The sequence below is a fragment of the Vibrio sp. CCUG 15886 genome (assembly GCF_028570825.1).
GTDB classification, from domain to species: Bacteria; Pseudomonadota; Gammaproteobacteria; order Enterobacterales; family Vibrionaceae; genus Vibrio; species Vibrio vulnificus_B.
In genome coordinates, this window is record NZ_JAQQBT010000002.1 from 230,686 (window position 1) to 343,376 (window position 112,691).

Genomic DNA, 112,691 nt, shown 5'->3' on the forward strand with positions numbered 1-112,691 from the left:
CAACAGGCGCCATTTATACAGAACTTAGGAGGTTCAATTAGAAGTTATACTGAAGACGGTAAATTACGAGATCTTCATACCCTTCACGAGCTAGTTTATTTACTGTGTAACGGTAAAGAACTCCAGCAGACCAGTCTTTGTGGAAGTTCCATAAAGCGTTAATTGAACCATTAAGCCCCCAGTCACCACCTTGAATTGCAGCATAATCATCATTGCGAGCGAACTCATACTCACCCCAAGTTGAGAAAGTAAAGTTTTGTCCTGCAATATCCGTGTTGTAGTAGCCTACCCAACCAAGCATACCGCCGTTGTTACCGCTGATACCGCCTTCTGTGTTGATTTGGTGTACACCGATGAATGGAGTAAAGCCCCAGCCTTCGCCTTTTAGACCGGTGTATCCAAAACCAGCAACGCGGTTTTGCTCATGCAAAACAGGACCTTTGTCTTTATCTGTGTTGTAAACTTGAGCGTAGAGAGATACACCAGAATCTGTGAGGTTGTAATGGATTGTACCTTTAGCAGACGCACCACGGTCATCACCAGCGCGATCGACACCTTCGTAATCGTAGAAACCATAGATCTGACCCCAATCAAAGGCAGCACCACCTTCGATACCAATTACTGCCTGGTTTCGTTCAGAGATTTTTTGACCAAAGTTAGAGTCATCATTGCCGAAGCCATGATCCCAAACTTGGTAGTCAGCGTACATGCTGCCAAAACCAAAAAGGTACTCTGCTTGAGCTGGAACAGCTGATACAGCAGCAATAGCGCTTAGAGCTAAAATTGATTTACGCATAAGGGGAACTCTCTATATTTGTAACGGTGTTTAGACGCTAATCCTTGCGCTACGTGTTATCCGATTTGCGCGCATCATAGCGATTTAAATCGCAAATAAAAGTGACTTGAGTGCAATTTTTCATCAATTTGAGTGATGTGGATCTCCTTTTGAATCGAAAGTTGGGAACTTTTCTTTTGCTATAAATCTAGATGCATTTGTGATTTTGTTGAAACTGAGAGCTGTATGTAATTTGTTAATGCGTGGAGGGAATGTGATCTAGGTAAAGGTTTGCGCGTATAAAGTAGCGTGATTTTTAAGCGGGGTGATTATGAGAGAGTTAATGCTTTTTCCGTTAAGTTCGACGGTTTTGCCGGATGGAAAAATGAAACTTCGTATTTTTGAACCTAGATACCAACGAATGGTGAAGCAGTGCTGTGAACAAAATATCAGCTTTGGCATGTGCTTGGTCGATAGTAGTAGTGGGGCAAGCCGCTTGTCGTCGCTTGGCACAGAAGTCAAAATCATTGATTTTGATTCATTGCCGGATGGATTGCTGGGGATTACGGTGTTGGGATTACAACGCTTCACCATCAAACAAGTCCGTGTTGAGGAAGATGGCCTGCGCCTGGCTTCGGTAGAGCAATTGACACAGTGGCCAACCATTGAGCTCAAGGCTCCTCAGCAATACATTGGTGACCAATTACATCAGGTTCACCTTCAATTTCCAGAGCTTGGTGAGTTGTATCCTGAAAGTGACTACCAAGACGCCAATTGGGTGGCAAGGCGTTGGCTTGAGATATTACCGCTCTCAGTCAAACAATTTGACCATTTGGCAGGAACGCAAAACTGTGATGCGGCGATGCGCTTTTTGTCTGAGGTAGTCGAGAAGGCTTCAGGCGAGGGAAAGGCTAAACTGAATTAAATGGCAAATAATTTTTAGGATCTGATGATCGTTTTTCTGTGGAATACGTATCAGGGTAAGTTTAAGTAAAGTCGGCGACAAAAAGGATAAGTTATGCGGACTCCGGTAGCGAACAGCCCTAGCTCGATGTCTAAGCAAGACTGGGCCGAGTGCATGGTGAAAGTGAAAGACAAAGACAAGCAAGCATTTGCCGTCGTGTTTCAACACTTTGCGCCAAAGTTAAAACAGTTTGCGTTTAAACATGTTGGCAATGAGCAAGTTGCCATGGAAATGGTGCAGGAAACCATGACAACAGTGTGGCATAAAGCACATCTGTTTGACGCTGAGAAAAGTGCGCTGTCGACTTGGGTCTACACCATCATTCGCAATCTGTGTTTTGACTTACTTAGGAAGCAACGTGGGAAGGACCTGTACATCCACGCTGACGATATTTGGCCGTCAGATTACTATCCTTTAGACCTTGTGGAACGCTATAGCCCAGAGCAAGACATGCTCAAAGAGCAGGTTTTGCGTTTTTTGGACTGTTTACCCAAGGCCCAGCGAGATGTTCTGCAGGCTGTTTATATAGAAGACTTACCTCATCAGCAGGTCGCTGAGATGTTCGACATTCCTTTAGGTACCGTTAAATCACGATTGAGATTGGCAGTAGAAAAGCTTAGACACACAATGCAGGCGGATAAATTATGAGTTCACATCCTAACAACATGTTGCTACAGGCGTACGCAAGTGGAGAAATTGATGCGGTCTCTGGTTTAGTCGTTGCAACGCATCTTGAAGTTTGCCCTGATTGTCGAGGCTTGGTTGCTCAATTTGAGGGTGAGCAAGCGCAATATTTTGCTGCTGGGAAGCAAGATGAAATGAGTTCGCTGTCGCTGTTTGATGCGATGTTTGATGCCATCGTTCAAAGTGATGTGAAAGAAGATGCGCGAGAGGTCTACGAACCGAGATACATTGAAGTGAAGGGGAAACGTTTTGTTCTTCCACAGACACTTTGTCGCTACGCAGATTTGATGTCGGAATGGCGCAGTTACGGTGGCAAGGTGTTTAGCTCACAACTGGACTTTGGTGAAGATGCAAGAGTGAATTTGATGTACATCAGCGAAGGCGTCCAGATCCCGCAACACACTCACAAAGGACTGGAAACGACACTGGTGCTGCATGGCAGCTTTAGTGATGAAGATGGTGAATATCAGCAGGGCGACTTTATGCAGCGTGATGCCAGTGTGAAGCACAGTCCTAAAACCAAAGCTGGGGAAGATTGCTTGTGCCTAACCGTGCTGACCGATCCACTGATTTTTACCCAAGGGGTGGCTAGAGTCTTCAATTTGTTTGGTAAAGGACTTTACCCTTAACCAGAGATGATCGGTGCTGCCTTTAAAATGAGAATGCATCAAACGAGAAAAGGCTTGCCAATGCAAGCCTTTTCTCGTGAAGGAGCCACGCACACGAAGTGGATTTAACTTTGTTGTGCGTCGATGTTGTCGTGAGGTTTTGTCTCTTCTTCGCTCGATTCCTTTCTCGCTTTTTCAAGCAAATCATGGAAGTAATGACGCAGTGAATAGAGCATGATCAAGCTTGGGATAACCATCAGAGCTGTAATAACAAAGAACACAGACCAGTTGTCCAAGTAGTCAACCAACTCACCACTAAAGGAGGCTAAGGTCGTTCGACCAAAGTTGCCCAGTGATGCCAGCAGAGCGTACTGCGTCGCCGAGAAGGCTTGTCCTGTCACCATGGTTAAGAAGGAGACAAACGCAACGGTTGAAAACGCAGAGGTAAAGTTGTCGACAATCAGCGTTGCCAAGAACAGATTTTCATTCGGACCGACTTGCGCTATCCAAGCGAACATCAAGTTACTGGCTGCCATGGCGATGCCGCCGATCATCAAACCACGAACAATACCGAATTTAACGTTGATCATGCTGCCGACCAGCGTAAAGAAGATGGTGATACCCCAACCAAGCAACTTAGAGTAATAACCTATTTGCTCATTGCTAAAGCCCACTTCTTTATAGAAAGTGATCGACATTCGACCTAAGAACGCTTCGCCAATCTTAAACAAGAAGACAAAGAGCAGTAGAGTCAGTGCTACTCGAACGCCATTGCGCTTGAAGAAATCAAGGAAAGGCTCGACCACGGTGACCGTCAACCATGCGACCACTTTAGAGCCCACCAATTGGTTGTGTCGCTGTTCGGCCTCTTGTTGCAATTGCTCACGTCGCGTGGTGGGTTCGCCAACCAGTAACGTAAAAATCATCAAGAGCGCGACAATGGCAGCCATGCCGTAATACACCCCATTCCAGCCGATTGAATCGGCATTAATAAAGGCGAGATAACCAGGCAAGGAATAGCCTGTCCACCAACCAATAACAGCCATCGCCGATGCTTGTGGCAGTTTGGATGAATCGGATTTTGGGAAGGTATCGATACGGAACGCATCGATAGCGATATCCTGTGTTGCTGAAGCGATGGCGATGCCAAGTGCAAGCGCCGACGTCAGCATGAGATTGTTGGCCGGATTGACTCCTGCGATCAACAAAGTACAAATCAGTACTAAGGATTGGCAGAGAAATATCCAACTGCGGCGTTGACCCAGAGAGCGATGAAGTAGAGGAAGCTTTACTCGGTCTACCAAAGGTGCCCAAAGAAAGTTAATGGCGTACACAGCAAAGACACTGCCAAAGTAGCCAATAGCAGCACGCGTCAAACCCGCATCTTTTAGCCAGCCAGACATGTTTGAACCAATGAGCACCCACGGGAAACCACTGGAACAGCCCAGCATAAAGACCCAAAGCAAGCGTCGATCAAGATAACTTTGTACAGTTTCACGCCATGAAACTGTTGGTGATGAAGACATAACCTATCCTTGTAGTTAGTAGAATACGCCCCTTGCGTTGCAAAGGGCGGGGATATTTATGGGAGTAGTGTGGCCTTGGTGATCACGATTGGTTCCACGGGAATATCTCTCATGTAGCCTTGGCTTTTGGTCGGTTTGCTCGCCATCTGTTGAATGACGTCAAACCCTTCGGTGACTTGACCAAAAACGGCGTAACCTGGAGGTTGGAGGTCATAGTCGAGAAACTCGTTATCCACCAAGTTGATAAAGAATTGTCGTGTCGCAGAGTTAGGATCTTGAGTTCGAGCCATTGCGATAGAGCCCGTCACGTTCTTCAGACCATTACTTGCTTCGTTCTTGATTGGTGCGTAACTGGGTAGACGATTCATTTTCTCATCAAAACCACCACCTTGTGCCATAAAACCAGGAATGACACGGTGAAATTGAGATCCTACGTAACTGCCATCTTTCACGTATTTTACGAAGTTTTCGACGCTAATCGGCGCTTTTTCTTCATTTAACTCAACAGTGAAATTCCCCAGAGAGGTTTCGAATTCAACTTTTGGCCCCGCCAAGGCGAGGCTACTCGTGAGTACGAGTGATGCACAGATAACTTTGAGCATTAGAAACGTTCCTTCATGTAGCTTTGCAGTTCTTGGTCATTGGCAATCTCAGCAAGGACTAATGTGATCACATCATTTAGCACTTTTTCCACTTCTTGATCAGAAGCGCTGAGCATACCACTACGAGTCGCACTGCCATTGTATGTTTTGACCAGTTTCCCTTTCGGTGTCTCTGCGGTGATTTCTAGAATCACTTTCGCGTCCATTTCGTTTTCCATTACGGAATGCTTTACATTGACCAATGCTTCTTGAACTTCAAGACTGATCAGGTTGTTGCTGTTTAAATCTGCTTTGTAGCCTTGTGACGCGAACTGCTGCTGCAGCAAGGTTTCAAGCGTAATGCGCATGTTTTGTTTAGCGTGTAGCGGTAGGATGTTCGAACGGCCACTGTCAATCAGCGCTACGTACTGCGCTGCGCGTACATCTTTACTGGTCATGCTGTACGTTTTGTTCTGCACCATTGGATTTGTACTCAACGTTGCGGTTGGCGCAAGATTAAGTTGTTCTGGTTGAGGGGCTGAACAAGCAGAAAGTAGTGCGATAGACGCAGCTAAAACCAATTTTTTCATCGTATATTCCTTTTCTAGCAGCAGAGGCTGTACGTAAACGTATATTAAAGTGAAGATTGTCTTTAATTAAAACTAGCAGGCTATTTAGTTGCCTGTAAAATCACAAACTTACTATTAGAAGCGACTAATTTCACATTCTTGTCACCATAAAGGCGCTTGAGTTTGCCATCATAACCAAGGTGGCGATTACCAATCACCTGCAGTTTGCCCCCTCTTTTAAGGACACGTTTGGCGTCGCAAAACATCTGCCAAGCAATGTGATCCGTGATCGCTTGTTGTTGATGGAAAGGGGGGTTGCATAAAATCAGATCGGCGATCTCGCCTGCAAACCCGTCCAAACAGTTATTGGCAATATACTCAGCATCCACTGATGCTGTGACATTTTCTTGTAAATTGAGGCGAGCGGACTCAATGGCCATGTAGCTTTCATCCACCAAGGTGAATTTCGCTTTCGGGTTGAGCTGCGCGGCTTTGATGGATAACACCCCGTTACCACAGCCTAAATCGATAATGTGCTTGAGGTTATCACCTTGCGGGATGTGCTCGAGCATAAAACGCGCGCCCAAATCGAGACTCTCACCAGAATAGACGTTTGGCAAGTTGTTGAGTGTCATCTTGTGTTCTTCAACATTCCAACGAGTCACTGGGCTGATGTCATTCATTTGCGCACAGTCTGCTTGGCAAAAAACGAGACGATGTTTTTTCCAAGCAAGAGAGGTTTTTGTGGTTCCTAGATACTTTTCAAACAGTTTGAGGGTTGAGGTATGGATTTCTTTGGCTTTATTTACGGCAACCACTGGGACGTCTGGTGAGAGCGTTTTACGCAATTGAGTTAACTGCCAAGTCAAATGACGGTTGTTTTTTGGAAGTTGAAATAACACCAAACTGGTCTCTGTTGGAATTGCGTCTAGCGTCGTCAGTAGCTTTACTTCACGGCATTGATTTCGTTGTAAATTTTCTTTTGCCCCTTGCTGAGAGATAAAAGAATCACTCATCATAGTGACTTGGTGTTGAGCAGAAAACCAGCATGATAGAGCGCCGAAGTGATCGTTCAGGATAAGAATATTCTGTGGGGTGTCTAAGGCCAACTCTTCCACATAATTGATCAAGTATTCATCGCCCGCGTCCCATGCTTGCAGGGTTTCATTGGCGTTATTTGGGTATCTGAATAGGGTGAGTTGTCGGTCAAAGAGATTGAGTTCGGTTTTCATACAATGGTGTTTGTTTCATTGAGTTTTAACGATATTCTCGCAGAAGGATAGCAAACAAGATAGGCACAGCTAGCAAAAAACACTCAGGGATCTTCGTCTAAGTAGTGAGACATTGTTAGAATGATGGCTGTTATTTAAGTGTGTGTAAGAAATTTCACGTTGGTTCGACTTATACTTTTTAAGTCGGTGAGTAGAGAGGGTTTGAATATGATTCAAGAAATCATAGAGACAAAATTACACAATACATTTGAACCTAGTCACTTGAGTGTGGTGAATGAGAGTTACATGCACAATGTACCACCGGGTTCGGAAAGTCACTTCAAGGTGATTGTGGTGAGCGATCTTTTTGAAGGTAAAAGATTGATCGCCAGACATCGTTTAGTGAATCAAGCATTGGCGAATGAGCTGGAAAATAACATCCACGCTTTGGCGATTCATACCTATACTGATCAGGAGTGGAAGCTACAGCGAGATGGCGCGCCAGATAGCCCGATGTGTATGGGTGGTACCAGCCACTGAGCGATTTCTAACCTGAAGTGTTAAATTTTCAGTTGTTCTATTCAAAAAGATGGTCAAGCCATCTTTTTTTCTATGTGTACAAAACCGACAAATTGCGTGACAAATTTGGTTAAGAAATGCGTTAACACTGTTTCAACAAATGAACAGAATGAATAGGATGTTTCAAACTATGAATCTCACCTATTCATCTGGCACGATGGTTTTGGGCCATTTGTGCGACGTGTCAAAGTTATGAACAATAGTTAGCCTATATCTATCAATTCTTTCCAAATAATACGGCTAATGCGTTTATTGGTCATGGCATCGCGTTTGGAAAAGATGCTAAACTATCGCACCTGATAAATCTCTCCACTAAACTGTGAAGCGATTTTTAATAGGATGTTGCGATTTTGGCGTTTAAAACATCGCCAAAACCGGACACTGATGTCGTGTCTAAAAGTTACGCAATCATAAAGAATCTTTTTCCCGATAAAAGTAGTGCAAGTGCGTATGATTACAATAAAGAAGGGTTTGGACCTTCCTATCGCAGGAGCTCCTTCCCAGGTGATTAATGATGGTAAATCCATCACAAAAGTCGCCTTGCTTGGCGAAGAGTACGTTGGCATGCGTCCTACGATGCATGTTCGCGTTGGTGATGAAGTGAAGAAAGCCCAAGTTCTTTTTGAAGACAAAAAGAACCCTGGCGTGAAATTTACTTCTCCAGTGAGTGGTAAAGTTATCGAAGTGAATCGTGGCGCGAAGCGTGTACTTCAATCTGTAGTGATTGAAGTGGCAGGCGACGAGCAAGTGACCTTTGATAAGTTTGAAGCCTCTCAACTAGCAGGTCTTGATCGCGAAGTGATCAAAACTCAGTTGGTTGAATCTGGTCTTTGGACCGCTCTGCGTACTCGTCCGTTCAGCAAGGTTCCAGCAATTGAATCGACAACTAAAGCGATTTTCGTTACCGCAATGGATACCAATCCATTGGCAGCGAAGCCTGAGTTGATCATCAATGAACAAGCGGAAGCGTTTGTTGCTGGTTTGGATGTGCTTTCAGCCCTAACAGAAGAGAAGGTTTACGTTTGTAAATCTGGTACGAGCTTACCTCGTTCTTCTCAGTCTAATGTGGAAGAGCACGTATTTGACGGCCCACACCCAGCTGGTCTAGCGGGTACCCACATGCATTTCCTCTACCCAGTGAATGCAAACAACGTGGCATGGAGCATCAACTACCAAGACGTGATTGCGTTTGGTCAGTTGTTCCTAACTGGTGAACTTTTCACTGACCGTGTTGTTTCTCTAGCGGGTCCTGTTGTGAATAACCCTCGTCTCGTTCGTACCATCATGGGTGCAAGCTTGGATGAGCTAACCGACAGCGAAATGATGCCAGGCGAAGTTCGTGTGATTTCTGGTTCAGTACTGACTGGTACTCATGCCACTGGTCCTCACGCTTACTTGGGTCGTTACCACCTGCAGGTTTCTGTTCTGCGTGAAGGTCGTGACAAAGAACTGTTTGGCTGGGCGACGCCTGGTAAGAACAAGTTCTCTGTAACCCGTTCTTTCCTTGGTCACTTGTTTAAAGGTCAGTTGTTCAATATGACAACCACCACAAACGGTAGTGATCGTGCAATGGTTCCAATCGGTAACTACGAGCGTGTAGTGCCTCTTGATATGGAACCGACTCTGCTGCTTCGTGATCTATGTGCAGGCGATACTGACAGTGCTCAAGCACTGGGTGCGCTAGAACTGGATGAAGAAGATCTAGCATTGTGTACCTTTGTATGCCCAGGTAAATACGAGTACGGTCAACTGCTACGTGACTGCCTGAATACAATTGAGAAGGAAGGGTAAGTTTCATGGGCCTTAAGAAGTTTCTTGAAGACATCGAACACCACTTTGAACCAGGCGGCAAACACGAAAAATGGTTTGCTCTGTACGAAGCTGCGGCAACGCTATTCTACACGCCAGGTTTGGTGACGAAAAAGAGCTCACACGTTCGTGATAGCGTTGACCTAAAACGCATCATGATCATGGTTTGGTTTGCAGTGTTCCCAGCAATGTTCTGGGGTATGTACAACGCTGGTGGCCAAGCTATCGCGGCTCTAAACCACATGTACGCTGGTGATCAACTGGCGCAAATCATTGCAGGTAACTGGCACTACTGGCTAACCGAGATGCTGGGCGGAACGATTTCTGCCGATGCAAGCTGGGGTAGTAAGATGTTGCTAGGTGCAACCTACTTCCTACCAATCTACGCAACGGTATTCCTCGTTGGTGGTTTCTGGGAAGTGCTATTCTGTATGGTGCGTAAGCACGAAGTTAACGAAGGTTTCTTCGTAACCTCGATCCTTTTCGCATTGATCGTTCCGCCAACACTACCTCTATGGCAAGCAGCGCTAGGTATTACCTTCGGTGTTGTGGTTGCTAAAGAGATCTTTGGTGGTACTGGTCGTAACTTCCTGAACCCAGCGTTAGCAGGTCGTGCTTTCCTATTCTTCGCTTACCCAGCACAAATCTCGGGTGACGTAGTGTGGACAGCAGCAGACGGCTTCTCTGGTGCAACTGCGCTAAGCCAGTGGGCTCAAGGCGGCAACAGTGCACTAGTAAACACAGTGACTGGTGCGCCAATCACGTGGCTAGACGCGTTCATCGGTAACATCCCAGGTTCAATCGGCGAAGTTTCTACGCTTGCACTGCTTATCGGTGCAGCAATGATCGTTTACATGCGAATCGCATCTTGGCGCATCATTGCCGGTGTAATGATCGGTATGATCGTAGTATCGACACTGTTCAACGTGATCGGTTCTGATACTAACGCAATGTTCAGCATGCCATGGCACTGGCACCTAGTTCTAGGTGGTTTTGCATTCGGTATGTTCTTTATGGCAACCGACCCAGTATCGGCTTCATTTACCAACAAAGGTAAGTGGTGGTACGGCATTCTTATCGGTGCAATGTGTGTCATGATTCGTGTTGTTAACCCAGCATACCCAGAAGGTATGATGCTGGCGATTCTATTCGCGAACCTGTTTGCACCACTGTTTGACCATCTAGTGGTTGAGAAGAACATCAAGCGGAGACAAGCACGCTATGGCAAGTAATGACAGCATTAAAAAGACGCTGGGTGTTGTTGTCGGGTTGAGCCTTGTTTGTTCAATCATCGTATCAACAGCAGCAGTCGGTCTGCGTGACCAGCAAAAAGCTAACGCTGTTTTGGATAAGCAATCCAAGATCATCGAAGTGGCTGGTATCGACAGCAAAGGTAAGAAAGTACCAGAGCTTTTTGCTCAGTACATCGAACCACGTCTGGTTGATTTCGCAACAGGTGACTTTGTTGATGGTAATGCAGCAACGTATGACCAACGCAAAGCCGCGAAAGATCCTGCACAGTCTATCAAACTGACAGCTGAGCAAGATGACGCGAAAATTCTACGTCGTGCAAATACAGGTGTTGTGTACCTAGTGAAAAATGGCGATAGCATTTCTAAGATCATTCTACCGGTTCACGGTAACGGTCTTTGGTCAATGATGTACGCTTTCGTTGCGGTTGAAACCGACGGTAATACAGTATCAGGTATCACCTACTACGAGCAGGGTGAAACTCCGGGATTGGGTGGTGAAGTTGAAAACCCATCTTGGCGAGCACAGTTCGTAGGCAAGAAACTGTTTGACGAAAACCACAAGCCAGCTATCAAGGTAGTGAAAGGTGGTGCGCCAGTTGGTTCTGAGCACGGTGTTGACGGCCTGTCAGGTGCGACACTAACTAGTAACGGTGTTCAACACACATTTGACTTCTGGTTAGGTGATATGGGCTTTGGTCCATTCCTAGCAAAAGTTCGTGACGGAGGCCTGAACTAATGTCTAGTGCACAAAACATTAAAAAGAGCATTCTTGCGCCAGTATTGGATAACAACCCAATCGCGCTTCAAGTTCTTGGTGTATGTTCTGCGCTTGCAGTAACTACCAAACTAGAAACAGCGTTTGTTATGACACTAGCGGTAACGTTTGTAACTGCATTGTCTAACTTCTTTGTTTCTGTAATCCGTAACCACATTCCTAACAGTGTGCGTATCATCGTTCAAATGGCGATCATCGCATCTCTAGTAATCGTGGTAGACCAGATCTTGAAAGCTTACTTGTACGATATCTCTAAACAGCTATCGGTATTCGTAGGTCTTATCATTACTAACTGTATCGTAATGGGTCGTGCAGAAGCGTTCGCGATGAAATCTGCACCAGTTCCATCACTGATCGACGGTATTGGTAACGGTCTTGGTTATGGTTTTGTTCTTATTACTGTGGGCTTCTTCCGTGAACTATTCGGTAGCGGTAAGTTGTTTGGTATGGAAGTACTACCACTAGTGAACAATGGTGGTTGGTATCAGCCAAATGGTCTGATGCTTCTAGCGCCATCTGCATTCTTCCTAATCGGCTTCATGATTTGGGCGATCCGTACGTTCAAACCAGAGCAAGTAGAAGCGAAGGAGTAAGGGCAACATGGAACATTACATCAGTCTGTTAATTAAATCGATTTTCATCGAGAACATGGCTCTGTCTTTCTTCTTGGGTATGTGTACCTTCTTGGCGGTATCTAAGAAAGTGAAGACCTCTTTCGGTCTAGGTGTTGCAGTAGTGGTTGTTTTGACTATCGCTGTACCAGTAAACAACCTGGTTTACAACCTAGTACTTAAGGAAAACGCGCTGGTCGAAGGCGTGGATCTGAGCTTCCTAAACTTCATCACCTTTATCGGTGTAATTGCGGCACTTGTACAGATTCTAGAGATGATTCTTGACCGTTTCTTCCCGCCTTTGTACAACGCGCTAGGCATCTTCCTACCGTTGATCACAGTAAACTGTGCGATCTTCGGTGGTGTATCTTTCATGGTACAACGTGACTACAACTTCGCTGAATCTGTTGTTTATGGTTTCGGTGCAGGTGTGGGTTGGATGCTCGCGATCGTAGCCCTTGCAGGTATCCGTGAGAAGATGAAGTACTCAGATGTACCTCCTGGTCTACGTGGTCTAGGTATTACCTTTATCACAGTAGGTTTGATGGCGTTAGGCTTTATGTCTTTCTCTGGTGTTCAACTGTAAGTCGGGTAAACCGCAACAATTAAGGAATAGTCAATGGACATTATTCTTGGTGTCGTGATGTTTACTCTGATCGTACTGGCTCTAGTACTAGTGATTCTTTTCGCTAAGTCTAAGCTTGTACCAACAGGTGACATTACAATTTCTATCAACGGCGACGCAGATAAGTCGATCGTTACTTCTCCAGGTGGCAAGCTACTAAGCGCGTTAGCTGGTGCAGGTGTATTCGTTTCTTCTGCTTGTGGTGGCGGTGGCTCTTGTGGTCAGTGTCGCGTAAAAGTGAAGAGCGGTGGTGGTGATATCCTTCCAACTGAGTTGGATCACATCACTAAAGGTGAAGCGCGTGAAGGTGAGCGTCTAGCGTGTCAGGTGGCTGTGAAAACAGACATGGACATCGAGCTACCAGAAGAAATCTTCGGCGTTAAAAAGTGGGAATGTACGGTTATCTCTAACGATAACAAAGCAACATTCATTAAAGAGCTTAAGCTACAAATTCCAGATGGCGAATCAGTACCTTTCCGTGCTGGTGGTTACATCCAGATTGAAGCACCAGCTCACCACGTTAAATACGCAGATTTCGACGTACCAGAAGAGTACCGCGGTGACTGGGACAAGTTTAACTTGTTCCGTTACGAGTCTATCGTAAAAGAAGACATCATCCGTGCATACTCAATGGCGAACTACCCTGAAGAGTTCGGCATCATCATGCTAAACGTACGTATCGCGACTCCGCCGCCAAATAACCCAGACGTAGCACCGGGTCAGATGTCTTCTTACATCTGGTCACTAAAAGAAGGTGATAAGTGTACGATTTCTGGTCCATTTGGTGAGTTCTTTGCGAAAGACACAGATGCAGAAATGGTCTTCATCGGTGGTGGTGCAGGTATGGCTCCTATGCGTTCTCATATCTTTGACCAACTGAAGCGTTTGAAGTCTAAGCGTAAGATGTCTTACTGGTACGGCGCGCGTTCTAAGCGTGAAATGTTCTACGTAGAAGATTTCGATGGCCTAGCGGCTGAGAATGATAACTTCGTATGGCACTGTGCACTGTCTGATCCGCTTCCAGAAGATAACTGGGATGGTTACACAGGCTTCATCCACAATGTGCTTTACGAAAACTATCTGCGTGATCACGATGCACCAGAAGATTGTGAATACTACATGTGTGGTCCACCGATGATGAACGCGGCTGTTATCGGCATGCTGAAAAATCTCGGTGTTGAAGATGAAAACATCCTACTGGATGACTTCGGTGGTTAATTTCATCTAACCCATTGAAACTATGGCTGGCTCGTAGGAGCCAGCCATTCTTTTTTCCTCGCTATTCTTTTTTCTTTTTTTGAATAGTGCGCCAAATGGCCATAGAAAATCGGTGCGTTAACCGTGAACCTATTTTCCATATCCATTTAATAACAATAGGAGTTTAACAAGTGAAAAAGTGGCTTGTTGCTTTCGCTTCTCTATTGGTACTTGCTGGTTGTGAAAAGCCCGCAGAGCAGGTACATCTTAGCGGCCCAACGATGGGTACGACGTACAATATCAAATACATTACTCAAGAAGGTTTGCCAAAGCCGGACGTGCTTCAGCAAGAGATCGACCGTTTGCTAGAAGAAGTCAACGATCAGATGTCGACGTACCGAAAAACCTCTGAATTGAGCCGTTTTAATCAGTCTCGTGATTCTGCGCCGTTCGCGGTTTCTCAACAAACGGCCACCGTTGTTAAGGAAGCGATTCGTCTCAATCATTTGACCTTGGGGGCGTTGGATGTCACCGTTGGGCCTTTGGTTAACCTGTGGGGATTTGGTCCTGAAGCGCGTCGTGATGTCGTGCCGAGTGCTGAGGATTTAGCTGAGCGTAAAGCGCAAACAGGCATTGAGCATTTGTCGGTTGTCGATAACACGTTGATCAAAACCTTGCCTAACCTCTATGTGGATCTATCGACGATCGCGAAAGGTTGGGGCGTTGATGTGGTTGCAGACTATATTCAATCTCAAGGTGTACAAAACTACATGGTCGAAATCGGCGGTGAAATTCGCTTAAAAGGGGTTAACCGTGAAGGTGTGCCTTGGCGTATCGCGATTGAAAAACCGTCGGTAGAAGAGCGTGCTATCCAAGATATTATCGAACCGGGTGATATGGCGATCGCGACTTCCGGTGATTACCGTAACTACTTTGAGCGTGATGGTATTCGTTATTCTCACATCATTAATCCAAAAACAGGCATGCCAATTAACCATAAAGTGGTTTCTGTCACCGTGTTAGACAAATCCTCGATGACAGCAGATGGTCTTGCAACCGGTCTAATGGTGTTGGGTGAAGAAAAAGGCATTGAGATCGCTAATCAAAATAGCATCCCAGTGCTAATGATCGTGAAAACAGATGATGGCTTTACAGAAATCGCTTCTGATGCGTATAAGCCATATTTGAAGAATCAATAAGTGATATAGGTTTGTTGATATGAGTACATTTCTAATTACCTTTGGTGTGTTTGTCGCCGTGATTGCCGCGATGGCAGTGGGCTACATCTTCCAGAAAAAGGTGGTGAAGGGAAGCTGTGGCGGTCTGGGTGCTGTTGGCATTGAAAAAGTGTGTAACTGCCCTGAGCCCTGTGATGCGCGTAAAAAACGCGAAGCACGTGAAGCCGCGCGAGCGGAAAAATTGGCTCAGTGGGACAAAGACCGCATCGCTTAAAATGAAAAACGCCCGCATCGGGCGTTTTCTTTATCGGCTAACTACTTGGTTTCGTCCGTTGGCTTTTGCTTGGTACAAGTAGCCATCTGCTTCTTTGATTTGATTTTCAAGCTCATCTTGCAAAGAAGCCACACCAATACTGATGGTGATATGAATGTTATGCGCTTTGTGTGTAATGGTGGTTTTCTCGACCCGCTGCCTCATGTGCTCTAAGCGAGTGACAAAGTCGTCATAACTTTGGCAAGATTGAATACAAAATTCTTCACCGCCAAACCGCGCGACAATTTCTCCGGGGAAATAAATTTTCAGGATGTTAGCGACCGTTTTTAAGGCGATGTCACCGCCATCATGGCCATAGGTATCATTCACTTTTTTGAAGTGATCAATATCAAGCATCGCAATATGGCGCAATTCACAGCTGTTACAGGACTGACTAAAAAGATAACGACGATTCCAAAGGCCTGTCAGGGCATCTTGGTTAGCCATACGATAGAGCTCGTTGGTTGCTTCTTTCATGTCGAGTATTTGATGGACACGGCAGAAAAACTCTTCCTGATTAAAGGGCTTATAGAGAAAGTCATTCGCGCCTGCTTTCAAAAAGCGGGCAGTCATCGTCCGATCGTCGCTGCCAGACAGCCCTAAAATGGCTAACTTGTTCTTATCGGTATGTACGCGAATTTCACGAATCATGGTGATGCCGTCTTTTTCTGGCATGTCATGGTCGGTGATCACAAACGTCACTTCAGGATGTTGTTTCAGGACCTCGAGCGCTTGAGTGCCATTTTCCGCTTCCAGTGTTTCGATATATTGGTGTTCCAGTAACTGTGTAATGTGCTTTCTCACCACTTTAGAGTCGTCAACCACCAATGCCTTATGCTGACGGTTGTTCGTGAGGCGTTTAATTAGAGGCAACAAGTAGGAAACTGACGCCATACTGTCTTTCAAAATGTAATCCAAAACCCCTTTGGCAAGCACTTTAGAGCGAATCTCTTCGCTAAACATCGCCGTTAGGACGATCACTTTTTGCTGGTGATGTAACGCAAGATCAATCACTTCACCATCTTGACCGTCTGGTAGACAATAATCCAAAACGGCGCAAAGAAACTCGTGATTTTCTGCAAGGAAAGTTTGCGCTTCAGCTAAATTCTCTGCCGCAAAAACGTCATATCCCGCTTGGGAGAGTTGTTGCTGGAGGTAATTACGAAAGGCTCGGCTATCTTCTACAACTAGTATTTTATTACCCAAGGAAGAGGCCTCCGGACCATTATTAACAACTAACATAAATAATATGTAGGACTAACAAAGTTGCCACAAATAAGCGATTTGTTTGTTTGCTAATTGGGCTGAATCTCAAAATAACGACATGCATACGGATTCATTAATGGCGATAGAGAACGATTGAGAATGTCTCAATTGCCTGTATACTGTGTTTTTGTCCAGTTATTGATTGTGTTGTTGTATGTCTACGCAAATGCGAAAAATCATCCATATAGATATGGACTGCTTCTATGCCGCAGTAGAGATGCGTGATAACCCAAATTTCCGCAGCCGGCCTCTGGCGGTTGGAGGGCACGAAAAGCAGCGTGGGGTCATCAGTACCTGTAATTATGAAGCGCGTAAGTTTGGCGTGAGAAGTGCGATGCCAACGGCACAAGCGCTTAAATTGTGTCCTAGTTTGCTGGTTGTGCCTGGGCGAATGCAGGTATACAAAGAGGTTTCAACGCACATTCGCAGTATCTTCTCACGTTACACTTACTTGATTGAGCCACTCTCGCTCGATGAAGCGTATTTAGATGTAACGGATTCCACACAATGTCATGGTTCGGCAACCTTAATTGCTGAAGCGATTCGCCGTGACATTTGGAATGAGCTACAACTCACGGCGTCGGCAGGCGTTGCTCCGATTAAATTTCTCGCCAAAGTGGCCTCGGACATGAACAAACCGAATGGCCAGTTTGTGATTCCACCAGAGCAAGTTCAGAGTGTGATTGATACTTTGCCTTTACAAAAAATCCCTGGGGTTGGCAAAGTGAGTTTAGAGAAGTTGAACCAAGCGGGTTTGTACGTTTGCCAAGATGTGAAAAACAGCGATTATCGTCAGCTACTCAAGCAATTTGGTCGCTTAGGGGCGTCGCTATGGCAGCGCAGCCATGGTATTGATGAGCGAGAGGTGATCGTCGAGCGAGAACGTAAATCAGTCGGAGTCGAGCGCACTTTTACGCAAAATATTGTGACCTATGAACAGTGTTGGCAAGTGATCGAAGAGAAATTGTTTCCCGAGCTGGCCATTCGTTTAGAAAAAGCCAATCCTGAAAAAGCGATCATTAAGCAAGGGATCAAAATGAAATTCGCCGACTTTCAATTGACGACGATAGAGCATGTTCACCATGAGCTCGAACTAGCCTATTTCCGCGAGTTGTTGCAGGACATTCTTCAACGTCAAAAGGGGCGTGAAATTCGCTTACTAGGGCTTAGTGTGATGCTTAAGCCAGAAGAGCAAGCCCGGCAACTTAGCTTGCTCTAATCGCTTTGTGTTGTTGTTTCCCTAGGTCTGATTAGCTTCGTTTACTGACACGCGCGAGTACTTCTCCATAAGGTGCGCGTTCCAACTGCGCAAATCCCTTCAACTTTTTCGCTTTTAGTTGAGTGAGCTTAGGTGTGCTGATCCCACAAAGGAAACGCGTGATGAGCTCTGCACTCAGTGGTTGTGAGGTTTGACTCTGCAACTGAGTAATCCATTCATCAAGCGCTTGCTGAGGAATGTCCGTCAGCATTTCTTTAGGAAGAGTGGCTTGCTGGCCTCGGCATGCTGAGCAGTGGCCGCATTGCTGTGGTGCGTTATGATCGGAAAAGTAGTGCGCGAGCTTATGACCGAGGCACTCACCTGATTCAAAAAAGTGGAGCATATGATGGATCCGTTCGACATCACTTTGCTCTTTGTTTTTGAAGAGTTGATAAATCTGTTCAGTTAGATCCTCTGCGGAATACTCAATCGGCTTTACCGCAAACACGTCCGTCATTTGCTTACTTTCCAGTTCTATCCAGCCTTGTTGATGAAGGTAATCTAGCGCTGCCACACAACGTGACCGTTCGGCATGATAGCGATGCCAAAGTGCCTCGAAATCGGTTTGACACCAGACCCTTGCTTGTGGAGAACAATCAAAAACAGCCTGTAAAAATGCGCCTCGTTCACCCTGAAAGCGCTGCACAATTTCACTAGCAGGACGAAGAAACTTGAAACGATACTCAGCAAAATAGGCGTACATAGGCTCGATCAGGCCAGCCATTTCAAGGTATACCAATAGTGTCTTTAGCGGCAGTTGGCGAATGTTGGTATCGTTAGAAAGGCGGGCGATGATCACCTCCCATCGTTCACCAGAGGCTTGTATTTGTTGGATCACCGAGCTGATGTCATCTCGTTCAGGCGTATCGCCATAAATGAAATTTTCCAGTGTGCTTAACCCGCTTTGATTGGCCAAGACGATGCAATCGGACTTCTGGCCATCTCGACCTGCTCGACCGATTTCTTGGGCGTAGTTTTCAATCGATTTGGGTAAGTCGAAATGGATTACTCGGCGAATATCGGCTTTATCTACCCCCATTCCAAAAGCGATGGTTGCCACGATACAGTCCAGTTGGCCTTGCATAAACTGTGTTTGGATCGTGCTACGCAACTCGTTATCCAATCCGGCATGATAGGCTGAAGCGCGTATGCCTTCGTCTTGCAGCAGGGTAGCAACTTGACTTGCGGTATGTTGCAACGTGACATAGACAATGGTTGGGGCGTTAGGGGCCTGTTGTACTATTTTCAGCAGTGCGTCTGCTTTGTCTTCATTGCGACAAGGGGTCACGTGGAGATCGAGATTGGCGCGATAAAACCCGGTGACAACAACATTGTCCTTTTTGATGGCAAATTTGCGTTGCATGTCTGCTATCACATTTTCTGTTGCAGTGGCGGTCAGCAGCAGAACTTGTGGAATGTTTAATGTCGCTTGATAGCTCGGAAGTTTGAGGTAATCCGGGCGGAAATTATGCCCCCACTCTGAAATACAGTGTGCTTCATCCACTACCAGTAATGAGATCGGTACTTGGGCGATGAACTGTCGGAAACGTTCGTTCTTGAGGCGCTCGACAGATATCATCAGTATTTTTATTTCCCCGGCATTAACCGCTTGCATAATCGCCTGTGTTTGTTCTTTGCTTTGGCCAGATTCGATGGCTGCTGCAGCAATACCTTTGCTATGCAGAAAAGCCAACTGATCTTTCATTAAGGCAATGAGCGGTGAGACCACCAGAGTTAAGTGGGGGAGGTGCAAAGCGGGTAATTGATAACAAAGAGATTTACCAGAGCCAGTTGGGAAAATGGCGGCCGCAGAATGGCCAGTCAGTACCGCATCGACGACTTGCTGTTGGCCTTGGCGTAATGCCTCAAAACCAAAGATATGGTGTAACGTATCGCGAATGTCATGTTGCATCGTTGGGATGGCTCTTGCTCGGGAAATCAGAGTGCAATCATACCGAGAAAGTGCGTTTTTCTCACCTTCAAGATGGGGTGAAAAAGTATGATGTTTCGCGTCTCTACGTCCAAGGACGGTAATTTGGTCGTGTGGATAGAGGCTAATAATGGGACAAGAGTTGTGACAATTTACTGACAAAATACACATCACCAACTGTTATAGTTCGGCAAAAAACAATTAAGGGAAAGTCATGAAAAAGCTGGCCATCTTTCTTCCACTGGTTGTGACCACTTCGGTTCATGCAGCGCAGTGTCGTGTCGATATCAAAAATGAAGTTCGCCTAGATGGTGAAGTCTTGGAAATTCATCAAACCAACGGCGACAAAGCCGTGGTGGATGCAAGCAACAATCTTTACATCCATGGTGAGAAAATCGAGCTCAACGGTGATCAACAAGCGGCCATTGAAGAGTATCGCGAAAACCTTAATGCTTATCTGCCTAGAGCGAAACAAGTGGCGGAAGAGAGCTTAGCGCTGGCGAACGACATCATTGATGATATTGCCGTTAGCCTTGATGCACCCGACGCATTTGATAACGTGAAAACGGCGGTAAAAGACTTTTTTACCGATGTTGAATCTCGGTATTACAAAGATGGTGATTTGATTTTACCTGCAGAAAGCTTTGCTTCTATGACGGAGTCTTGGCAGGATGACTTCCAACGAGCGCAAGAGATCTTCAACAAAGAGTTTATCAGCAGTGCGTTTGACGCGATGTCGAGCAAAATGAAGCAAGAAGGCGGTTTGAATCTGTCTGCGATGTCGGAAAGCATGACCGAGTTGAAGCAGAAAGTGCAAGAGCGTTTGCAGCAGCACAGCAAAGAAATTGAACAACAAACTCAGGATTTTTGTGACTCGTTAGACGATATGGCCGTACAAGAGCAAGATTTGCTGAAGAAGATTCCAGAGTTGAAAAACTATCAGGTATTTACCATCTAATTCCGCTAATTTCGTAACAAAGAGAGCACCCTTCGAGGTGCTCTCTGGTTTTACAGACGCTTGTGTTTAGCGGGCATTCATTTGCGTTAATTTATCTCCCACAGGTTTGGAGAAATTGAAACCATCATGCTTATCCCAATTGATTGACCAAGTCATCACGCCACCAAAATTCGGGTAGTTGAACGCCGGTTTCACCGTGGAACATTTTGTGCCTAATGTTAAACAATCTAGTGCATCTAGGATATTTTGAGTCGGCGCTTGGCCAGAGTTAGCTGAGCTTGGCCCTGAAGGAAGGCCAATGGCCACCTGGTCGTCGCGAAGCGGCTCAAAACGAGTACCATCGGCGAGTTCAAACCCTTCAATCAACATCTTAGATTGCGCAACCATCATATCGACAGAGCCTTCAGGAGCGGCGCCCGGTAGGTAAGGGTTGGGTAATCCACCATTGTTGTAGAGCTGAACATGAAGTAAGTCGAGTGTGCTGCGAGTAGCATTAATGACCGGAATGTAGGCTCCCCAAATTCCGCTGTAGGCCACCATACCGCCTTGAGCGTAAGGATGTTCTGGTGCCATGGTGAGGTACATGTCACCACCGATATTTTGTTCAATTTGCAGTAGGGCCCTGCCCAATCGCGCCTGAATTTGCGAACCGTGAACAAGGTTTGAGCCACTTTCAAGATCCACATCGAGTCCATCAAAGCCCCATTCTTTGATCAGTTCGGTTAAGCTAGAAACAAAATTCGCTTCATCTTGATCGGTATTCAGAGTAATGGTGCCTTCTGCTCCGCCAAGGGAAAGTACAAACTTTTTACCTTGCGCCTGCAGTGCCGCCATATCTTGTTTGAACTGGAGCGGATCAAGCGGCGCACAACTGCTGTAAATATCCCCTGAGTAAAGGTTGAAGTGGACCGTGCCATTGCTGTTGCGATCGTTTTCTGCAAAGGCAATATCAATCACATCCCATGCGTTTGACATGTCAGCGAGACGTATCGGACAGCCAGCCCCATTCACAAAGTTGTGCCAGTAGCCAATCAGTTTGTGGCGTTTTTCCGACTGTTCAACCACCTTGATTGCCGCCGCTTCCGAGAGCGCTTGATTACCCGCTAAATCGACCGCTTGAGCACTGACGCTAAAGTTGCCGATCGCCGCTGGTGTCCAAGAAACAGAGTACGGAGCGCTATTGTCGGTTGCAATCACACTGCCGTTGACGACAAAGTCGACTTGCTTAATCGCGGAAGTGAGGGAGGTCGCATCGGCACTTAGGGTCACGTTTTTACCCAAACCAACCGTTTGGCCAGCCGTTGGTGAAGTGAGCGTGACGACAAGCGCTTGATCACTTACTGTGACATTGATCACCGACTCACTCACGTTATTGTCGTTGTCGGTTGCGATCGCTTTTAGCTGATTGGCTCCAACGAAAGTTGCACTCCAAGTCTGTGCGTAGGGAGGCTGAGTCACCACACCTAAGCTCGAATTATTCGCGAAAAACTCGACTTGGGTGACGCTGCCGTCTGCGTCGCTGGCATCGGCGCTGAGGGTGAGGCTACTGCCTGCGAGCACCACCGCACCGTCATTGGGGGAGGTAATGGTAATTTGCGGTGGGGTTGAGCACGCGCCCAATCCACTCCAAGCATCTTGCCAGTATTGGCCTACCCCAGGCTCGTAAGCCCAAGCGGCATCAGAAGAACACCAGCCTGCGACATCGCAACGGTATTTTTGATTGAGATTGGAGACCAACGTATCCGCTTCGTAGCGTGTGCCAGCAAGATAAGGAACTGCATCCGCGCAGCCGCCAGAATGGCTGCCACTGACAACCAATGAGACGTTTTGGCTCATGGTGGTTAAATTGGCATCATCGGTCGCTTGTGCTTTGAATGTATGGGTGCCCGCAACCGCATTCCAGAGGTACTCGTAAGGCGCGTTGGTATCCACAAAGACCGATTGATTATCGATGAAGAACTCCACTTGCGTCACGATGCCATCGCTGTCTGCCGCTTGAGCGCTCACGATTAAGCTGTCTTTATCGCTCAGTGTTTCACTTCCGGTTGGGCTGGTCAGAGAAACCGTTGGTGGCGCAAGCTCTCCTTGGGGTAACACGCTGATATTAACGTTGGTGGACTGGGTTGCCCCTTCATTGTCCGTGGCAATGGCCGTTAATTGAGAGGTACCTTTCACCGCTGTCCATGGGGTTTCAAATGGTGCTTGTGTGACCACCGCAATCACTTGTGTTCCTGCAAGAAACTCGACTTGGCTAACTTGGCCATCCTCATCACTGGCATTCGCCAACAAAGTGATGACTGCGCCTTCAGGAATTTCTGCATTATTGGTTGGAGAAGAGAAGGCGATGCTTGGTGGTAGATTACCTCCGCCGTGGTCACATTGGCCAAGAGATTTCCATGCCTCCCAAGGGCCAGAGTTCGTGATGGGATCATTGCCTTGAGTCCAGTAGGCGGCTTCGAATGCTTGGTTCTCTTTTTGAACTTGACTACCGGATGTGTAGATCTCGCTGCTATTCCATGTCGCTAGGCTTTGGCAGTTATAAGCCTGCGCTTGATAGCTGACGCCAAGCGCACTGATCAGCGCGCTTGATAACAAAGTGACTCTCATTTTTCTCTCCATTAATAAAAAACATCTCAAGAGTAATAAGTAGCCAAGTTAGAGAGTTTTGCAGGCTAAATTGCTGATTAAATGATATTTACTCCCTCGATATCACGTACAGTTCACTGATGTAACAGCACTCGACATGAATTTTTCGGCGCACTTCAAGGTGTTTTATGGAAAGGAAAGCTGGTGTGTATGCCAAATTTTACGATGTGATTGTCTGATATTTTCGTTAAGTGTCGAGTTATTGACCAGTTGAAGATTGTTATGCCAAACATGTTTCTGTATCGTACTAGGCAACTAGTTCATAAGTGCAGTTAGGTCGTATGTCACAGCAAACAACTTCTCAACCGAGGGAACACTTTGGTTCTCGATTAGGCTTTATTCTAGCGGCAGCGGGTGCGGCTGTTGGCTTAGGGAATATTTGGGGTTTCCCGACACAAGCCGCCTCAAATGGTGGCGGTGCTTTCCTTTTAGTTTATTTAGTCATGATTTTGATCGTTGCTTTTCCAATGCTTGTGGTGGAGATGGCGATTGGTCGTCATGGGCAAGCAAACCCCGTCGACAGTATGCGCGCACTCACCAGTCACCCTGTTGGTAAAAAAGTTGGTGGGCTGGTTGGTTGGATTGGCCTGAGTGTGCCAAGTGCCGTGTTGGCATTTTATTCGATTGTCGGCGGTTGGATCATCTGCTTCATGCTAGGCGCAATCACAGACTTGCTCGGCATGGAAGCGGCGACGGCATGGTTCAAAGGATTCAGTGTTGAGCGCAACCTTTTCGGTACGATGACTTTTTATGTGCTCACTATTTTGATCGTTCAAGGTGGCGTGAAACAAGGCATTGAAAAGTGGTCAACCCGCTTAATGCCAGCTCTGTTTGTGCTCTTTGCTGTGCTGTTTATCTATATCATGACGCAAAATGGCGCGATGGAAGGGCTAAAACACTATCTAGTGCCTGATTTCGACAAGGTGTGGGATAGAAAACTGATTCTAGCTGCAATGGGACAAGGTTTCTTCTCGTTAACCATCGGTGGTTGCTCAATGTTGATCTACGGTTCGTACCTAAGTAAAAAAGAGAACTTACCGAAGATGGCCATGAATGTCACATTGGTGGATACTGCTGTGGCCTTTATTGCCGGTTTGGTTGTGCTTCCTGCGATGTTTGTTGCGATGCAAAAAGGGGTGCAAATCTATGCGGAAGATGGCTCTTTACTGAGCTCAGATACGCTGGTGTTTACCGTGCTACCACTGATGTTTGATAGCTTGGGGCTTCTCGGTCAGATATTTGCCGTGGTGTTTTTCTTGCTGCTGACGATTGCCGCACTCACTTCTTCCATCTCCATGCTGGAGTGCCCTGTGGCGCTTGTGGGTGAACGTTTTAATACCAAACGCAGCACCACGAGCTGGGTCTTGGGAGGGCTAATTGCCCTGTTCAGTGTGGTGATTGTGTACAACTTCGGTGCGCTGTTTGGGCTGGTGGCAACCGTCGCGACACAATATTTGCAACCAATGGCCGCGCTGCTATTCTGCTTGTTTGGTGGTTGGGTGTGGAGTCGTCACAGCAAAATCAAAGAGCTTGAGCAGGGCAACCCTGAGTTCACCTTGGGTTGGTTTGGCAAAGTTTGGCCTTCGTATGTGAAGTTCGTTTGTCCTGTGCTGGTGGCTACAGTGATTTGGGCTTCCTTTGGTTAAAGCCAGAGAGCAGTAGATAAAAAAGCTTGATGCGGTGGCATCAAGCTTTTTACGTTAATAGGATCTAGAGGCTCGAACTTATCGAAACTGCCCAGCATCGGGCAAAAACTCAAAACCCGCGGTGGCCAATTTGGCTTCTAATGCCGCACGATCAATATCGAAATAACGCACGAGTTTATCGAGGTCACCGGCAAAATCGTCACGCAGCTTCATGTTGACGATGCTCATCAACATGATCGGATCCATGGATGCAAAGTTTGCTAAGTTCATCAATCAGTCCTCAAAATCTGAAATGAGCAAGTTGGCGGCGGCAAAAGCGGCTTTCTCACGTGTTTCTTTAGGTAGTGATTCATCTGCGGCAATATCATTCAGCGCTTTGACTGCACACGAGATGGCCTGTGGAATGTACCCTTGATCACCACTACCAATTTGAGCATAAAGCTCACGAACTAACTCACAACAGCCGTATACTTGCATGGCGTTTTCCTTGAACTTAAACAAATGATAACTGCTCTCAAATATACACAGTGTGGTTTTGAAACTCAAAGCTCAGAGTTGTTTTGGCGCAAGTTAATTACCCCTCTGAGCAAAGATTCATCAACGCAATTGCTGTTCAAGTTGTTCGATGACTTCAGGGGCCAGTTGTAACTGCTTCGCAAGTTCTTGCAAATACGCTTTTTCCATAAAGCTTTGTTCGTCTGCGATGATCAGCGAGGCAAGGTAAATTTCACTTGCTTGCTGTGGTGATGTCGCCAACTTGGCAATGTCGGTGGGGTCGAGGGGCTTTTGCAGCTCTTGTTGAACGAGTTGTCGCACCTGTTCATCGGCGTTCATCTCACTGAGTGCTTGCTCAATCTGGGCCATTTCCTGCTGGTCAATATGACCATCTGCTTTGGCCATCGCAATCATCGCTTTGATGATCAGCACTGAGTGGTGATTGTCTTGTGGATTGTAGGCTTCCGTCACGCCAATGTTTGGTTGAGTTCCTTGCCAGTCGTTGTAAACCTTATAAGCCAACGCGCCTAAGGCCGCGGCGCCACCAATTTTGAGCGCATTCTTGCCAAGCTTCTTGGCCATCTTTCCGCTTTTTTTAGAACCCATCAGCATGCCGATGAGGCCGCCACCCAATGCGCCAGCACCGAGTGTTTTGAGTTGGCTAGCGTTGGTGTTGTTTTTGAGGTTTTGGGTCTGTTTGTTCAATGCCTCTGAACCTTGTTTTAAAAGATCGGAGTTGAGGGCTTGATTGAGAAGGCTTTTTAGATCCATGACGACTCTCCTGACTAAACATAAGGTAAGCATAAAGGGAGAAATCTGAACCAAAGATTAATAGAAAAGGGATTGGCCTTGACCAATCCCTTTTAACTGTTGTTATAACACTGAACTCGGTGTTATTTCAGTTGTGCTTTGATGTACTCAACGATATCCGCCATCGCGACAGGTGTCTTTTCACCAGAACGACGGTTCTTATACTCAAAGTGACCTTCGTCCATGCTGCGATCGCCAATCACGATAGTGTGAGGGATACCGATCAGTTCCATATCAGAGAACATGACGCCTGGGCGCTCTTTACGGTCATCGAACAGCACTTCGATACCCATCGCTGTCAGCTCTGCGTATAGTTTCTCTGCAGCTTCTTGAACGCGCTCAGATTTGTGCATGTTCATTGGAACGATAGCCACTTGGAAAGGCGCGAGTGCATCTGGCCAAATGATGCCGTATTTGTCGTTGTTTTGTTCGATAGCCGCAGCAACCACACGAGAAACACCGATACCGTAACAGCCCATCTCTAGGATCACGTTTTTACCGTTTGAATCGAGAACGCCACAGTTCATCGCTTCAGAGTACACATTACCGAGTTGGAAAATGTGACCCACTTCGATACCACGTTTCAGCATCAATGTGCCTTTTCCACATGGGCTTGGATCGCCTTCGACGACGTTACGTAGGTCAGCAACTTGGCCAAGCTCCACATCACGACCCCAGTTAATACCGAAGTAGTGTTTGCCATCGATGTTTGCGCCCGCACCGAAATCGCTCATAACAGCAACCGAGCGGTCAACGATGAATGGTAGTTTAAGGCCAACAGGGCCAAGAGAACCTGCACCTGCGCCAATCAGTTCACGCATTTCTTCTTCTGTTGCCATCTCTAAAGGCGTTGCCACTTCAGCAAGGTTTTCTGCCTTGATTTCGTTGAGTTCGTGATCACCACGGATGATCAGTGCAACGATAGGCGCTTCAATTGCGTCCGACGCTTTAACGAATAGCGTTTTAACGGTTTTCTCGATTGCGATACCGTGCTGTTCAACCAGTTCAGCGATGGTTTTAGCGTTTGGCGTATCCACTAGCGTCATCTCTTGAGTTGGCGCTGCACGCTCAACCGCAGGAGCAACGGCTTCTGCTTTTTCGATGTTGGCTGCGTAATCTGATTCCGTTGAGAAGGCGATCAGGTCTTCACCACTTTCAGCCAGTACGTGGAACTCTTGAGAGCCGTTACCACCGATCGCACCTGAATCTGCAAGAACAGGTCGGTATTCAAGACCCATGCGGTCAAACGCTTTGCAGTAAGCATCGTGCATTGCTTGGTAAGATTTTTCCAGACCAGCTTTGTCGATATCGAAGCTGTACGCATCCATCATGCAAAATTCACGTGAACGCATCACACCAAAACGTGGACGACGCTCATCGCGGAATTTGGTTTGGATTTGGTATAAGTTGATCGGTAGCTGTTTGTACGAGCTCACTTCGTTTCGTACAAGCGCAGTGATTACTTCTTCTGCTGTTGGGCTGAGTACAAACGGACGAACATGGCGGTCAGTAAAGCGAAGAAGTTCCGGGCCCATTTTTTCAGAGCGGCCAGTCTCTTCCCATAGTTCAAACGGCTGCACAACGGGCATCAAGGTTTCAATTGCACCTGCATTGTCGATCTCTTGACGAACGATGTTTTCGACTTTACGCAGTACACGTAGACCGGTAGGCAGCCAGGTGTAAAGACCTGAAGCCAGCTTACGGATCATACCTGCACGTAGCATGAGCTGATGGCTCACTACTTCTGCGTCGTTTGGAGTCTCCTTCAGAGTAGAAAGAAGATATTTACTGGTACGCATTCTATGGTATCCGTTTCATCATGGTTTGAATAACCCCTCAAAAGTGAGGGAACAAAATTAAGCTGACTATGATATCAGCCATTTGTGATTGTCAAAAGCGTTCGATGCGGCTAACCGTCACTATCTTATCTTGGATAATGAATTTGACGTTCAAATCGAACAAATTTACCGCATATTCTTTCTCATCCGGTTTGTTTTTCTTATAGGCAGGGCGAGGATCTTGTGCCAAGACTTGCGCGATGACCTGTTTCTCTAGCGTCCCTTTGGGTCGTGTCGCCAATAGCGCATCCGCTTCACTGGAGAAGATCACGAGTGAGCGCTCGGGTTCTGACTCTGCGTAGCCCCCGACGGCATCGGAAATCGCGTCGGAATAGGGGATGTAAGGTTTGATATCAATGATTGGGGTCCCGTCCACCAAATCCACACTGCCAAGATCGAGATAGACCTGATCGCCTTGTTTAGTTATCCCTTTCATTTCCACCGCTGACATGCCAATGCCGTTGGGGCGAAACGTTGAACGGGTGGCAAATACACCCATGCGCTCATTGCCACCTAGGCGAGGAGGGCGAACGGTGGGTTTCCAACCCGCGGCCAAGTTTTGATCAAACAAAAACAGCAACCAAACGTGGGAAAATTGCGCCAAACCTCTTACTGACTCGGGGGTATTGGCACTGCCCACCAGTTTTACCCGTGCCGTCGCAGCAGGAACCAAGCGAGGTTGTCTGGGTACCGCGAATTTCTCTTTATAGGGGCTCTCAATAAAGCCAATAGGATCAATGGAGTGCATAGTGAGTCAAATAAAAACAACAGATGGACTGAAAAATATCACAGTTTTCTCTTGCATTTCTTGTTGATAATAATTATTAATTAATATGTTATAACATAACAATTGTTGGAGAGGGAAAAATGAAACCAGGAATCCATCCTGAATATCGCAAAGTCGTGTTCCACGACACCAGTGTCGATCACTATTTTGTGGTTGGTTCGACCTTGCAAACTGACCGCACCATCGAATGGGAAGATGGCCAAACCTACCCTTACTTCACCATTGAAGTCTCCTCGGAATCACATCCGTTTTACACCGGTAAGCAAAGAGTGGTGCAAAAAGAGGGGCGCGTGGCGAACTTCAATCGTCGTTTTGCTCAGTTTGGTTCGAAAGAAGGTTAAGAAATGAAAGTACTTAAGTCACTGAAGAGCGCAAAAGCGCGTCATCCAGATTGCCAAATCGTCAGACGACGTGGTCGTTTATACGTTATTTGCAAAAGTAATCCACGTTTTAAAGCAGTACAAAAATAAAACGACGGTGCGCGACATTGGCTGGAATAGCCTTCAGAATTGAATGGTTATTTATATCGTATAGTGTTGGTTTGTTTGCTTATTTATAATTCCAGTTAATATCAATAAACTGGTTTATAAGGCCATGTTTTAAACATTAATTGGTTAATAATATCGCTATCGGAAAAGTTTTGTAACATTTGTAATTTCGTTTTCCCTCTCTTGTCGAGTAACCTGCCCAGGCTTTTGACATTTTTGTCACAAATGCACAGGAAAAACTACAAGGAGGGAACAGATGAGTTCATCTGCTTCGATTAAGCAAACTTCACCTAAGAAACCGCTCTTTACGCGCTTTCTAGACACGGTTGAATATTTGGGGAACTTGTTACCCCACCCAATCACACTTTTCGCCATCTTCTGTTTGGCAATCTTAATTTCTTCTGGCATCGCGGGCTATTTTGAAGTCTCCGTTGTCGACCCTCGCCCTGAGGGGGCCAAGGGCCGCGCTGCTGACGGTATGATTCACGTTGTGAGCTTACTTAACGCAGACGGACTAGAGCTGATCGTGACCAATCTCGTTAAAAACTTTGTCGGCTTTGCTCCTTTAGGCACAGTACTAGTGGCCATGTTGGGTGTTGCGATTGCAGAACACTCAGGTCTACTTTCTGCGGCCATGCGTGGCATGGTGATGGGTGCGTCTAAGCGCATGGTGACCGTCACTGTGGTCTTTGCAGGTATCATTTCGAATACTGCATCTGAGCTTGGTTATGTGGTTCTGATTCCGCTTGCGGCGATGTTGTTCCACTCACTCGGTCGTCACCCTCTTGCGGGCTTGGCTGCTGCGTTTGCGGGTGTGTCTGGTGGTTACTCGGCAAACTTGTTGATCGGTACGGTGGATCCACTGCTTTCAGGGATTACTGAAACGGCAGCAAAAATGATCGACCCTACATACACGGTTGGTCCTGAAGTGAACTGGTACTTCATGTTCGCGTCGACGTTTGTTATTTCATTCTTGGGTGCTTTTGTCACCGAGAAAGTCGTTGAGCCTAAACTGGGCAAATACAACGTTGAGGAAGCCGCAGAAGATCTCTCAAACGATAAGATGGGCAGTCTCACTGACGTTGAGAAAAAAGGTCTGAAACTGGCGGGTGTTGCGGTATTAGTGGTATCGGCATTACTTGCTTGGACGATTGTTCCAGCTGACGGTGTGTTGCGCTCTGACGCAGGTACGGTAGCGGGTTCACCATTCCTTAAGAGTATTGTGGCGTTTATCTTTGTCTTCTTCGCTATCCCTGGCTTTGTTTACGGCAAAGTCGTTGGCACGATGAAGAATGACCGCGATGTGATTGATGCGATGTCAAAATCCATGTCTTCAATGGGTATGTACATTGTGTTGGTGTTCTTTGCTGCTCAGTTTGTTGCTTTCTTTAAGTGGACTAACTTCGGTCAAGTTTTCGCGGTGGCGGGTGCCGATTTCCTACAGACCATTGGTCTTACTGGCCCGATGCTGTTCTTTGCCTTCATCCTTATGTGTGGTTTCATCAACTTGATGATTGGTTCTGCCTCTGCTCAGTGGGCGGTCACCGCACCGATCTTTGTTCCAATGTTGATGCTGGTGGGTTATGCACCTGAAACGATTCAAGCGGCATACCGTATCGGTGACTCCGTGACGAACATCATCACGCCGATGATGAGCTACTTCGGTCTGATCCTCGCGGTTGCCACTCGCTACATGAAGAACATGGGTATCGGTACACTGATCTCTGTGATGCTGCCGTACTCTATCGTCTTTATGGTGGGTTGGAGCTTGTTGTTCTACGTATGGGTATTTGTGTTTGGTTTGCCAGTCGGCCCAGGCGCGGCAACGTACTACACGCCATAAGCCTTAACTCGACATCTCGACTCGAAACAAAAGCCTGCGAATATCGCAGGCTTTTTGTATTGGATGAACCAAGGCTAGAGCTGAGCTTGATAACGAATTATCGCTTAGCCAAAATGCGATCCAAATGATTGGCAAATTCGCGGCGTTCGGTTTGCGAGAGAGCCGCAGGGCCGCCAGTCTGGATTCCACTTGAGCGCATGGTTTCCATAAAGTCACGAATGTTAAGGCGCGCTTTGATGGTGTCTTTAGTATACAACTCACCACGTGAACTTAAGGCGAGTGCGCCTTTGGTGATCACCTCATCGGCGAGCGGAATATCAGAAGTAATCACCAAATCGTTTGGTTCCACACGTTTGACGATCTCGTTATCCGCAATGTCGAAGCCGGCAGGCACTTGCAAACTGTGGATGTTGGGCCTTCTTGGTACTGGTACAACGTGATTAGCGACAAAGGTGCATTCGACACCGGTTCGCTCTGCTGCGCGGACAATGGTTTCTCGAATCACTTTTGGACAGGCGTCGGCATCAACCCATATCTTCATTGGTTTTTCTCTTTTAGTTGTGCTTCTAATGCATCGATACGGGCTGCCAGCTTCAGGACGGTCGCTTCGAGTTGGGCAATGCGTTCCGCATCTTGATGGGTTTGACTTGCTACTTCGATCTTCGGTACTCGCTGGGCGCTCTTCCAGCTTTTGATAGCGGCTATGATCGCAGGCATGGGGATCGATGTTTTTAATCGTGCTTTCACGAGCGCGACAGACGGCTCTTTTCCTTGTTGCTGAAGCTGTTCAAGCACCGCTTCCAGCTCTTTGGTGACATCTTGAGTTAACATTTTTTCTTCCTGATAACGATATGTTTATCATGATACGTGGCACTAAGGTTTTTGGCGAATAGCAATTTCGGTAATCGCGTGTGAGAGATCTCTTACACAGCTTGTGCGAGAAAGCTAATTTATCGTAAGAGGAATGGTTATCAAAAGAACCTAACCTAATGATTAATAAGGAATGTTAATGCGATGTAATGGTTTGCATAAGCGTTTTTCTTTGCCGGTGGATTGCTCCGTTCAAGAAAAAGAGTAAATTAAACCTTGTCGGAAGGATGCTGACACGGAACAGGAAACGCCAAGGATTTGGTTATCGTCAGGAAGACGATTTGGTTGCTCAGGATGAGGAATCAAGCAAGGAGCGAAGGACATTGTAGGAAGCAATCACTAATAGGATGTTGGTGACGAAGGAACGACAATGGACACCTCGAGGATGGAGGTCAGGACAGTATCAGGACGATACCAGGGACACCGCTCAAGGAACAAGTGATGTGCGCTAACGGGGATAGTTAGCTGTTAGGAAGATTAGGACACCGCTAGGACGGCGAAGTAAGGAATAGCTGAAGGATTCAGCCACTATTATGGATGATGCAGGGAGCATTATTAGTAGCCGGACTGCTGCGAGTAAGACTATAGCCCCGATACGAAAGTGTCGGGGCTTTTCTTATCGTCATCTCTTCACACTCTCTACCGTCAGATCGATATAAGTATTTTATAAACAACGTTAAAAAACAATCTGGATCAATAACTCTTTGTTCAAGTTGGTTTAATTTTTCGGCTTCTCAATTGGGCGTAACGGATTTGCAACGCGCTAAATCGGTACCGCCATATCAAGGATAGAATGTGACCATAGTAACTCGAAGGACATTACTCCTTCCTTACAATGAATCATTAAAGCTCGAATTCGTGATGCTAAATTGCTGCGCGAAGAATCGTGCGCAGCTCAATGGTCCATACACGGTTGCCAATGCCAAGCTTCTGTTTGATAAAGTATTGAATGATAAAACGATCCATGCCAGAGCTGTATTGGATAACTACAATCGCGAATACATGGGGCATGTCTATATCGCGCATTTAGATAGTCAACCTGAACTGGAGTTCATGTTTGATAAATCGTACTGGGGGAAAGGGATCGCCAGCGAAACATTGAAGGCGTTTGTGCCCAAAGCGATGCATGAATTGCAGTTGGAGAGCTTAACGGCACACATCAAACCTCAGAACATCGCTGCAATCAAAGTACTCACCAAGCTGGGCTTTTATGATGTTTCCCAGCTTAGTCAGTGCAATGCGCTCGTGACAATGCGTTTTACATCCGATGAGGTGGCAGGAAAAAGTTCAGCGGCCTGAATCCTGTCATCATCAGTTGCCCTTGATAGCAGTCGTCACCGAGCGCTGAAAACTCAAATAAATAAACAGTATGCCAACGCCAGCTTCCCTCTGGCGTTTTTAATTTGTGCCCGCCAAACGCAACACTAATGAGTTGTAACTCCAGTTGGTCGCATTTGCGTGCTATCGCAGCCTTGGCCAGTTCCGATTGGCGACGTTGTTGCCAAAAGAGAAAACAGAAGAAACACAATCCTAAGATGGCAAACAAATCACCGACCATGGTTTATCCTTTTGTAGCCTGTTGTAGATTTAAAAGTGCATTGGCCAGCTCTGGTGATGGGCTGGAGTGCAGCAGAGGCAATAGCACCATTCTGAGCTGTGGAAGCATCACTAAGTCGGCAAACAGCTGGTTGAACAGGTTTTGATTACCCGTTTGTGCCAAACGAACCAAAAAGAGCTGTGCGACCTCCGTTTCAGCCAACCAATGCCAAGCGCGACCGGCAATACCAATCAACACTTCCTGATGGCTCAATCTAGGACTGGCGAGCAGTGTGTTCAGCAGGGGTTTCACTTGTGCTTGCTCTGCGCCTGACAGCGCACGAATCAGCGCAGAGAGCAAAAACAGATCAGGGTGTGGCTTGGCGATTTCACCTTCAGTGAGCTCGATTAAGCGGGCTGTTAGCTTTTCAGGCAAGGTGACATGCTCTAACGCACCAAGCAGAGCATACAATGGGGTTGAAGGAAGGTGCGCCAGTGCCTTGCGTATTAGCACGCCATTTTGCTCTTGATCCAATCGAGCACAGATGTCGGTAATGCCCTGCAAGCCAACGGTTTGCCAGTTTTCCCAACCCAATTTCCCTTGGAAATAGATTTGGGCGTGTTCGTAATATTGGCTGGTCGGTAACTGCAATTGCGCGCGCACCAAGCTATGAAACACCGCCATTTTGTCTTCAGAAGGCTTAAACGTATAAGGATTATTCGCCAACTTCTGTTGCTGTTCTTCACTCATTTCTTGCGATAAACGCGTTCCCATCGCTTCTACGACAAATTTAATGAAGTTGCCGATGTCGGCTTGCTTCAATAGACCACGCTCGTCGAGTTCAAATTTCAAAAACCAAATCCATGGTTGCTTTTGCTCATTCCAATACACAATCGCCAAATTGGCTTTCCGTTGCAGAGGGTAAGGATAAGGCGCTGAGCCTTTTTCTATCTCGGCAAATTGCGTTTGGCTGATTGGATTGATACGGCGGCCCAAATCATAAATGGCGTATTGGCAGTCGCTGGCGGTAAGGAGTTGACTGAGAGTGTGTATGGTATCCATGAAGCATGTTGTCCTAACTTTATTTCTTCAATAAATGGTATCATTCGCGGCTAATTCAAGGTTCGGAATGTAAAGATTAATGACAAACACCTCAACTTTGACGGGATTATTGCGACAACTTGAGCTGGAGCTGAAACGTTTAGGCTGGTGGGATGAAATACCCCCAGAGCCTGCATTGTTGCAAAGCGAAATGCCTTTTGCGGTCGACACGTTAGCGCCGCAACAATGGTTGCAGTGGATCTTCATCGCTCGCATACAGCAGATGATGGTGCAAGGAGCGTCACTGCCGAAGGGGTTTCTGCTCACCCCTTATTTTGAAGAAGCTTGGAAAGAACAGCGTGATACACAAACGTTGTTGAGTATTTTGCGTACGATTGATGAGGTAAGCCAGTAATGCTGGAGATTGTGTATCAGGATGACTATTTTGTGGCCGTGAATAAACCGGCGGGCATGCTTGTGCATCGCAGTTGGTTGGATAAACATGAAACGCAGTTTGTAATGCAGACATTGCGTGATCAAATTGGTCAGCATGTTTTTCCGCTTCATCGCTTGGATCGTCCAACCTCCGGGGTGTTGGTTTTTGCACTGTCCTCTGAAGTCGCATCTCAGGTTATGCCCATGTTTGCCGGACAGGAGATGAGCAAAACCTACCATGCGATTGTGCGCGGCTGGATAGAGGAAGAAGGGGAGCTAGACTACGCGTTGAAGGTTGAACTGGATAAGATTGCGGACAAGTTTGCTTCGCAAGAGAAGGAAGCACAAGACGCGATTACGCTCTACAAACCACTGGCCAAAGTGGAAGTGCCTTATTCAACGGGCAAGTTCCCAACGACCCGCTATGGGTTAATGGAGCTCAAGCCGAAAACCGGTCGTAAGCATCAACTTCGTCGCCATATGGCGCATCTTCGTCATCCGATCGTGGGGGATACCACTCATGGTGATGGCAAACACAACAAGCTGTTCCGTGAAGAGTTTGAAGCGCCGAGATTGCTGCTGCACGCCTCTGAACTCAGATTTGTCCATCCGTATACACAGCAAGAAGTGGTGATTCGAGCAGAGGTTGATAAAGTTTGGCAACAGTTGTTTGAACGTTTTGAGTGGCCAAGCACCTTGCTTACCGCCAGTCACTGATTCACTCATACTAGGGTGAGCACAGTAAAAAGGGTTGATGTCATATCAACCCTTTGCCATTTATGCAGTTTTAAACCAATGAGGCGAGCTTCGCTTATTTGAGTTTTTCGAGATCCGCTTCAATTTCGGCAATTTTGCTCGCCACCACTTTCTCAAGATGCTTCAGATCGGTGAGGATCTTTTGTTTGATATCCACATCTTCTTGTTTGGGTGGCTTGGTGATTTTATTTAGCTCATCAATGACTAAAGTGAGGTTGCGATTAATTTCCGTGACTTCTTTATATTGATGACTACCGCTATCAACTAAGACATTTTTGACTTGTCGTGGATACTTGAATTTCACGCTTTTGGCAAAAAACTCGCCTTTTTGCTTGTGGAAATAGATTTTTAATACGTCTTTGTGCGCTTCCTGACGTAGTGAATAGCGTTCAATCTGGCTAGGATCATGAATACCCAGTCCAGTGAGGTGTGGATACATAAGCGACCTCTATTTAGGTATGACTGTTAAGATTCAATGTAGCAGTCAAATCATGTGGTAGATAGCTGATAATCCGACCAATTGACTAAGTTGTGCACGAGATCGCGCTCGGTATCCTTGGTGAAAAAATCCCTCAGCAGAGCATGCTGAGGGATTTATCAAAAGCAGAATTTTATGATGACGTTAAGGGGCGAGTTCGGCGATATTGTGAATCAGTTTTTCACGTAACTGAAGTTCTTGCTCTTCACTGAGTCGTCCGCCATTCTCACTAGTAAGAATAAATAAGTCTTCCGCTCGCTCACCTATGGTGGTGATTTTTGCCCCATGTAAGTTAAATCCCATATCAGCGAAGGTCGCGCCTGTAATCGCAAGTAGCCCCGGTGTATCGAGCGCCACCAGTTCCATCAAGGTGCGTTTTTTACTCTTCGTGGGTAGGAAATCCACTTTGGTTTTCACTTTGAAATGTTGCAACTTATAAGGCGTACGACGGGTTTTAACTTTGGTGGGACGACCATCAGTTAGCACGTGCATCAGATGTTTGATGACCGCTTTGTGATTGTCGACGTCGATCGCTTGGCCGTGTTGGTCAAGTACCATAAAGGTATCGAGTACGTAACCGTCTTTGCTGCTCATGATCTGTGCGTCGTGCACGTTAAAATTACGACGGTCTAGCTCTGCCACCACGGTGGCAAATAGTGCATGTTGGTCTTTGGTGTAGACAAAAACCTCGGTACCGCCACGAGTGGCCTTTTTACTCATCAGCACTAAAGGCTGCTCAGGGTTGTCCATACGCAGAATATGTTCGCAATGCCAGGCTATCTGTTTGTGAGTGTGACGGAGGAAATAATCCGCTTTGAAACGTTGCCACAATACTTCGATTTCACGCGCGGTAAAGCCTTCTTTGCGCAGCAAAGCCGATGCGAGTTGCTGGTTGTGACGAATGCGCTCACGCACGTCGACTGGATTTTCCAATCCACGTCGTAAGGCTCTTTGGGTGGAGTAAAACAGCTCCGCAAGCAAGGTCCGTTTCCAACTGTTCCAAAGCTCTGGGTTGGTTGCACAAATATCCGCAACGGTCAGGCAGACCAAGTATTCCAAACGTTCTTCATCGCGTACTTGTTTGGCGAACTCAGTGATCACCTCGGGGTCATAGATGTCTCGGCGCTGGGCCGTGACCGACATCAGCAGATGGTGTCGCACCAGCCAAGATACCAGCTTGGCTTCCGGCTTGGAAAGGCCGTGTTCGATACAGAAATCGTATGCTTCCTTTTCACCAATTTCTGAGTGATCGCCACCGCGCCCTTTGCCAATGTCATGGAAAATGGCGGCGAGGAGCAACAACTCTTTCTTTTGCAATCTAGGATAAACTTCGCAGCAGATGGGGTGTTTGTCGTGATTTTTCGCATAACTAAAGGTGTTAATGTGATTAAGCAGTCGCACACTGTGTTCATCCACGGTATAGACGTGGAAAAGGTCAAACTGCATCTGGCCGACAATTTGGCTCCATTGGGGAAGGTAGGCGGCTAAGACCCCAAGCTTATGCATTAAGCTAAAGGCTCGATGAAGCGCATTCGGGTGGCGAACCAGCTCCATAAATTTTTCACGCGCTTCCGGAATGGTGTGAAGAAATTTGTTCAAACGGCGGCGAGCGGTGCGCAATTGGCGTAACGTTGGCGGGCTAACACTGTCAATGGTGGAATCGTTGGCAATGTGCAAAAACATATCAAGAATCGTTTCTGGACGTGCTTGAAACAAAGCAGGTTTGCGCGCCTCGATTAAACGCCCTCGGCGTTGAAAATCTTCATTGATGATGATCGCTGGCTCGGTTTCTCCACCGTTAATGATGGCTTGGTCAAACAGCTTGAGCAGCATCTTATTGAGCTCCGCTACACGGCGCAGTGTGCGGTAGAACTCCTTCATCATCATTTCAATGCCGCGGTTCCCTTCACCTTTAAAGCCCAAATGTTCAGCGACTTGTATTTGATGGGCGAAGGTCAATCGATTGTCATAACGTTTTAGCTCGATGTGTAGCGCAAAACGCACTCGCCATAGAAAATCTTGGCATTCCACCAGTTCGCGATACTCGGCATCGGTCAGAAAACCATAGCGGCTCATCTCAAGCAGCGAAGTGGCACCAAAATGACGACGCGCTACCCAACTTAAGGTATGAATGTCGCGCAATCCACCCGGTGTCGATTTTATGTCGGGCTCCAAATTGTAAGTGGTATCGTGATAACGCGCATGGCGCTCACGCTGTTCTTGAATCTTGGCACGGTAGAAGGTCTCACTGGGCCAGAAGGAGTCAGAGAGCACCACTTTTTTCAAATCTTGGAAGGTGTTTTCACTGCCGCACAACAATCGAGCTTCCTGCAGGTTAGTGGCGACGGTCAAATCTTCACGGCCTATTGCTGCGCACTCCTCGACCGTGCGGACAGCATGACCCACTTCTAAGCGCAAATCCCAAAGCAAAGTGATGAACTCGCTCAGCTTGGTCTCTAACTCACCGGGTAATTTGTGTTTAGAGAGCACCAGTATATCGATGTCGGATAGCGGGTGAAGCTCACCTCGACCATATCCTCCCACCGCGACTAAGGAAATATTATGAATTTCGCTAAACCCGTAGTAGCGCCAAAGACGGGTCAATAGCAGATCCATATATTCCGCGCGTGAGAGCACTAAGTCTGTCACCGGATGATGGTTAAGAAACGCTTGTTTCTGCGCATTGGCAAAAAGATCGAGCTGTGATTTGAGTTGGGCAACCGTCAGTTGTTCGTCATTGAAGGTGAGGGGAGATTGAAAAGCCATAGTTTGCTATCCGTGCAATCGTTATCTGCTAAAGAATGTAACAGAGTTGCGACTGATAAAAAATATCCCCGCATAGGCGGGGATAGAAAAACGAAATGATCCGATGGGATTAGATATTCTTCATAAGGCGAGGAATGGATTCTTCACTGCGCAGAGTGAGCACTTCACAACCCTCTTTAGTGACGAGAATCGTGTGTTCCCACTGTGCTGAATTTTTACCGTCACCAGTGTAAACCGTCCAATCATCTTCAGCATCGACAGTACAACCGAATTTACCTGCATTGATCATCGGCTCGATAGTAAAACACATGCCTTCTTTTAACACGCGACGATCGCTATTGCGGTAATGAACGACTTGAGGTTCTTCGTGGAACTCATCACCAATGCCGTGACCACAGAAATCTTTCACAATAGAGAACTTATTGCGTGGGTTGTTTTTATTATTGTCTTTGATGTATTTCTCGATCGCGGTACCAATATCACCCACGGTAGCACCCGGTTTAACTTGACGCATACCGATGTACAGGGCTTCTTGTGCCACCATGCAAAGGCGTTTGTTGGCTGGAGAAACGTCGCCAACTAGGAACATTTTTGATGTATCACCGTGGAAACCTTGAGGACGAACAGACAAATCGGCTTTTTCATCGTCAGGCACAATGACGGTGATATCAACGTTAACGATATCGCCATTTTTCAAAATTGCAGGTTTCATTTGGCCGTTGCTACCGATTTCATCTTTTGATGCTGGAATGCCGTGGCAAACAATATGGTTGATTGACGTGCAAATCGATTTAGGAAAACCGTGGTAATCCAATGGAGCAGAGTAAGCACCTTTTTCTAGAGCGTAATCGTGACAAATCTGATTCAGTTCATCTGTTGTCACCCCTTCCTTGATGTATGGCTCAATCATTTCCAGGATTTCTGCGGCCAGTTTACCGGCAATTCTCATGCGCTCAATTTGCTGAGTAGTTTTAATCTTAATTGACATTGGCTTTCTCTACTTAATTCGGGGGCACATCAGAGTGTGCTGATGCGGCATTCTAACAGGAAGAAATGAGAATGTGTATTTGTCTGAAAAACGAGAGTATACCCAGGGCCATTTTTTATGGGTTGTGTTCGTTTGGCTTCGTTGCTAAATGCATTTTTTTTTGCCTTCAATGGGCAAAATATGGTATAAAGCGCGCCGGAAATGAGGACTGTTCTCTTCGTTAAGAGAAACTTAATGGCGAAGCAGGCTTCTTCCAAAAACACTTTTTCTTTAAATCACACACATTCCGACACATGTTCCGGGGTGCCCAGCGATTAGGCTAGGGTCGGATACATGGGGGATGTGGAGGCCTAACCCCATAGAGGATTTTAAAATGGCAACTGTATCAATGCGCGATATGCTGAAAGCGGGTGTACACTTCGGTCACCAAACTCGTTACTGGAACCCAAAAATGAAGCCATTCATTTTTGGCGCTCGTAACCGCGTTCACATCATCAACCTAGAAAAAACTGTACCAATGTTCAACGAAGCTCTAGCTGAGCTAGTTAAAGTTGGCGAGAAGAAAGGTAAAGTTCTTTTCGTAGGTACTAAGCGCGCTGCATCTGAAGCTGTTAAAGAAGCTGCAATCGCAAGCAACCAGTACTACGTAAACAACCGTTGGTTGGGTGGTATGCTGACTAACTACAAAACTGTTCGTCAGTCAATCAAACGTCTAAAAGAGCTTGAAGTTCAGTCTACAGACGGTACTTTCGACAAGCTTACTAAGAAAGAAGCTCTAATGCGCACTCGCGAAATGGAGAAGCTAGAGAAGTCTCTTGGTGGTATCAAAGATATGGGTGGTCTTCCAGACGCTCTATTTGTAATCGATGCTGATCACGAGCACATTGCTATCAAAGAAGCGAACAACCTGGGCATTCCAGTATTCGCAGTAGTTGATACAAACTCTAACCCAGACGGCGTTGATTACATCATCCCAGGTAACGATGACGCTATCCGTGCTGTTCAACTATACCTGAACGCAGCGGCTTCTTCTCTAACTGAAGGCCGTAACAAAGACGTTGCAGCTGTAGCTGAGAAAGACGGTTTCGTAGAAGCTGAATAATCGCGGCTCTGTGTCACACTTAGTCCATGTGCAACCTGTTTGTCGCATAAACTAAGTTATAGTTAGCATCAGGGGCCGAAATACTGGCCCCTGATTTTTACCGTATCCAGAATTAACTGAGGAATAGAGAATGGCTGTTACTGCTGCTCTAGTAAAAGAACTGCGCGAACGTACTGGCGCAGGTATGATGGAATGTAAGAAGGCGCTTGTTGAAACTAACGGCGACGTTGAACTAGCAATTGAAAACATGCGTAAGTCTGGCGCAGCGAAAGCAGCTAAGAAAGCTGGTAACGTTGCAGCTGAAGGCGCAATCTTCATCAAAGAAGAAAACGGTGTTGCAGTTCTTCTTGAAGTAAACTGTCAGACTGACTTCGTTGCTAAAGACGGTAACTTTACTGCATTCGCTGGCAAAGTTGCAGCTGAAGCATTGGCATCTAAAGCGTCTATCGAAGAGCTACAAGCTAAATTCGAAGAAGAGCGTGTTGCTCTAGTTGCTAAGATCGGTGAAAACATCAACATCCGTCGCGTTCAATTCGTTGAAGGTACTGCGCTAGCTTCTTACCGTCACGGTGAGAAAATCGGTGTTGTTGTTGCTGGTGAAGGTGATGCTGAAACTCTAAAACACATCGCAATGCACGTTGCGGCTTCTCGCCCAGAATACGTGAACCCAGAAGACGTACCAGCTGACGTTGTAGCGAAAGAGCGTGAAGTTCAAGTAGAAATCGCTATGAACGAAGGTAAGCCAAAAGAAATCGCAGAGAAAATGGTTGAAGGCCGCATGAAGAAATTCACTGGCGAAGTTTCTCTGACTGGTCAACCATTCGTAATGGAACCTAAGAAATCTGTTGCTGAAATCCTTAAAGAGCGTGGCGCTTCTGTTGTTACTTTCGTTCGCCTAGAAGTTGGTGAAGGTATCGAGAAAGCTGAAGGCCTAAGCTTCGCAGAAGAAGTTGCACTGGCTCAAAAAGGTTAATCCTTAGAGATTGTGCAAAGATTAGACCGTAGCCAAGGCTGCGGTCTTTTTACGAATAAGCGGTAAATTTTAGCCGTGATGAATTGGGATTGAACACTGACTTTTGTATTAGCCAGTGACGAGATGAGAATGAGAAAGCCATTCCTCACCAGGTTCTTCCCTAATCTCAATTCATGACTGTTAACCAACAACTCTTTTTTGTAAGGTGTACTCCATGACGACTAACCCTAAACCAGCGTATCAACGTATTCTGTTAAAACTGAGTGGCGAAGCTCTGCAAGGCTCAGAAGGTTTTGGTATTGACCCTACTGTACTTGATCGTATGGCTCAGGAAGTAAAAGAATTAGTAGAACTTGGTGTACAAGTTGGTGTGGTTATCGGTGGCGGTAACTTGTTCCGTGGTGCTGGTCTAGCGCAAGCTGGTATGAACCGTGTTGTGGGTGACCACATGGGTATGCTAGCAACGGTAATGAATGGCCTAGCGATGCGCGATGCGCTACACCGTGCTTACGTAAATGCACGCGTGATGTCTGCAATTCCACTTAACGGTGTTTGTGATGACTACAACTGGGCAGACGCCATCCGCGAACTTCGCCAAGGTCGCGTGGTTATTTTTGCCGCAGGTACTGGCAACCCATTCTTCACTACGGATTCTGCTGCTTGCCTACGTGGTATTGAGATTGAAGCGGATGTAGTTCTAAAAGCGACTAAAGTGGATGGCGTATTTACTGCTGACCCGGTAGCCAACCCAGACGCAGAGCTGTATGATAAGCTTTCTTACACCGATGTTCTTGAAAAAGAACTGAAAGTGATGGATTTGGCAGCATTTACATTGGCACGTGACCACAAAATGCCAATCCGCGTATTTAATATGAACAAGCCGGGTGCTTTGCGCCGCGTGGTGATGGGTGAAGCTGAAGGTACGCTAATTACCGCCTAAGCTGTTAATATGCCATTGCAGATAATGCAATGGCGTAAACGAACCCCGAACAAGCTTTCTAGTAGAAAGACGACATTTTTAAGGTGAAACCGTGATTAACGATATTAAAAAAGACGCGCAAGAGCGCATGGAAAAAAGTGTTGAAGCGCTTAAAAACAGCCTGTCTAAAGTTCGTACTGGTCGTGCGCACCCAAGTCTGCTGTCTGGTATCTCTGTAGATTACTACGGTGCAGCAACGCCGTTAACTCAAGTAGCGAACGTAATTGCGGAAGATGCGCGTACACTGGCTATCACTGTTTTTGATAAAGAGCTAACTCAGAAAGTTGAAAAAGCGATCATGATGTCTGACCTTGGTCTAAACCCAATGTCTGCAGGCACTGTTATTCGCGTTCCACTTCCACCGCTAACAGAAGAACGTCGTAAAGACCTAGTTAAAATCGTTCGTGGTGAAGCTGAAGGTGGCCGTGTCGCAGTTCGTAACATCCGTCGTGACGCAAACAGCGATCTTAAAGCGCTACTGAAAGAAAAAGAAATTTCAGAAGATGAAGATCGTAAAGCGCAAGACGAAATTCAAAAACTCACTGATGCTGCAGTGAAGAAGATCGACGACGTTCTTGCGGCAAAAGAAAAAGAGTTGATGGAAGTTTAATATTTCCATTCACATCACTGTTGGAAAACGCTGTGTTCGCAGCACAGCGTTTTTTTGTGTTACTCTATCCAACTGATGGAACTCAGTTAACTCTTTATGCAAAATTCTCAACTCTTCACCGAATCTCTTCCTAAGCATATTGCCATTATTATGGACGGCAATGGTCGCTGGGCTAAATCTAAGGGTCAACCTCGTGTCTTCGGACATAAAAAAGGGGTTAGCGCCGTTCGTAAAACCATCGCAGCTGCATCGAAACTGAATATCCAAGCCATTACGTTGTTTGCTTTTAGTAGTGAAAACTGGCGTCGTCCTGAAGAGGAAGTCGGATTGTTGATGGAACTTTTCATCACCGTACTGTCTAGCGAAGTGAAGAAGTTACATAAGAACAACCTGCGTTTACGCATCATCGGTGATACCTCACGTTTTAGCGAACGTTTGCAAAAAAAGATTGTAGAAGCACAAGAGCTAACAGCAAGTAACACAGGTATGGTGATTAATGTTGCTGCTAACTACGGTGGCAAATGGGATATCACTCAGGCCGTACAAAAAGTGGCGCAACAAGTGGCACTTGGTGATCTGTCGGCTGAGGACATTACGGAAGACGACATTGCTAAGCATCTGACCATGTCAGATCTGCCAGAAGTGGACCTGCTCATTCGCACGAGTGGAGAATGCCGCATTAGTAATTTTATGTTGTGGCAAATGGCCTATGCTGAAATGTACTTTACGCCCGTATTTTGGCCCGATTTTGGTGAAGAAAGCCTGATTGAGGCGATCACATGGTTTGTAAATCGCGAGCGCCGTTTTGGTTGTACTGGCGAGCAAATCAAGGCCCTGATGAGTGCTCAATAAGGATCAATGAGTTTGAAACAAAGAATAATTACTGCACTAATTCTTGCACCTTTGGTAATCCTGGGGATTTTTGAATTATCTCTACCACTTTTTATCGCAGCGCTTACAGCCGTGACTTTTTTGGGCTTTTGGGAGTGGACTCAATTTGTTGAGGCAAAGTCTCGTATCAAAGCCATGCTGCCAGCGGTTGTTGTGACGATCGGCAGTTTTTTCTGGATTGAAGCCGATTCTGCCAGTCTGAACCAAATTGGCTTGCCGCACTATCTCATGCTAGCAGCAGGCAGTATCTGGTGGCTCTATGCCAGTGCTTTGGCCATCACTTATCCTAAATCCACACAGAGTTGGCAAGGTCACAAACCTCTACGTCACCTTTTTGGCTTGCTTACCCTTATCCCTTTTATGTGGAGCGTGATTTTATTACGCGCCGTTGATATTGAAAGCGCCCCTTATTTTGGTGCAAAACTGGTGATGTTTGTGTGTCTCTTAGTTTGGGCAGCAGACAGCGGTGCCTATTTCGCTGGTAAAACTTTGGGTAAGCGTAAAATGGCACCTAAAGTGAGTCCAAATAAAACCATCGAAGGCCTTATTGGCGGCGTTATTACTGCTATTATTGTTGGTTGGTTCTTCTCTGGTTGGTTTGACATTCCATTCTCTAGCCCACTACACATGGTTTTGATTACGCTTGCCACCGTGGTTATTTCGGTGCTTGGGGACCTTGTCGAAAGTATGTTTAAGCGAGAGTCGGGCATCAAAGACAGCAGTAATATCATTCCAGGTCATGGCGGTATCCTTGACCGAATCGATAGCCTTACTGCCGCATTTCCGATTTTTGCTCTTCTTTATTTCTTGTTCTGATATTTATAAGGGGAGATGATGCCGTTTCCCCTTTTGTTTCTTTATTCGGTCAACAGTTATGCAAAAGCTAACGATTCTAGGTGCAACAGGCTCAATTGGTGCAAGCACTCTAAAAGTCATTGAACAAAACCCAGATAAGTTTTCTGTGGTTGCCTTGGCTGCAGATTCAAATGTGGAGAAAATGCAGCAACTTTGCCAACGATGGCAGCCGGAATTCGCGGTTATGGCCAATAAAGAAGCTGCGCTGCGTCTGAAAATGGCGCTTGCCGTCTTGGCTCCCAACACACAAGTTCTTGGTGGACAAGAAGCACTTTGCTATGTCGCTACGCTTGAGCAGGTAGACAGCGTGATGGCCGCGATTGTTGGAGCGGCAGGTCTAGTCCCTACCATGGCGGCAGTCAAAGCAGGCAAACGTATTTTGCTGGCGAATAAAGAAGCCTTAGTCATGTCTGGGCAACTGTTTATTGATGAAGTCGAAAAATCAGGCGCTCAGTTGTTGCCTGTGGACAGTGAACATAACGCCATTTTTCAATGTTTACCTCAAGCCGTTCAGGGCAACCTTGGCCGCTGTGACTTAGCGTCTCAAGGGGTGAGTCATATTCTATTGACCGGTTCTGGTGGGCCGTTTCGTTACACTGATGTGGCCGAATTAGAAGCAGTGACACCAGAGCAGGCGATTGCTCATCCTAACTGGTCTATGGGGCCAAAAATTTCGGTTGATTCTGCGACGATGATGAATAAAGGCTTAGAGTATATCGAAGCCAAATGGTTATTTAATGCCAGCAGAGATCAACTTAAAGTGATCATTCATCCCCAGTCAGTGATCCATTCGATGGTGCAATATCTCGATGGCTCCGTGTTGGCTCAGATGGGTGAGCCAGATATGGCGACGCCGATTGCGTTAACCCTGTCTTACCCTGAACGCGTTAAAGCGGGTGTGAAACCGTTGGATTTCACGCAAGTTGGCGAACTCACTTTCCTACAACCTGATTTCGAACGTTACCCGTGTTTGGCACTAGCGATTGAGGCGTGTTACTTAGGTCAGCATGCGACAACGACGCTTAATGCTGCCAATGAAGTGGCGGTGGCGGCATTTCTTGCTCGCCAAATTAAATTTACAGATATCGCACGGGTGAATGACTCAGTTTTAAACCAAGTATGTAAACAGTCGTTAGCATCCGGCCTAGATAGCTTGGAAAGCTTATTAGAGCTCGATAGAATGGCAAGAACATTAGCCGATGAAGTTGTTAGAGAGCGTGCACAATGACAGATATCTTGTGGAACCTAGTCTCCTTTATCGTTGCGCTGGGCATCTTGGTGGCCGTGCACGAGTTTGGCCACTTTTGGGTCGCGCGCCGCTGTGGCGTGAAAGTTGAGAAGTTTTCAATTGGCTTCGGTAAATCCATTTGGAGTAAGGTCGGCCAAGACGGCACCGAGTACAGTATTTCCGTGATTCCTTTAGGGGGCTACGTCAAAATGCTGGATGGACGTGTTGATGAACTCAATGACGATGACCGTCAATATGCTTTTGATAGCAAACCGTTATGGAAGCGCACTTCCATCGTCGCCGCAGGGCCGATATTTAACTTCTTGTTTGCGATTTTTGCCTACTGGTTAGTCTTTCTCATCGGTATACCAGCCGTCAAACCTGTGATTGGCCCTGTGACCCCGCATTCTATTGTCGCTGAAGCGGGAATTGAAACCGGAATGGAACTAAAAGCCATTTCAGGTATCAAAACTCCCGATTGGGAATCAGTCAACATGCAGTTGATTTCTCATATTGGTGATGCCCAGATGGCGGTTACGGTAGCGCCTTCCGAGGAAATAGGCTCCGAACGCACGGTGATGTTGGATATTTCCAATTGGAAGTTTGACCCTGAAAAAGAGTCAGCGATGTTGTCACTCGGTTTTCGTCCTTTTTCGCCTGAGATCTTCACGCGTTTAGCTAATGTCTCTCAGGGTGGCGCAGGAGAAAAAGCGGGCTTAGTGAACGGTGACCGATTGGTGGCCATCGATCAACAACCAATTGAACAGTGGGATGATGTTGTAGAGTGGATTCGTTCGAATCCTTCTAAATCATTGTCTGTTGAAGTTGAGCGTGCTGGGCAGAGGCAAGTGCTCACATTAACACCAGACAGCCGTTCGTTGTCTGATGGTAGTGTGATCGGTTTTGCAGGTATTGCTCCAGAAGTCGCAGAATGGCCGGAAAGTTATCGCTTCGATCTCCAATTTGGTGTATTCGAATCTGTAGCCAAAGCCGTTGAGAAAACTGGGCAAGTTATCGATCTGACCATTAGCATGCTGAAGAAGCTGATAACTGGTGATGTGGGTTTAAATAACCTAAGTGGACCGATCTCTATTGCCAAAGGAGCAGGCGCCACAGCAGACTATGGTTTAGTCTACTTTCTTGGCTTTCTTGCCCTTATCAGTATCAACTTAGGGATAATTAACTTAGTGCCACTTCCAATGTTAGATGGTGGACATCTGTTGTTTTTTGCCATTGAGGCAGTCATCCGACGCCCAGTGCCTGAGAAAATTCAGGAAATGGGATACCGCATCGGCGGTGCAGTGATTTTTTCACTGATGGCGTTGGCATTATTTAATGATTTTACTCGTCTGTGATGGTTCAGAGACAAAGAGCAGTAGCAAGGAATAATTAAAACAATTATGGCGATCAAGCAGATTCTGTTCGCAACATTATTGGCAACCAGCGTGTCCGCAAACGGAGCCCAAAACTTTGTTGTACAAGACATTAAAATTGAAGGACTACAGCGTGTAGCACTCGGTGCTGCATTGCTTAAAATGCCCGTCCGCGTGGGTGATACGGTTGAACAAAAAGACGTATCGGCGATCATTAAGGCGTTATACGCATCCGGTAACTTTGAGGATGTCAAAGTTCTCCGTGATGGCGATGTGCTGATAGTGCAAGTGAAAGAGCGACCAACGATCGCAAGCATTTCGTTTTCTGGTAACAAAGCGATCAAAGAAGAGCAGCTTCAACAGAACCTTGATGCTTCGGGTATTCGTGAGGGCGAGGCGCTTGATCGAACAACCATCAGCAATATTGAGAAAGGTCTCGAAGATTTCTATTACAGCGTGGGCAAATACAACGCAACAGTAAAAGCAGTTGTGACGCCATTACCACGTAATCGTGCAGACTTAAAATTTGTCTTCACCGAAGGCGTGTCTGCCAAAATTCAGCAAATCAACTTTATCGGCAATACTGTCTACTCTGATGACGAGCTACTTTCTCGTTTTAACTTGAACGTGGATGTGCCTTGGTGGAATTTCCTTGCTGATGAGAAGTACCAGAAACAAGTGCTGTCTGGTGATATTGAAGCGTTGCGCTCTTTCTACCTTGACCGAGGTTACTTAAAATTCAACGTGGAATCGACTCAAGTGGCTATTTCACCGGACAAGAAGGGTGTTTATATCACTCTCGTGCTGGATGAGGGTGAACCGTATAGCGTCAAAGAGGTTAACTTCCGTGGTGAACTGATTGGCAAAGAGGAAGAGTTTAAGGCTCTCGTGCCTTTCGAAGCGGGTGAAACGTATAACGGTTCTGCCGTCACTACGCTTGAAGAAAACATCAAACGTGTATTGGGTGAAGCAGGTTACGCTTACCCTAAAGTGAGCACGATTCCTGAATTTGACGATGAGAACAAACAAGTTTCACTGGTTGTTCACGTTGAAGCTGGTAACCGTATCTATGTTCGTGATATCCGCTTTACCGGTAACAACTCAACACGTGATGAAGTGTTGCGTCGTGAAATGCGTCAAATGGAAGGTAGCTGGCTGAACTCAAAAGCAATTGAAACGGGTAAAACGCGTTTGAATCGTCTCGGTTTCTTTGAAACGGTGGATGTGCAAACCGTTCGTGTACCGGGCAGCGAAGACCAAGTAGATCTTGTTTACAACGTAAAAGAAGCAAACTCAGGTAGCGTGAACTTTGGTATTGGTTACGGTACTGAGTCGGGCGTGAGCTTCCAGGTTGGTTTGCAGCAAGACAACTTCTTGGGTAGCGGAAACCGCGTTGGTATCAGCGCGATGATGAACGATTACCAAAAGAACGTGAGCTTAGATTATCGTGACCCATACTGGAACCTCGATGGTGTGAGCCTCGGCGGTAAGATCTTCTACAACGAGTTTGAAGCATCTGAAGCGGGCATTGTTGACTATACCAATGAAAGTTATGGCGCCAACTTGACATGGGGCTTCCCCTTCGATGAGTTGAACCGTTTCGAAATTGGTGTGGGTTATACCCACAACAAGATCGGTAACTTGTCACCTTACTTACAGGTAGAACAATTCCTACAAGCACAAGCGTCGAATATTGACTCTGATGGGGCTTTAAATACCAATGACTTTGATGTCACACTGTCGTGGACGCGTAACAACCTGAACCGTGGTTACTTCCCAACCGCAGGTAACCATCAGCGCGCATTTTACAAGATGACCGTACCTGGCTCTGACGTTCAGTACTTCAAAATGCAGTACGATGTGAGACAGTATGTTCCGTTAACGAAGAAACATGAGTTCACTTTGTTGTTCCGTGGTCGCTTGGGTTACGGTAATGGTTATGGTCAAACGGATGGCAATGACAACTTGTTCCCATTCTATGAAAACTATTACGCAGGCGGTTTTACCACCTTACGTGGCTTCGGTTCGAACTCTGCGGGCCCGAAAGCAGTTTATCGTGATTACAGTGGTTCAAATAACGGTTCGGATACCGCGACAGATGATTCAGTGGGTGGTAATGCCATTGCACTGGCCAGTATTGAGTTGATCGTACCAACCCCATTTGCCTCTGATGAAGCACGTAGCCAAATCCGTACCAGTATTTTCTATGATATGGCGAGCGTTTGGGATACGGAATTTGACTACCGTAAGTCCGGTGCCGATTACGGCAATCAGTACTACTACGATTACTCCGATCCAACCAATTACCGTTCATCTTACGGTGTGGCGTTGCAATGGATGTCGCCGATGGGACCTTTGGTCTTCTCGTTAGCGAAACCTATTAATATTTACGAAGGTGACGACGAAGAATTCTTCACTTTCACAATCGGCAGAACCTTCTAAAACAGAGGAAATGATTTTGAACAAAATGATCAAAGCGGCTGGTGTTGGCCTTCTAGTACTAAGTTCTTCTATGTTTGCAACGGCAGCTGAAGCTGCGCAGAAAGTTGCTTACATCAACACAGCGCAAGTTTTCCAAGCATTGCCACAGCGTGAAGTGGTATTGCAGAAAATGCAGGAAGAGTTCAAAGACAAAGCCGCTGAACTGCAAGCGATTCAGGCGGAAGCTAAGACTAAGATCGAAAAGCTAAAACGCGATGGCGAGCTGTTAGGTCAAGAAGAAGTTGAAAAACTGCGAATCGAGATTGGTCAGCTAGACAGCAAGTACAAGATCAAAGCACAAGCACTAGAGCAAGCGAGCGCGCGTCGCGAAGCGGAAGAGAAACAAAAACTGTTTAAAGTGATTCAGGATGCCGTCAAAGTGGTTGCAGAGAAAGAAGGCTACGACATGGTCATCGACATCACTGCACTACAATATGGTAAGCCTGAGTACAATATCTCTGAGAAAGTGATTAAATCCATTAAATAATTATTCTTATGATGACACTGACATTAGCTGAATTAGCAAAAATTACCGGGGGAGAGTTGCACGGAGATGAAACGGTTTGCGTTTCTCGTGTGGCTCCAATGGATAAAGCGGGTGAAGGAGACGTCACGTTTCTTTCTAATCCAAAATACGCAGTACATTTAGCCGAGTGTAAGGCGACGGTTGTGATGCTGAAGGCGGATCAACGTAAGCATTGCTCTGGTCACGTTCTCGTGGTCGACGACCCTTATGTTGCTTTTGCTAAAGTGGCGCAAGCGTTAGACACAACACCAAAACCTGCGGATGGCATTGCGTCGTCGGCAGTAATTGCTGCTGACGCAGTATTGGGTGAGAACGTTTCTATCGGCGCAAATGCAGTGATCGAAACAGGTGTGACGCTTGGTGATAATGTTGTCATCGGTGCGGGTTGCTTTATCGGTAAAAATGCCACAATCGGTCAAAATACCAAGTTGTGGGCTAATGTCACCATCTACCATCAAGTTCAAATTGGTGCGGATTGTTTAATCCAAGCGGGCACCGTGATTGGTTCGGATGGTTTTGGTTATGCGAATGACCGTGGTGAGTGGATCAAAATCCCACAGTTGGGTTCCGTGCGTATCGGAAACCGTGTGGAGATTGGTGCATGTACCACCATCGACCGCGGTGCGCTTGATGATACGATCATCGAAGACAACGTGGTGTTGGATAACCAACTGCAAATCGCACACAACGTGCACATCGGATATGGTACCGTGATGCCTGGTGGTACAGTAGTCGCTGGCAGTACTACCATTGGTAAGTATTGCGCGATTGGTGGAGCATCGGTGATCAACGGTCACATTACCATTGCTGACGGTGTCAATATCACCGGTATGGGCATGGTGATGCGCAGCATCGAAGAAAAAGGTGTCTATTCTTCAGGTATTCCGTTGCAAACCAATAAAGAGTGGCGTAAAACCGCAGCTCGCGTCCATCGCATTGAAGAAATGAATAAGCGTTTGAAGGCGATTGAGAAAATCGTCGAGCAGAAAAAGGAAGATTAATTCCAATTTCTTGCAAAAGGCTCGCCAACAGCGAGTCTTTTTCTTCTATAATGACGCGCTATATTTCCAAGAATTAATATAGGAATAAGACTTTGACTACTGAAAAGAAAACGATGAATATCTCTGAAATTCAAGAGCTACTTCCTCATCGCTACCCATTCTTGCTGATCGACCGTGTCGTAGATTTCCAAGAAGAAAAATATCTTCATGCGATTAAAAATGTGTCGGTTAACGAGCCTCAGTTTACAGGTCATTTCCCGCAACTTCCGGTCTTCCCTGGTGTTCTGATTCTTGAAGCCATGGCTCAGGCAACCGGTTTATTGGCATTTAAATCGTTTGGTGCTCCTTCTGAGAACGAGCTGTATTACTTCGCCAGCGTTGATGGTGCTAAGTTCCGTAAACCAGTTGTACCCGGTGACCAACTTATCATCGAAGTCGAATTCATTAAAGAGCGTCGCGGTATTGCCGCTTTCACCGGTGTGGCGAAAGTGGATGGTGACGTTGTTTGTTCTGCTGAACTGAAATGTGCTCGTAGAGAGTTTTAATATGATTGATGCAACTGCGCAAATCCACCCAACAGCGGTGGTAGAAGAAGGCGCTGTGATAGGTGCCAACGTTAAAATTGGTCCTTTTTGCTATGTGGATAGCAAAGTTGAAATTGGCGAAGGCACGGAACTGCTTTCTCATGTTGTGGTGAAAGGACCAACTAAAATTGGTAAAGAAAACCGCATTTTCCAGTTTGCATCAATTGGTGAAGCGTGTCAGGACCTCAAATTTGCAGGTGAAGATACGCAGCTTATTATTGGCGATCGAAACACCATTCGTGAAAGTGTCACCATGCACCGTGGTACGGTTCAAGACAAAGGTATTACTATCGTTGGTAGTGACAACCTATTTATGATCAATGCTCACGTTGCCCATGACTGTGTGATTGGTGATCGCTGTATTTTTGCCAACAATGCTACCCTCGCTGGGCACGTCAAAGTCGGTAACCAAGCGATTGTCGGTGGTATGTCTGCGATTCACCAGTTCTGCCATATCGGTGATCACTGTATGCTGGGTGGCGGTTCTATTGTGGTTCAAGATGTGCCTCCTTACGTGATGGCACAAGGCAATCACTGCGCACCGTTTGGCATCAATGTGGAAGGTTTGAAGCGTCGCGGTTTCGAGAAGAAAGAAATTCTTGCTATTCGCCGTGCATACAAAACGCTTTACCGCAGTGGTTTAACCCTAGAAGCGGCAAAAGAAGAAATCGCGAAAGAGACGGAAGCGTTTCCTGCGGTTAAGCTGTTTTTGGAGTTTTTGGAAAAATCACAGCGTGGCATTATTCGCTAATCGCTCGGATTTGACATACTGTACAAAAGATCGCCGTCTCTGATGGCGGTCTTTTTGTGTTTTTAGCGTGGAACAAAAAAGGTCTGTAAACCATGAGCAACAAGCCATTGCGTATTGGAATTGTCGCTGGAGAGCTCTCTGGTGATACGCTAGGTGAAGGCTTTATTAAAGCAATCAAAGCCGTTCATCCTGATGCAGAATTTGTTGGTATCGGTGGGCCAAAGATGATCGCTCTAGGCTGCCAGTCGCTGTTTGATATGGAAGAGTTGGCGGTGATGGGGCTGGTGGAAGTCTTGGGACGCTTACCTCGCTTACTGAAAGTGAAAGCGGAACTGGTGCGTTACTTTACCGAAAATCCCCCCGATGTATTTGTCGGTATTGACGCGCCAGACTTTAACTTACGCCTTGAGTTAGATCTGAAAAACGCCGGAATTAAAACGGTGCATTATGTGAGTCCTTCGGTTTGGGCTTGGCGTCAGAAACGCATTTTCAAAATCGCGAAAGCCACCCACTTAGTATTGGCATTTCTGCCCTTCGAAAAAGCGTTTTACGACAAATTTAATGTCCCTTGTGAGTTTATTGGCCATACTCTCGCCGATGCTATTCCGTTGGAATCAGACAAAGCGCCAGCTCGTGAGTTGCTTGGGTTGGAACAAGACAAGCAATGGTTGGCAGTGCTGCCGGGCAGCCGCGGTAGTGAGTTGAAAATGCTGTCGCAACCATTCATTGAAACGTGTAAGAAACTGCAGCAGGCATTCCCAGAACTGGGGTTTGTTGTCGCGTTAGTCAACCAAAAACGCCGCGAGCAGTTTGAACAAGCGTGGAAAGAATACGCGCCAGAGTTGGATTTCAAACTGGTGGATGATACCGCGCGAAATGTCATTACAGCCTCAGATGCGGTCATGCTTGCCTCGGGTACCGTGGCACTCGAATGCATGTTACTTAAGCGTCCAATGGTGGTGGGCTATCGTGTCAATGCAGTGACGGCTTTCCTCGCTAAGCGCCTGCTTAAAACCCAATACGTCTCGTTGCCAAACATTCTGGCCGACACCGAGTTGGTAAAAGAATATCTTCAAGATGACTGCACGCCAGACAATTTGTTTGGCGAGGTATCTCGCTTGTTAGAAGGTGACAACCACCAAATGTTGGATAAGTTCACCGAGATGCATCATTGGATCCGCAAAGATGCCGACCAACAAGCGGCTAATGCAGTGTTAAAGTTGATTGAGAAATAGAAGATGGCAGCAAAAGAAACCAAAGAATTACCTCCTTTTGAATATCCTCAGGGCTATCACTGCATTGCGGGGGTGGATGAAGTGGGGCGAGGTCCACTGGTGGGGGATGTCGTCACCGCAGCGGTGATTTTAGATCCGAACAATCCGATAGAAGGGTTGAACGATTCAAAAAAACTGAGCGAAAAAAAACGCTTAGCCTTGTTGCCAGAAATTCAAGAGAAAGCGCTGGCGTGGGCTGTTGGCCGCTGTTCGCCAGAAGAAATCGACCAGTTGAACATCTTGCAAGCCACCATGGTGGCGATGCAACGCGCGGTTGAAGGACTGGCTGTTAAGCCTGATCTGGTGCTTATTGACGGCAACCGTTGCCCAGCTTTACCAATGGACAGTCAAGCGGTGGTCAAAGGTGACTTACGCGTAGCTCAAATCAGTGCGGCTTCTATCATTGCCAAAGTCGTACGTGACCAAGAGATGGAAGAGCTCGACAAGCAGTACCCACAATTTGGCTTTGCTCAGCACAAAGGCTACCCAACCAAAGCGCATTTTGATGCAATCGAAAAGCACGGTGTGATTGAGCAACACCGCAAAAGTTTCAAGCCGGTTAAGAAAGCACTAGGCATTGAAGAGTAACAAAGCAGCAGGCACTGCAAACTGCCTGATGTTACCCAGCGTAAAGGGTGTCACTTGTCCCTTTTCTTGGGGTAAAATCGGCACAAAACAGAAGTTAAAAACGGTATCACGTCATGTCTGACCCAAAATTTGTTCACCTGCGAATACACAGTGATTTTTCAATGGTGGATGGCATCAATAAAGTTCCGGCCCTGGTCAAACAGGTGGCGGCGCTCGGTATGCCTGCAATGGCGCTGACAGACTTTACCAACCTATGTGGCTTGGTGAAATTTTATGGCGCAGCCCATGGTAACGGCATTAAGCCTATCATTGGTGCTGATTTCAAAATGCAATCGCCCGAATTTGGTGACGAACTTACCCAGCTAACCGTCTTGGCGGCAGATAATACCGGCTACAAAAACCTGACCCTGCTGATTTCCAAAGCCTACTTGCGAGGTCATGTTCAACATCAACCTGTCATCGATAAAGAGTGGTTGATTGAGCTATCAGAAGGATTGATCATCCTTTCAGGTGCACGTAACGGTGAAATAGGTAAAGCACTGCTGAAAGGCAATCAAAAATTGGTCGAAAGCTGTGTGGCGTTTTACCAGCAACACTTTGCCGACCGTTTCTACCTAGAGTTGATCCGAACGGGCCGTTCAGATGAAGAGACTTACCTGCATTTTGCCATCGAACTGGCAGAGCAATACGATCTCCCTGTGGTGGCCACTAACGAAGTAGTCTTTATTGGACAAGAGCTGTTCGACGCTCACGAAATTCGCGTTGCGATTCATGATGGCTATACGTTAGAAGATCCACGTCGCCCTAAAAATTACAGCCCTCAGCAATATTTACGCTCCGAAGAAGAGATGTGCGAGCTGTTTGCCGATATTCCTGAAGCGCTTGAAAACAGTGTTGAGATCGCCAAGCGCTGCAACGTTACTGTGCGTCTTTGGGAATATTTCCTTCCTGCGTTTCCAACCGAAGGGATGGCAGAAACCGAGTTCTTGGTGATGAAATCCAAAGAGGGCTTGGAAGAGCGTCTCGAGTTTCTTTTCCCTGATCCTGAGATTCGCGCGCAACGTCGTCCTGAGTATGACGAACGTTTGCAGGTCGAACTCGATGTGATTAACCAAATGGGCTTCCCGGGTTACTTCCTGATCGTAATGGAGTTTATCCAGTGGTCGAAAGACAACGGTATTCCTGTTGGCCCTGGCCGTGGTTCTGGTGCGGGTTCGCTGGTGGCCTACGCATTGAAAATCACCGACCTTGATCCGTTGGAATATGATCTGCTGTTCGAACGTTTCTTGAACCCAGAACGTGTATCCATGCCCGATTTCGACGTCGACTTCTGTATGGATAAACGTGACCAAGTGATTGACCACGTGGCCGAAATGTATGGCCGAGATGCGGTATCACAGATCATCACTTTCGGGACCATGGCAGCCAAAGCTGTTATTCGCGATGTGGGCCGAGTACTTGGCCACCCGTTTGGTTTTGTTGATCGCATTTCAAAATTGGTGCCACCCGATCCAGGTATGACGCTGGAAAAAGCATTTAAGGCGGAACCGGCATTACCTGAGCTGTATGAAGCTGATGAGGAAGTGAAAGAGCTCATCGACATGTGCCGCATTTTGGAAGGCTGTACACGAAATGCCGGTAAGCACGCGGGTGGGGTGGTGATCTCTCCAACCACGATCACCGATTTTGCGCCGATTTACGCCGATGCAGAAGGTAACTTCCCCGTTACTCAGTTTGACAAAAACGACGTTGAAACCGCCGGTTTGGTTAAGTTTGACTTCTTGGGACTGCGCACGTTAACCATTATTGACTGGGCGTTAGGTTTGATTAACCCGCGCTTAGAGCGTGAAGGCAAAGCGCCAGTTCGCATCGAGTCGATCCCGCTCGACGATCCGGCATCGTTCCGTATATTGCAAAACTCGGAAACGACAGCGGTTTTCCAGCTTGAATCGCGCGGCATGAAAGAGCTGATCAAACGCCTTCAGCCGGACTGTTTTGAAGACATCATCGCACTGGTGGCGCTGTTCCGTCCGGGGCCGTTGCAATCGGGCATGGTAGATAACTTTATCGACCGTAAACATGGCCGAGAAGCCATCTCTTACCCGGATGAGAAGTGGCAACATGAGTCGTTAAAAGAGATTCTTGACCCAACCTACGGCATCATCCTGTATCAAGAACAGGTTATGCAAATCGCTCAGGTACTCTCTGGGTATACCCTTGGTGGTGCGGACATGCTGCGCCGTGCTATGGGTAAGAAAAAACCAGAAGAGATGGCCAAGCAGCGCGCTACCTTTGAAGAAGGCGCGGTGAAAAATGGCATCGATGGCGAGTTGGCGATGAAAATCTTCGACTTGGTAGAGAAATTTGCGGGCTACGGTTTCAACAAATCGCACTCTGCTGCCTACGCTTTGGTGTCATATCAAACCCTTTGGCTGAAAACGCATTATCCAGCCGAGTTCATGGCCGCGGTAATGACCGCAGATATGGACAACACTGAAAAAGTGGTTGGCTTGGTGGACGAATGTTTCCGCATGAAACTCACGGTACTACCACCGGATATTAACTCAGGTCTGTACCGTTTCAACGTGGACGAAAATGGCGCAATTGTTTACGGTATTGGCGCGATCAAAGGGGTTGGTGAAGGCCCGATTGATGCGATTCTCGAAGCGCGTACCAAAGGTGGGCACTTCAAAGACTTGTTTGACTTCTGTGCGCGCATTGACTTGAAGAAAGTCAACAAGCGTGTGATTGAGAAACTGATTTACGCAGGTGCGTTGGACCGACTTGGCCCGCATCGTGCTGCATTAATGGCGTCATTGGATGACGCGGTGAAAGCGGCGAGCCAACACCATCAAGCGGAAGCATTTGGCCAAGCCGATATGTTTGGTGTATTGACCGATGCGCCGGAAGAGGTGGAACACAAATACATTCAAGTGGAACCTTGGCCAGAAAAAGTGTGGCTTGAAGGGGAACGTGAAACGCTGGGCCTTTATTTGACAGGGCACCCAGTTAATGCGTATCTCACGGAACTCAATAAGTACACCAGTTGTCGATTAAAAGACGCCACCCCAACGCGTCGTGATCAATCACTGACACTGGCTGGCTTAGTGATCGCCGCCCGTGTGATGACCACCAAGCGTGGTACGCGTATCGGTATCATGACATTGGATGATCGCAGCGGTCGTATGGAAGTGATGTTGTTCTCAGATGCGTTAGAACGGTATGCAGATCTACTGGAAAAAGATAAAATCTTGGTGGTTTCTGGACAGGTCAGCTTTGATGACTTCAATGGTGGCCTTAAAATGACGGCTCGCGAAGTTATGGACCTCGGTTCTGCGCGTGAAAAATACGCCAGAGGGGTGTCTGTTTCGATTGCCGCATCACAGATTGATGACCAGTTTTTTGAGCGCTTTAGTCGGATCTTAGAACCGCATAAAGCCGGAACGATTCCTGTCAATGTATACTACCAGCGTGCCGACGCCAGAGCGCGGTTAACATTGGGCACGGAATGGCGAGTAACGCCTAGTGATACATTACTTGATGAATTAAAAATGTTGCTTGGTAAAGACCAGGTAGAACTCGAATTTAACTAAATTTGGCTAACCGAGCCGAATCAACAAGGATTCATAGATGAGCCTGAATTTTCTAGAATTTGAAAAGCCGATTGCTGAACTAGAAGCAAAAATTGAAGCCCTACGCGACGTCTCTCGTCATGGCGGAGATTCAGCTATTGACCTTGACAAAGAGATTGAACAGCTTGAAAAGAAGAGCCTCGAACTGAAGAAGAAAATTTTCAGTGATCTTGGTGCATGGGAAACGGCGCAGTTAGCTCGCCATCCTCAGCGCCCTTATACGCTCGACTACGTCAAACACGTATTTGAAGAGTTTGATGAACTTGCGGGTGACCGTGCTTATGCCGATGACAAAGCGATCGTTGCAGGTATTGCCCGTTTAGAAGGTCGTCCTGTGATGATCATTGGCCACCAAAAAGGTCGTGAGACTCGTGAAAAAGTGAAGCGTAACTTTGGTATGCCAAAGCCAGAAGGCTACCGTAAAGCACTGCGCCTCATGAAAATGGCAGAGCGTTTCCAAATGCCAATCATCACTTTTATTGACACTGCTGGCGCATACCCTGGCGTCGGTGCGGAAGAGCGTGGTCAGTCAGAAGCGATCGCCACCAACCTAAAAGAGATGGCGGGTTTAACCGTGCCAGTGATCTGTAACGTGGTTGGTGAAGGTGGTTCTGGTGGCGCATTAGCCATTGGCGTGGGCGACTACGTGAACATGCTTCAATACTCGACTTACTCTGTTATTTCACCTGAAGGTTGTGCTTCTATTTTGTGGCGTGATTCTGATAAAGCCCCACAGGCTGCAGAAGCGATGGGCCTTGTGGCATCTCGTCTAAAAGAGCTTGAACTGATTGATGAAATCATCGAAGAACCACTTGGTGGTGCGCATCGCAACCATGTACAAATGGCAGCGAACATGAAAGCAACGCTACTACGTCAATTAGCGGAGCTGGAACAGTTCCCTCAAGACGTGTTGCTTGAGCGTCGTTACCAGCGCCTAATGAACTACGGATACTGCTAAACCGTTGTTTTAGGTTACAAGACGCATCGTATACAATAAGGGGCTGAACCGTGTGTTCAGCCCCTTTTTTAATTTGGAGTCACTATGGACGCTCTCTATTCTCACTTCTCTCAAGTATTGGAACAACAACGTAAAGCGAACACTCGCTTAGTGGTTGCCTTTAGTGGAGGAGTAGATTCAAGGGTGCTGCTCGAGTTGGCTCATCGTTACGCTCAAGAGCATCTGTTGCCGTGCTGTGCGGTTCATGTGCACCATGGTTTGAGCCACAACGCAGATCAATGGGTCCAAAGCTGCGCAGCTTGGTGCCAAGAAAAAAATATTCCACTGACAGTGGAGCGAGTTCAATTGGATTTGACCCAAGGGAACAGCATCGAGGAAGAAGCACGTAACGCACGATACCAAGCTTTACGTGCGCATATTAACGCCGATGATCTTCTTCTCACCGGTCAGCACGCGGATGATCAGGTGGAAACCTTTCTGCTGGCACTAAAACGAGGCAGTGGTCCCAAGGGGCTGTCATCCATGGCGCAACAAATGCCTTTTTCTCAAGGACGGTTGATTCGTCCACTGCTCGATGTTCGACGCCAAGAGATTGAACGATGTGCGCACGCCATTGGTTTACATTGGGTGGAAGATGAGAGCAATCGAGACACGCGTTATGACCGTAATTTTCTTCGCCGACAAATCCTTCCCGCGCTGTCTGAACGATGGCCAAGCTTTGCGGCGTCTGTTCAACGCAGTGCCACGCTCTGTGCGGAGCAAGAGGCGTTACTGGATGAGCTGCTGTTACCGGTATTTGAGCAACTGTTTGGCGAAGACCAGAGCTTAGCTATCGCGCTGTTGTCACAGCAAAGTGAGCTGGCTCGTTTCAAGTTGCTCAGAATGTGGCTGGCAAAGCTTGGGCATCCTATGCCAACGCGTCATCAGTTGTCACTCATTTGGCAGCAAGTCGCGCTTTCTCAAGCAGATGCCAATCCAATATTGCAACTGAGCCAAGGGCAAGTACGCCGTTTCAATCAGCGTCTTTATTTGGTTGCAGACAACCAGGATCTCTCTGCTTGGCATGCGCCGATCACGCTCAATACACCGCTTGCTTTGCCTGATGGTTTAGGGACGATTGAGTTAACGCTAAGTCGTGGTTTCGGTCAAATCGCGCTTCCAGAGCAAAGTGAGGCGTTGTGGATAAGCTTTAACCCAGAGGGGCTAAGTGCCCATCCGGCGGAGCGAGGTCACAGTCGGAAGTTGAAAAAGCTGTTTCAAGAATACCAAGTACCAAGTTGGTTGCGCCGTCGCACGCCAATTTTGATGTATCACCAACAGGTTGTGGCGGTGGCGGGATTGTTTGTGGATCGCCAGTTTATTGGTCAAGATTGTGAGCTGTTTTGGCGCAAGTAATCCAAATTCATGTAAAAATCGTATGGATATAATAACCATCATGGATATAAAAAAGGAAAAGCAATGAAGAAAGTCGCTATTGGTTTGGCTCTAGGGTTAGGCCTGATGAGTGGAAGTGTTCTAGCTGCAGGTGATGTCGCTGCAGGGCAAGCAAAAGCTGCGGTTTGTGCCGCTTGTCATGGTGCGGATGGCAGGGCTACGATCCCGGGCTACCCAAATCTCAAAGGTCAAAATGAGCAGTATCTTGTCTCTGCTATCAAAGCGTACAAAAACAAAGAGCGTAACGGCGGCTTAGCGGTCGTGATGCAAGCGCAAGCGGCAATGCTAAATGATGCGGATATTGCTAATTTGGCGGCTTATTATGCGAGCCTGAAATAATTAAATCGATTTGACGAAAGCCAGAGCCGTTGCTCTGGCTTTTTCGTCTTATACAGGGAGAATAGGGCGGTTTGTGATTGAATGTTGTCGATGGCTCACCGATAATAGGTTAACAAATTGAAGTTTAAGGGATGAACATGAAAAAAATTGAAGCAATTATCAAGCCTTTTAAGCTCGATGATGTTCGTGAAGCGCTAGCTGAAGTCGGTATTACGGGAATGACCGTTTCCGAGGTGAAAGGGTTTGGCCGTCAAAAAGGCCACACTGAGCTTTACCGTGGTGCGGAATACATGGTCGACTTTCTGCCAAAAGTGAAACTGGAAATCGTCGTAACAGAAGATGTGGCGGATAAATGCGTAGAGACCATTATCGAAACTGCACAAACTGGCAAAATTGGTGATGGTAAGATTTTCGTCACAAACGTCGAACGCGTGGTTCGTATCCGTACCGGTGAAGAAGACGAAGACGCGATTTAATCACACAAAAAGGGAGCCTAAGGCTCCTTTTTTTAGCGCTGACATTTAGTAGAGATTAAGATAATGAGAAAACGCATTTGGGTGGGGCTGCCATTGGCGTTGGTGTTTGGTGGGATATTTGCATTCCACACCGTTTTCCACATCCCCGAACAGCCTGAAATGACCACTATCAGCGACGGTTCGTTTAACCAGCAACTGCATTGTTATGAAAGTTCAACGCGTGCCAGCATTGATCAAGAGGGGAGTCTGAACCTGTTGGTGTGGAATATTTACAAACAGAATCGCGCTAATTGGCAGTCTGTGCTGACCCAAATGAGTGCTGGGGCACAATTAATTCTGTTGCAAGAAGCCAGCTTAGAAGATGGGTTAAAACGCTGGATAGCCTCTGGTGGTTGGAGCGGTGAGCAAGTGAACGCGTTTAAAGCGTTTGATAAAGCCGCTGGCGTCTTGACATTAGGCTGGCGTAAGCCTCGCTTGGCGTGTGGCTACACCCAATTGGAGCCGTGGATTCGCTTGCCTAAATCGGGATTGTATTCGGAGTACCCGCTCTCCGATGGCCAAATGTTGATCGTGGTTAACCTGCATGCCGTCAATTTCACTTGGGGTGTGCAAGAATATCAGCAACAAGTCAATGACCTGATTGCGGCGTTAAAAGAGCATCCAGGGCCTGCAATTGTCGCGGGTGATTTTAATACTTGGAGCGAAAAACGTTTGCAAGCGGTAACGGAACGATTGGAGAACGCTGGGCTTATCGAAGTGGTGTTCTCACCTGATCAGCGAACTCGTTTTATCACAGGGCTGCCGCTTGATCATGTGTTTTACAAAGGCTTAGAAGTACAAAAAGCAGAGGCGCCTCAAACGGACGCCTCTGATCATAATCCACTGTTGGTCAGCTTTACATTACCAACAGATAAATAGCCCAAATCAGGTAGTATCCCACCCAAGGAAGGGCGGCGATCACCAAAGCTTGTCCACGTTCAAACTCTGTCCATGTCAGCACGGCTGCATAACCAAGCACAATGTACCAAGGAAGTAGCAAAGGCATTGAACTGGCAAACTGAGACCATTCGTTTGTCAATGGTAGCTTGATCAACCCATTGAGACTATTGAGATCGGCGGCGTAAATCACCACTTGACCATGTTTCAATATCAAACTTGCATAGCTAGCGAAGTCGCCTAACACCGCTGGGAAGGTGATCACTGCTGCAGCGGCAAACCATTTCCAAAACCCGTGTTGATGCTGGCTGGGCTTGGTTGCCAGAGTGAACCAAAATGCCAACATCAAAATCGTCAAGGTTCGTCCAAACACATCGCTAATGATCTCACTCGCCATCAAGGTGTTTGGATCGTCCAAGAATTTTAATTGTTCTGGATTAATTTGTTGAAATTGAGGGGTTAAAATTTGGCTTAACCACTGAAAATCCACATTAGAAAAATACGCTCCCCAAAACAGGAATGGGGTTAATATGAGAACGATGTACGGTTGCCAGCCCCAAGCACCACGCTGATAAAGCGCGAGAAAACATGAGGTTGGAGAGCGAAATATGTCAAGCATCATGACAAACGGGTTACTGGAAGGGGTCATACACTTACCTTAGTTACATCCACGTAGAGTTTTAATTGTTGACCTGGTTTCAGGTACTTTTGATTTTGTAGCGCGTTCCACTTCACAATGTCGTTGCTTTTGACTTTAAACTTGGTCGCGATGCCACTGATGGTGTCACCTGAACGTACTTTATAGAAAACGGTACGGATAATGGCGCCTTCAGAGCTTTCTTTCCAAATCACCAGATCTTGCCCAACGCGCAATGTGTCACGTGGTCCCATGCCATTCCACTTCGCTAATGCTTGGTGATCCACTTTATTGGCTTTAGCAATGCTCCATAAGCTTTCGCCGGATTTAACGGTGTGCGTCAGCTTATATTTACCGCGAGCAGTGGCTTGGGTCTTAGCCAAGCGGTTTGCTGCCGACAATGTGTAAGCGCTGGCGTCTTTTTGCGATGTAGGGATCAGTAGGTACTGGCCGACACGAATGTTGTTGCCGCTCAAGCTATTGGCGGTACGGATCACTTCACTGGTGGTGTTATGTTTTTCCGCTAAGACGCTGAGGGTGTCGCCAGAGCGCACTTTGTAGCGCACCATCTTCATGCCTTTGCCGCGATTTTCTTCTACTTTCGCGATGAACTGCTCTGCTTTATCAACAGGAATTAGCAGTTGGTAAGGACCATCCGGTGCCGTAGACCACTGGTTGTAGGCCGGATTATAGCTTTGCAGCTCTTTGACATTCAGCCCGGCGTATTGTGCAGCAATGGCGAGATCCAATTGCTCCTTAGGATCAATCAGTGCCAACACGGGTTTGTTTGGAATCGCAGGGATCTCAATGCCGTATTTCTCTTGATTGGCGACAATATCGGCAAGGGCGAGCAGTTTTGGCACATAGCCACTGGTTTCTTTGGGCAAATCTAGTGAGAAGAAATCGATAGGTTTACCCAGTTTGTTGTTCTTACGGATCGCGCTCGATACACGGCCACCACCGCTGTTGTACGCCGCGATCGCGTGATTCCAGTCACCATCAAAACGTTTGTTGAGGTAGGTAAGATAATCGAGCGCAGCGTCGGTGGCGGCTGCCACGTCTCGGCGACCGTCATACCAAAAATTTTGTTCTAGACCATACATTTTCCCAGTGCCCGGAACAAACTGCCATAAGCCAGCGGCACTGCCATGAGAGTAGGCAAATGGGTCGAATGAGCTTTCTACGACAGGTAACAATGCCAGCTCAAGAGGCAAATCACGTGCTTCAATTTTCTCAGTGATCAGATAGAGAAATGGGGTCGCACGTTGTGAGACGGTTTTAAGGTGATTAGGATGTTTGAGGTACCAAGTTCGGTAATAATCGACCTTCTCGTGGTCAGGCACGTCTAAGGAAAGTTGCATCGCGATGCGTTGCCAAACGTCTTCCTGAGTTTGAGGTGTGACGACAGGTTGCTCAGGGGCAACGTTCTCAAGCGTTTTGTCACTTGGTTTCACTTTTTTCGCAGCTTGCTGCGACGATTTTGCTTGCGAGGCATTGGTCTCAGGCGCGGCACTGGTATTGCTCTCTGTTTGAAGGCTCTGACAGCCAGAAAGCAATAGTAGTGCAAACACCCAACTAAACTTAAAACGCATGGTTCCAGCCTGTTTAACTTTGGGCTGCTGATAATACTTGCCTCCTTGGTCAGGAGACAAGCATCAAAAAGTTAAAATTCGTTCTTCCACTCACGTAATGCTGTAAAAACCGAGAGTGGATCGCTATTTTTCGTTCTGCTAGAAACCGAGTGAATAACACTGGGTTGCAGATATCGAAGAAATGGATTGATCCATTTTTCTTGTCTTAATGTGGTTGGAATGGTTGGCAGATTTTGCGCACGCAGTCGATTGACGGTATCGCGGTATTGGTGAAGTAACTCATTATCCGGTTCTACAGCTAAGGCGAAAGCAACGTTGCTGGCGGTATATTCATGAGCGCAGAATACTTCCGTCTCCTCAGGAAGGGCGAGGAGCTTGTTGAGAGAGTCAAACATTTGTTGCGCGGTACCCTCAAAAATACGACCACAGCCAGCAGAGAAGAGCACATCGCCACAAAACAGTTTGCCGTCGCCAACATAACCAATATGACCCAAGGTATGCCCACCTAAACCTAACACTAAGAAGGTTTCGTCGAATAACTCAAGTCGGTCGCCATCTTCCACGGGGTGGGTGAGCGTTGGAATCGGTTCTGCTTTCGGCCCTACAACGTTAACGTTAGGAAAAGCGCGCACCAAATCGGCCACGCCGCCAATGTGATCATTGTGGTGGTGGGTGATAAGAATCGCTTCTAAAGTTAATTGATGTTGCTCGATGTAGTGAAGGACAGGCTTGGCGTCGCCTGGGTCGACCACAGCACAACGCTGATCGCTATTTTGAATCAACCAGATGTAATTGTCGTTGAATGCAGGTATGCTTTTGATCTCTAACACGATGGATTCTCCGCTCGTTCGAACTAGTCAGGTGGTTAATGAAGCCAGCACTAAGCAGTAAAGTTATCCAGCATCCCTATACATGGGAAGAAATGAACAACGGACAATGGGTTCGTGAATCGATTCAAACCCGTTTAGACGAATGGTGCCCGAAACTGTTTGGTTACCATTTGCTGAAACTGGGTGGGCTGAGCTGCGAGTTAACCAGTGCAATATGTAACATTCAACACCAAGTTAACTTAGATATCCAGAATCCTTTGCACAATGTCATCGCAGATGGTTACGAATTGCCCTTTCTCGAAAAAAGCTTTGATGCGGTGATCTTGGCGCATCAGTTGGATTACGCCAGTGATCCCCACCGATTACTGCGTGAAGTGGATCGTGTGATGATGGACGATGGCTATCTGGTGATTACAGGCTTTAATCCAGTGAGCTTGACCGGGCTGGCCAGTTTAATGCCCTGGCGAAGAAACAACTTGCCTTGGAGTGGACGAATGTTCACCACCAATCGGATCAAAGATTGGCTGGGAGTGTTGAATTATCAAGTGGTGCATTGCGATCGTTATGCACTGTTTCCGATGAAGAAATACCGAACCATGTGGACTTGGCTTGAAAACAGCCTTGGCGATTGGGCATCTCCTGCGGGCAGTCTCTATTTTATTGTCGCAAGAAAACGCACGTATCCGCTCAAACCCATCAAACCGCATTGGCAGTTAAAGCGTCGTTTATCTCCGCTCGGGGTAATGAACCGACAGCGTGATTTACTGAGCAAGCGCAAAAGCTGCGCTTGCAGAGGAAGAGAGTAGTTTACTCGGCAGGCTGATAGCCAGTGTCGTCTAGGGTTGGGTTTTCGGCCGCGGCACGCGCCAACTCGTCACACATTTCGTTTTCACGATGGCCTGCGTGTCCTTTGACCCAACGCCAGTCAATCGTATGGCGAGTGGTTTCTTTATCAAGCGCTTGCCAAAGATCGGCATTTTTGACCGGTTTTTTATCGGCGGTTTTCCAACCGCGCTTTTTCCAATTGTGGATCCACTGAGTAATACCTTGTCGAACATATTGGCTATCGGTTGTGAGAATCACATTGCAAGGTTCTTTCAAGGCCTGAAGAGCAACGATGGTGGCCATCATTTCCATTCGGTTGTTGGTGGTGAGTCTATAGCCTTGTGCTAAGGTTTTTTCGACCTGTTTGTAACGCAAGACGACACCGTAACCACCGGGTCCAGGATTACCGAGGCAAGAACCGTCAGTGAAAATTTCAACTTGTTTTGTCATGTTTTGGTACTATTAGCGAAAGCCATGTTTAAAGCATACGTTCTGCATAGTCTGACACACATATCATTATGAATACCAGTAACAATTCTGAATACGATCGTATCGTCGTGCTCGATACGGAAACCACGGGTATGAACCGTGAAGGTGGCCCACACTATATGGGGCACAGAATCATCGAAATCGGGGCGGTGGAGATCATCAACCGTAAGCTGACTGGGCGACATTTCCATGTTTACCTTAAGCCAGACCGTGAAATTCAACCCGATGCGATCGATGTTCACGGTATTACCGATCAGTTTCTAGTTGATAAACCGGAGTATCGTCAAGTTCACCAAGAGTTCCTAGAGTTCATTAAAGGGGCTGAGCTGGTGGCTCATAACGCGCCCTTCGACGTGGGCTTTATGGATTATGAGTTCGGTAAACTCGACGCCGCCATCGGTAAAACCGATGACTACTGCAAGGTGACCGATACGCTGGCGATGGCGAAGAAAATCTTCCCTGGCAAGCGTAACAACCTAGACGTTTTGTGTGAACGCTACGGCATTGATAACTCACACCGAACGCTCCACGGGGCATTGCTCGATGCGGAGATTCTGGCTGATGTTTACCTGCTGATGACCGGTGGGCAAACCAGTTTGGAGTTCAACGCCAACTCGCAAGAAGGCGGCGGTGAAGACATTCGCCGAGTGGCGGGGCGAAAATCTCTTAAGGTTTTGCGTGCAACGGCCGATGAATTAGAAGCGCACCAATCTAGATTGGATATTGTAGAAAAAAGCGGAACTTGCCTCTGGCGTCAATAGGAGAATCTATGTTGAGGACATTGTCAGTCGTATTATTGTTATTGGTTAGTTGTGTAAGCCATGCTGCGACAGAGTCGACCATGTCCTTGCTGGATAACCGCTTTCGAGTGGATCCAACCATCGATCAAATCACTTTCTTGATTTATCGCGAAAATCCTTCTCAGCCCGTGGTGCTAGTGCGACCAGATGGTCGAAAATACTACGCCTTCAAAAGCTACCCCAACGTCCGCTGGTATCAAGAGTCAGCCATGGACATTATCTCTATCGACAACCCAATGCCGGGCCCTTGGCAAGCCGTGGGAAAAGTGAGCCCCAAAAACAACATTCGGCTGATTTCTCACCTGACGCTTTCAACGGATCTCTTCCCCAGTCGTTTGTATCATGGCGAAGTGATGAAATTCACCGCAAGGCTCGCATCGGATGATAAGCCGTTAGTCCTGAGAGATTTCCTTGATCGCGTCAATCTAAAAGTGACTTTCACGAAGTTTGTTGAAAACGAGCAAGATTTAGTAAAAGAAGCGCGTCCAGTTCCCATTGTTATTGGTGATTTTAGCGATGATGGCACGGGCTTAGATGAACGAGCTGGCGATGGTGTGTTTACTGTGCAGTTGCCTATCGAAGTGGACCCGGGCAAGTATCGGGCGCGTATCACCTCAGGAAATGGCGTGTTCCTACGAGCCAAAGAACAGGAAGTGCTGGTCTATCCTAGCCCTGTTTCGACCACCTTCATTCAGTCACGTGATGAAGGCAAGCCACACAGTATTGTGGTTTCAGGCGAGCAAGGCATGGTGCAGCCTGGGTCTTTGGCGGTTCACATTGAGCAAAGTGCTCCGGATGATTTCGTCAATTATGTGCAAGGGCAGGCGGACAAAGAGAGCTTAAAAGTGTCGATGCTGCTCGATAGTAGCCAGATGATCGGCATTTATGGTTGGAAGGGTGAAGTGTTCGCCACTGACGCCGCGACACAACGCCCATTGATGTTCCCCATCTCACAACAAACGTTCAGTGTTGTGAAAGAGGTGGATATTGAAGCCGCGCGCAAAGCCAAAGAAGCCGCGCTTGCAGAACAACGCCGCATTGAAGAAGAACAACGACTTTTGGCGCAAAGAGAGGCCGATCGTAAACAAGCCATCATGATGATTGGTATTGGTAACGTGGTAGTCATCTTACTCGGGCTGGTGGTGTGGTTCGTCTGGGGCAAGTTGCGAGCAAAACGCCAAGCCATTCCAGAGATGCAATTAGAAGTGCCGAAGAAATAAGTGGATAACTTCGGAATACCCGCCAACTCAGAGAGTTTTTGAGTTGGTGACGAAAAATGGACAAATAACCCATGTCGAAGAACAAAGTTTTGGTGATTTATGCTCACCCGTCGCAACATCGCTCAGAGGTCAATGCGCCACTGTTTGCCGCAGCGCAAGCCGTTGACGGTGTCACGTGTGTCGATCTGTATGCCGAGTACCCTCAGTTCGACATCAACATCGACAATGAACAAGCTCGACTGCTGGAACATGATGTCATCGTGTTTCAGTTTCCTCTTTACTGGTATTCCACCCCTGCATTGTTGAAAGAGTGGCAAGACTTGGTGCTGGAATACGGCTTTGCTTACGGGACAGATGGAACCGCTTTGAAAGACAAGCTGATGCTCTGTGTGGTTTCTGCAGGAGGCAAAGAAGAAGCATACAAAGCAGAGGGTTATAACCACTTTACCATTCGTCAATTGTTGGCACCGATTGAACAAATGGCCGCGCTAACCAGTATGCACTACCTACCACCGTTTGCGATATTTGGTGCACGTACCGCGTTAGAGGAAAATCGTATTGACCAGCATGTCGAGCGCTACGTGACTTTGCTGCAAGCCTTAGTGGAAGATCGAGTCAATATCCACGCCGCCAATCATTTGAACAAAATCACTCATGCCCTACCTCAAATCATCAAGGAAGCCTGATGACTCAAATATTTTTACAAGCCTTCATCTACCTGATTGCCGCAGTGATTGCCGTGCCATTAGCAAAACGCTTTGGCCTAGGTTCTGTGCTTGGGTACCTTATCGCTGGCGTGGTGATTGGCCCCATCGTTGGTTTGGTCGGGGAAGAAACCACCACCATTCAGCATTTCGCCGAATTTGGTGTGGTGATGATGTTGTTTTTGGTCGGTTTAGAGCTTGAGCCTAAAATGCTCTGGGCAATGCGTAACCGCTTATTGGGGCTAGGCGGCTTACAAGTTGCGGGTACCGCTGGGATTATTGTGGCGATTGCTGTCTATTTCGGCCAAGTGTGGACCACGGCCTTAGCGATTGGATTGATTTTCGCCTTATCATCAACGGCGATCGTGTTGCAAACCTTTAACGAGAAGCGATTAAGCAAGACGGAAGGGGGTAAAAACGCGTTTTCTGTGTTGTTGTTCCAAGACATCGCGGTCATTCCGATGCTGGCTTTCATCCCACTGCTCGCCCTGCCTGAATTGGTCGAGCAAGCTCAGCAATCCATCCAATCGGCCTCGGAGCATCATGAACAGTTGAGCCTGGTTGCCGGCTTACCTGGCTGGGCCTATGGTATCGTCATTACACTTTCCATTGGCGTGGTGATCGTCGGTGGGCATTACCTCAGTCGTCCGATCTTTCGTTACGTGGCCGATTCCGGCTTAAGAGAAATTTTTACCGCAGCGGCCTTGATGCTGGTGATTGGTATTGCGGCGTTGATGAGTTTAGTTGGACTGTCTCCTGCGTTGGGCACATTTTTGGCGGGCGTGATGCTGGCAAACAGTGAGTTTCGTCATGAGCTCGAATCGAATATTGAGCCTTTCAAAGGGCTGCTTTTGGGCCTGTTTTTCATTACGGTCGGAGCGGGCATCGATTTTACCATTCTCTTCAATAAGTTTGGCACCATCATCGGTTTAACGTTGGCGGTGATGCTCCTGAAAGCCATAGTGTTACTGGCGCTGTCGTTTATTTTCCGCATAAAAGGCAGTGATCGTTGGCTGTTTGCATTGAGCTTGGCGCAGGCGGGTGAATTTGGTTTTGTGCTGCTGAGTTTCTCAGTACAAAATCACGTGATATCGACGTCTCTCTCCCAGCAACTCTCGCTGGTGGTGGCGATCTCCATGTTTCTCACTCCGGGTCTATTTATCCTCTTTGATCGAGTTATTTTGCCGAAGTTCGCCACTAAGTTTAATGAAAGAGCCGATGATGACATTGATGAAAAAGGCACAGTGATCATCGCTGGTATTGGGCGCTTTGGACAGATAGTCAATCGCTTATTGTTGTCTAACGGAATTAAAACCGTTGCACTTGATTACCAAGCAAATCAGGTAGATGTGATGCGACAGATTGGCACTCAAGCTTACTTTGGTGATGTGACTCGCCCCGATATTCTGCACACCGCGGGAATTGAAGAAGCGGCCGCGATTGTGGTCGCGATTGATAATCGCGATGCCAGTGTAGAGTTAGTCAAGCAGGTTAAGCACGCTTACCCCAGTGTGAAAGTCATCGCCAGAGCATTTGACCGTGGACACGGTTATCGTCTGCGCCAAGCCGGGGCGGATGTGATTGAGTCAGAAACTTATCATTCGGCATTAGAAGTGGGCGGGCAAACCATGAAATTATTGGGGGTTCATCCGTTTTTTGTTGAGCAACAAAAGATGAGATACAAGCGCGTTGAAAATCGTAAGTCAGATTCTTTGTACAGCGCTTGGTTAGACGATTCAGAAGGTGAGCGTTTTGATAACAACTACAGAAAGTTGTTTATGCAGCTTGAAGAAAAAATGATGTTGGAAATGCAAAAGGATCGCCATACCAATCTTTCTCGCTCCGAGCGGGGTTGGACACCGCCCCCCAAAGATTACGCGGACGATCTGCAAGAGCTCAACAATGAGGTAAATGATCTCAACTTCAAATAGTGTTATTTGATTTTTGTAAGACCAAGGTTGACTGAAGCCATTGCTATTCAGTGTGTCTTTTCGACGGGCATATCATTGAGCAATGGCTTTTTAACATATCAGATTCCCATCGGCGTCGTATTCAGCGCGAGTGCCCATATCTTCTTGATATTCTTCAATTCGGGTAAAACGACAATCAAGAGGTTGGTATTTTTCCATGATTTCTTTAACGGATTTATGTACGACTAAGCAATCCGTAAACTGCAAGTCATCCCAAATCAAACGTTTTTCCAAGGGCACGGCAGCGAGTTTTTCTGGTGATAAAACGATTTTCTCGAAGGTGTAGAGCGGAGGCAGGTAGTCGGCAAAGACATCTTTTTCGTACTCGCTCTGTTCAAAGTCAACAAAATCGTAATAGGCATAATTTCGGTCTACAGGATTTCGGAAAAAATTCAGGTAGTGGTAATCATCGTGGTAAGTGTCATCGTCATTGATGATAACGGCTTTCAGCCATTGCGCTCCGGTGATATCGATATGGCGCAGTGCCAGATACAGCTCGCGTTTCACCATCATGTTTCTGCCGGACATATGTAAGTTACACAACTGGTGGTGTATCCCTTGACTGACATCTTCCTCCCTAAAGCCGTTTAAAAAGTAAAACCAGCGATTGGTGTTTTCCTGGAAGTCATTCGCCGTTAAGTCTTGTGGAGCATCGTTTTCATGCCCGACTAACACCATGGCGTGCTCGCCCACACGCTGGTACACCACATAATAATCAGAAAATTCACTCATATTAGATTCCCATCGGCGTCGTATTCAGCGCGAGTGCCCATATTTTCTTGATATTCTTCAATTCGGGTAAAGCGACAATCAAGAGGTTGGTATTTCTCCATGATTTCTTTAACGGATTTATGTACAGCAAGGCAGTTCGTGGTGTGTATATCGTTCCAAATTAAGCGTTTTTCCAAGGGCACGGCAGCGAGCTTCTCTTGTGATAAAACGATTTTCTCGAAGGTGTAGAGCGGGGGCAGGTAATCGGCAAAGACAACAAAATCGTAATATGCGTAATCCTCATCAACCGGATTTTCGTAGAAGTTTAAGTAGTGATAGTCATCGTGGTAAGTGTCATCGTCATTGATGATAACGGCTCTCAGCCATTGTGCTCCGGCGATTTCGATATGGCGCAGTGCCAGATACAGCTCGCGTTTCACCATCATTTTTCTGCCGGACATATGTAAGTTACACAACTGATGGTGTATCCCCTGACTTACATCTTCATCCCTAAAGCCATTTAGAAAGTAAAACCAGCGGTTGGTGTCTTCCTGGAATTGATTAGCCGTTAACGCTCGTGGAGTATCATTTTTATGCCCGACTAGCACCATAGCGTGCTCGCCCCATATTTTCTTTATATTCTTCAATTCGGGTAAAGCGACAGTCGAGAGGTTGGTATTTCTCCATGATTTCTTTAACGGATTTATGTACAGCAAGGCAGTTCGTGGTGTGTATATCGTTCCAAATTAAGCGTTTTTCCAAGGGCACGGCAGCGAGCTTCTCTTGTGATAAAACGATTTTCTCGAAGGTGTAGAGCGGGGGCAGGTAATCGGCAAAGACATCTTTTTCGTACTCGCTCTGGTCAAAGTCAACAAAATCGTAATATGCGTAATCCTCATCAACCGGATTTTCGTAGAAGTTTAAGTAGTGATAGTCATCGTGGTAAGTGTCATCGTCATTGATGATAACGGCTCTCAGCCATTGTGCTCCGGTGATATCGATATGGCGCAGTGCCAGATACAGCTCGCGTTTCACCATCATTTTTCTGCCGGACATATGTAAGTTACATAGCTGATGGTGTATCCCTTGACTTGTGTCTTCATCCCTAAAGCCATTTTCAAAGTAGAACCAGCGGTTGGTGTTTTCTTGAAACTGATTAAACGTAAGATCAGCTCCCGCATTTTTCTCATGACCAGTCAAAACCATAGCGTGCTCGCCCACACGCTGGTACACCACATAATAATCAGAAAACTTACTCATATCAGATTCCCATCGGCGTCGTATTCTGCGCGAGTGCCCATATCTTCTTGATACTCTTCAATTCGGGTAAATCGACAGTCGAGAGGTTGGTATTTTTCCATGATTTCTTTAACGGATTTATGTACGACTAGGCAATCCGTAAACTGCAAGTCATCCCAAATTAAGCGTTTTTCCAGGGGTACGGCAGCGAGTTTTTCTTGTGATAAGACGATTTTCTCGAAGGTGTAGAGCGGGGGCAGGTAGTCGGCAAAGACATCTTTTTCGTACTCGCTCTGGTCAAAGTCTACAAAATCGTAATAGACGTAATCCTCATCGACCGGGTTTTCATAGAAGTTTAAGTAGTGGTAATCATCGTGGTAAGTGTCATCGTCATTGATGATAACGGCTCTCAGCCATTGTGCTCCGGTGATTTCGATATGGCGCAGTGCCAGATACAGCTCGCGTTTTACCATCATGTTTCTGCCGGACATATGTAAGTTACACAGCTGATGGTGTATCCCTTGACTTACATCTTCATCCCTAAAGCCATTTAGAAAGTAAAACCAGCGATTGGTATTTTCCTGGAACTGATTAGCCGTTAACGCTCGTGGAGTATCATTTTTATGCCCGACTAACACCATGGCGTGTTCGCCCACGCGCTGGTAAACCACATAATAATCAGATAACTTACTCATATTAGATTCCCATCGGCGTCGTATTCTGCGCGAGTACCCATGTTCTCTTTATGTTCCTCTATCCGAGTAAAACGACAGTCGAGAGGTTGGTATTTTTCCATGATTTCTTTAACGGATTTATGTACAACAAGTCGGTCAGTAAACTGCAAGTCATCCCAAATTAAGCGTTTTTCCAAGGGCACGGCAGCGAGTTTTTCTGGTGATAAGACGATTTTCTCGAAGGTGTAGAGCGGGGGCAGGTAATCAGCAAAGACATCTTTCTCGTACTCGCTCTGCTCAAAATCAACGAAATCGTAATAGGCGTAATCTCGGTCTACAGGATTTCGAAAAAAATTCAGGTAGTGGTAATCATCGTGGTAAGTGTCATCGTCATTGATGATAACGGCTTTTAGCCATTGCGCTCCGGTGATATCGATATGGCGCAGTGCCAGATACAGCTCGCGTTTCACCATCATGTTTCTGCCGGACATATGTAAGTTACACAACTGGTGGTGTATCCCCTGACTTACATCTTCATCCCTAAAGCCATTTTCAAAGTAAAACCAGCGGTTGGTGTCTTCCTGGAAGTCATTACCCGTCAGGTCTCGTGGAACATCATTTTCATGCCCGACTAACACCATGGCGTGCTCGCCTACACGCTGGTAAACTACATAATAATCAGAAAATTCACTCATATGAGATTCCCATCGGCGTCGTATTCTGCGCGAGTACCCATATCTTCTTGATACTCTTCAATTCGGGTAAAGCGACAATCAAGAGGTTGGTATTTCTCCATGATTTCTTTAACGGATTTATGTACAGCAAGGCAGTTCGTGGTGTGTGTATCGTTCCAAATTAAGCGTTTTTCCAAGGGCACGGCAGCGAGCTTCTCTTGTGATAAAACGATTTTCTCGAAGGTGTAGAGCGGGGGCAGGTAATCGGCAAAGACATCTTTTTCGTACTCGCTCTGGTCAAAGTCAACAAAATCGTAATAAGCGTAATCCTCATCAACCGGATTTTCGTAGAAGTTTAAGTAGTGATAGTCATCGTGGTAAGTGTCATCGTCATTGATGATAACGGCTCTCAGCCATTGTGCTCCGGTGATATCGATATGGCGCAGTGCCAGATACAGCTCGCGTTTCACCATCATTTTTCTGCCGGACATATGTAAGTTACACAACTGATGGTGTATCCCCTGACTGACATCTTCCTCCCTAAAGCCATTTAGAAAGTAAAACCAGCGGTTGGTGTTTTCTTGAAACTGATTAAAAGTAAGATCAGCTCCCGCATTTTTCTCATGACCAGTCAAAACCATAGCGTGCTCACCCACGCGCTGGTACACCACATAATAATCAGAAAAATGACTCATATTAGATTCCTTGCTGTGATATCTGTTAGTGGCTTTGGTTTTCGGTGTACAAGACTACCTTTAGGAAATGGTTGGTTGCTCATACGTCAGTTGTACGTGCCGCTGGCTTTTTACTCAATGTGTTCTACCTACGTCATGGTTTGAATGGCGAGATTATCAAGACCAAAGCAGTGAAGTAGCAATGAAATATGGTCGGTTTTTGATTGGAATGCGAACGATAGCAACGATATATGTAACTGATAATTAAGTTTTTATTTCTAATTAAAACACGTAACGCAACTTTGGTGTTTTTGCCGCTGAACAAGAGGTTTATTGAAAGGCGGTAAGAGTCTTTATACATAAAAAAACGGGAGCTCGGCTCCCGTTGTACTTGTGATACTTTTGTGGTGACTAAGCAACGTTATCCATCACATCGGTATGAGACTTTTTTGCCGCCAGATGCTCTGGCTCAAAGTCATCAACATTGATGGTGTACAAACGATGTTGCTCCGCTTCTTTAAGCAAATCGGCTTCATCTTGAGAAATAATGCCTTGTGCTAGCCCCTCTTCTGCAATGGCATCCAAACGTAAGAATGGGCGGCGTTTACCTTGTGCTTTACACACTTTGTCAAACACAGGTTCTGCTTGCAAAATCACAGACAGTGCTAGCTCAATCTTGCCTGCTGCGTTGTGCTCTGTTGGTTGCAAATACTGATTGCGACCAATGCGGCTACGTGTCGCGCTTGGGGTTTGTAGTATGCGTGCAACTTGACTATCGATTTTGTCGCTTGGTGCTTTGCGCACACGGCCAAATGGCATGATCAAGACGCGCAATGCTTTACCAATGATGGGGTTCGGGAAGTTGGCAAGAAACTCATCAATGGCCACTTCTGTTTGCTTCAAGCTGTCTTGCAAACCCCAGTGAACCAAAGGCAGGTCTTCGACAGGGCGGCCATCTTGTTCAAAGCGTTTTAAGGTCGCTGAGCTCAAGTAAAGCTGACTGAGGATATCGCCTAAGCGGGCTGATAGACGCTCACGACGCTTCAATGAGCCACCCAGCACGGCCATTGAAATGTCTGACAATAATGCCATGTTGGCGCTATAGCGATTGAGCTTCTGGTAGTAACGTTTGGTGGCGTCGTGCGTTGGGGCGTTCGAGCCAAAACCATCGGTCAAACCAAACCAAATGCTGCGCACAAGGTTGCTCATGGTAAAGCTGACGTGGCCAGCCAAGGCTGCATCGAACTGTTCTACCGCATCAGATTTGTCCGAGTAGGCGGCTTCCATCTCTTTTAGTACATAGGGATGGCAACGAATTGCGCCTTGACCATAGATGATCATTGAACGAGTGAGGATGTTTGCCCCTTCCACCGTGACGGCGATGGGTGAACCTTGGTAGCCACGAGCAAGGAAGTTGGAGGGACCAAGGCAAATGCCTTTACCACCAACGATATCCATTGCATCGATGATGCTGCGTTGGCCACGGTGAGTACAATGGTATTTCACAATCGCGGAGATGACCGATGGTTTCTCACCAAGATCGATACCGGCAACGGTAAGATTGCTTGCTGCGTCCATCACATACGCGTTACCACCTAAGCGTGCCAACGCTTCTTCTACACCTTCAAGATGGCCGATAGGCTGTTTAAACTGGCGACGAATGCGCGAGTAAGCACCGGTTGCCAATGCAGCGGATTTGATACCACCGGTTGAGTTTGAAGGCAGGGTAATACCGCGACCAACAGAGAGACATTCAACCAGCATGCGCCAGCCTTGGCCTGCCATTTTTTGGCCACCGATAATGAAATCGATCGGTACGAAAATATCTTGGCCACGCGTTGGGCCATTCTGGAAGGGGACATTGAGAGGGAAATGACGGTTGCCGATTTCAACCCCTTTAATGTCTGTTGGGATAAGCGCACAAGTAATACCAAGATCTTCTTGCTCGCCGAGTAAGCCTTCAGGATCGCGAAGTTTGAAAGCAAGGCCCAAAACCGTTGCTACAGGGGCAAGGGTAATGTAGCGCTTGTTCCATGTTAGGCGCATGCCCAAGACTTCTTTGCCTTCCCATTCGCCTTTACAGACCACACCGTCATCTGGAATAGAACCCGCATCCGAACCCGCTTCAGGGCTGGTGAGGGCAAAACAGGGGATCTCTTTACCTTCTGCAAGGCGAGGAAGGTAGTAATTTTTCTGCTCTTCTGTACCGTAATGTTGCAAAAGTTCACCAGGACCCAAAGAGTTTGGTACGCCAACGGTCGAAGAAAGAACACCAGAGACACCAGTCAGTTTTTGCAGCACCAAAGATTGCGCGTAAGCAGAAAACTCAAGGCCACCGTATTTCTTCTTAATGATCATGGCGAAGAATTTGTGATCTTTGAGATATTGCCAAACTTCAGGAGGCAGATCGGCCAGCTCATGCGTCACTTGGTAATCGCTTACCATGGCACACACTTCATTTACCGGACCATCGAGGAAGGCTTGCTCTTCAGCAGAGAGTTTTGGTGCTGGAATGGCGTGTAGCTTTTTCCATTCTGGCTTGCCTTTGAAAAGCTCCGCTTCCCACCAAACGGTACCTGCATCCAACGCTTCTTTTTCTGTCTGAGACATGGCTGGAAGCACTTGCTTAAACAAGCCGAGCGCTTTTGCACTGATGAGCGATTGGCGTACAGAGGGCATAGCGAATACCGCCAGCGCTAAGAAGTAGCTTAGCCAGCCGATTGAGCCGACGTAACCGGAGAAAGTTAACAGCAGCATCGTGGCGGTCAACAAGGTGACGGATTTGACTAATGACATTCGATGATAGAGCGTCACGCCCAATATCAAGGTCATCGCGAGTAGGGAGAGCAAGATGTCCATATGTAGGTTCCTTTTCAGACAATTCGTTGTGTTATACGTCTGTGTTTTGGTAAGAGGTCAAACCAGTTGGTTTAAGTGTAATCAAAATATTAAAGAAATGTAAAACACAATTCTGAGCAAAAAGTGATCTGAGTAGAGTGAAAATTCTAAAATTGAGATTTCCATGGTGATTTCCTAAGCAGCTTTGAGCGAATCGCTTTACAAATCCGCGAAAACTGAGGCTTCGGTGTCGACACTATTTCCTGTTTATGGGTAAACTCAGCGTATTGCTATGTTAGCTAGGCTGTCGCTCAGCAAACATCGACGTATAACGTGATAAACCAAGATAAAGAGAACATCGTATGTACCAAGATCTGATTAGAAATGAGTTAACTGAAGCTGCTGACGTACTAAATAAATTCCTAAGCGACGATCACAACATTGCGCAAATTGAAGCGGCAGCGAAAATGATTGCCGAATCTTTTAAACAAGATGGCAAAGTGTTGTCTTGTGGTAACGGTGGTTCACATTGTGATGCGATGCATTTTGCCGAAGAACTAACGGGCCGCTACCGTGAAAATCGCCCTGGTTACGCGGGTATTGCGATTTCAGATCCAAGCCATCTTTCTTGTGTCAGTAACGACTTTGGTTATGACTATGTATTTTCTCGCTACGTTGAAGCGGTCGGTCGTAAAGGCGATGTGCTGTTTGGTCTATCAACGTCTGGCAATTCAGGCAACATTCTGAAAGCGATTGAAGCGGCGAAAGCCAAGGGCATGAAAACCATCGCACTGACGGGTAAAGATGGCGGTAAAATGGCGGGTCTTGCGGATGTTGAAATCCGAGTACCACACTTTGGTTACGCAGACCGTATTCAAGAAGTGCATATTAAAATTATCCATATCATCATCCAATTGATTGAGAAAGAGATGGAGTAATCTGATCGGGGCAACCCGTATCGATTTGTTCAGGGAGTTTTGTTCGATGTGTGAATTGCTCGGTATGAGCGCCAATGTGCCAACAGACATCTGTTTTAGTTTTACTGGCTTGATGCAACGAGGCGGTAAAACCGGACCACATAGAGATGGTTGGGGCATCACTTTCTATGAAGGAAAGGGATTTAGAACCTTCAAAGACCCAAATCCAAGTTGTGAATCGAAGATTGCGGAGTTGGTGCAAAGTTATCCGATTAAAAGTTGTTCGGTGATCAGCCATATTCGCCAAGCGAATCGAGGTGGTGTTTCTTTAGAAAATACCCACCCATTCACTCGTGAGCTTTGGGGGCGATATTGGACATTTGCACACAATGGCCAACTCACGGACTATCAATCGTTGGATACCGGGCGACATCGTCCAGTTGGGCAAACGGACAGTGAAAAAGCGTTTTGCTGGCTGATGAATCAATTGGAACAGCGTTATCCTGATATTCCTCAGGATATGGAACAGGTGTTTGCTTACCTTGCCTCTTGCTGTGAAACCCTGCGAGAAAAAGGGGTGTTCAATATGCTGCTCAGTGATGGCGAGTATGTGATGACGTATTGTACCAACCATCTTTACTGGATCACTCGTCGAGCACCTTTTGGTAATGCAGCGTTGCTGGATGAAGATGTTGAGATTAACTTTCAAGAAGAGACCACCCCTAACGACGTTGTCTCTGTGATTGCGACCCAGCCTCTAACCGGTAATGAAACTTGGCAGAGAATGAAGCCAGGGGAGTATGGTCTGTTTCACTTTGGCGAGCGAGTCAGCAGTAACGCCAATTTATTACTTGATGTCCCGTTTGCAGCAGCAAAACCAAGCTGCCAAGCGCCAACGGAACCACTTGAATAAAACGGTATTGCGAGTTTGTATTGAAAATGGGTTGCGATAAGCAACCCATTTTTTCTTTCGATGTCGAGTGGCGACAATGAATCGCCTTACTCTGCAGCGTAACCGGCGCTGCCAAGTGGTTGGCCATCGAGATAGGGGACACCTTGTTGCATGACAAGCCGCTCTTCTGCCATCCACTTCACCACTAAGGGATAGATGCTGTGCTCTTGCGTTAACACGCGCTCCGCTAGGCTTTGTGCGTCATCTTCTGCAAAAACAGGCACTTTCGCCTGTAAGATCACTGGGCCCCCATCTAATTCTTCCGTGACAAAATGCACACTGGTGCCGTGTTCACTGTCCCCGGCATCGATAGCGCGCTGGTGGGTATGAAGGCCGGGGTATTTAGGCAAGAGGGAAGGATGTATATTGACCATTTTTCCTAAATAGTGACGTACAAATTCACCACTCAGAATGCGCATGTAACCAGCCAGTACGACGATGTCGGGTTGGTATTCGTCTATCGCTTTCATCAATTCACGATCAAAACTTTCTCTATCGGTAAACGCCTTGGGATCGATGTAATGAGCGGGTACCGAAAACTGTTTGGCTCGTTCAAGACCGTAAGCGTCGGCTTTGTTTGAGAAAACCGCACACACTTTGGCTCGGCTTGTATCACACTCGCATGCTTCAAGAATGGCTTGCAGGTTGCTGCCGCTGCCGGAAATCAGTACCACGATTTTTTTCATAACCACTGTCCATTTACTGCTGGTTCTTAAGATCACTGTCTTGCAAGAAAATACCTGCTTTTTGCAGGGTTTTCAGTGTGCCAAATAGCAGAATGAGGACATAGCGTCCTCATTCTGAAGTTATTTTAGGTTTTGCAGCTTAGTTGATTTCAACTTGCTCTTCGCCAGCTTCGGCCTGAGCAATCGCACCAATCACCCACGCTTTTTCACCTTCTTGTTGAAGCAGTGCAACCGCAGCTTCCGCTTGATCTTGAGGCAGTGCCACAATCAAGCCGACACCACAGTTGAATGTACGGTACATTTCGCGCGTAGCCACATTTCCTTTTTCTTGCAGCCATTGGAAAATGACCGGCCATTCCCAGCTCTTTTCATCGATCACCGCTTTGGTACCTTCTGGCAATACGCGTGGGATGTTTTCCCAGAAACCGCCGCCAGTGATGTGCGAAATCGCGTGAATGTCATGTTGCTCAATCATTTTGAGTGCAGACTTGATGTAAATTTTGGTTGGCTCAAGTAGGTGCTCACCAATAGTGCGGCCTGCAAGCTCCTCATTTTTGTCTGCGCCAGACACTTCGAGGATTTTACGCACTAATGAGTAACCGTTTGAGTGTGGACCACTTGAACCGACAGCGATCAATGCATCACCTACCGCGACTTTAGTACCGTCGATAATGTCTTCTTTCTCTACTACACCGACACAGAAGCCTGCGACGTCGTAGTCTTCGCCTTCGTACATGCCCGGCATTTCTGCGGTCTCACCGCCGATCAAAGCACAACCTGCTTGAATACAGCCTTCCGCGATGCCTGAAATAACATCCGCAGCCACATCGACATCCAGCTTGCCCGTTGCGTAGTAATCTAGGAAAAACAGAGGTTCAGCACCTTGTACGATCAAATCGTTTACACACATAGCAACGAGATCAATACCAATGGTGTCGTGCTTGTTCATATCCAGAGCTAAGCGCAGCTTGGTGCCAACGCCATCAGTGCCAGAAACTAGAACAGGTTGCTTGTACTTTGTTGGCAGTTCGCATAAAGCACCAAAACCACCAATGCCACCCATTACTTCAGGGCGACGTGTACGTTTTACAGAACCTTTAATACGCTCAACCAGGGCGTTGCCTGCATCAATATCTACACCAGCATCTTTATAGCTAAGAGAAGAGTTGTTACCACTCACGGGGAAGTCCTCGGTTTGAAGTTGGATATGAAAACGGCGCTATTCTATCAGGGCAGGAATATAAAGAGCAAACGTTTGCGCAAGTTTTTTTGTTGTGCAATGTAACGAGAAATTCTGTACGAAATCGTTTATAATCGGCAAGTTTATGTAAATTTTATCTATATTGCCGGAGATGGACATGAAAGTTGTTGAAGTAAAACACCCTCTTGTAAAACACAAAATTGGTTTGATGAGAGAAGGTGATATCAGCACTAAGCGTTTTCGTGAGCTAGCCACTGAAGTTGGTAGTCTTTTAACTTACGAAGCAACTTCAGATTTTGAAACGGAAAAAGTGACCATTGAAGGTTGGAATGGCCCAGTTGAAGTGGATCAAATCAAGGGCAAAAAAGTAACGGTTGTGCCAATCCTACGTGCTGGTCTAGGCATGATGGATGGCGTGCTTGAGCACATGCCAAGTGCACGTATCAGCGTAGTTGGTATTTACCGTGATGAAGAAACATTAGAGCCAATCCCATACTTCAACAAGCTGGCTTCTAACATGGAAGAACGCATTGCATTGGTGGTTGACCCAATGCTTGCAACTGGCGGCTCTATGATCGCGACGATCGACCTTCTCAAAGAGAAAGGCTGTCAGCAAATCAAAGTATTGGTGTTGGTTGCAGCGCCAGAAGGTATTGAAGCGCTAGAGAAAGCACACCCAGATGTTGAACTGTACTGCGCAGCTATCGATGAGAAACTGAATGACAAGGGCTACATCGTCCCTGGTCTTGGTGATGCTGGTGATAAGATTTTCGGTACCAAGTAATCCTTCCGATTTGTCTAATGCATATTAATAAAAAATGCCTGGTCACTGACCAGGCATTTTTTTATTCGGATTTCTTTACGTTCGACAAACAAGGTGTGGTTCACCGAACCAAGCTTCATTTGGCAATTAGTTTTGTGCTTCTTCTTCCATCTGAGCGTTATCCACTACGTGGTTTTCACCCATGTCATGCGGCAGGATAAGGTTAAGAATAATCGCCACGATACCACATAGACTCACGCCCTGTAGGCTGAACTCGCCAATACCAAAAGCCATACCGCCAATACCAAACACCAATGTCACCGCGACAATCACAAGGTTGCGAGATTTATGCAGATCCACGTGATTCTTGATTAACGTATTAAGACCTACAGTGGCAATCGAACCAAAGAGAAGAATCATAATACCGCCCATCACAGGAACGGGAATGGTTTGCAGGGTAGCGCCTAATTTACCGACAAGTGCAAGAACAATAGCGGTGATGGCAGCCCATGTCATGATGACTGGGTTGTAAGCTTTGGTGAGCATCACTGCGCCAGTAACTTCACTGTAGGTTGTGTTTGGTGGTGCACCAACCATCGATGCGGCAATGGTCGCAACCCCGTCACCAGCAATCGTGCGGTGTAGTCCTGGTTTTTTCAGGTAGTTTTTACCTGTGACGTTAGATATAGCCAACATGTCACCTACGTGCTCAACGGCAGGAGCGATTGCAACAGGGATCATGAATAGAATCGCGTTGATGTTGAACTCAGGGGTGGTGAAGTTTGGCATGGCTAGCCAAGCGGCTTGAGCCACCGGTGTAAAGTCAACCACTCCGTAGAATAGTGAAACCGAGTAACCTGCCAAGATACCACCGACGATAGGAACCAGCTTTAGGAAACCTTTTGCAAATACGCTCAGCGCAATGGTCGTGAAGAGTGAAACTGCGGAGATAATGATTGCTGCATCACCATTGACGAGTTGAACCGCACCATCACCAGTTTTCCCTACCGCCATGTTGACCGCCGTTGGCGCAAGACCAAGGCCGATAACCATGATCACAGGGCCAACAACGACAGGTGGCAAAATTTTGTGAATGAAGCCCACACCACGTACTTTGATCATCGCGCCAAGTGCAACGTAAACCAAACCTGCTGCCATTAAGCCACCCATGGTTGCGCCAATACCCCATGTTTGAATACCAAACATGATTGGCGCAATAAAAGCGAAAGAGGAGGCTAGAAAAATGGGAACGCTTCGTTTGGTGATCAATTGGAACAATAAGGTGCCGACACCTGCACCAAATAAAGCGACGTTAGGGTCCAATCCGGTCAGCAACGGTACGAGTACCAAGGCACCGAATGCGACAAATAACATTTGTGCACCCTGTAAAGCATTTTTCATAAAGGCTCCCTATTAATAACTATGCAGATAAATTCGCGGGATTCTATCACTTTGCAAACGATTGCTAAGTATTTTTGATCAATTTTTTGCAAGATTGCTGCTGTTTGTCCGTAAATCAAACGAATTGAGAGCTTTTTATTCACTTGACTGAGAAGTGCAGTAAAAATCTGCTGTTTTCTTGCTCATGATGGGAGAGTTGCTTATCATCTGACATCTCAAGAAGTAACTTAGGACTTATATGCGTTATTTAGCTCTATTGATGATCGGGTGTTTATCGCTACCCGCTTATGCATTAACTCAGGTGGATATCTACCGCACAGAAGTCGCGATTGACAGCACAAAAGACAAAGGTGAAGAGTTAGCTCGTCAGCAGGCAATGAAGCAGGTTATTGTTCGAGCATCCGGTTACCAAGACTCGGTTGATAATCCCGTTGTGACAAAGGCACTTCAATCCAGCGCCCGTTATATTTCGCAATTGAGCTATGGCAAAGAAGGGGATGTCATGACCCTGAAGTTGCTTTTTAATGATGCGCAAATTCGCTCGCTATTAACGCAAGCCCAACTGCCTTTTTGGCCAACAAACCGAAATAATCTGCTGGTTTGGTTGGTGGAAGAGCAAAACTATGATCGCAAGATCGTGTGGGAGCACTCGGCGAGCAACGTTTCTGACCAATTGAAGCAAGCCGCTCGTGATCGTGGTTTGCCATTGACGTTGCCTGTGGGTGACTTTGACGATATCACCGGTATTGAAGTGTCGGACTTGTGGGGAGGCTTTGCCAAACCGATCAGTTTAGCCAGCGGTCGCTACCCAGTGGATGGCGTGTTGGTGATTCGTGCTCAAGGAAATTCATTGCGTTGGAATCTGTACGATCAATCCCCTGGCGCTATCGCGCGCTCTAATGTTGCGCCTGTCACCGGAAGTGCCAATGGTGGTGATGCAGCGACACAACTGATTAATGCTGTTGCCGATTTTTATGCTAAACGTAGCGCCGTCGTTGTTCTTGGTGAGTCCTCTGAATCGGTCGTGGTGAAGTTTTTAAACATCAACAACGCAATTGATTTCTTTACGTTAGAAAAGACACTCACGTCGTTGAACTCAGTGGCCAATCTTGATGTATTAGAAATCAAAGGTAATGAGTTGATGTTGCGTGTGCACTTGCTGGCTTCGCAAGAAGCGTTTGAGCAAGAAGCCACAAAGCTGTCTAAAATCACCAAATTTGATGATCCGTTGCTGGTAGAAGATGAAGAGAATGCTGTGCCAGTGCCGCCAATTGAGACGCAAGTTCAGCCAACAAAAAATGACGCACTGACTAAAAATGATGAGGTGGGTGAACCTGCCATTGAGCCCATCATGCCAACACTGAACGAGGAGACCACTCATTCGCCAGTGGTGGTCGAACAACCGCCAGCTAAGCCAAAATATCAAATGGTGTTTGAGTGGTTAAGTTAGGTTGCTCTCGTGATATGAGCTTCTAATACTGTGAATAGTTAGATATAAAAACAGCCAACGTTGATCGTTGGCTGTTTTTTTATGCTTATTGCGGCAATGAGGGCAAAAGCCATTATGTTACGGCTGATTGCCAAACTTCGCTTTCTCTTCTTTTTCGACTTGCGATAGCTTTTTCAACTTCATTCCTAGCTCTTGGCCGCGCGCTCTCGCAAAGAGAATATTGCCAGCAAAGCCTAACGTGGTGAGCAACAGCTCGACCAAAGCCAGCCAACGCTCACCACCATCGACGTACAAAATCGTTAAAGCGTGTAAAAAATAGAGCATTAAAACAAAGTTTGCCCAAGCGTGGGTGTAGGGCTTACCCGCCAAAATACCTGGTAATGGTAAAAGCAGGGGAATACACCATGCGATCGCGAGGGTAGTGGAACTTAAATGAGGGTGTGGCGATAACGCCAATTGCCAAAGTACAACCCACAGTAACAGCGATAAATTGCCAAACAAGGCCAAATAGCGGTACTGCTGTGTTTTTGGACTCATGTCGACATCAGACATCTACGACTCCTTTTGCTTTTTGGCAACCAGTGCCAAGCGCTTTCCTAATTGTTGCGCCAAGCGAATTTCTTCTGTGGTGAGTGAGCTTTCGTGACCAACACTACTTGCGCCATATGGGGTGCCACCCGATTGTGTTTGGTGCAGATCAGGCTCCGAATAAGGGATACCCAAAATCAACATGCCGTGATGCAGCAGTGGGACCATCATATTCTGTAGCGTCGTTTCTTGCCCCCCGTGCATACTACTTGATGAAGTAAAAACACAGGCTGGTTTATCAATCAAAGATCCATTCAACCACAGTGGTGAGGTTTGATCCCAAAAGTGCTTTAGTGGCGTTGCCATTGCACCAAACCAAACGGGGCTTCCCAAAGCAAGCCCGTCACAGTTACGCAACTCATCCAGAGTAACAATAGGCTCTGATGCTTGTTGTGAGCTGGCGTTCAATTCTGTAACGGTGCGCAGGACAGCTTCGCAATGGGGAATGGATTCAATTCCCCGGGCAATTTGGCGAGCAAGTAATTTGGTTTTTCCGTGACGGCTGTAGTACAGCACCAACAGCTGAGTAGTCACTGACAATTACAAAATCTCTAATACTTGCTCTGGTGGGCGACCAATACGAGCTTGGCCATTAGCAACCACGACAGGGCGTTCAAAAAGTGATGGGTTTTCTGCCATCGCATTAAACAGTTGTTCGTCAGTGACCTTGTCATCACCTAAAGAGAGCGATTTATACAAGTCTTCTTTTGTACGCATCATGTCACGGACAGAGGAGAAGCCCAATTGAGCGTAAAGGGCTTTGAGTTGTTCTACATTGAGTGGTGTTTCAAGGTACTTCACCACTTCAGGCGTCACGCCATGTTGTTCCAATAGTTCGAGGGTTTGACGGCTCTTTGAGCAGCGTGGATTGTGATAAATCACGACTGACATAGGATTCTCCATGTATTTATTGTAATGCGAGGAAGCGATCTCGTTGGACCATGAGTTGGTCAATGCGCGCGTCGTATCTTGCCTGCTGCAAACTCCCTAACTCGGCCAGTTGGCTGGCTTGCGTATAGTATTGGATCGCTTTGTTCCAGTTCGCTTGCAGCGCCAGAATTTCCGCACGTGACGCGAGGTCTTCACCACTGTTACCAATGGCAATATTGGCGCGCGAAAGCAGATGCCATCCATTGGTATCTTCTGGATTATCATGCGTATAACGTTGCAATACACGGATCGCTTCTTCGGTTTTATCTGCTTCGAGCAAAGCATTGGCGTAGTTTATCGTTAGAACCTTGTTGTTGGGAATGCGTTCTAACGCACTTTTTAACATTGCGATCGCTTTCTCTGGCTGTTTCTGCTCGATATAAAGATCGGACAGCGCATCAAGATAGAAAGGATTGTTACCCTCATTTTTAATTAATCGGGCCAAAATCGTTTCAGCTTGATCCAATTCTTTTTTGTCTAAATGCACCAGCGCTCTGCCATATTCAAAGGCCGGTTTGAGGCCTGGCGTTGCTTTTTTCTCCGTACGAGCAAACCAGTCCATCGCCGCATCGGCGTCAATTCCTGCGTAGCGAGCGACAATTCGAGCTCGAGTGAGGTGATAGTCGAGCGATGGATTCACGCGATGCGGAGGATACGATTGTGCACGAGCACGGCTGTCGGTAATTCGATCTTCAGGCAGTGGGTGCGTCAGCAGCATCGGTGGTGGCGTGCTCGCGTAACGATACTCATCAGCCAAACGAGAGAAAAAAGTGGGCATGGCTTGCACATCAAAACCTGCCTTTGCAAGCGTATTGATGCCGAAGCGATCGGCCTCTTTTTCATTACTTCTCGTGTAGTTGATCTGGCTTTGCATATTTCCTGCGGTTGTTGCAGTGATTGCAGCAATACCCGCTTCTGGCGCGGCGATGGCCAGCAACAGTGAGCCAGCTAATGCCGCAAGGGTTGCAGGAGAGCGTCTCGCTTGCTCTTCCATGCTGCGAGCCAAATGTCGTTGAGTGACGTGGGCAATTTCGTGTGCCACAACGGACGCCAACTCACTTTCTGTTCGAGCATGAAGAAACAGGCCTGAGTGCAAGGCGACGTAACCACCAAAAAAGGCAAATGCGTTGATGTTTCGATCACGGATCATGAAGAAATGAAAGGGCGTTTTTACATCGTTGGCATTGGCAACCAAGCGGTGGCCGAGAGAATCGATATACTCGTTAATGACTGGGTCATTGACGATGGGTTTGCTGCTGCGCAGCATGCGCATGTAGGCATCACCATAGATTAATTCTTGATCGATCGACAACGTGGCGCCTGCCGCTGTCCCAATGTCAGGCAAATCAATTGAATTGGCCCAAGCAGGTGTTGGCAAAGCTAAAGTCAAAGCGACAGATAAACTAATAATGGTACGCGCGCGTTTTAACATAGTAATGATTAACTCTCCATATAGCTGCAATATTAAGACCCATTGCTGGCTAATTGGTTTCGTAAAGTGTTACAAAAGAAAATGCCAGTCCCTTACTTAAACTGCAAATCAAACTTTGATAAATGCTGGCACCTGTAAAAAAACACTTTACAATATCACCCCTATCATCAGTTTTAGGCGAGAAGATGGAACGTAAGCGACTCGATCTTAGACAACAACGCTGCCCAATGTCATTACTTTTGGCTAAGCGCCACAGTGCAGAGTTATCGGAAGGAAGTCAATTAGTTATTCAACTATCCGACCAAAGCTCTATGCGCGATATCGTCAAGTATCTTCAATCACGTCAGTTTCTCGTCGAGACAACCATGGAACAGGAGGATTACCTCCTGACTATCACTTTTAATAAGGAACTGTCACAAGATGTTTGAAATGATCAACCGCTGGTATAAGCGCCGTTTTTCAGACCCCCATGCCGTCAGCTTAGTGGCTATCCTGCTATTTGGTTTTGTGACGATCTATTTCTTTGGCCACTTGCTGGCTCCGTTGTTAGTTGCCATTGTTTTGGCCTATTTGTTGGAATGGCCCGTTGCACAACTTCGTCGCTTTGGCGTACCGAGAACCGTTGGCGTGATCGCCGTGATTCTTCTGTTTATCGGATTGATGTTGATTGCGCTGTTTGGATTGATTCCAACCATTTGGACTCAGGTGGGTAACTTAATCAATGACATTCCTAACATGTATAACGGGCTGCAGCAGTTTATCGCATCGCTGCCTGAACGTTATCCTGAGTTGGCCAATTTACAAATCGTAGAAGCGATTGTCACCAACGCGAAAAACAAAGTGCTCGGCATGGGAGAGAGTGTCGTTAAAGGTTCATTAGCTTCTTTGATCAGCATTGCAACCTTAGCGGTATACCTCATTCTAGTGCCTTTGCTGGTGTTCTTCTTACTCAAAGACAAAGAAGAAATGATGCGCATGGCCAGCGGCTTGCTGCCAAAGAATCGCAACTTAGCCAATAAAGTGTGGCATGAGATGAACGAGCAAATCTCCAACTACATCCGCGGCAAAGTGCTGGAGATCTTGATTGTTGGTGGGGTGAGTTATGTTACTTTCGCCATTTTGGACCTGAGGTATTCGGCGTTGCTCGCAGTGGCGGTTGGCCTTTCCGTGCTCATTCCATACATTGGTGCAGCGGCGGTAACGGTTCCCGTCGCGATTGTCGCGTTGTTCCAGTGGGGGATCTCAACCGAATTTTATACGTTGCTTATTGCGTATGGCATCATTCAAGCACTCGGCGGTAACGTGCTTGTTCCGGTCCTCTTTTCTGAAGCGGTGAACCTGCATCCAGTGGCCATCATTGTCGCGGTCTTGGTGTTTGGTGGTCTTTGGGGATTTTGGGGCGTGTTCTTTGCTATCCCGTTGGCGACCTTAGTGAAAGCGGTTTGGAAAGCACTGCCAAGTCAAGATGAGCACGAAGCACAACCATCCTAAGATTGTGTTATCTCACTCCATTCAGTTATTACTAACACTGCTCAAAAAAGAAAAGACAAGAAAAGAAAGCCCAGCGAACACGTTGGGCTTATTATTGTCTGCTGGATAAGTAAGGATGCTTTAACTCGTCCTATTTACTCTGCTCAAGATAATTAAGAACCACTTCATGGTGGTCTTTGGTTTTGAACTTATCAAAGACGTGTTCAATGACACCTTCCTCGTTGATGAGGAAACTAATACGGTGTAGGCCATCGTACACTTTGCCCATGAACTTTTTCTCGCCCCAAACACCAAATTGTTCAGCAACGGCGTGATCTTCATCTGACAACAAAGTGAAGTTGAGAGAATCTCGTTCAATAAACTTACCCAGACGTTTGACTGGATCGATACTTACGCCCAGCACAACCACATTATGCTTTGCGAGCTCGCTATGGACGTCACGTAGGCCTTGGGCCTGAACGGTACAACCGGGAGTCATTGCTTTTGGGTAGAAGTAAAAGAGAACTTTTTTTCCTTTGAGGTCTTTGAGCGAGACAAGATTTCCATTTTGATCAGGCAAAGAAAATTCTGGAGCAGGGGAGCCTGCTTGCAGCATATTCATGTCGTTATTCCTTTTAAAGGGTGTTTTTTATAAAGTTCAGCGTGCCTTGTACGTTCAGCGAGCGGCAAAGATCATTAAAATCTTCCTGAATCTGCATTAAATTGGATTCGTTTTGTACGTGTGCCGTAATCGCGATGTGGAACTGGTCTTGCTCCATTTGTACCGTGGCTTTATCGATGGTTTGGGCACTGAGTGCGCTCAAGCCGATTTGCTTTTCTGCAAAGAATTGTGTGAATTTTTCGGTGAGGCCGACGCGGTCATCCGATTCAACAAACACCTCAATGGTGTAGCAATTTGTCGTTGGATGATGAGCCGACGTTCGCTTCATTATGGTGATGAGATCATGTTCTTGGCCGAGCAGTGGTAAAGTGGTCTCGACTCGAGTGACGCCATTAGTGTTGCCAGACAGCAGCATGATGAGGGTAAACTCATTGCCAAAAATGGCGATTCGACTGTCAATAATGTTACAACCCGCACGCGTCACCAGTTGGACAACCTGGTTACAGATGCCTGGCCGATCCGTGCCCATTGCGGTAATTACCAGATGTTGAGTCATAGATTCGCTCTTATTGTGCATTTTGTTTTTTCCGGATGGTAACACAGAAGTTTATGGAAAATGTCGAGTCGCTTCCGTTTTTTATGTTAGGGAACGCTGTGTTGATGGTCTTGGAATTCACCAGACGCTGACAAGCCTACATCCTAGTCTCATTATAGTTGAGCAAAACTCGCTTTTCCGAGCGAATCGCTTATTGCCAAATATCCCCTCAGAAGCTTGGTTGAAGGCTCTGAACCTTCCATTGAGGGGCGGTTTGGCTACATAAATCACCAATCAACTCAAATATTCATCCACTAGTATTCAGGAAGCGAGTTTGCGCTCTTGTTTTTTTGAATCGCCTTACAGTACCATGCAGGAAGGATTAAATGAGGGAGAAAGACATGTTATCAGGAAGTATCGTTGCGTTACTTACGCCGTTCAAAGCCGATGGAGAAGTAGACTTTGATGGTCTGCAAAAATTAGTTGAATATCACATCGCTGCTGGTACGAACGGTATCGTGGCTGTGGGTACCACAGGAGAGTCTTCAACACTGACGGTTGAAGAGCACGTAAAAGTAGTCAACAAAACGGTTGAATTTGTTAATGGTCGAATCCCAGTGATCGCTGGCACGGGAGCCAATGCTACCCATGAGTCGGTGACCTTCAGCCGTCTGCTGAATGATTCAGGTATCGATGCGTGCCTGAGTGTTACTCCATACTACAATAAGCCAACGCAAGAAGGCCTATTCCAGCACTACAAAGCGATTGCTGAAGTGAGTAACGTTCCCCAAATTCTATACAATGTGCCTGGGCGTACTGCGGTTGACCTTTTGCCAGAGACCGTTGCTCGTTTGGCTGAGCTCGAAAACATCGTTGCACTAAAAGATGCGACTGGTGATTTAAATCGAGTTGCAATTCATCGTGAACTTTGTGGCGAAGATTTTATCTTACTAAGTGGTGATGATGCGACAGGCCTAGATTTTGTCAAACTTGGCGGTCAAGGCGTGATTTCGGTTACCAACAATATTGCTGCAAAAGATATGGCGGATATGTTCCGTTTGGCCCTTGAAGGCCGTTTTGAAGAAGCGGAAGTGATCAATCAACGTTTGATGCCACTGCATAAAAACTTGTTTATCGAATCTAGCCCAATTCCAGTGAAATGGGCAGCGACACAACTTGGTTTGATTGAATGCGGGCATTTACGTCTACCGTTGACTGAGTTATCGGAAAAATGTCATCCGATCGTTGCACAAGCAATGACCGACGCAGGGATTTACTAAGAGAATGTAGTCACGCCGGAGAACATCCGGCGCTTTAGGAGTTTCAATGAAGTTTTCTCGTCAGTTAGTGCTTAGCTCGCTGGCTGTTTTTGTTTTGTCTGCCTGTTCTGGTAGCGCCACACAACGCCGTCAGGCAAAGGATGACTTTGCTTACCTAGAAACACCACCACTTGAGCCGTGGCAATTACCTGAAGGGGCAACCCCTCAATTTTATCCAAATTACAATATCCCTCAGGGTGAGTTTGCGGGTGGCATTGGTAAGCAAGTGGATATCCGTCCACCTCAGCAAATTTTGGAATTGATCCCGGGTGCACGTTATGAGCGCAATCAGGGAGAAGTTACGCTTTGGCTGATCAAGCAAGAAGAAGCGGATGAAGTGTGGCAAACGGTGAAAGATATGCTGGCTGAGCGTCAAATTCCGATCGACATGCAATCCGATACTCACATCGAGACGGGTTGGGTTACGTGGCGCTCTGAAGATGAAGAGATGGAAATCGGTAGCCGATATGCAATTGATCGCTTCGAAGCAAACAATCGTCATGGTTTTAAGATCAATTTGATTGAGTGGCGAGAAGGCACTGAGCTTAAGCCGGTAACGGTTACCAATAAAGAGCGCTACAACGTGTTTATGACCAATTTGGTGACGTCTCAGTACGACCAAGTCAAACGTGATGAAGCGCAGCGTCGAGCTCAGGAATTGGTGAAGCAAATCCCTATCACGATGGGTACCGACAGAAGTGGTTTCCCGGTCATCATTGCACGTACTCCGTACAATGTGCTCTGGCAGCGTCTTCCAACGATTCTTCCGCAAATGGGTTTCACGATTGACGAGCGCAACCAATCTCAAGGCACCATCAAAGCGAAATACGCCTCGCCAGATGATGAATTCTGGAATGAAATCGGTGTGAAGCCGATGGAGCTCAAGTCAGGCACTTACACATTCTTGTTTGGTGATTTGGGTAACCGTACATCCATTAACGTGACCGACTCTTCGGGTAAACCGGTTGAGGAAGCGTTTTTGAAATCGATGGCACCTGTCTTAGCCGCGGTGGTTAAGAAAGAGTAAAAAAGACAAAGTAAAAGGGGCACGATGCCCCTTTTTGCTATTTTCTTATTTCTATTTGTGTGCGCACCTGTATTTGGCGTTAGCCAAGATCTCAATCAGACCTATCTTGAAAGCTCATCATCGTTGTGGGCAGATTGCTGCTTTTTTTGATCAAGCTCGTTGAGCTTATCAAGATCGCTTTTGTCTTTCAGTTTATCCACTTGGCCTATTTTCATTTTGGCGGTGTATTTTAGTGCCGCGATGTTACCAACGATGACACTGAGTACCACAAAGCTGATGACCCAAGGATTGGTTAAGATTTCTTGCATACAGCCTCCGGTGTACAAATGTTGGCGATAAATTGATTGTAGATCAGAGTAAGATTAGAGAGCACTTGTTCCTGCCCGTCAATGGGATGAAGTTCCAATTGTTGGCGGAGTTTCTCTGGTGTTAACAGGGTTAGGCATTGCTGAGATGTTGCTAGATGGCTGATATGCCAAGGCTCTGCAGCCACGCCTCCTAAGTCTTCCGCATAGGGAAAGAAAAACCCAAAGCGGGACAAGTTCCCTTTTAGCCAGATATGGAACGCTTGCTGGTGTCCAGAGAGATATTCCCAAGGTTCCAATTTGAGCGATTCGTTTTCGGGCAGTAGATTGCGCGCAAAGACATCAAAATCGCACCCCCAGTGATGGCGGCTGGCGCCAGGTAAAGCGGACCAGCGGAGGATGGCCCACATTTTTTCGCTGTCACTGAGCGAGCTTTTATCCATGGGCTGCGAATGGTGATCGAGGATCGGAGTTGCAGCGGAAAACTTACCATTCCAAATGGCCTTTTGGCGTTGAAAATCACGAAAACCGCTGGCAATTTCCATTTTAAAACCAGCGGTTTGAGCCGCTTCTAGCAGAGCGAAAAGATCATTTTTCACCTCAGGGTGGAGCCAAAACCATTTTTCCCCCACTAAAACGTGTTCTAAATGAGATGTTTCGCTGCCAGTCAGCTGCTCAATGGTGTTCATGCCAATAAGTTTTCCAATGTTTTCTGGTACATATCGGTGAGTTTTTCTAAGTCATCGATCTTCACGCACTCGTTCACTTTATGGATGGTGGCGTTCACCGGTCCGAGCTCAACTACTTGTCCACCCATTCGTGCGATAAAGCGTCCGTCAGATGTGCCACCGGTAGTAAGCAATGCTGGTTTGGTTTGGTTGACGCTATCGACGGCATCCACCACGGCATCGAGTAAGGCACCAGTATCCGTCAAGAATGGGTCGCCGTTGTATGTCCATTTGAGATCGTAATTGAGGTCATGTTGGTCGAGTGTTTGAGTCACTCGTTCCACAATTCGCTCGTTGCAAAGCTCGGTACTAAAGCGCAAATTGAACTGAACGTGGAACTCACCTGGGATAACATTGGACGCACCCGTACCCGCTTGTACGTTCGGGATCTGGAAGCTGGTTGGCGGGAAGTATTCATTACCCTTGTCCCACTCAGTGGTCGCTAGGGCGTGGATTGCCAAAAGCGATTTGTGCACTGGGTTGTCCGCAAGATGAGGGTAAGCCACATGGCCTTGAGTTCCTTTGACGGTCAAGTCGCCAGTGATCGAACCACGACGACCATTTTTTACTACATCACCAACGACTTCGGTGCTTGATGGCTCGCCGACAATACACATGTCGATGTTTTCATCGCGCGCCATTAACGTTTCCACAACGCGAACCGTGCCATTGATAAACGGGCCTTCCTCATCTGAGGTGATCAGGAAACCGATAGAACCCTGATGATCGGGATGTTCTGCGATAAAACGCTCCGTCGCGACGATCATTGCTGCCAATGAGCCTTTCATATCCGCTGCCCCTCGGCCATACAAATAGCCTTCTTTTTCGGTCGGTTCAAAAGGCGGTGTGTGCCAATGCTCTAATTTTCCAGCGGGCACCACGTCAGTGTGGCCTGCAAAGGCGAAGAGTGGCGCTTGTGTGCCACGGCGAGCCCAAAAGTTGGTGGTATCTTCAAACACCATGCGCTCAATGGTAAAACCAAGAGCCTCTAGGCGCGCTATCATGACATCTTGGCAACCGGCGTCTTCGGGGGTTACCGACTGGCGACTGATGAGATCTTTGGTTAGAGCCAGTACTGGGCTGTCTGTCATCCTTGATAATCCTTCATTAATTGAAAATTTTTGAATACTGTTCTGCTTTAAAGCCAACGTGTAGCTGGTCATTGACTCGCAAAATTGGGCGTTTGATCATCGCAGGGTGTGCGACTAGCAAATCAACGGCGGTTGTCTCATTGAGCGACTCTTTTTGCTCGTCAGTCAACTGACGGAAGGTGGTGCCGCGCTTATTAAGCACTTGCTCCCAAGTCAATTGCTGACAAAACTCACTCACCAGTTCCGCGTTAATACCTTGCTTACGATAATCATGAAATTCGTAAGCAACGCCTGCCTCTTCTAGCCATTTTTGGGCTTTCTTAATGGTGTCGCAGTTAGGAATGCCATACATGGTAATGGTCATGTGTTTTTCCTTTTGGGCTAATTCTTTTTGTTGTGTTTTGCATCCTATCAAGAAGCGACAGAACACACAAAATATCGTCAGGAATATTTTGAAGTTCAAAAAAACTCACACTTTCGCTAAGGGGATTGGAGAGTTATTGATCAACCTCAACAAAAGACTGAGAAAAAAAGAAATAATGAGTTAGCACAAGTTTAGGAGGTGTCAATGGAATTGAGTCCTGTTTTCGCAAGGCGGCTGTATTTGGCCTTATTGGTGGAGAACCTTGAAAGGCCAAATGTGCCTAAGTTAATCGAAAAAACGGGGTGGCCTCGTCGTACTATTCAAGATGTACTGAAGGCGCTGCCGGGGATTGGAATCGAACTTATGTTTGTTCAAGATGGCCGACGTCATAATGATGGTTATTACCAACTGTCAGACTGGGGACCATTTGATAGCCAATGGGTTATGGAACGTGAGAAAGATATCGCCAGCAGCCTTGGATTTCGTGCGTAAGCCAGCATTCGCTGGCTTTTTTATTGGCAGCGATACGCGGTGCCAAGCAAGCTAAAAGAGGTGACAAACGCCTGCGGCGCAATGACGAAGATGGTGTCTGCATCTAATTCTTTGGCATTGTTTTTCAAATCATTCACCGCTCCCTGCATCATGGTGTCATTGCTGAAGAAGAGATAGCTATACCAATGACCTTCATTTCCTGTCACCGTGCCAAGATACTGACAATGTTTAGGATTAAACTGATCATCAATGCGGATTTCGATTGCTTGTGAGCCGGAAAGTGGCAGATGGGTTGGGGTGGTACACCCGGCTAAAAACAGGCTAGCAAGTAACAGTAAGTCGATGTTTTTCATATTATTTCCTCATCATGGCGTAAACAATAAATCCCAACCAGCTAACAATCAGCAGCCCCCAAGGAAGTATATGTACAAATTGGCTTGGTATTGGGGTCGTTGCTTGAGTGTCGAATATTTCGTCTTCAATCGAGCTCTGTTGCTCTTTGCTTTTATCGCGTAATTGCTTCTTACGCATTTTGTCCGCTTGACGATGCTTCTCTTTTTGCTGCTTTTTATAAAGCGCGATGCCTTTCTCAATGCCTTGTGCGATCAGTTTGGTTTGTTCTTTGGTTTGCCCAGGCTTTTGTGTTGCTCTAGCGATTTTGAGTGCTTCTTGCTGAGATTCTGGTGACGGTGTGATTGCGTTGTGTTTCATCATCATAAGTCTGCTGTAAAAGAGATGGCATTAGTCTAACCTTTGCGGGTTACTAATTGAATCATTTGCGTTAAAGTGTCGCGAGTCCCATTGATTAAGATTTAGATTTTGCGATATTCGATAGATCATTATGACAACCAAGGTTATCTCAAAGCGCCTTTGTTGCTTTGGTTTGGTTGGTTTTTTTTAGCCCGAGCTTGGGTCGTTTTTGCTGGTGCAGGGGCAAGCCGCGAGAGTGGCGGCAAGATCTTGCAAATTGTTTACCCTGATAACCATACCCTCTATTTAGGTCTTCTGATTGGCATTCCAAGTGTTTTGCTGATGTGGATTATGGGATTGAGAAAGCCCGGCCGCCAATGGATTGATAAACTGACCAATTATGGACGGGGTTTCACCTTATGTTTGGTGTTAGGGCAAATTGTGCAGACGACCTACCATGTTTATCTGGAACATGGCGAGTTTAGCTGGACCAATGGGTTAACCCTATTAATACTACTTTGGTTTGGTATTTACGTATTCAATAGTCAGTGGGTAAAAGATTGTTTTCATGTCCCTAATTTACCCACAGACGACAACCTTAACTGACGATTATCAATAATTATCCGTCAGTTTCGCCCTACACTGGGGGCAAAAAAGAGGAGTTTATTATGTCACTTGCTCAAACGGCGATTCTGCCAGAAGCGGGCCCATTCGCGTTATACACTTTGCTTAAAATCAATCACAATCCAGCAAAGGTATTGGCTCAATTACAATCACTGCCAGCATTGGTTGAAGAGCTCAATCAATCTCAGCCTGATGCAGAGTTGACGCTTTCTATTGCGTTTAGCAAGTCGTTTTGGCAGCAATTGGATATGGCGATGCCAGCGGAGCTGATCGATTTCCCTGTATTGGGTGAAGGGGAGATTGTTGCGCCTTCAACGGATGTGGATGTGTTACTGCATTGTCATTCCAAACGTCATGACCTGCATTTCTACTTGCTGCGTAAACTGCTGTCAGAGGTTGCAGAAGATATTACTGTCGTCGATGAAACCTACGGGTATCGTTATCTTGATTCGCGCGATATGACCATGTTTGTTGATGGCACTGAAAATCCGAAAGCAGAAAAACGCGCGGAAGTGGCGTTGATCCCAGACGGTGAATTTGCTGGTGGCAGCTATGTTATGGTTCAGCGATTTGAGCACAACCTACCTGCTTGGAATCGATTGAATGTGTCTGCTCAGGAGAAAGTGATTGGCCGTACCAAACCGGATTCTATTGAGCTGGACGATGTCCCTGCTGCTTCACACGTTGGTCGAGTGGACATTAAAGAAGAAGGCAAAGGGCTTAAGATTGTTCGTCACAGCTTACCGTATGGCAGTGTGACTGGTTCGCATGGCTTGCTGTTTATCGCCTACTGCCACACATTGCACAATTTCAAAGCGATGCTTGAGAGCATGTATGGTGTCACTGATGGTAAAACAGACCAATTGTTGCGTTTCACCAAAGCAGTTACCGGTGCGTATTTCTTCGCGCCATCGAAAGAGATGCTGAGTGCATTAGCCGTAAAATAATCTGTCCGCTATTTTTGAAAGCCCTTCCTAATATGTGAAGGGCTTTTTTATTTGCCCTAGTTAAAAATAGCGCTAAACCTTTGACTGTTTTGGTCGATAAGTATCCAAAGCCTTAATTTCAGGACCAATATTTGTGGCGATCACCGTTAATACCAATGTGGCAGCACTTGTCGCACAGCGTCATTTGACCAGTGCAACCGACATGCTGAATCAATCCTTGGAGCGTTTGTCTTCAGGGAAGCGTATTAATAGTGCAAAAGACGATGCGGCAGGGCTGCAAATTTCGAATCGTCTTCAGTCGCAAATGCGTGGTTTAGATATCGCGGTGCGAAATGCCAATGATGGCATCTCCATTATGCAGACTGCGGAAGGGGCAATGAATGAAACCACTAATATCCTCCAAAGGATGCGTGATCTTTCATTGCAATCCGCCAATGGTTCCAATAGCCATGCTGAAAGAATTGCCTTACAAGAAGAAATGACCGCGTTAAATGACGAGTTGAACCGTATCGCAGAAACCACCTCGTTCGGTGGGCGTAAATTGCTCAATGGTTCCTTTGGCTCGGCTGCCTTTCAGATAGGGGCAGCGTCAGGTGAAGCGGTACAAGTGCAACTGAAGTCGATGCGCAGTGATGGTATTGATATGGGTGGCTTCAGTTACATTGCAAACGAACGTGCCCGTTCTGATTGGCAAGTAAAAGAGGGGGCGAATGCGCTTAGCATGTCATTCACAAATCGTTTTGGTGAAACGGAAACGATCCAAATTAGTGCGAAAGCCGGCGATGATATCGAAGAGCTTGCGACCTACATTAATGGTCAGACTGACAAAGTCACGGCATCGGTGAATGAAGAAGGTCAGCTACAGTTGTTTATGGCCGGCGAAGAAACCTCAGGAACGTTATCGTTTTCAGGAGACTTAGCCAGTGAACTAGGTTTGCAACTAAAAGGTTACGATGCGGTGGATAATATCGACATTACTTCTGTCGGTGGCGCTCAACAAGCAGTGGCTGTCCTTGATACCGCGATGAAATACGTCGATAGTCATCGTGCTGAGCTAGGGGCATATCAAAACCGCTTCAGCCATGCGATTAATAACCTCGACAACATCCACGAAAACTTGGCGACATCAAACAGTCGAATTCAAGATACAGATTATGCGAAGGAAACCACGCGCATGGTCAAACAACAGATCCTACAGCAAGTCAGTACTTCTATTTTGGCGCAGGCGAAAAAAGGGCCGAATCTCGCGTTGACCTTGCTGGGATAAGCGCCGGAGTGACTGGCACAGAGCTTGCGATATAAAAGAGAGCAAGTGAGTAGGAGTGGGCTGGAAAAAAGTGAACAGCTCTTATCGACAGTACCATTCAAATCTTTAGTCCTATTTTTGATGTTTTTATACTTTTTACCGCTTTAATCACGAAAACCCCTTCAAACAAACTTTTTTCAAAAAAATCGCATTTTTTTCCTAAAGAATTTCCAAACCGAGCCGTTAATAGAAATAACTTTGAGAGAACTACTTGGTTTTCCGAGACGTCGGAAACCGTAATATCGGAAAATCAATTGGAGAATTCATCATGGCAGTGAATGTAAATACAAACGTAGCAGCAATGACAGCACAGCGTTACCTGAATAACGCAAACAGCGCACAACAAACTTCGATGGAGCGTCTGTCTTCAGGTTTCAAAATCAACAGTGCAAAAGATGACGCAGCCGGTCTGCAAATCTCTAACCGCTTGAACGTACAAAGTCGCGGTCTAGACGTTGCGGTACGTAACGCCAACGACGGTATCTCAATCGCACAAACCGCAGAAGGTGCGATGAACGAGACCACCAACATCCTACAACGTATGCGTGACCTATCTCTACAATCAGCGAACGGCTCAAACTCAAAATCAGAGCGCGTGGCGATTCAAGAAGAAGTGACAGCATTGAACGACGAGCTAAACCGTATCGCAGAAACCACGTCTTTTGGTGGTAACAAGCTGCTCAACGGCACTTACGGCACGAAAGCAATGCAAATTGGTGCGGATAACGGTGAAGCGGTCATGCTGTCACTCAAAGACATGCGCTCTGACAACGTGATGATGGGCGGCGTGAGCTACCAAGCTGAAGAAGGCAAAGACAAGAACTGGAATGTGGCCGCAGGCGACAACGACTTGACGATTGCACTGACAGACAGCTTTGGTAACGAGCAAGAGATCGAAATCAACGCGAAAGCGGGTGATGACATCGAAGAGCTAGCGACGTACATCAACGGTCAAACTGACCTTGTAAAAGCGTCAGTGGGTGAAGGCGGCAAGCTACAGATCTTTGCTGGTAACAACAAAGTTCAAGGTGAAATTAGTTTCTCAGGTAGCCTAGCTGGTGAACTTGGCCTAGGCGAAGGCAAAAACGTCACGGTAGACACGATTGACGTGACAACCGTACAAGGTGCGCAAGAGTCGGTAGCGATTGTGGATGCGGCACTGAAATACGTAGACAGCCACCGTGCAGAGCTGGGTGCATTCCAGAACCGTTTCAACCATGCAATCAGCAACTTGGATAACATCAACGAAAACGTGAACGCGTCGAAGAGCCGAATCAAAGATACCGACTTCGCGAAAGAAACGACTCAGTTGACCAAGACACAAATTCTATCGCAAGCATCAAGTTCCATTCTTGCGCAAGCGAAACAAGCGCCAAACTCAGCGCTAAGTCTACTAGGCTAATCGCCTTAACCAGACAGAAACCTCATTGGCTCGTGGTGAGAGATGAGCGAGTAAAGCCTGACTTCGGTCAGGCTTTTTTTATGCGCTATTATTTAGGGAGAAGTCACACTTTTTAACCCAACCAAAGAAATATTAAAAAAAACGAAAAATTCTCCTAAAGGTATTCTTTTGGTGGCCGTTAAAGGACTGAGAGAAATGAGATGTACCAAAGTGAGGTGAGAGACACGATGGTGCATCAGCAAAAAGCCTAAGGAGATCATTTATGGCTATCAATGTAAACACTAACGTGTCAGCAATGACCGCACAGCGTTACCTAAACCAGGCCGCTGAAGGTCAACAAAAATCAATGGAGCGTTTGTCTTCGGGCTATAAAATCAATAGCGCGAAAGATGATGCTGCAGGTCTACAAATTTCTAACCGTTTGAACTCGCAAAGCCGTGGTCTCGACATGGCGGTTAAAAATGCCAACGATGGTATCTCTATTGCACAGACTGCTGAAGGTGCAATGACAGAGACCACCAACATCTTACAACGTATGCGTGACCTTGCCTTGCAATCGTCTAACGGTTCGAACTCTCGTTCTGAGCGCGTAGCGATTCAAGAAGAAGTGTCAGCGTTGAACCAAGAACTTAACCGTATCGCAGAGACAACCTCTTTTGGTGGTAACAAACTCCTTAACGGTACGTACGGTTCTCAGTCTTTCCAAATCGGTGCTGACTCTGGTGAAGCTGTGATGCTTTCTATGGGTAACCTTCGTTCAGATACAGACGCGATGGGTGGCTTGAGCTACAAATCTGAAGAAGGCGTAGGCGCAGATTGGCGCGTAAGCGACAACACTGACTTCACAATGTCTTATGTGAATAAGCAAGGTGAAGAAAAAGAGATCACGGTCAACGCCAAAGCGGGTGATGATCTTGAAGAACTGGCGACTTACATTAACGGTCAAAACGATGATGTGAAAGCGTCGGTCGGTGAAGGCGGCAAACTGCAGCTATTCGCTTCTAACCAACGTGTAGAAGGTGAAGTGGAATTCGGTGGTGGTCTAGCGTCTGAGTTGAACATTGGTGATGGCACCAAAACCAACGTGAGCAACATTGATGTCACGACGGTTGCAGGCTCTCAAGAAGCAGTAGCGATCATAGATGGCGCATTGAAATCGGTAGACAGTGAACGTGCCTCTCTAGGTGCATTCCAAAACCGTTTCAACCATGCAATCAGCAACCTAAGCAACATCAATGAGAACGTAAACGCTTCGAGCAGCCGTATCAAGGATACCGACTACGCGAAAGAAACGACTCAGATGACTAAGACGCAAATTCTGCAGCAGGCGAGTACTTCTATCCTGGCGCAGGCGAAGCAGTCACCATCTGCAGCTCTTAGCTTGTTGGGCTAATACAGCGGCGTGAGCTTAGCTGTACGGTAGTTTACTACTCATAGCTCATAGAGGTGGAAGGGAGATTGTTATGGAAATACCATCCTACACATCGAACATCCAGCCTTACGGCTTGCAAAGTGGCACAAAAGTTGCTTATGAAAAAAGCGGTGGCGTGCCCAGTGTATCGGTCGAAAAAGGCAACCCTTCATCGGAAACGGTGAAAAAGAACGACGTGAATCTGACTGTTGAAGCGGCAGTAAAAATGGCGCAAGCTCGTCAAGAGCTCAACAGAGAAGAGAAACTGAGAATGGTGGAAAAGATGAATGAATTTATCTCTTCCATCAATAAAGGGTTATCTTTTAGAGTAGACGAAGAGTCTGGGAGAGACGTAGTGACGATTTATGAAGCCAAAACAGGCGACATCATACGTCAAATCCCAGATGAAGATATGCTGGACGTATTTAGACGCTTAGCCGCGCAAGCTACCAGCTCTGGTTTGCTGGTAGACAAAGTGTAAGTCGTTATTGAGGTGATTTGATGAGTTTAGGCCCTTTGGGGATGTCTGGTGGCATGGATATCAACTCCATGGTCAGCAAAGTTGTCGATGCGGAGCGCGTACCAAAGCAGCAACGCATAGACAATGAGCGGGCTAGGATTGATAGCAGCATCAGCGCCTATGGTCGGCTCAGAGAATCGCTGGATACGATGAAAAATCTGATGGCGAACTTTCGTCAGGAGAAGGCTTTCGCGGTGCGAAAAGTCGATACGACTGACGATAGTGTCGTCTCAGCCACTGCAACTACCGATGCCATTGCAGGTAAGTATGCCATCGATGTGTTGCAGCTTGCACAGAGCCATAAGGTTGCTTCGGATGTATTAGCCGAAGATGACAAGTTTGGCCCGGGCAAGCTGCAGATTTCGCTTGGTGATAAATCGTTCGATGTCAACGTCAGCGCAGATTCAAAACTGGTTGACGTCGTGAGAGGCATAAACGGGGCAAGCAAAAACCTCGGAGTACGTGCCTCCATCATCAATGATGTCGAAGGCCCCCGCCTTATCGTCGCCTCGACGGTTTCAGGCAAAGAAAATCAAATCCGAATTCATGTGGATGCCGAACGAGGCAATCCGCTCAAAAAACTCGAATACAAAACCCTCGAAGACCGCGTTAAAGCACTCGAACAAGCCCGTCTTGCTGCCGAAGAAGTGATCAGCGAAAGCAAACCGAAAGAAGCTGCCGCCACTGACGGTGACATGGTGTCAGAAGAGGCAGAGCCGCAGGTCGACGAACAGGGCAATCCTATTGAGGTGGCACCTCAAAGTGAGGGTGACGAGCCTCAACTAACCAGTGATACCAAGCTATCCGATGAAAGTGAACAATCCCCACTTTCCGAGGACGAGCCTATTTCTAGTTTTGGTGCGTCGGCTGCTCAAGCTGGCCAGCAAGCGATTGATGAAGCGCGTCAAACCGCAGGTTTAATGCCGCAAGACAGCATTGGCGGATGGACGGAAACCGCGTCCGGTACTTTGTTGGATTCTTATCACCGACCTGAGCTTGAACTTGATGAAGCGGCCATTGAAAAAGCACCAGACGTACCTGGATGGACGAATACAGCATCCGGCACCTTGACTGACTCCTATGAAACCGTCAAAGAAGCGCAAGCCAAATTCGAAGCTGAGCAAGCGCGAATTGAGCAAGAACTCGCGCAAGAAAAGGCCAAGATAGAAGAAGAACTGGCACAAGAAAAAGCCGCGTTGGATGAAAAAGTGGCTAAAGGTGAGTTGACCGAAGAGCAAGCGAAGCAAATTCAGCGCGCGAAGTTGGAGCCGCAAGAGCGTGAACGCTTAGAGCGCATTGATCAAGCGAATGAGCAACTAAAACAAGCTCAGGAATCGTTTGATACCTACAGCGGTATGACGGAAGTTCAGCAAGGGCAAGATGCGATGGTGGTATTGGATGGTGTTGCTCAGTTATCGAGTAACAACAACATTATCGAAGACGCCATTGAAGGGGTTGATCTCGCTCTCAAAGGAGTGACACCTAAAAACAAAGCCCCAGCAGAAATCGGGGTGGAGTATGATAGACAGAGTGTCCGTGATGACATCGAAACGTTTGTAGCGGCCTATAATCAGTTTTATCAGACGTCGAAAGCGTTGTCGGGTGTCGATCCTACGACCGGTCAAAAAGGGCCGCTAGCCGGGGACAGCACGGTAAGAAATGCCGACTCTCGTTTAAAGAGTGTTTTCTCGACTCGAATAGAGAAAGCGCCAGAAAACCTCAAGTCGCTAACAGAATTTGGTATCACCACCACTCGTCAAGGTACGTTGGAAATCAACTACGACATGCTTGATCGTCAGTTGAATAACAATTTCAATCGTTTGGAAGAGTTCTTTGGTGGAAACACGGGGTTCGCTAAACGTGTCGAAGATGCCATTCACGGTATCACAGGCGTGACCGGTTCTATTCGTACTCGTGAGAAAAGTTTATCGGAGCAAAATTACCGATTGGTTGATGAGCAAGCGGCATTGGATCGCCGCATGGGCAGTTTAGAACAGCGCACTCACTCGAAATTTACTGCAATGCAAGACGCAACCAGTAAAATGCAGGGGCAATTAGGCGCATTGATGAACGCTCTGGGATAATAACGCATGACTCAACTTTCTGAATTGCGTGATCTCGATCAGCTAATTTCTCAGGAATTAGAAAAAAACGAAATAAATGCTGAAGAATTGGTGCGTTTGGTCGATAACAGGGAACAGTTATTGCAAAACCTTCTGCAAATGCTGGTGGATAATCCACAGTTAAAGCATGAGGAAGAGTGGCAATTGATGCTCACTCGGACAAAAGCATTATTTGAACGAATGCAATCTCAGACCAGTTTAGTTGGCCTTCAACTACAAAAATTGAGGCATGGTCAGCGTTCGCTCCAACAATATAAGAAGTTTACGTAAAAGAGGAATACTATGCGCGGTTCATTACAGGCTTATAAAAAAGTGTCAGTGGATAGCCAACTCAGTGCTGCGTCGCCGCATAAAGTCATTCAAATGCTGATGGCAGGGGCGATCGAGCGTCTGATTCAAGGCAAAGCAGCGATGCAAGCGGGTAACATTCCAGTGAAAGGTGAGCGTCTTGGCAAAGCATTGGACATCATCATTGCACTGCGTAGCTGTCTCTCAATGGATGACGGTGGTGATATTGCACGTAACCTCGATCAGCTTTACGAATTCATGATCACACAGATCTCAGGGGCAAATCACAAAAATGACCCACAAATGATCGACGATGTGATCGACATCATCCGTGAGATCAAATCGGCTTGGGACCAAATTCCAAACGAGTACCACAATCTCACGGCTGCGGATATTGGAATGTAATTCGATATCCATTCTTTCTACCGAGCTCACACCTCCTAATTGCTTGGTTGCCTTATTTTTTTATTCAAATAAAATAGAAGCCATTAGTAGCCCTGATGGCTTTTTTTGTTGCTGATTTTCCTGTTTTGTCTATCGTTAATTGAGTGATCTTTAAACAAATTGATCATTTTGATTTCGCATATCAAGGTTTGGCCGCAACACATCATAAAACAAAGGCAATAATCGGTACTTATGCAAGGTTTGGCAAAGCTGCTTGTAATAGAAGACGATGAAGCAAATCGTCTTAACTTACGCAATATACTGGAATTCGTTGGAGAGAGTTGCGAAGCCCTACGTTCTGATCAGATAGAAAATGCAGATTGGTCAAAGATCTGGTCAGGGGTTATCGTTGGTTTCGTCGACAATAAGTCCATCACAACTGTGATGGCAAAACTGAACTCCGCCCACCATATCCCTTTACTCGTGTTGGGGGATTTTTCTCATCCTGTAGAACACCTGCCTAACCTGATTGGTGAGTTGGAATTCCCACTCAACTATCCTCAGCTCAGCGAAGCACTAAGACACTGTAAAGAGTTTTTGGGTCGTAAAGGCGTCAATGTTGTTGCCTCGGCACGTAAGAATACCCTCTTCCGCAGTCTTGTCGGTCAAAGCTTAGGTATTCAAGAAGTTCGTCATCTAATCGAACAAGTGGCAGCGACCGAAGCGAATGTTTTGATCTTGGGTGAATCGGGGACGGGTAAAGAAGTGGTCGCGCGTAATATCCACTATCATTCCTCACGTCGCAATGGTCCTTTTGTGCCAATCAACTGTGGTGCGATTCCACCAGATTTACTTGAAAGTGAATTGTTTGGTCACGAAAAAGGGGCCTTCACTGGTGCATTAACCACGCGCAAAGGGCGTTTTGAGTTAGCTGAAGGTGGCACACTTTTCTTGGATGAAATTGGCGATATGCCAATGGCAATGCAGGTTAAGTTGCTTCGTGTGCTGCAAGAGCGCTGTTTTGAACGCGTAGGTGGTAACACCACCATTAAAGCCAATGTGCGCATTATTGCGGCAACACATCGCAATTTAGAAACCATGATCGACGATGAAAAGTTCCGCGAAGATCTTTTCTACCGTCTCAACGTGTTCCCCATTGAGATGCCTGCGCTTAAAGAGCGCAAAGAAGACATTCCTTTGTTACTGCAAGAGCTCATGACACGTCTGCAAGCCGAAGGGGGATTACCGATTTGTTTCACCCCTCGTGCGATCAACTCCTTAATGGAGCATGATTGGCCAGGTAATGTGCGTGAATTGGCGAACTTGGTTGAGCGTATGGTGATCCTCTATCCAAATAGTTTGGTAGACGTGAATCACTTGCCAACCAAATATCGTTACAGTGACATTCCTGAATTCCAACCAGAGACGTCATCGTTCAATTCGATTGAAGATCAAGAGCGCGACGTATTGGAAGATATTTTCTCTGAAAGCTTCGATCTAGCGGCGAGAAATAACTTTGATGACCACTTCGATGCTCCTCAATCCTTGCCGCCTGAAGGGGTTAACTTGAAAGAACTTCTTGCGGATTTGGAAGTGAACATGATCAACCAAGCGTTAGAAGCACAAGGCGGTGTCGTGGCTCGTGCTGCTGATATGTTGGGGATGCGTCGCACCACATTGGTTGAGAAAATGCGTAAATACAATATGCAACGTTAGAAAACCATTTCAGCGTCAACTTATTGTCAATCACCTAACGCATTGATAATAAACAAAAATAGCCTGGCATGCATTTTGCGTGTTAGGCTATTCTAGTATTTGAGGCGAGATTTCGACAGCGCATGGATAATTTAACCAATCAATCCCACTTAGACTCGGTAGAAAGTCAGGTAGAACGTTACAAGCAAGTGCTTGATGTGATGCCAGCGGGAGTGATTTTGCTTGATACTCAAGGGGTGGTGCGAGAAGCCAATCCAGAAGCGCATCGAATTCTAGAAGTGCCCTTGGTGAACGAGCGCTGGTTTTCGGTGATCCAAGCAGCGTTCGATCCACGCGAAGATGATGGTCATGAAGTGTCCCTGCGTAATGGTCGAAAAGTCCGCCTAGCCATTTCGGCTTCTGCGACAGGCCAACTCATTTTGATCACTGACCTAACCGAAACACGCTTGTTGCAATCTCGTGTGAGTGATTTACAGCGGTTATCTTCGTTAGGACGCATGGTCGCGTCTTTGGCGCATCAAGTTCGAACCCCGCTCTCTAGTGCGATGCTTTACGCCTCAAACCTTTCTGCTCCTAACCTGCCTAATACAACGCGAGAGCGTTTTCAATCAAAGCTGATGGATCGCTTGCAGGATTTGGAAAAACAGGTCAACGATATGTTGTTATTTGCCAAAGGCGGCGACAACAAAGTCATTAAACCTTTCACCATCGCTCAACTGGTCAGTGAGTTTCAGCCCATGGTTGAGACCGCATTGAAAAGCAATCACATTGATTACGGCCAAGAGGTGGAAGAGGAGCAAACAGTAATTTTAGGTAATGCCAATGCCATCGCTTCTGCATTGAGTAACTTAGTGATGAACGCCATTCAAATTGCGGGGAAAGAAGCGCAAATCGATGTGTTTTTCCGCCCAGTCAATGGTGAGCTGCGTATTTCAGTGCAAGACAGTGGCCCTGGAGTGCCGAAAGAGCTGCAAAACAAAATCATGGAACCTTTTTTTACCACTCGTTCTCAAGGAACGGGTTTAGGTTTGGCCGTGGTACAAATGGTCTGTCGTGCTCATGAGGGCCGACTAGAATTATTATCGGAAGAAGGGGATGGTGCTTGCTTCACCATGTGTATCCCTTTGGAAAGAACTCAATCTGCAGATGCAGAATGAGCGCGTAACAACACTGGAGAATCAAGATGGCTCAAAGCAAAGTGTTAATCGTAGAAGACGATGAAGGTCTGCGCGAAGCGCTAGTCGACACATTGGCATTAGCAGGTTATGAATGGCTAGAAGCGGATTGCGCAGAAGATGCTTTGGTAAAGCTGAAAGCCAATCCGGTCGATATTGTCGTTTCTGATGTACAAATGGCGGGCATGGGTGGCTTAGCACTGTTACGTAGCATCAAACAAAACTGGCCAAATTTACCCGTGTTGCTGATGACAGCGTACGCCAACATCGAAGACGCCGTGTCGGCGATGAAGGAAGGAGCGATTGACTACATGGCTAAGCCTTTTGCGCCAGAAGTCTTGCTCAATATGGTCAGCCGCTACGCACCTGTAAAATCTGAAGACAATGGCGATGCCGTTGTTGCGGACGAAAAAAGCTTACGCTTATTGGCATTGGCGGACAAAGTCGCTCGTACCGATGCCAACGTAATGGTTCTTGGGCCTAGTGGCTCGGGCAAAGAAGTGCTATCACGCTACATTCACAATGCCTCGCCGCGCAAAGATGGGCCTTTCATTGCCATTAACTGTGCTGCTATTCCCGACAATATGTTGGAAGCAACCCTATTTGGCTACGAGAAAGGTGCGTTTACCGGGGCGGTTCAAGCTTGTCCGGGGAAATTTGAACAAGCCCAAGGTGGCACCATTTTGCTCGATGAAATCAGCGAAATGGATTTGAACCTTCAAGCGAAACTGTTGCGTGTTTTGCAAGAGCGTGAAGTGGAACGTTTAGGTAGTCGCAAGAGCATTAAGCTTGATGTTCGCGTGCTGGCCACCAGTAACCGCGATCTCAAACAGTATGTCTCAGCGGGCAACTTCCGTGAAGATTTGTACTACCGCCTGAACGTTTTCCCAATCACTTGGCCTGCGTTGTGTGACCGTCAAGGAGACATCACACCGCTGGCGAAGCATTTAGCAGAGCGCCATTGTACCAAGCAAGGTATCCCAGTGCCGCGTTTCTCACCAAGTGCGTTGGAGAAGCTGTTGCAATACCCATGGCCAGGTAATGTGCGTGAGCTAGATAATGTAGTGCAGCGTGCGCTGATCCTCAGTGAAAATGGTGACATTTCCCACGAGCATATCTTGCTTGAAGGGGTGGATTGGCAAGATGCCGACAGCTTGCAGCATGTGGTGCAGCAACAAGAGCACATTGCGCCAGACATAAAACCGATCGCTCAGGCTGAGCCTGAAGGCATGATTCGCGGTCTGTCTGTGGGCGACAGCCTAGGCAGTGAGCTGCGCGATCAAGAGTACGCCATTATCTTGGAAACATTGATTGAATGTCAGGGTCGCCGCAAAGAAATGGCGGATAAGCTGGGGATTAGCCCCAGAACTTTACGCTATAAGCTAGCCAAAATGCGCGATGCTGGTATCGAGATCCCGGGATAGGATTTGAAATCTTGGTCAGATTGCCTGACTCAGGTAAACTGGCCAGCCATAACGGGCAATATGGCATGCTAATTGCTGTGTCAATATTACAGCAAAATAGTTAGTCAAACTTTTGGCTTAGAGGTAACGATGAGAATTGATGGATTTAACGGCGAAATGCGCGCCATGATGCTTGAAGCAAGCAACACGACCGCACCGGCGACGGGCGCGAAAGTCAGTGCCGATTTTAGCACTTTGCTAAATCAGGCCATCAATAACGTTAACTCACTGCAAAAGAGCTCAAGTGATTTGCAAACCCGCTTTGATCGCGGTGACGCGGATGTTTCTCTTTCCGATGTCATGATTGCGAGAAACAAATCCAGCGTCGCATTTGAAGCCACGGTACAGGTTAGAAATAAACTGGTCGAGGCATACAAAGACCTTATGAACATGCCAGTCTAATGTGGGTAGTAAACTGTGGCTGAAGAAAATAAATCAACCGATCTAGCACTGACTGATGATGGTTCCAGTAAAGCGTTAACCATGCATTCTGATATGGATATGGACAGTCAGAATCCAGATTTAGACGAGCGTAGCTCTTCTAAGTTTGATATGGCCGTGGGTGATTTAGATTTATTACGTCAGGTCGTGTTAGTCCTCTCGATTTCCATCTGTGTCGCTTTGATTGTGATGTTGTTTTTCTGGGTTAAAGAGCCAGAAATGCGACCATTGGGTGTGTTTGAAACCGAAGAACTGATTCCCGTACTGGATCATTTAGACCAGCAAAAAATCAATTACAAACTGGATGGCAACACCATTTTGGTTGAAACGAGTGAATTCAATTCCATCAAATTGGACATGGTACGCTCTGGCCTGAATCAAAGTACCCAAGCAGGCGATGATATCTTGCTGCAAGATATGGGATTTGGGGTTTCACAGCGTCTTGAACAAGAGCGTTTGAAGCTGAGTCGAGAGCGCCAACTGGGTAAAGCGATCGAAGAGATGAAGCAAGTGCGCAAAGCCAAAGTGCTTCTCGCGTTGCCAAAACAGAGTGTGTTTGTGCGCCACAACCAAGAAGCGTCCGCCTCTGTGTTCTTGACCTTAAATACCGGCTCCAACCTCAAGCAGCAAGAAGTCGATTCGATTGTCGACATGGTAGCCAGTGCCGTGCCAGGGATGAAAACCTCGCGTGTGACCGTCACGGATCAACATGGCCGCTTGCTCAATTCTGGCTCTCAAGATCCCGTTTCAGCAGCTCGCCGTAAAGAGCAAGAGTTGGAGCGTAATCAAGAACAAGCGCTGCGTGAAAAAATCGACTCCGTTTTGATCCCTATCTTAGGCTTCGGTAACTATACCGCCCAAGTGGATATCGAAATGGACTTCAGTGCGGTCGAACAAACGCGTAAGCAGTTTGATCCGAATACGCCCGCGACACGAAGCGAATACGCACTTGAAGATTACAACAAT

Annotated in this window: 116 protein-coding genes (1 of these 116 running past the window's edge); 70 read left to right on the plus strand and 46 right to left on the minus strand. The window is 46.8% G+C overall.

The window, feature by feature from the left end:
• Nucleotides 1-37: 37 nt before the first annotated feature.
• Nucleotides 38-796, minus strand: a complete 759-nt coding sequence (locus PQQ36_RS07745) for an outer membrane protein OmpK (protein ID WP_017788876.1) — start codon at nucleotides 794-796, stop codon at nucleotides 38-40.
• Between the two features lie 310 nt (nucleotides 797-1,106).
• Here PQQ36_RS07745 and PQQ36_RS07750 point away from each other — a divergent pair, with 310 nt between their 5' ends.
• From PQQ36_RS07750 to PQQ36_RS07760, 3 genes are all read left to right on the plus strand, one after another.
• Nucleotides 1,107-1,700, plus strand: coding sequence for an LON peptidase substrate-binding domain-containing protein (locus tag PQQ36_RS07750; protein WP_192928167.1), 594 nt, complete (start codon nucleotides 1,107-1,109; stop codon nucleotides 1,698-1,700).
• Between the two features lie 93 nt (nucleotides 1,701-1,793).
• Nucleotides 1,794-2,387 (plus strand): RNA polymerase sigma factor, encoded by a 594-nt coding sequence (locus tag PQQ36_RS07755; protein ID WP_192928168.1) that lies wholly within the window; start codon nucleotides 1,794-1,796, stop codon nucleotides 2,385-2,387.
• Entirely contained in the window at nucleotides 2,384-3,052 is a 669-nt protein-coding gene (locus tag PQQ36_RS07760) for a ChrR family anti-sigma-E factor (RefSeq protein ID WP_192928169.1), read from the plus strand. Before PQQ36_RS07755 ends, PQQ36_RS07760 begins: the two co-directional genes overlap by 4 nt.
• Before the next feature lie 104 nt (nucleotides 3,053-3,156).
• Here the strand turns inward: PQQ36_RS07760 and PQQ36_RS07765 are convergent, their stop codons facing one another.
• The 4 genes from PQQ36_RS07765 to PQQ36_RS07780 all read right to left on the minus strand — a co-directional run bounded on the left by PQQ36_RS07765 (nucleotide 3,157) and on the right by PQQ36_RS07780 (nucleotide 6,939).
• On the minus strand, nucleotides 3,157-4,557 hold the full coding sequence (locus PQQ36_RS07765) for an AmpG family muropeptide MFS transporter (protein WP_039554459.1): 1,401 nt from the start codon (nucleotides 4,555-4,557) through the stop codon (nucleotides 3,157-3,159).
• Between the two features lie 56 nt (nucleotides 4,558-4,613).
• Nucleotides 4,614-5,159 carry a peptidylprolyl isomerase gene (locus PQQ36_RS07770; RefSeq protein ID WP_011150989.1) on the minus strand — a complete coding sequence of 182 codons (546 nt, stop codon included), beginning with the start codon at nucleotides 5,157-5,159 and terminating at the stop codon, nucleotides 4,614-4,616.
• Nucleotides 5,159-5,728: a YajG family lipoprotein gene (locus PQQ36_RS07775; RefSeq protein WP_011079724.1), complete on the minus strand. Its 570-nt coding sequence runs from the start codon at nucleotides 5,726-5,728 to the stop codon at nucleotides 5,159-5,161. Before PQQ36_RS07775 ends, PQQ36_RS07770 begins: the two co-directional genes overlap by 1 nt.
• An 80-nt stretch (nucleotides 5,729-5,808) precedes the next feature.
• On the minus strand, nucleotides 5,809-6,939 hold the full coding sequence (locus tag PQQ36_RS07780) for a methyltransferase (RefSeq protein WP_192928170.1): 1,131 nt from the start codon (nucleotides 6,937-6,939) through the stop codon (nucleotides 5,809-5,811).
• Nucleotides 6,940-7,146: 207 nt separating this feature from the next.
• On the opposite strand from PQQ36_RS07780, the gene PQQ36_RS07785 reads away from it, so the two are divergent.
• The 9 genes from PQQ36_RS07785 to nqrM all read left to right on the plus strand — a co-directional run bounded on the left by PQQ36_RS07785 (nucleotide 7,147) and on the right by nqrM (nucleotide 15,219).
• The gene (locus PQQ36_RS07785; protein ID WP_026060778.1) at nucleotides 7,147-7,458 is read left to right on the plus strand and encodes a BolA family protein; all 312 of its coding nucleotides are present in this window, start codon (nucleotides 7,147-7,149) and stop codon (nucleotides 7,456-7,458) included.
• A gap of 489 nt (nucleotides 7,459-7,947) precedes the next feature.
• A complete protein-coding gene (locus PQQ36_RS07790; protein WP_011079727.1) occupies nucleotides 7,948-9,288 on the plus strand; it encodes a Na(+)-translocating NADH-quinone reductase subunit A in 1,341 nt (446 codons plus the stop codon).
• 5 nt (nucleotides 9,289-9,293) lie between these two features.
• Nucleotides 9,294-10,538: an NADH:ubiquinone reductase (Na(+)-transporting) subunit B gene (locus PQQ36_RS07795; protein ID WP_011079728.1), complete on the plus strand. Its 1,245-nt coding sequence runs from the start codon at nucleotides 9,294-9,296 to the stop codon at nucleotides 10,536-10,538.
• A complete protein-coding gene (locus PQQ36_RS07800; RefSeq protein ID WP_011079729.1) occupies nucleotides 10,528-11,295 on the plus strand; it encodes a Na(+)-translocating NADH-quinone reductase subunit C in 768 nt (255 codons plus the stop codon). The genes PQQ36_RS07795 and PQQ36_RS07800 overlap by 11 nt, the downstream gene beginning before the upstream one ends.
• Complete coding sequence (locus PQQ36_RS07805) at nucleotides 11,295-11,927, plus strand: NADH:ubiquinone reductase (Na(+)-transporting) subunit D (protein WP_011150983.1); 633 nt, start codon at nucleotides 11,295-11,297, stop codon at nucleotides 11,925-11,927. Before PQQ36_RS07800 ends, PQQ36_RS07805 begins: the two co-directional genes overlap by 1 nt.
• 7 nt (nucleotides 11,928-11,934) lie before the next feature.
• Nucleotides 11,935-12,531, plus strand: a complete 597-nt coding sequence (gene nqrE, locus PQQ36_RS07810; protein ID WP_011079731.1) for an NADH:ubiquinone reductase (Na(+)-transporting) subunit E — start codon at nucleotides 11,935-11,937, stop codon at nucleotides 12,529-12,531.
• A gap of 33 nt (nucleotides 12,532-12,564) precedes the next feature.
• Nucleotides 12,565-13,788, plus strand: coding sequence for an NADH:ubiquinone reductase (Na(+)-transporting) subunit F (gene nqrF, locus PQQ36_RS07815; RefSeq protein WP_011079732.1), 1,224 nt, complete (start codon nucleotides 12,565-12,567; stop codon nucleotides 13,786-13,788).
• A gap of 170 nt (nucleotides 13,789-13,958) precedes the next feature.
• Complete coding sequence (locus tag PQQ36_RS07820) at nucleotides 13,959-14,966, plus strand: FAD:protein FMN transferase (RefSeq protein WP_011079733.1); 1,008 nt, start codon at nucleotides 13,959-13,961, stop codon at nucleotides 14,964-14,966.
• Nucleotides 14,967-14,985: 19 nt separating this feature from the next.
• Nucleotides 14,986-15,219, plus strand: coding sequence for a (Na+)-NQR maturation NqrM (gene nqrM / locus PQQ36_RS07825; RefSeq protein WP_011079734.1), 234 nt, complete (start codon nucleotides 14,986-14,988; stop codon nucleotides 15,217-15,219).
• 30 nt (nucleotides 15,220-15,249) lie between these two features.
• Here nqrM and PQQ36_RS07830 read toward each other — a convergent pair whose 3' ends face one another.
• A complete protein-coding gene (locus PQQ36_RS07830; RefSeq protein ID WP_013571241.1) occupies nucleotides 15,250-16,464 on the minus strand; it encodes a response regulator in 1,215 nt (404 codons plus the stop codon).
• Between the two features lie 214 nt (nucleotides 16,465-16,678).
• Here PQQ36_RS07830 and dinB point away from each other — a divergent pair, with 214 nt between their 5' ends.
• Entirely contained in the window at nucleotides 16,679-17,743 is a 1,065-nt protein-coding gene (gene dinB, locus PQQ36_RS07835; protein ID WP_039554452.1) for a DNA polymerase IV, read from the plus strand.
• 31 nt (nucleotides 17,744-17,774) lie between these two features.
• Here the strand turns inward: dinB and PQQ36_RS07840 are convergent, their stop codons facing one another.
• Nucleotides 17,775-19,694, minus strand: a complete 1,920-nt coding sequence (locus PQQ36_RS07840) for a RecQ family ATP-dependent DNA helicase (RefSeq protein ID WP_192928171.1) — start codon at nucleotides 19,692-19,694, stop codon at nucleotides 17,775-17,777.
• A gap of 232 nt (nucleotides 19,695-19,926) precedes the next feature.
• Here PQQ36_RS07840 and PQQ36_RS07845 point away from each other — a divergent pair, with 232 nt between their 5' ends.
• Entirely contained in the window at nucleotides 19,927-20,670 is a 744-nt protein-coding gene (locus tag PQQ36_RS07845) for a YggN family protein (RefSeq protein ID WP_039554448.1), read from the plus strand.
• A gap of 66 nt (nucleotides 20,671-20,736) precedes the next feature.
• Here PQQ36_RS07845 and PQQ36_RS07850 read toward each other — a convergent pair whose 3' ends face one another.
• Nucleotides 20,737-23,277, minus strand: coding sequence for an Ig-like domain-containing protein (locus tag PQQ36_RS07850; RefSeq protein WP_273660655.1), 2,541 nt, complete (start codon nucleotides 23,275-23,277; stop codon nucleotides 20,737-20,739).
• A gap of 320 nt (nucleotides 23,278-23,597) precedes the next feature.
• Here PQQ36_RS07850 and PQQ36_RS07855 point away from each other — a divergent pair, with 320 nt between their 5' ends.
• Nucleotides 23,598-24,962: a sodium-dependent transporter gene (locus PQQ36_RS07855; protein ID WP_039554444.1), complete on the plus strand. Its 1,365-nt coding sequence runs from the start codon at nucleotides 23,598-23,600 to the stop codon at nucleotides 24,960-24,962.
• A gap of 78 nt (nucleotides 24,963-25,040) precedes the next feature.
• On the opposite strand, the gene PQQ36_RS07860 is transcribed toward PQQ36_RS07855, so the two are convergent.
• From PQQ36_RS07860 to tsaA, 5 genes are all read right to left on the minus strand, one after another.
• Nucleotides 25,041-25,232 (minus strand): DUF4250 domain-containing protein, encoded by a 192-nt coding sequence (locus PQQ36_RS07860; RefSeq protein ID WP_011079741.1) that lies wholly within the window; start codon nucleotides 25,230-25,232, stop codon nucleotides 25,041-25,043.
• 3 nt (nucleotides 25,233-25,235) lie between these two features.
• Nucleotides 25,236-25,439, minus strand: a complete 204-nt coding sequence (locus tag PQQ36_RS07865; protein WP_011079742.1) for a YaeP family protein — start codon at nucleotides 25,437-25,439, stop codon at nucleotides 25,236-25,238.
• Between the two features lie 120 nt (nucleotides 25,440-25,559).
• Nucleotides 25,560-26,228, minus strand: coding sequence for a tellurite resistance TerB family protein (locus PQQ36_RS07870; protein ID WP_192928172.1), 669 nt, complete (start codon nucleotides 26,226-26,228; stop codon nucleotides 25,560-25,562).
• A 122-nt stretch (nucleotides 26,229-26,350) separates the two neighbouring features.
• Nucleotides 26,351-28,066: a proline--tRNA ligase gene (locus PQQ36_RS07875; protein WP_273660659.1), complete on the minus strand. Its 1,716-nt coding sequence runs from the start codon at nucleotides 28,064-28,066 to the stop codon at nucleotides 26,351-26,353.
• 91 nt (nucleotides 28,067-28,157) lie between these two features.
• The gene (tsaA, locus tag PQQ36_RS07880; RefSeq protein ID WP_273660661.1) at nucleotides 28,158-28,853 is read right to left on the minus strand and encodes a tRNA (N6-threonylcarbamoyladenosine(37)-N6)-methyltransferase TrmO; all 696 of its coding nucleotides are present in this window, start codon (nucleotides 28,851-28,853) and stop codon (nucleotides 28,158-28,160) included.
• A 119-nt stretch (nucleotides 28,854-28,972) separates the two neighbouring features.
• Between tsaA and PQQ36_RS07885 the strand changes: the two genes are divergently transcribed.
• The 3 genes from PQQ36_RS07885 to PQQ36_RS07895 all read left to right on the plus strand — a co-directional run bounded on the left by PQQ36_RS07885 (nucleotide 28,973) and on the right by PQQ36_RS07895 (nucleotide 31,223).
• Complete coding sequence (locus tag PQQ36_RS07885; RefSeq protein WP_011150972.1) at nucleotides 28,973-29,233, plus strand: type B 50S ribosomal protein L31; 261 nt, start codon at nucleotides 28,973-28,975, stop codon at nucleotides 29,231-29,233.
• A gap of 3 nt (nucleotides 29,234-29,236) precedes the next feature.
• Nucleotides 29,237-29,362, plus strand: coding sequence for a type B 50S ribosomal protein L36 (ykgO, locus tag PQQ36_RS07890; RefSeq protein WP_011150971.1), 126 nt, complete (start codon nucleotides 29,237-29,239; stop codon nucleotides 29,360-29,362).
• Nucleotides 29,363-29,636: 274 nt separating this feature from the next.
• Entirely contained in the window at nucleotides 29,637-31,223 is a 1,587-nt protein-coding gene (locus PQQ36_RS07895; protein WP_013571249.1) for an AbgT family transporter, read from the plus strand.
• A 97-nt stretch (nucleotides 31,224-31,320) separates the two neighbouring features.
• Here PQQ36_RS07895 and PQQ36_RS07900 read toward each other — a convergent pair whose 3' ends face one another.
• Entirely contained in the window at nucleotides 31,321-31,764 is a 444-nt protein-coding gene (locus tag PQQ36_RS07900; protein WP_045596770.1) for a YaiI/YqxD family protein, read from the minus strand.
• Nucleotides 31,761-32,054 (minus strand): hypothetical protein, encoded by a 294-nt coding sequence (locus PQQ36_RS07905; protein ID WP_045596769.1) that lies wholly within the window; start codon nucleotides 32,052-32,054, stop codon nucleotides 31,761-31,763. Before PQQ36_RS07905 ends, PQQ36_RS07900 begins: the two co-directional genes overlap by 4 nt.
• Before the next feature lie 834 nt (nucleotides 32,055-32,888).
• Here PQQ36_RS07905 and PQQ36_RS07910 point away from each other — a divergent pair.
• Nucleotides 32,889-33,392: a GNAT family N-acetyltransferase gene (locus PQQ36_RS07910; RefSeq protein ID WP_011079755.1), complete on the plus strand. Its 504-nt coding sequence runs from the start codon at nucleotides 32,889-32,891 to the stop codon at nucleotides 33,390-33,392.
• Here the strand turns inward: PQQ36_RS07910 and PQQ36_RS07915 are convergent.
• Together PQQ36_RS07915 and PQQ36_RS07920 are read right to left on the minus strand one after the other, a co-directional pair.
• On the minus strand, nucleotides 33,352-33,651 hold the full coding sequence (locus PQQ36_RS07915; protein WP_017420206.1) for a DUF3301 domain-containing protein: 300 nt from the start codon (nucleotides 33,649-33,651) through the stop codon (nucleotides 33,352-33,354). The two genes, PQQ36_RS07910 and PQQ36_RS07915, sit on opposite strands and share 41 nt — an antisense overlap.
• A 3-nt stretch (nucleotides 33,652-33,654) precedes the next feature.
• On the minus strand, nucleotides 33,655-34,692 hold the full coding sequence (locus PQQ36_RS07920) for a DUF3549 family protein (RefSeq protein WP_011079756.1): 1,038 nt from the start codon (nucleotides 34,690-34,692) through the stop codon (nucleotides 33,655-33,657).
• A 79-nt stretch (nucleotides 34,693-34,771) separates the two neighbouring features.
• On the opposite strand from PQQ36_RS07920, the gene PQQ36_RS07925 reads away from it, so the two are divergent.
• Together PQQ36_RS07925 and truC are read left to right on the plus strand one after the other, a co-directional pair.
• Nucleotides 34,772-35,086 carry a YqcC family protein gene (locus PQQ36_RS07925; RefSeq protein ID WP_103277366.1) on the plus strand — a complete coding sequence of 105 codons (315 nt, stop codon included), beginning with the start codon at nucleotides 34,772-34,774 and terminating at the stop codon, nucleotides 35,084-35,086.
• Nucleotides 35,086-35,823, plus strand: coding sequence for a tRNA pseudouridine(65) synthase TruC (truC, locus tag PQQ36_RS07930; protein WP_273660672.1), 738 nt, complete (start codon nucleotides 35,086-35,088; stop codon nucleotides 35,821-35,823). Before PQQ36_RS07925 ends, truC begins: the two co-directional genes overlap by 1 nt.
• A 94-nt stretch (nucleotides 35,824-35,917) precedes the next feature.
• Here truC and PQQ36_RS07935 read toward each other — a convergent pair whose 3' ends face one another.
• The 3 genes from PQQ36_RS07935 to map form a co-directional block, all read right to left on the minus strand.
• Entirely contained in the window at nucleotides 35,918-36,301 is a 384-nt protein-coding gene (locus PQQ36_RS07935) for a DUF3461 family protein (RefSeq protein WP_011079759.1), read from the minus strand.
• A gap of 183 nt (nucleotides 36,302-36,484) precedes the next feature.
• The gene (gene glnD / locus PQQ36_RS07940; protein WP_017790033.1) at nucleotides 36,485-39,106 is read right to left on the minus strand and encodes a bifunctional uridylyltransferase/uridylyl-removing protein GlnD; all 2,622 of its coding nucleotides are present in this window, start codon (nucleotides 39,104-39,106) and stop codon (nucleotides 36,485-36,487) included.
• A gap of 109 nt (nucleotides 39,107-39,215) precedes the next feature.
• Entirely contained in the window at nucleotides 39,216-40,094 is an 879-nt protein-coding gene (gene map, locus PQQ36_RS07945) for a type I methionyl aminopeptidase (RefSeq protein WP_011079761.1), read from the minus strand.
• A gap of 373 nt (nucleotides 40,095-40,467) precedes the next feature.
• On the opposite strand from map, the gene rpsB reads away from it, so the two are divergent.
• The 21 genes from rpsB to PQQ36_RS08050 all read left to right on the plus strand — a co-directional run bounded on the left by rpsB (nucleotide 40,468) and on the right by PQQ36_RS08050 (nucleotide 63,067).
• Nucleotides 40,468-41,196: a 30S ribosomal protein S2 gene (gene rpsB, locus PQQ36_RS07950; RefSeq protein WP_011079762.1), complete on the plus strand. Its 729-nt coding sequence runs from the start codon at nucleotides 40,468-40,470 to the stop codon at nucleotides 41,194-41,196.
• Between the two features lie 130 nt (nucleotides 41,197-41,326).
• Nucleotides 41,327-42,169: a translation elongation factor Ts gene (gene tsf / locus PQQ36_RS07955; RefSeq protein ID WP_011079763.1), complete on the plus strand. Its 843-nt coding sequence runs from the start codon at nucleotides 41,327-41,329 to the stop codon at nucleotides 42,167-42,169.
• Between the two features lie 214 nt (nucleotides 42,170-42,383).
• The gene (gene pyrH / locus PQQ36_RS07960) at nucleotides 42,384-43,109 is read left to right on the plus strand and encodes a UMP kinase (protein ID WP_011079764.1); all 726 of its coding nucleotides are present in this window, start codon (nucleotides 42,384-42,386) and stop codon (nucleotides 43,107-43,109) included.
• Nucleotides 43,110-43,200: 91 nt separating this feature from the next.
• On the plus strand, nucleotides 43,201-43,758 hold the full coding sequence (gene frr, locus PQQ36_RS07965; RefSeq protein ID WP_011150962.1) for a ribosome recycling factor: 558 nt from the start codon (nucleotides 43,201-43,203) through the stop codon (nucleotides 43,756-43,758).
• A 96-nt stretch (nucleotides 43,759-43,854) separates the two neighbouring features.
• Nucleotides 43,855-44,610: an isoprenyl transferase gene (locus tag PQQ36_RS07970; RefSeq protein WP_011079766.1), complete on the plus strand. Its 756-nt coding sequence runs from the start codon at nucleotides 43,855-43,857 to the stop codon at nucleotides 44,608-44,610.
• A 12-nt stretch (nucleotides 44,611-44,622) separates the two neighbouring features.
• Complete coding sequence (locus PQQ36_RS07975) at nucleotides 44,623-45,465, plus strand: phosphatidate cytidylyltransferase (RefSeq protein WP_039555283.1); 843 nt, start codon at nucleotides 44,623-44,625, stop codon at nucleotides 45,463-45,465.
• A gap of 58 nt (nucleotides 45,466-45,523) precedes the next feature.
• On the plus strand, nucleotides 45,524-46,732 hold the full coding sequence (gene ispC / locus PQQ36_RS07980; RefSeq protein WP_045618730.1) for a 1-deoxy-D-xylulose-5-phosphate reductoisomerase: 1,209 nt from the start codon (nucleotides 45,524-45,526) through the stop codon (nucleotides 46,730-46,732).
• Nucleotides 46,729-48,087 carry a sigma E protease regulator RseP gene (gene rseP, locus PQQ36_RS07985; RefSeq protein WP_011079769.1) on the plus strand — a complete coding sequence of 453 codons (1,359 nt, stop codon included), beginning with the start codon at nucleotides 46,729-46,731 and terminating at the stop codon, nucleotides 48,085-48,087. Before ispC ends, rseP begins: the two co-directional genes overlap by 4 nt.
• Nucleotides 48,088-48,132: 45 nt before the next feature.
• The gene (gene bamA / locus PQQ36_RS07990; protein WP_011079770.1) at nucleotides 48,133-50,547 is read left to right on the plus strand and encodes an outer membrane protein assembly factor BamA; all 2,415 of its coding nucleotides are present in this window, start codon (nucleotides 48,133-48,135) and stop codon (nucleotides 50,545-50,547) included.
• Between the two features lie 16 nt (nucleotides 50,548-50,563).
• Entirely contained in the window at nucleotides 50,564-51,073 is a 510-nt protein-coding gene (locus PQQ36_RS07995; protein ID WP_013571265.1) for an OmpH family outer membrane protein, read from the plus strand.
• Nucleotides 51,074-51,081: 8 nt separating this feature from the next.
• Nucleotides 51,082-52,113 carry a UDP-3-O-(3-hydroxymyristoyl)glucosamine N-acyltransferase gene (lpxD, locus tag PQQ36_RS08000; RefSeq protein ID WP_013571266.1) on the plus strand — a complete coding sequence of 344 codons (1,032 nt, stop codon included), beginning with the start codon at nucleotides 51,082-51,084 and terminating at the stop codon, nucleotides 52,111-52,113.
• A 92-nt stretch (nucleotides 52,114-52,205) separates the two neighbouring features.
• Nucleotides 52,206-52,658 (plus strand): 3-hydroxyacyl-ACP dehydratase FabZ, encoded by a 453-nt coding sequence (fabZ, locus tag PQQ36_RS08005; RefSeq protein ID WP_011079773.1) that lies wholly within the window; start codon nucleotides 52,206-52,208, stop codon nucleotides 52,656-52,658.
• A 1-nt stretch (nucleotide 52,659) separates the two neighbouring features.
• Nucleotides 52,660-53,448 (plus strand): acyl-ACP--UDP-N-acetylglucosamine O-acyltransferase, encoded by a 789-nt coding sequence (gene lpxA / locus PQQ36_RS08010; RefSeq protein WP_013571268.1) that lies wholly within the window; start codon nucleotides 52,660-52,662, stop codon nucleotides 53,446-53,448.
• Nucleotides 53,449-53,540: 92 nt separating this feature from the next.
• Nucleotides 53,541-54,683 (plus strand): lipid-A-disaccharide synthase, encoded by a 1,143-nt coding sequence (lpxB, locus tag PQQ36_RS08015; protein WP_011079775.1) that lies wholly within the window; start codon nucleotides 53,541-53,543, stop codon nucleotides 54,681-54,683.
• Between the two features lie 3 nt (nucleotides 54,684-54,686).
• Nucleotides 54,687-55,310 (plus strand): ribonuclease HII, encoded by a 624-nt coding sequence (gene rnhB / locus PQQ36_RS08020; RefSeq protein ID WP_011079776.1) that lies wholly within the window; start codon nucleotides 54,687-54,689, stop codon nucleotides 55,308-55,310.
• A gap of 113 nt (nucleotides 55,311-55,423) precedes the next feature.
• Nucleotides 55,424-58,903 (plus strand): DNA polymerase III subunit alpha, encoded by a 3,480-nt coding sequence (gene dnaE / locus PQQ36_RS08025; RefSeq protein WP_273660687.1) that lies wholly within the window; start codon nucleotides 55,424-55,426, stop codon nucleotides 58,901-58,903.
• 37 nt (nucleotides 58,904-58,940) lie between these two features.
• Nucleotides 58,941-59,900: an acetyl-CoA carboxylase carboxyl transferase subunit alpha gene (gene accA, locus PQQ36_RS08030; protein WP_011079778.1), complete on the plus strand. Its 960-nt coding sequence runs from the start codon at nucleotides 58,941-58,943 to the stop codon at nucleotides 59,898-59,900.
• Between the two features lie 84 nt (nucleotides 59,901-59,984).
• Complete coding sequence (tilS, locus tag PQQ36_RS08035; RefSeq protein ID WP_263158984.1) at nucleotides 59,985-61,295, plus strand: tRNA lysidine(34) synthetase TilS; 1,311 nt, start codon at nucleotides 59,985-59,987, stop codon at nucleotides 61,293-61,295.
• A 63-nt stretch (nucleotides 61,296-61,358) separates the two neighbouring features.
• Complete coding sequence (locus tag PQQ36_RS08040) at nucleotides 61,359-61,673, plus strand: c-type cytochrome (RefSeq protein ID WP_273660690.1); 315 nt, start codon at nucleotides 61,359-61,361, stop codon at nucleotides 61,671-61,673.
• Between the two features lie 137 nt (nucleotides 61,674-61,810).
• Nucleotides 61,811-62,149, plus strand: coding sequence for a nitrogen regulatory protein P-II (gene glnB / locus PQQ36_RS08045; RefSeq protein ID WP_013571272.1), 339 nt, complete (start codon nucleotides 61,811-61,813; stop codon nucleotides 62,147-62,149).
• Nucleotides 62,150-62,212: 63 nt separating this feature from the next.
• Nucleotides 62,213-63,067: an endonuclease/exonuclease/phosphatase family protein gene (locus PQQ36_RS08050; protein WP_072611378.1), complete on the plus strand. Its 855-nt coding sequence runs from the start codon at nucleotides 62,213-62,215 to the stop codon at nucleotides 63,065-63,067.
• On the opposite strand, the gene PQQ36_RS08055 is transcribed toward PQQ36_RS08050, so the two are convergent.
• From PQQ36_RS08055 to gloB, 3 genes are all read right to left on the minus strand, one after another.
• Complete coding sequence (locus PQQ36_RS08055) at nucleotides 63,045-63,734, minus strand: YIP1 family protein (RefSeq protein ID WP_011079783.1); 690 nt, start codon at nucleotides 63,732-63,734, stop codon at nucleotides 63,045-63,047. The genes PQQ36_RS08050 and PQQ36_RS08055 overlap by 23 nt on opposite strands.
• Nucleotides 63,731-65,314, minus strand: coding sequence for a LysM peptidoglycan-binding domain-containing protein (locus tag PQQ36_RS08060; RefSeq protein ID WP_273660693.1), 1,584 nt, complete (start codon nucleotides 65,312-65,314; stop codon nucleotides 63,731-63,733). Before PQQ36_RS08060 ends, PQQ36_RS08055 begins: the two co-directional genes overlap by 4 nt.
• 71 nt (nucleotides 65,315-65,385) lie before the next feature.
• On the minus strand, nucleotides 65,386-66,144 hold the full coding sequence (gloB, locus tag PQQ36_RS08065; RefSeq protein ID WP_011079785.1) for a hydroxyacylglutathione hydrolase: 759 nt from the start codon (nucleotides 66,142-66,144) through the stop codon (nucleotides 65,386-65,388).
• Between the two features lie 38 nt (nucleotides 66,145-66,182).
• On the opposite strand from gloB, the gene PQQ36_RS08070 reads away from it, so the two are divergent.
• The gene (locus PQQ36_RS08070) at nucleotides 66,183-66,950 is read left to right on the plus strand and encodes a class I SAM-dependent methyltransferase (RefSeq protein WP_011150951.1); all 768 of its coding nucleotides are present in this window, start codon (nucleotides 66,183-66,185) and stop codon (nucleotides 66,948-66,950) included.
• 1 nt (nucleotide 66,951) lies between these two features.
• Here PQQ36_RS08070 and rnhA read toward each other — a convergent pair whose 3' ends face one another.
• Nucleotides 66,952-67,419 (minus strand): ribonuclease HI, encoded by a 468-nt coding sequence (rnhA, locus tag PQQ36_RS08075; RefSeq protein WP_011079787.1) that lies wholly within the window; start codon nucleotides 67,417-67,419, stop codon nucleotides 66,952-66,954.
• A gap of 68 nt (nucleotides 67,420-67,487) precedes the next feature.
• On the opposite strand from rnhA, the gene dnaQ reads away from it, so the two are divergent.
• The 4 genes from dnaQ to PQQ36_RS08095 all read left to right on the plus strand — a co-directional run bounded on the left by dnaQ (nucleotide 67,488) and on the right by PQQ36_RS08095 (nucleotide 72,113).
• Nucleotides 67,488-68,219 (plus strand): DNA polymerase III subunit epsilon, encoded by a 732-nt coding sequence (dnaQ, locus tag PQQ36_RS08080; RefSeq protein WP_011079788.1) that lies wholly within the window; start codon nucleotides 67,488-67,490, stop codon nucleotides 68,217-68,219.
• Between the two features lie 8 nt (nucleotides 68,220-68,227).
• The gene (locus PQQ36_RS08085) at nucleotides 68,228-69,478 is read left to right on the plus strand and encodes a TIGR03503 family protein (RefSeq protein ID WP_011079789.1); all 1,251 of its coding nucleotides are present in this window, start codon (nucleotides 68,228-68,230) and stop codon (nucleotides 69,476-69,478) included.
• 71 nt (nucleotides 69,479-69,549) lie between these two features.
• Nucleotides 69,550-70,164, plus strand: coding sequence for an NAD(P)H-dependent oxidoreductase (locus tag PQQ36_RS08090; RefSeq protein WP_185891731.1), 615 nt, complete (start codon nucleotides 69,550-69,552; stop codon nucleotides 70,162-70,164).
• The gene (locus PQQ36_RS08095) at nucleotides 70,164-72,113 is read left to right on the plus strand and encodes a monovalent cation:proton antiporter-2 (CPA2) family protein (protein ID WP_185891729.1); all 1,950 of its coding nucleotides are present in this window, start codon (nucleotides 70,164-70,166) and stop codon (nucleotides 72,111-72,113) included. Before PQQ36_RS08090 ends, PQQ36_RS08095 begins: the two co-directional genes overlap by 1 nt.
• Nucleotides 72,114-72,203: 90 nt before the next feature.
• On the opposite strand, the gene PQQ36_RS08100 is transcribed toward PQQ36_RS08095, so the two are convergent.
• The 7 genes from PQQ36_RS08100 to fadE all read right to left on the minus strand — a co-directional run bounded on the left by PQQ36_RS08100 (nucleotide 72,204) and on the right by fadE (nucleotide 78,983).
• Entirely contained in the window at nucleotides 72,204-72,884 is a 681-nt protein-coding gene (locus PQQ36_RS08100; protein ID WP_263180133.1) for a hypothetical protein, read from the minus strand.
• Entirely contained in the window at nucleotides 72,881-73,474 is a 594-nt protein-coding gene (locus tag PQQ36_RS08105) for a hypothetical protein (protein ID WP_263180131.1), read from the minus strand. The genes PQQ36_RS08100 and PQQ36_RS08105 overlap by 4 nt, the downstream gene beginning before the upstream one ends.
• Nucleotides 73,455-74,123 carry a hypothetical protein gene (locus tag PQQ36_RS08110; protein ID WP_273660703.1) on the minus strand — a complete coding sequence of 223 codons (669 nt, stop codon included), beginning with the start codon at nucleotides 74,121-74,123 and terminating at the stop codon, nucleotides 73,455-73,457. The genes PQQ36_RS08105 and PQQ36_RS08110 overlap by 20 nt, the downstream gene beginning before the upstream one ends.
• A complete protein-coding gene (locus PQQ36_RS08115; RefSeq protein ID WP_273660706.1) occupies nucleotides 74,120-74,797 on the minus strand; it encodes a hypothetical protein in 678 nt (225 codons plus the stop codon). The genes PQQ36_RS08110 and PQQ36_RS08115 overlap by 4 nt, the downstream gene beginning before the upstream one ends.
• A complete protein-coding gene (locus PQQ36_RS08120; RefSeq protein ID WP_157401999.1) occupies nucleotides 74,794-75,471 on the minus strand; it encodes a hypothetical protein in 678 nt (225 codons plus the stop codon). Before PQQ36_RS08120 ends, PQQ36_RS08115 begins: the two co-directional genes overlap by 4 nt.
• The gene (locus PQQ36_RS08125) at nucleotides 75,468-76,145 is read right to left on the minus strand and encodes a hypothetical protein (protein WP_273660709.1); all 678 of its coding nucleotides are present in this window, start codon (nucleotides 76,143-76,145) and stop codon (nucleotides 75,468-75,470) included. The genes PQQ36_RS08120 and PQQ36_RS08125 overlap by 4 nt, the downstream gene beginning before the upstream one ends.
• Nucleotides 76,146-76,535: 390 nt before the next feature.
• Nucleotides 76,536-78,983, minus strand: a complete 2,448-nt coding sequence (gene fadE / locus PQQ36_RS08130) for an acyl-CoA dehydrogenase FadE (RefSeq protein ID WP_011150942.1) — start codon at nucleotides 78,981-78,983, stop codon at nucleotides 76,536-76,538.
• Nucleotides 78,984-79,324: 341 nt separating this feature from the next.
• Here fadE and lpcA point away from each other — a divergent pair, with 341 nt between their 5' ends.
• A complete protein-coding gene (lpcA, locus tag PQQ36_RS08135; RefSeq protein WP_011079797.1) occupies nucleotides 79,325-79,900 on the plus strand; it encodes a D-sedoheptulose 7-phosphate isomerase in 576 nt (191 codons plus the stop codon).
• 46 nt (nucleotides 79,901-79,946) lie between these two features.
• Nucleotides 79,947-80,792 carry a class II glutamine amidotransferase gene (locus PQQ36_RS08140; protein ID WP_011079798.1) on the plus strand — a complete coding sequence of 282 codons (846 nt, stop codon included), beginning with the start codon at nucleotides 79,947-79,949 and terminating at the stop codon, nucleotides 80,790-80,792.
• An 86-nt stretch (nucleotides 80,793-80,878) separates the two neighbouring features.
• Here PQQ36_RS08140 and purN read toward each other — a convergent pair whose 3' ends face one another.
• The gene (gene purN / locus PQQ36_RS08145; protein WP_118893450.1) at nucleotides 80,879-81,517 is read right to left on the minus strand and encodes a phosphoribosylglycinamide formyltransferase; all 639 of its coding nucleotides are present in this window, start codon (nucleotides 81,515-81,517) and stop codon (nucleotides 80,879-80,881) included.
• Nucleotides 81,518-81,656: 139 nt separating this feature from the next.
• Nucleotides 81,657-82,697 (minus strand): phosphoribosylformylglycinamidine cyclo-ligase, encoded by a 1,041-nt coding sequence (gene purM, locus PQQ36_RS08150; RefSeq protein WP_225470473.1) that lies wholly within the window; start codon nucleotides 82,695-82,697, stop codon nucleotides 81,657-81,659.
• Between the two features lie 178 nt (nucleotides 82,698-82,875).
• On the opposite strand from purM, the gene upp reads away from it, so the two are divergent.
• Nucleotides 82,876-83,502, plus strand: a complete 627-nt coding sequence (gene upp / locus PQQ36_RS08155; RefSeq protein ID WP_011079801.1) for a uracil phosphoribosyltransferase — start codon at nucleotides 82,876-82,878, stop codon at nucleotides 83,500-83,502.
• Between the two features lie 126 nt (nucleotides 83,503-83,628).
• Here upp and PQQ36_RS08160 read toward each other — a convergent pair whose 3' ends face one another.
• The gene (locus PQQ36_RS08160; RefSeq protein ID WP_011150939.1) at nucleotides 83,629-84,882 is read right to left on the minus strand and encodes a uracil-xanthine permease family protein; all 1,254 of its coding nucleotides are present in this window, start codon (nucleotides 84,880-84,882) and stop codon (nucleotides 83,629-83,631) included.
• Nucleotides 84,883-85,120: 238 nt separating this feature from the next.
• On the opposite strand from PQQ36_RS08160, the gene PQQ36_RS08165 reads away from it, so the two are divergent.
• The gene (locus PQQ36_RS08165) at nucleotides 85,121-86,332 is read left to right on the plus strand and encodes a DUF2066 domain-containing protein (RefSeq protein WP_011150938.1); all 1,212 of its coding nucleotides are present in this window, start codon (nucleotides 85,121-85,123) and stop codon (nucleotides 86,330-86,332) included.
• A gap of 117 nt (nucleotides 86,333-86,449) precedes the next feature.
• Here the strand turns inward: PQQ36_RS08165 and PQQ36_RS08170 are convergent, their stop codons facing one another.
• The 4 genes from PQQ36_RS08170 to PQQ36_RS08185 are packed head-to-tail and all read right to left on the minus strand — an operon-like array spanning nucleotide 86,450 to nucleotide 89,282.
• On the minus strand, nucleotides 86,450-86,884 hold the full coding sequence (locus PQQ36_RS08170) for a DUF2069 domain-containing protein (protein ID WP_011079804.1): 435 nt from the start codon (nucleotides 86,882-86,884) through the stop codon (nucleotides 86,450-86,452).
• Nucleotides 86,885-87,460, minus strand: coding sequence for an NAD(P)H:quinone oxidoreductase (wrbA, locus tag PQQ36_RS08175; protein WP_011079805.1), 576 nt, complete (start codon nucleotides 87,458-87,460; stop codon nucleotides 86,885-86,887).
• Nucleotides 87,461-87,811: an arsenate reductase (glutaredoxin) gene (gene arsC / locus PQQ36_RS08180; protein WP_013571287.1), complete on the minus strand. Its 351-nt coding sequence runs from the start codon at nucleotides 87,809-87,811 to the stop codon at nucleotides 87,461-87,463. It lies immediately after the preceding gene.
• 16 nt (nucleotides 87,812-87,827) lie between these two features.
• On the minus strand, nucleotides 87,828-89,282 hold the full coding sequence (locus PQQ36_RS08185; RefSeq protein WP_273660718.1) for a beta-barrel assembly-enhancing protease: 1,455 nt from the start codon (nucleotides 89,280-89,282) through the stop codon (nucleotides 87,828-87,830).
• Between the two features lie 185 nt (nucleotides 89,283-89,467).
• Here PQQ36_RS08185 and PQQ36_RS08190 point away from each other — a divergent pair, with 185 nt between their 5' ends.
• Nucleotides 89,468-89,710, plus strand: coding sequence for a sulfurtransferase TusA family protein (locus tag PQQ36_RS08190; RefSeq protein WP_039554394.1), 243 nt, complete (start codon nucleotides 89,468-89,470; stop codon nucleotides 89,708-89,710).
• Complete coding sequence (locus PQQ36_RS08195) at nucleotides 89,703-90,773, plus strand: AI-2E family transporter (protein WP_273660719.1); 1,071 nt, start codon at nucleotides 89,703-89,705, stop codon at nucleotides 90,771-90,773. The genes PQQ36_RS08190 and PQQ36_RS08195 overlap by 8 nt, the downstream gene beginning before the upstream one ends.
• A gap of 130 nt (nucleotides 90,774-90,903) precedes the next feature.
• Here PQQ36_RS08195 and bcp read toward each other — a convergent pair whose 3' ends face one another.
• Both bcp and PQQ36_RS08205 read right to left on the minus strand, forming a co-directional pair.
• The gene (gene bcp, locus PQQ36_RS08200) at nucleotides 90,904-91,374 is read right to left on the minus strand and encodes a thioredoxin-dependent thiol peroxidase (RefSeq protein ID WP_011079810.1); all 471 of its coding nucleotides are present in this window, start codon (nucleotides 91,372-91,374) and stop codon (nucleotides 90,904-90,906) included.
• Between the two features lie 13 nt (nucleotides 91,375-91,387).
• The gene (locus PQQ36_RS08205) at nucleotides 91,388-91,930 is read right to left on the minus strand and encodes a glycine cleavage system protein R (RefSeq protein ID WP_013571290.1); all 543 of its coding nucleotides are present in this window, start codon (nucleotides 91,928-91,930) and stop codon (nucleotides 91,388-91,390) included.
• Nucleotides 91,931-92,310: 380 nt separating this feature from the next.
• Here PQQ36_RS08205 and dapA point away from each other — a divergent pair, with 380 nt between their 5' ends.
• Complete coding sequence (dapA, locus tag PQQ36_RS08210; protein ID WP_013571291.1) at nucleotides 92,311-93,189, plus strand: 4-hydroxy-tetrahydrodipicolinate synthase; 879 nt, start codon at nucleotides 92,311-92,313, stop codon at nucleotides 93,187-93,189.
• A 46-nt stretch (nucleotides 93,190-93,235) separates the two neighbouring features.
• Complete coding sequence (gene bamC, locus PQQ36_RS08215) at nucleotides 93,236-94,255, plus strand: outer membrane protein assembly factor BamC (RefSeq protein ID WP_273660720.1); 1,020 nt, start codon at nucleotides 93,236-93,238, stop codon at nucleotides 94,253-94,255.
• A gap of 101 nt (nucleotides 94,256-94,356) precedes the next feature.
• On the opposite strand, the gene PQQ36_RS08220 is transcribed toward bamC, so the two are convergent.
• The 4 genes from PQQ36_RS08220 to PQQ36_RS08235 are packed head-to-tail and all read right to left on the minus strand — an operon-like array spanning nucleotide 94,357 to nucleotide 96,743.
• Nucleotides 94,357-94,563, minus strand: a complete 207-nt coding sequence (locus tag PQQ36_RS08220; RefSeq protein WP_011079814.1) for a DUF2897 family protein — start codon at nucleotides 94,561-94,563, stop codon at nucleotides 94,357-94,359.
• Complete coding sequence (locus PQQ36_RS08225; RefSeq protein WP_011150930.1) at nucleotides 94,548-95,249, minus strand: M15 family metallopeptidase; 702 nt, start codon at nucleotides 95,247-95,249, stop codon at nucleotides 94,548-94,550. Before PQQ36_RS08225 ends, PQQ36_RS08220 begins: the two co-directional genes overlap by 16 nt.
• Nucleotides 95,246-96,379 (minus strand): succinyl-diaminopimelate desuccinylase, encoded by a 1,134-nt coding sequence (gene dapE, locus PQQ36_RS08230; RefSeq protein WP_011079816.1) that lies wholly within the window; start codon nucleotides 96,377-96,379, stop codon nucleotides 95,246-95,248. The genes PQQ36_RS08225 and dapE overlap by 4 nt, the downstream gene beginning before the upstream one ends.
• Before the next feature lie 16 nt (nucleotides 96,380-96,395).
• Nucleotides 96,396-96,743, minus strand: a complete 348-nt coding sequence (locus PQQ36_RS08235; RefSeq protein ID WP_273660721.1) for an ArsC family reductase — start codon at nucleotides 96,741-96,743, stop codon at nucleotides 96,396-96,398.
• 204 nt (nucleotides 96,744-96,947) lie between these two features.
• Between PQQ36_RS08235 and PQQ36_RS08240 the strand changes: the two genes are divergently transcribed.
• Nucleotides 96,948-97,235 (plus strand): winged helix-turn-helix domain-containing protein, encoded by a 288-nt coding sequence (locus PQQ36_RS08240; protein ID WP_011079818.1) that lies wholly within the window; start codon nucleotides 96,948-96,950, stop codon nucleotides 97,233-97,235.
• Nucleotides 97,236-97,255: 20 nt separating this feature from the next.
• On the opposite strand, the gene PQQ36_RS08245 is transcribed toward PQQ36_RS08240, so the two are convergent.
• Nucleotides 97,256-97,588, minus strand: a complete 333-nt coding sequence (locus PQQ36_RS08245) for a DUF4156 domain-containing protein (protein ID WP_273660722.1) — start codon at nucleotides 97,586-97,588, stop codon at nucleotides 97,256-97,258.
• A gap of 1 nt (nucleotide 97,589) precedes the next feature.
• Complete coding sequence (locus PQQ36_RS08250) at nucleotides 97,590-97,952, minus strand: DUF2956 domain-containing protein (RefSeq protein WP_273660723.1); 363 nt, start codon at nucleotides 97,950-97,952, stop codon at nucleotides 97,590-97,592.
• A 102-nt stretch (nucleotides 97,953-98,054) separates the two neighbouring features.
• Between PQQ36_RS08250 and PQQ36_RS08255 the strand changes: the two genes are divergently transcribed.
• The 14 genes from PQQ36_RS08255 to fliF form a co-directional block, all read left to right on the plus strand.
• Nucleotides 98,055-98,531, plus strand: a complete 477-nt coding sequence (locus tag PQQ36_RS08255) for a DUF2919 domain-containing protein (RefSeq protein ID WP_011079821.1) — start codon at nucleotides 98,055-98,057, stop codon at nucleotides 98,529-98,531.
• Between the two features lie 62 nt (nucleotides 98,532-98,593).
• The gene (locus PQQ36_RS08260) at nucleotides 98,594-99,496 is read left to right on the plus strand and encodes a Dyp-type peroxidase (RefSeq protein WP_011079822.1); all 903 of its coding nucleotides are present in this window, start codon (nucleotides 98,594-98,596) and stop codon (nucleotides 99,494-99,496) included.
• 133 nt (nucleotides 99,497-99,629) lie between these two features.
• On the plus strand, nucleotides 99,630-100,763 hold the full coding sequence (locus tag PQQ36_RS08265) for a flagellin (protein ID WP_273660724.1): 1,134 nt from the start codon (nucleotides 99,630-99,632) through the stop codon (nucleotides 100,761-100,763).
• A 307-nt stretch (nucleotides 100,764-101,070) separates the two neighbouring features.
• Nucleotides 101,071-102,204, plus strand: a complete 1,134-nt coding sequence (locus PQQ36_RS08270; RefSeq protein WP_011150922.1) for a flagellin — start codon at nucleotides 101,071-101,073, stop codon at nucleotides 102,202-102,204.
• Between the two features lie 262 nt (nucleotides 102,205-102,466).
• Complete coding sequence (locus PQQ36_RS08275) at nucleotides 102,467-103,597, plus strand: flagellin (RefSeq protein ID WP_011079825.1); 1,131 nt, start codon at nucleotides 102,467-102,469, stop codon at nucleotides 103,595-103,597.
• 70 nt (nucleotides 103,598-103,667) lie between these two features.
• On the plus strand, nucleotides 103,668-104,096 hold the full coding sequence (gene flaG / locus PQQ36_RS08280; protein WP_011079826.1) for a flagellar protein FlaG: 429 nt from the start codon (nucleotides 103,668-103,670) through the stop codon (nucleotides 104,094-104,096).
• 20 nt (nucleotides 104,097-104,116) lie between these two features.
• Nucleotides 104,117-106,219 (plus strand): flagellar filament capping protein FliD, encoded by a 2,103-nt coding sequence (fliD, locus tag PQQ36_RS08285; RefSeq protein ID WP_273660725.1) that lies wholly within the window; start codon nucleotides 104,117-104,119, stop codon nucleotides 106,217-106,219.
• 6 nt (nucleotides 106,220-106,225) lie between these two features.
• The gene (locus PQQ36_RS08290) at nucleotides 106,226-106,528 is read left to right on the plus strand and encodes a flagellar protein FliT (RefSeq protein ID WP_017790084.1); all 303 of its coding nucleotides are present in this window, start codon (nucleotides 106,226-106,228) and stop codon (nucleotides 106,526-106,528) included.
• A 12-nt stretch (nucleotides 106,529-106,540) separates the two neighbouring features.
• A complete protein-coding gene (gene fliS / locus PQQ36_RS08295) occupies nucleotides 106,541-106,951 on the plus strand; it encodes a flagellar export chaperone FliS (RefSeq protein WP_011079829.1) in 411 nt (136 codons plus the stop codon).
• A gap of 231 nt (nucleotides 106,952-107,182) precedes the next feature.
• Nucleotides 107,183-108,646 carry a sigma-54 dependent transcriptional regulator gene (locus PQQ36_RS08300; RefSeq protein ID WP_011079830.1) on the plus strand — a complete coding sequence of 488 codons (1,464 nt, stop codon included), beginning with the start codon at nucleotides 107,183-107,185 and terminating at the stop codon, nucleotides 108,644-108,646.
• A gap of 122 nt (nucleotides 108,647-108,768) precedes the next feature.
• Entirely contained in the window at nucleotides 108,769-109,803 is a 1,035-nt protein-coding gene (locus PQQ36_RS08305) for a sensor histidine kinase (RefSeq protein WP_011079831.1), read from the plus strand.
• A gap of 26 nt (nucleotides 109,804-109,829) precedes the next feature.
• Nucleotides 109,830-111,245 carry a sigma-54-dependent transcriptional regulator gene (locus tag PQQ36_RS08310; RefSeq protein ID WP_013571298.1) on the plus strand — a complete coding sequence of 472 codons (1,416 nt, stop codon included), beginning with the start codon at nucleotides 109,830-109,832 and terminating at the stop codon, nucleotides 111,243-111,245.
• 129 nt (nucleotides 111,246-111,374) lie between these two features.
• Nucleotides 111,375-111,686 (plus strand): flagellar hook-basal body complex protein FliE, encoded by a 312-nt coding sequence (fliE, locus tag PQQ36_RS08315; protein ID WP_011079833.1) that lies wholly within the window; start codon nucleotides 111,375-111,377, stop codon nucleotides 111,684-111,686.
• 81 nt (nucleotides 111,687-111,767) lie between these two features.
• Nucleotides 111,768-112,691, plus strand: partial view of a flagellar basal-body MS-ring/collar protein FliF gene (gene fliF / locus PQQ36_RS08320; protein WP_226048905.1) — the 5' portion only. 756 nt of this gene lie beyond the right edge of the window; the window shows 924 of its 1,680 coding nt (coding positions 1-924); the start codon lies at nucleotides 111,768-111,770; its stop codon lies beyond the right edge, outside the window.

Excerpts from the sequence above, each read along its gene's own strand:
- glnB (WP_013571272.1), top strand. The coding sequence starts at position 61,811 with ATGAAAAAAATTGAAGCAATTATCAAGCCTTTTAAGCTCGATGATGTT.
- PQQ36_RS07750 (WP_192928167.1), top strand. The coding sequence starts at position 1,107 with ATGAGAGAGTTAATGCTTTTTCCGTTAAGTTCGACGGTTTTGCCGGAT.
- PQQ36_RS07770 (WP_011150989.1), bottom strand. The coding sequence starts at position 5,159 with ATGCTCAAAGTTATCTGTGCATCACTCGTACTCACGAGTAGCCTCGCC.
- PQQ36_RS07900 (WP_045596770.1), bottom strand. The coding sequence starts at position 31,764 with ATGAAGATATGGGTTGATGCCGACGCCTGTCCAAAAGTGATTCGAGAA.
- PQQ36_RS07855 (WP_039554444.1), top strand. The coding sequence starts at position 23,598 with ATGTCACAGCAAACAACTTCTCAACCGAGGGAACACTTTGGTTCTCGA.
- PQQ36_RS07920 (WP_011079756.1), bottom strand. The coding sequence starts at position 34,692 with ATGGATACCATACACACTCTCAGTCAACTCCTTACCGCCAGCGACTGC.
- PQQ36_RS07755 (WP_192928168.1), top strand. The coding sequence starts at position 1,794 with ATGCGGACTCCGGTAGCGAACAGCCCTAGCTCGATGTCTAAGCAAGAC.
- dapE (WP_011079816.1), bottom strand. The coding sequence starts at position 96,379 with ATGACAGACAGCCCAGTACTGGCTCTAACCAAAGATCTCATCAGTCGC.
- PQQ36_RS08225 (WP_011150930.1), bottom strand. The coding sequence starts at position 95,249 with ATGAACACCATTGAGCAGCTGACTGGCAGCGAAACATCTCATTTAGAA.
- PQQ36_RS07905 (WP_045596769.1), bottom strand. The coding sequence starts at position 32,054 with ATGTTAACTCAAGATGTCACCAAAGAGCTGGAAGCGGTGCTTGAACAG.
- PQQ36_RS07885 (WP_011150972.1), top strand. The coding sequence starts at position 28,973 with ATGAAACCAGGAATCCATCCTGAATATCGCAAAGTCGTGTTCCACGAC.
- PQQ36_RS08160 (WP_011150939.1), bottom strand. The coding sequence starts at position 84,882 with ATGAAAAATGCTTTACAGGGTGCACAAATGTTATTTGTCGCATTCGGT.
- PQQ36_RS08100 (WP_263180133.1), bottom strand. The coding sequence starts at position 72,884 with ATGAGTGAATTTTCTGATTATTATGTGGTGTACCAGCGTGTGGGCGAG.
- bamA (WP_011079770.1), top strand. The coding sequence starts at position 48,133 with ATGGCGATCAAGCAGATTCTGTTCGCAACATTATTGGCAACCAGCGTG.
- ykgO (WP_011150971.1), top strand. The coding sequence starts at position 29,237 with ATGAAAGTACTTAAGTCACTGAAGAGCGCAAAAGCGCGTCATCCAGAT.
- PQQ36_RS08220 (WP_011079814.1), bottom strand. The coding sequence starts at position 94,563 with ATGCAAGAAATCTTAACCAATCCTTGGGTCATCAGCTTTGTGGTACTC.
- PQQ36_RS08105 (WP_263180131.1), bottom strand. The coding sequence starts at position 73,474 with ATGGTGCTAGTCGGGCATAAAAATGATACTCCACGAGCGTTAACGGCT.
- PQQ36_RS07970 (WP_011079766.1), top strand. The coding sequence starts at position 43,855 with ATGCAAAATTCTCAACTCTTCACCGAATCTCTTCCTAAGCATATTGCC.
- PQQ36_RS07775 (WP_011079724.1), bottom strand. The coding sequence starts at position 5,728 with ATGAAAAAATTGGTTTTAGCTGCGTCTATCGCACTACTTTCTGCTTGT.
- PQQ36_RS07850 (WP_273660655.1), bottom strand. The coding sequence starts at position 23,277 with ATGAGAGTCACTTTGTTATCAAGCGCGCTGATCAGTGCGCTTGGCGTC.
- PQQ36_RS08085 (WP_011079789.1), top strand. The coding sequence starts at position 68,228 with ATGTTGAGGACATTGTCAGTCGTATTATTGTTATTGGTTAGTTGTGTA.
- upp (WP_011079801.1), top strand. The coding sequence starts at position 82,876 with ATGAAAGTTGTTGAAGTAAAACACCCTCTTGTAAAACACAAAATTGGT.
- tsf (WP_011079763.1), top strand. The coding sequence starts at position 41,327 with ATGGCTGTTACTGCTGCTCTAGTAAAAGAACTGCGCGAACGTACTGGC.
- dapA (WP_013571291.1), top strand. The coding sequence starts at position 92,311 with ATGTTATCAGGAAGTATCGTTGCGTTACTTACGCCGTTCAAAGCCGAT.
- lpcA (WP_011079797.1), top strand. The coding sequence starts at position 79,325 with ATGTACCAAGATCTGATTAGAAATGAGTTAACTGAAGCTGCTGACGTA.
- nqrE (WP_011079731.1), top strand. The coding sequence starts at position 11,935 with ATGGAACATTACATCAGTCTGTTAATTAAATCGATTTTCATCGAGAAC.
- lpxD (WP_013571266.1), top strand. The coding sequence starts at position 51,082 with ATGATGACACTGACATTAGCTGAATTAGCAAAAATTACCGGGGGAGAG.
- PQQ36_RS07925 (WP_103277366.1), top strand. The coding sequence starts at position 34,772 with ATGACAAACACCTCAACTTTGACGGGATTATTGCGACAACTTGAGCTG.
- PQQ36_RS08235 (WP_273660721.1), bottom strand. The coding sequence starts at position 96,743 with ATGACCATTACCATGTATGGCATTCCTAACTGCGACACCATTAAGAAA.
- PQQ36_RS07895 (WP_013571249.1), top strand. The coding sequence starts at position 29,637 with ATGAGTTCATCTGCTTCGATTAAGCAAACTTCACCTAAGAAACCGCTC.
- nqrM (WP_011079734.1), top strand. The coding sequence starts at position 14,986 with ATGAGTACATTTCTAATTACCTTTGGTGTGTTTGTCGCCGTGATTGCC.
- PQQ36_RS08250 (WP_273660723.1), bottom strand. The coding sequence starts at position 97,952 with ATGATGATGAAACACAACGCAATCACACCGTCACCAGAATCTCAGCAA.
- lpxB (WP_011079775.1), top strand. The coding sequence starts at position 53,541 with ATGAGCAACAAGCCATTGCGTATTGGAATTGTCGCTGGAGAGCTCTCT.
- PQQ36_RS07915 (WP_017420206.1), bottom strand. The coding sequence starts at position 33,651 with ATGGTCGGTGATTTGTTTGCCATCTTAGGATTGTGTTTCTTCTGTTTT.
- dinB (WP_039554452.1), top strand. The coding sequence starts at position 16,679 with ATGTCTACGCAAATGCGAAAAATCATCCATATAGATATGGACTGCTTC.
- PQQ36_RS08190 (WP_039554394.1), top strand. The coding sequence starts at position 89,468 with ATGGAACGTAAGCGACTCGATCTTAGACAACAACGCTGCCCAATGTCA.
- PQQ36_RS07800 (WP_011079729.1), top strand. The coding sequence starts at position 10,528 with ATGGCAAGTAATGACAGCATTAAAAAGACGCTGGGTGTTGTTGTCGGG.
- rseP (WP_011079769.1), top strand. The coding sequence starts at position 46,729 with ATGACAGATATCTTGTGGAACCTAGTCTCCTTTATCGTTGCGCTGGGC.
- flaG (WP_011079826.1), top strand. The coding sequence starts at position 103,668 with ATGGAAATACCATCCTACACATCGAACATCCAGCCTTACGGCTTGCAA.
- nqrF (WP_011079732.1), top strand. The coding sequence starts at position 12,565 with ATGGACATTATTCTTGGTGTCGTGATGTTTACTCTGATCGTACTGGCT.
- fliE (WP_011079833.1), top strand. The coding sequence starts at position 111,375 with ATGAGAATTGATGGATTTAACGGCGAAATGCGCGCCATGATGCTTGAA.
- PQQ36_RS08060 (WP_273660693.1), bottom strand. The coding sequence starts at position 65,314 with ATGCGTTTTAAGTTTAGTTGGGTGTTTGCACTACTATTGCTTTCTGGC.
- rnhB (WP_011079776.1), top strand. The coding sequence starts at position 54,687 with ATGGCAGCAAAAGAAACCAAAGAATTACCTCCTTTTGAATATCCTCAG.
- lpxA (WP_013571268.1), top strand. The coding sequence starts at position 52,660 with ATGATTGATGCAACTGCGCAAATCCACCCAACAGCGGTGGTAGAAGAA.
- PQQ36_RS07875 (WP_273660659.1), bottom strand. The coding sequence starts at position 28,066 with ATGCGTACCAGTAAATATCTTCTTTCTACTCTGAAGGAGACTCCAAAC.
- PQQ36_RS08300 (WP_011079830.1), top strand. The coding sequence starts at position 107,183 with ATGCAAGGTTTGGCAAAGCTGCTTGTAATAGAAGACGATGAAGCAAAT.
- PQQ36_RS08270 (WP_011150922.1), top strand. The coding sequence starts at position 101,071 with ATGGCAGTGAATGTAAATACAAACGTAGCAGCAATGACAGCACAGCGT.
- pyrH (WP_011079764.1), top strand. The coding sequence starts at position 42,384 with ATGACGACTAACCCTAAACCAGCGTATCAACGTATTCTGTTAAAACTG.
- PQQ36_RS07760 (WP_192928169.1), top strand. The coding sequence starts at position 2,384 with ATGAGTTCACATCCTAACAACATGTTGCTACAGGCGTACGCAAGTGGA.
- PQQ36_RS08275 (WP_011079825.1), top strand. The coding sequence starts at position 102,467 with ATGGCTATCAATGTAAACACTAACGTGTCAGCAATGACCGCACAGCGT.
- PQQ36_RS07745 (WP_017788876.1), bottom strand. The coding sequence starts at position 796 with ATGCGTAAATCAATTTTAGCTCTAAGCGCTATTGCTGCTGTATCAGCT.
- PQQ36_RS08070 (WP_011150951.1), top strand. The coding sequence starts at position 66,183 with ATGAAGCCAGCACTAAGCAGTAAAGTTATCCAGCATCCCTATACATGG.
- PQQ36_RS07795 (WP_011079728.1), top strand. The coding sequence starts at position 9,294 with ATGGGCCTTAAGAAGTTTCTTGAAGACATCGAACACCACTTTGAACCA.
- PQQ36_RS08195 (WP_273660719.1), top strand. The coding sequence starts at position 89,703 with ATGTTTGAAATGATCAACCGCTGGTATAAGCGCCGTTTTTCAGACCCC.
- dnaQ (WP_011079788.1), top strand. The coding sequence starts at position 67,488 with ATGAATACCAGTAACAATTCTGAATACGATCGTATCGTCGTGCTCGAT.
- PQQ36_RS08125 (WP_273660709.1), bottom strand. The coding sequence starts at position 76,145 with ATGAGTCATTTTTCTGATTATTATGTGGTGTACCAGCGCGTGGGTGAG.
- PQQ36_RS08050 (WP_072611378.1), top strand. The coding sequence starts at position 62,213 with ATGAGAAAACGCATTTGGGTGGGGCTGCCATTGGCGTTGGTGTTTGGT.
- tsaA (WP_273660661.1), bottom strand. The coding sequence starts at position 28,853 with ATGCACTCCATTGATCCTATTGGCTTTATTGAGAGCCCCTATAAAGAG.
- PQQ36_RS07805 (WP_011150983.1), top strand. The coding sequence starts at position 11,295 with ATGTCTAGTGCACAAAACATTAAAAAGAGCATTCTTGCGCCAGTATTG.
- PQQ36_RS08290 (WP_017790084.1), top strand. The coding sequence starts at position 106,226 with ATGACTCAACTTTCTGAATTGCGTGATCTCGATCAGCTAATTTCTCAG.
- PQQ36_RS08110 (WP_273660703.1), bottom strand. The coding sequence starts at position 74,123 with ATGAGTAAGTTTTCTGATTATTATGTGGTGTACCAGCGTGTGGGCGAG.
- PQQ36_RS08120 (WP_157401999.1), bottom strand. The coding sequence starts at position 75,471 with ATGAGTGAATTTTCTGATTATTATGTAGTTTACCAGCGTGTAGGCGAG.
- purN (WP_118893450.1), bottom strand. The coding sequence starts at position 81,517 with ATGAAAAAAATCGTGGTACTGATTTCCGGCAGCGGCAGCAACCTGCAA.
- PQQ36_RS07785 (WP_026060778.1), top strand. The coding sequence starts at position 7,147 with ATGATTCAAGAAATCATAGAGACAAAATTACACAATACATTTGAACCT.
- PQQ36_RS08310 (WP_013571298.1), top strand. The coding sequence starts at position 109,830 with ATGGCTCAAAGCAAAGTGTTAATCGTAGAAGACGATGAAGGTCTGCGC.
- map (WP_011079761.1), bottom strand. The coding sequence starts at position 40,094 with ATGTCAATTAAGATTAAAACTACTCAGCAAATTGAGCGCATGAGAATT.
- PQQ36_RS07845 (WP_039554448.1), top strand. The coding sequence starts at position 19,927 with ATGAAAAAGCTGGCCATCTTTCTTCCACTGGTTGTGACCACTTCGGTT.
- ispC (WP_045618730.1), top strand. The coding sequence starts at position 45,524 with ATGCAAAAGCTAACGATTCTAGGTGCAACAGGCTCAATTGGTGCAAGC.
- PQQ36_RS08205 (WP_013571290.1), bottom strand. The coding sequence starts at position 91,930 with ATGACTCAACATCTGGTAATTACCGCAATGGGCACGGATCGGCCAGGC.
- PQQ36_RS08240 (WP_011079818.1), top strand. The coding sequence starts at position 96,948 with ATGGAATTGAGTCCTGTTTTCGCAAGGCGGCTGTATTTGGCCTTATTG.
- rnhA (WP_011079787.1), bottom strand. The coding sequence starts at position 67,419 with ATGACAAAACAAGTTGAAATTTTCACTGACGGTTCTTGCCTCGGTAAT.
- bamC (WP_273660720.1), top strand. The coding sequence starts at position 93,236 with ATGAAGTTTTCTCGTCAGTTAGTGCTTAGCTCGCTGGCTGTTTTTGTT.
- PQQ36_RS08140 (WP_011079798.1), top strand. The coding sequence starts at position 79,947 with ATGTGTGAATTGCTCGGTATGAGCGCCAATGTGCCAACAGACATCTGT.
- PQQ36_RS08040 (WP_273660690.1), top strand. The coding sequence starts at position 61,359 with ATGAAGAAAGTCGCTATTGGTTTGGCTCTAGGGTTAGGCCTGATGAGT.
- PQQ36_RS08170 (WP_011079804.1), bottom strand. The coding sequence starts at position 86,884 with ATGTCTGATGTCGACATGAGTCCAAAAACACAGCAGTACCGCTATTTG.
- bcp (WP_011079810.1), bottom strand. The coding sequence starts at position 91,374 with ATGAATATGCTGCAAGCAGGCTCCCCTGCTCCAGAATTTTCTTTGCCT.
- tilS (WP_263158984.1), top strand. The coding sequence starts at position 59,985 with ATGGACGCTCTCTATTCTCACTTCTCTCAAGTATTGGAACAACAACGT.
- PQQ36_RS07780 (WP_192928170.1), bottom strand. The coding sequence starts at position 6,939 with ATGAAAACCGAACTCAATCTCTTTGACCGACAACTCACCCTATTCAGA.
- PQQ36_RS08305 (WP_011079831.1), top strand. The coding sequence starts at position 108,769 with ATGGATAATTTAACCAATCAATCCCACTTAGACTCGGTAGAAAGTCAG.
- fadE (WP_011150942.1), bottom strand. The coding sequence starts at position 78,983 with ATGGACATCTTGCTCTCCCTACTCGCGATGACCTTGATATTGGGCGTG.
- PQQ36_RS08095 (WP_185891729.1), top strand. The coding sequence starts at position 70,164 with ATGACTCAAATATTTTTACAAGCCTTCATCTACCTGATTGCCGCAGTG.
- PQQ36_RS08055 (WP_011079783.1), bottom strand. The coding sequence starts at position 63,734 with ATGACCCCTTCCAGTAACCCGTTTGTCATGATGCTTGACATATTTCGC.
- PQQ36_RS08115 (WP_273660706.1), bottom strand. The coding sequence starts at position 74,797 with ATGAGTAAGTTATCTGATTATTATGTGGTTTACCAGCGCGTGGGCGAA.
- truC (WP_273660672.1), top strand. The coding sequence starts at position 35,086 with ATGCTGGAGATTGTGTATCAGGATGACTATTTTGTGGCCGTGAATAAA.
- PQQ36_RS08165 (WP_011150938.1), top strand. The coding sequence starts at position 85,121 with ATGCGTTATTTAGCTCTATTGATGATCGGGTGTTTATCGCTACCCGCT.
- PQQ36_RS07870 (WP_192928172.1), bottom strand. The coding sequence starts at position 26,228 with ATGGATCTAAAAAGCCTTCTCAATCAAGCCCTCAACTCCGATCTTTTA.
- PQQ36_RS07790 (WP_011079727.1), top strand. The coding sequence starts at position 7,948 with ATGATTACAATAAAGAAGGGTTTGGACCTTCCTATCGCAGGAGCTCCT.
- PQQ36_RS07765 (WP_039554459.1), bottom strand. The coding sequence starts at position 4,557 with ATGTCTTCATCACCAACAGTTTCATGGCGTGAAACTGTACAAAGTTAT.
- glnD (WP_017790033.1), bottom strand. The coding sequence starts at position 39,106 with ATGGCTTTTCAATCTCCCCTCACCTTCAATGACGAACAACTGACGGTT.
- fliD (WP_273660725.1), top strand. The coding sequence starts at position 104,117 with ATGAGTTTAGGCCCTTTGGGGATGTCTGGTGGCATGGATATCAACTCC.
- PQQ36_RS08185 (WP_273660718.1), bottom strand. The coding sequence starts at position 89,282 with ATGTTAAAACGCGCGCGTACCATTATTAGTTTATCTGTCGCTTTGACT.
- arsC (WP_013571287.1), bottom strand. The coding sequence starts at position 87,811 with ATGTCAGTCGTGATTTATCACAATCCACGCTGCTCAAAGAGCCGTCAA.
- PQQ36_RS08090 (WP_185891731.1), top strand. The coding sequence starts at position 69,550 with ATGTCGAAGAACAAAGTTTTGGTGATTTATGCTCACCCGTCGCAACAT.
- PQQ36_RS08260 (WP_011079822.1), top strand. The coding sequence starts at position 98,594 with ATGTCACTTGCTCAAACGGCGATTCTGCCAGAAGCGGGCCCATTCGCG.
- PQQ36_RS08245 (WP_273660722.1), bottom strand. The coding sequence starts at position 97,588 with ATGAAAAACATCGACTTACTGTTACTTGCTAGCCTGTTTTTAGCCGGG.
- rpsB (WP_011079762.1), top strand. The coding sequence starts at position 40,468 with ATGGCAACTGTATCAATGCGCGATATGCTGAAAGCGGGTGTACACTTC.
- PQQ36_RS07865 (WP_011079742.1), bottom strand. The coding sequence starts at position 25,439 with ATGCAAGTATACGGCTGTTGTGAGTTAGTTCGTGAGCTTTATGCTCAA.
- fliS (WP_011079829.1), top strand. The coding sequence starts at position 106,541 with ATGCGCGGTTCATTACAGGCTTATAAAAAAGTGTCAGTGGATAGCCAA.
- PQQ36_RS07935 (WP_011079759.1), bottom strand. The coding sequence starts at position 36,301 with ATGTATCCACACCTCACTGGACTGGGTATTCATGATCCTAGCCAGATT.
- PQQ36_RS07860 (WP_011079741.1), bottom strand. The coding sequence starts at position 25,232 with ATGAACTTAGCAAACTTTGCATCCATGGATCCGATCATGTTGATGAGC.
- dnaE (WP_273660687.1), top strand. The coding sequence starts at position 55,424 with ATGTCTGACCCAAAATTTGTTCACCTGCGAATACACAGTGATTTTTCA.
- PQQ36_RS07840 (WP_192928171.1), bottom strand. The coding sequence starts at position 19,694 with ATGCAACATGACATTCGCGATACGTTACACCATATCTTTGGTTTTGAG.
- accA (WP_011079778.1), top strand. The coding sequence starts at position 58,941 with ATGAGCCTGAATTTTCTAGAATTTGAAAAGCCGATTGCTGAACTAGAA.